The organism is Actinomadura sp. HBU206391 (genome assembly GCF_014323665.1).
Taxonomy (GTDB): Bacteria; Actinomycetota; Actinomycetes; order Streptosporangiales; family Streptosporangiaceae; genus Actinomadura_C.
Genome location: NZ_JABVEB010000004.1, coordinates 1 through 114,826 on the forward strand (window position 1 = coordinate 1; position 114,826 = coordinate 114,826).

Annotated in this window: 105 protein-coding genes and 3 pseudogenes (1 of these 108 cut by a window edge); 56 read left to right on the top strand and 52 right to left on the bottom strand. The window is 68.2% G+C overall.

The genetic code is table 11. The features are described 5' to 3' along the window. Positions 1-68: 68 nt before the first annotated feature. On the bottom strand, positions 69-497 hold the full coding sequence (locus tag HKK72_RS03545; protein ID WP_187232770.1) for a protein phosphatase: 429 nt from the start codon (positions 495-497) through the stop codon (positions 69-71). Between the two features lie 102 nt (positions 498-599). On the opposite strand from HKK72_RS03545, the gene HKK72_RS03550 reads away from it, so the two are divergent. Continuing rightward, positions 600-1,193 (top strand): class I SAM-dependent methyltransferase, encoded by a 594-nt coding sequence (locus tag HKK72_RS03550; protein ID WP_187232771.1) that lies wholly within the window; start codon positions 600-602, stop codon positions 1,191-1,193. A gap of 37 nt (positions 1,194-1,230) precedes the next feature. Here HKK72_RS03550 and HKK72_RS03555 read toward each other — a convergent pair whose 3' ends face one another. The 4 genes from HKK72_RS03555 to HKK72_RS03570 all read right to left on the bottom strand — a co-directional run bounded on the left by HKK72_RS03555 (position 1,231) and on the right by HKK72_RS03570 (position 3,863). After that, a complete protein-coding gene (locus HKK72_RS03555) occupies positions 1,231-1,932 on the bottom strand; it encodes a hypothetical protein (protein WP_187232772.1) in 702 nt (233 codons plus the stop codon). Positions 1,933-2,130: 198 nt separating this feature from the next. Then, the gene (locus tag HKK72_RS03560; RefSeq protein ID WP_187232773.1) at positions 2,131-3,084 is read right to left on the bottom strand and encodes an alpha/beta hydrolase; all 954 of its coding nucleotides are present in this window, start codon (positions 3,082-3,084) and stop codon (positions 2,131-2,133) included. 120 nt (positions 3,085-3,204) lie between these two features. Beyond that, the gene (locus tag HKK72_RS03565; protein ID WP_187232774.1) at positions 3,205-3,573 is read right to left on the bottom strand and encodes a DUF427 domain-containing protein; all 369 of its coding nucleotides are present in this window, start codon (positions 3,571-3,573) and stop codon (positions 3,205-3,207) included. A gap of 152 nt (positions 3,574-3,725) precedes the next feature. Next, positions 3,726-3,863 (bottom strand): hypothetical protein, encoded by a 138-nt coding sequence (locus HKK72_RS03570; RefSeq protein ID WP_187232775.1) that lies wholly within the window; start codon positions 3,861-3,863, stop codon positions 3,726-3,728. A gap of 94 nt (positions 3,864-3,957) precedes the next feature. Here HKK72_RS03570 and HKK72_RS03575 point away from each other — a divergent pair, with 94 nt between their 5' ends. Beyond that, positions 3,958-6,147, top strand: a complete 2,190-nt coding sequence (locus tag HKK72_RS03575) for an ATP-binding protein (protein WP_187232776.1) — start codon at positions 3,958-3,960, stop codon at positions 6,145-6,147. On the opposite strand, the gene HKK72_RS03580 is transcribed toward HKK72_RS03575, so the two are convergent. Together HKK72_RS03580 and HKK72_RS03585 are read right to left on the bottom strand one after the other, a co-directional pair. Beyond that, positions 6,118-6,348, bottom strand: a complete 231-nt coding sequence (locus tag HKK72_RS03580; RefSeq protein WP_187232777.1) for a hypothetical protein — start codon at positions 6,346-6,348, stop codon at positions 6,118-6,120. The two genes, HKK72_RS03575 and HKK72_RS03580, sit on opposite strands and share 30 nt — an antisense overlap. A gap of 380 nt (positions 6,349-6,728) precedes the next feature. Then, positions 6,729-7,958: a hypothetical protein gene (locus tag HKK72_RS03585; RefSeq protein ID WP_187232778.1), complete on the bottom strand. Its 1,230-nt coding sequence runs from the start codon at positions 7,956-7,958 to the stop codon at positions 6,729-6,731. Between the two features lie 249 nt (positions 7,959-8,207). On the opposite strand from HKK72_RS03585, the gene HKK72_RS03590 reads away from it, so the two are divergent. Further along, positions 8,208-11,435, top strand: coding sequence for an AfsR/SARP family transcriptional regulator (locus HKK72_RS03590; protein WP_187232779.1), 3,228 nt, complete (start codon positions 8,208-8,210; stop codon positions 11,433-11,435). A 602-nt stretch (positions 11,436-12,037) separates the two neighbouring features. Then, a complete protein-coding gene (locus tag HKK72_RS03595; RefSeq protein ID WP_187232780.1) occupies positions 12,038-12,580 on the top strand; it encodes a dihydrofolate reductase family protein in 543 nt (180 codons plus the stop codon). 47 nt (positions 12,581-12,627) lie between these two features. Here the strand turns inward: HKK72_RS03595 and HKK72_RS03600 are convergent, their stop codons facing one another. Continuing rightward, positions 12,628-13,260, bottom strand: coding sequence for a DJ-1/PfpI family protein (locus HKK72_RS03600; protein WP_187232781.1), 633 nt, complete (start codon positions 13,258-13,260; stop codon positions 12,628-12,630). A 2-nt stretch (positions 13,261-13,262) separates the two neighbouring features. Further along, complete coding sequence (locus HKK72_RS03605) at positions 13,263-14,228, bottom strand: GlxA family transcriptional regulator (protein WP_187232782.1); 966 nt, start codon at positions 14,226-14,228, stop codon at positions 13,263-13,265. A gap of 144 nt (positions 14,229-14,372) precedes the next feature. On the opposite strand from HKK72_RS03605, the gene HKK72_RS41995 reads away from it, so the two are divergent. From HKK72_RS41995 to HKK72_RS03620, 3 genes are all read left to right on the top strand, one after another. Next, entirely contained in the window at positions 14,373-15,410 is a 1,038-nt protein-coding gene (locus tag HKK72_RS41995; RefSeq protein WP_187232783.1) for a DNA polymerase ligase N-terminal domain-containing protein, read from the top strand. A gap of 598 nt (positions 15,411-16,008) precedes the next feature. Next, positions 16,009-16,539 (top strand): hypothetical protein, encoded by a 531-nt coding sequence (locus HKK72_RS03615; protein WP_222720287.1) that lies wholly within the window; start codon positions 16,009-16,011, stop codon positions 16,537-16,539. A gap of 10 nt (positions 16,540-16,549) precedes the next feature. Then, positions 16,550-17,725, top strand: coding sequence for a cytochrome P450 (locus HKK72_RS03620; protein ID WP_187232784.1), 1,176 nt, complete (start codon positions 16,550-16,552; stop codon positions 17,723-17,725). A 48-nt stretch (positions 17,726-17,773) separates the two neighbouring features. Here HKK72_RS03620 and HKK72_RS03625 read toward each other — a convergent pair whose 3' ends face one another. Next, a complete protein-coding gene (locus HKK72_RS03625; RefSeq protein ID WP_187232785.1) occupies positions 17,774-18,511 on the bottom strand; it encodes a TetR family transcriptional regulator in 738 nt (245 codons plus the stop codon). Positions 18,512-18,592: 81 nt separating this feature from the next. On the opposite strand from HKK72_RS03625, the gene HKK72_RS03630 reads away from it, so the two are divergent. Beyond that, positions 18,593-19,864, top strand: a complete 1,272-nt coding sequence (locus tag HKK72_RS03630) for an FAD-dependent monooxygenase (RefSeq protein WP_187232786.1) — start codon at positions 18,593-18,595, stop codon at positions 19,862-19,864. A 36-nt stretch (positions 19,865-19,900) separates the two neighbouring features. Here the strand turns inward: HKK72_RS03630 and HKK72_RS03635 are convergent, their stop codons facing one another. Next, entirely contained in the window at positions 19,901-20,461 is a 561-nt protein-coding gene (locus tag HKK72_RS03635; RefSeq protein ID WP_187232787.1) for a hypothetical protein, read from the bottom strand. 93 nt (positions 20,462-20,554) lie between these two features. On the opposite strand from HKK72_RS03635, the gene HKK72_RS03640 reads away from it, so the two are divergent. Together HKK72_RS03640 and HKK72_RS03645 are read left to right on the top strand one after the other, a co-directional pair. Further along, entirely contained in the window at positions 20,555-21,358 is an 804-nt protein-coding gene (locus HKK72_RS03640) for a universal stress protein (RefSeq protein WP_187232788.1), read from the top strand. 240 nt (positions 21,359-21,598) lie between these two features. Further along, positions 21,599-23,206 (top strand): alkaline phosphatase D family protein, encoded by a 1,608-nt coding sequence (locus HKK72_RS03645; RefSeq protein WP_187232789.1) that lies wholly within the window; start codon positions 21,599-21,601, stop codon positions 23,204-23,206. Positions 23,207-23,312: 106 nt separating this feature from the next. On the opposite strand, the gene HKK72_RS03650 is transcribed toward HKK72_RS03645, so the two are convergent. The 6 genes from HKK72_RS03650 to HKK72_RS03675 all read right to left on the bottom strand — a co-directional run bounded on the left by HKK72_RS03650 (position 23,313) and on the right by HKK72_RS03675 (position 30,119). Beyond that, on the bottom strand, positions 23,313-24,179 hold the full coding sequence (locus HKK72_RS03650; protein WP_187232790.1) for a helix-turn-helix transcriptional regulator: 867 nt from the start codon (positions 24,177-24,179) through the stop codon (positions 23,313-23,315). Positions 24,180-24,302: 123 nt separating this feature from the next. Beyond that, positions 24,303-27,125, bottom strand: coding sequence for an AAA family ATPase (locus HKK72_RS03655; protein WP_187232791.1), 2,823 nt, complete (start codon positions 27,123-27,125; stop codon positions 24,303-24,305). Between the two features lie 79 nt (positions 27,126-27,204). Beyond that, complete coding sequence (locus HKK72_RS03660) at positions 27,205-27,492, bottom strand: MoaD/ThiS family protein (RefSeq protein ID WP_315987058.1); 288 nt, start codon at positions 27,490-27,492, stop codon at positions 27,205-27,207. 5 nt (positions 27,493-27,497) lie between these two features. After that, entirely contained in the window at positions 27,498-28,613 is a 1,116-nt protein-coding gene (locus HKK72_RS03665; protein WP_187232793.1) for a WD40/YVTN/BNR-like repeat-containing protein, read from the bottom strand. A 226-nt stretch (positions 28,614-28,839) separates the two neighbouring features. Beyond that, positions 28,840-29,265 carry a nucleoside deaminase gene (locus HKK72_RS03670; RefSeq protein WP_187232794.1) on the bottom strand — a complete coding sequence of 142 codons (426 nt, stop codon included), beginning with the start codon at positions 29,263-29,265 and terminating at the stop codon, positions 28,840-28,842. Then, on the bottom strand, positions 29,262-30,119 hold the full coding sequence (locus tag HKK72_RS03675) for an LLM class flavin-dependent oxidoreductase (protein ID WP_315987059.1): 858 nt from the start codon (positions 30,117-30,119) through the stop codon (positions 29,262-29,264). Before HKK72_RS03675 ends, HKK72_RS03670 begins: the two co-directional genes overlap by 4 nt. 105 nt (positions 30,120-30,224) lie before the next feature. On the opposite strand from HKK72_RS03675, the gene HKK72_RS03680 reads away from it, so the two are divergent. Further along, the gene (locus HKK72_RS03680) at positions 30,225-30,686 is read left to right on the top strand and encodes an Lrp/AsnC family transcriptional regulator (protein WP_187232796.1); all 462 of its coding nucleotides are present in this window, start codon (positions 30,225-30,227) and stop codon (positions 30,684-30,686) included. A gap of 154 nt (positions 30,687-30,840) precedes the next feature. Here the strand turns inward: HKK72_RS03680 and HKK72_RS03685 are convergent, their stop codons facing one another. Further along, positions 30,841-31,677 carry an NAD(P)H-binding protein gene (locus HKK72_RS03685; protein ID WP_187232797.1) on the bottom strand — a complete coding sequence of 279 codons (837 nt, stop codon included), beginning with the start codon at positions 31,675-31,677 and terminating at the stop codon, positions 30,841-30,843. A 61-nt stretch (positions 31,678-31,738) separates the two neighbouring features. After that, positions 31,739-33,193 carry an MFS transporter gene (locus tag HKK72_RS03690; RefSeq protein WP_187232798.1) on the bottom strand — a complete coding sequence of 485 codons (1,455 nt, stop codon included), beginning with the start codon at positions 33,191-33,193 and terminating at the stop codon, positions 31,739-31,741. A 138-nt stretch (positions 33,194-33,331) separates the two neighbouring features. On the opposite strand from HKK72_RS03690, the gene HKK72_RS03695 reads away from it, so the two are divergent. Then, a complete protein-coding gene (locus HKK72_RS03695; protein ID WP_187232799.1) occupies positions 33,332-33,793 on the top strand; it encodes a MarR family winged helix-turn-helix transcriptional regulator in 462 nt (153 codons plus the stop codon). A 118-nt stretch (positions 33,794-33,911) separates the two neighbouring features. Further along, positions 33,912-34,649 carry an SAM-dependent methyltransferase gene (locus HKK72_RS03700; RefSeq protein WP_187232800.1) on the top strand — a complete coding sequence of 246 codons (738 nt, stop codon included), beginning with the start codon at positions 33,912-33,914 and terminating at the stop codon, positions 34,647-34,649. A 12-nt stretch (positions 34,650-34,661) separates the two neighbouring features. Here the strand turns inward: HKK72_RS03700 and HKK72_RS03705 are convergent, their stop codons facing one another. Next, the gene (locus HKK72_RS03705) at positions 34,662-35,339 is read right to left on the bottom strand and encodes a DUF6348 family protein (protein ID WP_187232801.1); all 678 of its coding nucleotides are present in this window, start codon (positions 35,337-35,339) and stop codon (positions 34,662-34,664) included. A 229-nt stretch (positions 35,340-35,568) separates the two neighbouring features. On the opposite strand from HKK72_RS03705, the gene HKK72_RS03710 reads away from it, so the two are divergent. The 11 genes from HKK72_RS03710 to HKK72_RS03760 all read left to right on the top strand — a co-directional run bounded on the left by HKK72_RS03710 (position 35,569) and on the right by HKK72_RS03760 (position 48,311). Beyond that, positions 35,569-36,663 carry a hypothetical protein gene (locus HKK72_RS03710; protein ID WP_187232802.1) on the top strand — a complete coding sequence of 365 codons (1,095 nt, stop codon included), beginning with the start codon at positions 35,569-35,571 and terminating at the stop codon, positions 36,661-36,663. Positions 36,664-36,924: 261 nt separating this feature from the next. Further along, positions 36,925-39,288, top strand: a complete 2,364-nt coding sequence (locus tag HKK72_RS03715) for a nitrate- and nitrite sensing domain-containing protein (RefSeq protein WP_187232803.1) — start codon at positions 36,925-36,927, stop codon at positions 39,286-39,288. Beyond that, the gene (locus HKK72_RS03720; protein WP_187232804.1) at positions 39,281-39,706 is read left to right on the top strand and encodes a roadblock/LC7 domain-containing protein; all 426 of its coding nucleotides are present in this window, start codon (positions 39,281-39,283) and stop codon (positions 39,704-39,706) included. The genes HKK72_RS03715 and HKK72_RS03720 overlap by 8 nt, the downstream gene beginning before the upstream one ends. Continuing rightward, positions 39,703-40,053, top strand: coding sequence for a DUF742 domain-containing protein (locus tag HKK72_RS03725; RefSeq protein WP_187232805.1), 351 nt, complete (start codon positions 39,703-39,705; stop codon positions 40,051-40,053). The genes HKK72_RS03720 and HKK72_RS03725 overlap by 4 nt, the downstream gene beginning before the upstream one ends. Next, the gene (locus tag HKK72_RS03730; RefSeq protein WP_187232806.1) at positions 40,034-40,636 is read left to right on the top strand and encodes a GTP-binding protein; all 603 of its coding nucleotides are present in this window, start codon (positions 40,034-40,036) and stop codon (positions 40,634-40,636) included. Before HKK72_RS03725 ends, HKK72_RS03730 begins: the two co-directional genes overlap by 20 nt. Before the next feature lie 78 nt (positions 40,637-40,714). After that, positions 40,715-42,391, top strand: coding sequence for a dynamin family protein (locus tag HKK72_RS03735; RefSeq protein ID WP_187232807.1), 1,677 nt, complete (start codon positions 40,715-40,717; stop codon positions 42,389-42,391). An 18-nt stretch (positions 42,392-42,409) separates the two neighbouring features. Continuing rightward, on the top strand, positions 42,410-43,045 hold the full coding sequence (locus tag HKK72_RS03740; protein WP_187232808.1) for a hypothetical protein: 636 nt from the start codon (positions 42,410-42,412) through the stop codon (positions 43,043-43,045). Next, a complete protein-coding gene (locus HKK72_RS03745) occupies positions 43,042-44,940 on the top strand; it encodes a dynamin family protein (RefSeq protein WP_187232809.1) in 1,899 nt (632 codons plus the stop codon). The genes HKK72_RS03740 and HKK72_RS03745 overlap by 4 nt, the downstream gene beginning before the upstream one ends. A gap of 67 nt (positions 44,941-45,007) precedes the next feature. Beyond that, a complete protein-coding gene (locus HKK72_RS03750; protein ID WP_187232810.1) occupies positions 45,008-47,146 on the top strand; it encodes an Hsp70 family protein in 2,139 nt (712 codons plus the stop codon). A 12-nt stretch (positions 47,147-47,158) separates the two neighbouring features. After that, a complete protein-coding gene (locus tag HKK72_RS03755; protein ID WP_187232811.1) occupies positions 47,159-47,731 on the top strand; it encodes a hypothetical protein in 573 nt (190 codons plus the stop codon). A 160-nt stretch (positions 47,732-47,891) separates the two neighbouring features. Next, positions 47,892-48,311 carry a DoxX family protein gene (locus HKK72_RS03760; protein WP_187232812.1) on the top strand — a complete coding sequence of 140 codons (420 nt, stop codon included), beginning with the start codon at positions 47,892-47,894 and terminating at the stop codon, positions 48,309-48,311. Positions 48,312-48,457: 146 nt separating this feature from the next. Here HKK72_RS03760 and HKK72_RS03765 read toward each other — a convergent pair whose 3' ends face one another. Both HKK72_RS03765 and HKK72_RS03770 read right to left on the bottom strand, forming a co-directional pair. After that, the gene (locus HKK72_RS03765; protein ID WP_187232813.1) at positions 48,458-49,411 is read right to left on the bottom strand and encodes an aldo/keto reductase; all 954 of its coding nucleotides are present in this window, start codon (positions 49,409-49,411) and stop codon (positions 48,458-48,460) included. Positions 49,412-49,594: 183 nt separating this feature from the next. Further along, positions 49,595-50,038, bottom strand: a complete 444-nt coding sequence (locus HKK72_RS03770) for an SRPBCC family protein (protein ID WP_187232814.1) — start codon at positions 50,036-50,038, stop codon at positions 49,595-49,597. 75 nt (positions 50,039-50,113) lie between these two features. Between HKK72_RS03770 and HKK72_RS42615 the strand changes: the two are divergent. The 4 genes and pseudogenes from HKK72_RS42615 to HKK72_RS03785 form a co-directional block, all read left to right on the top strand. Next, positions 50,114-50,365 (top strand): annotated as a pseudogene (locus HKK72_RS42615) (sigma factor); the annotation flags it as partial. Then, positions 50,281-50,571, top strand: coding sequence for a hypothetical protein (locus HKK72_RS40580; protein ID WP_261986527.1), 291 nt, complete (start codon positions 50,281-50,283; stop codon positions 50,569-50,571). The pseudogene HKK72_RS42615 and the gene HKK72_RS40580, both read left to right, overlap by 85 nt. 377 nt (positions 50,572-50,948) lie before the next feature. Continuing rightward, on the top strand, positions 50,949-52,028 hold the full coding sequence (locus HKK72_RS03780) for a glycerophosphodiester phosphodiesterase family protein (protein WP_187232815.1): 1,080 nt from the start codon (positions 50,949-50,951) through the stop codon (positions 52,026-52,028). A 208-nt stretch (positions 52,029-52,236) separates the two neighbouring features. Continuing rightward, a complete protein-coding gene (locus HKK72_RS03785; RefSeq protein ID WP_187232816.1) occupies positions 52,237-52,875 on the top strand; it encodes a TetR/AcrR family transcriptional regulator in 639 nt (212 codons plus the stop codon). A 62-nt stretch (positions 52,876-52,937) separates the two neighbouring features. On the opposite strand, the gene wrbA is transcribed toward HKK72_RS03785, so the two are convergent. Continuing rightward, positions 52,938-53,552: an NAD(P)H:quinone oxidoreductase gene (wrbA, locus tag HKK72_RS03790; protein ID WP_187232817.1), complete on the bottom strand. Its 615-nt coding sequence runs from the start codon at positions 53,550-53,552 to the stop codon at positions 52,938-52,940. A 249-nt stretch (positions 53,553-53,801) separates the two neighbouring features. On the opposite strand from wrbA, the gene HKK72_RS03795 reads away from it, so the two are divergent. Together HKK72_RS03795 and HKK72_RS03800 are read left to right on the top strand one after the other, a co-directional pair. Then, the gene (locus HKK72_RS03795) at positions 53,802-54,248 is read left to right on the top strand and encodes an SRPBCC domain-containing protein (RefSeq protein ID WP_187232818.1); all 447 of its coding nucleotides are present in this window, start codon (positions 53,802-53,804) and stop codon (positions 54,246-54,248) included. Continuing rightward, positions 54,245-54,598 (top strand): ArsR/SmtB family transcription factor, encoded by a 354-nt coding sequence (locus HKK72_RS03800; RefSeq protein WP_187232819.1) that lies wholly within the window; start codon positions 54,245-54,247, stop codon positions 54,596-54,598. The genes HKK72_RS03795 and HKK72_RS03800 overlap by 4 nt, the downstream gene beginning before the upstream one ends. Positions 54,599-54,699: 101 nt before the next feature. On the opposite strand, the gene HKK72_RS03805 is transcribed toward HKK72_RS03800, so the two are convergent. Then, positions 54,700-55,539: an alpha/beta fold hydrolase gene (locus HKK72_RS03805; protein ID WP_222720289.1), complete on the bottom strand. Its 840-nt coding sequence runs from the start codon at positions 55,537-55,539 to the stop codon at positions 54,700-54,702. Continuing rightward, positions 55,526-56,014 (bottom strand): hypothetical protein, encoded by a 489-nt coding sequence (locus HKK72_RS03810; RefSeq protein WP_187232821.1) that lies wholly within the window; start codon positions 56,012-56,014, stop codon positions 55,526-55,528. Before HKK72_RS03810 ends, HKK72_RS03805 begins: the two co-directional genes overlap by 14 nt. A 156-nt stretch (positions 56,015-56,170) precedes the next feature. On the opposite strand from HKK72_RS03810, the gene HKK72_RS03815 reads away from it, so the two are divergent. Next, positions 56,171-56,629, top strand: a complete 459-nt coding sequence (locus tag HKK72_RS03815) for an SAM-dependent methyltransferase (RefSeq protein ID WP_187232877.1) — start codon at positions 56,171-56,173, stop codon at positions 56,627-56,629. Between the two features lie 541 nt (positions 56,630-57,170). Beyond that, complete coding sequence (locus tag HKK72_RS03820) at positions 57,171-58,475, top strand: alpha/beta hydrolase domain-containing protein (RefSeq protein WP_187232822.1); 1,305 nt, start codon at positions 57,171-57,173, stop codon at positions 58,473-58,475. A gap of 40 nt (positions 58,476-58,515) precedes the next feature. On the opposite strand, the gene HKK72_RS03825 is transcribed toward HKK72_RS03820, so the two are convergent. Further along, entirely contained in the window at positions 58,516-58,932 is a 417-nt protein-coding gene (locus HKK72_RS03825) for a carboxymuconolactone decarboxylase family protein (protein WP_222720290.1), read from the bottom strand. An 8-nt stretch (positions 58,933-58,940) separates the two neighbouring features. After that, positions 58,941-60,014, bottom strand: coding sequence for an aldo/keto reductase (locus HKK72_RS03830; RefSeq protein ID WP_315987060.1), 1,074 nt, complete (start codon positions 60,012-60,014; stop codon positions 58,941-58,943). Between the two features lie 139 nt (positions 60,015-60,153). Here HKK72_RS03830 and HKK72_RS03835 point away from each other — a divergent pair, with 139 nt between their 5' ends. Then, the gene (locus HKK72_RS03835) at positions 60,154-60,816 is read left to right on the top strand and encodes a TetR/AcrR family transcriptional regulator (protein ID WP_187232823.1); all 663 of its coding nucleotides are present in this window, start codon (positions 60,154-60,156) and stop codon (positions 60,814-60,816) included. A gap of 68 nt (positions 60,817-60,884) precedes the next feature. Here the strand turns inward: HKK72_RS03835 and HKK72_RS03840 are convergent, their stop codons facing one another. Together HKK72_RS03840 and HKK72_RS03845 are read right to left on the bottom strand one after the other, a co-directional pair. Next, positions 60,885-62,264, bottom strand: coding sequence for an SMI1/KNR4 family protein (locus HKK72_RS03840; protein ID WP_187232824.1), 1,380 nt, complete (start codon positions 62,262-62,264; stop codon positions 60,885-60,887). A gap of 176 nt (positions 62,265-62,440) precedes the next feature. Next, positions 62,441-63,295, bottom strand: coding sequence for a helix-turn-helix transcriptional regulator (locus HKK72_RS03845; protein ID WP_187232825.1), 855 nt, complete (start codon positions 63,293-63,295; stop codon positions 62,441-62,443). A 100-nt stretch (positions 63,296-63,395) separates the two neighbouring features. Here HKK72_RS03845 and HKK72_RS03850 point away from each other — a divergent pair, with 100 nt between their 5' ends. Further along, positions 63,396-64,160 carry an SDR family oxidoreductase gene (locus HKK72_RS03850; RefSeq protein ID WP_187232826.1) on the top strand — a complete coding sequence of 255 codons (765 nt, stop codon included), beginning with the start codon at positions 63,396-63,398 and terminating at the stop codon, positions 64,158-64,160. A 103-nt stretch (positions 64,161-64,263) separates the two neighbouring features. Here HKK72_RS03850 and HKK72_RS03855 read toward each other — a convergent pair whose 3' ends face one another. Further along, positions 64,264-64,668: a DUF6223 family protein gene (locus HKK72_RS03855; RefSeq protein WP_187232827.1), complete on the bottom strand. Its 405-nt coding sequence runs from the start codon at positions 64,666-64,668 to the stop codon at positions 64,264-64,266. Positions 64,669-65,530: 862 nt separating this feature from the next. Here HKK72_RS03855 and HKK72_RS03860 point away from each other — a divergent pair. Both HKK72_RS03860 and HKK72_RS03865 read left to right on the top strand, forming a co-directional pair. Next, entirely contained in the window at positions 65,531-67,213 is a 1,683-nt protein-coding gene (locus HKK72_RS03860) for a serine/threonine protein kinase (RefSeq protein WP_187232828.1), read from the top strand. A gap of 619 nt (positions 67,214-67,832) precedes the next feature. After that, on the top strand, positions 67,833-68,261 hold the full coding sequence (locus tag HKK72_RS03865; protein ID WP_187232829.1) for a hypothetical protein: 429 nt from the start codon (positions 67,833-67,835) through the stop codon (positions 68,259-68,261). Positions 68,262-68,465: 204 nt separating this feature from the next. Here HKK72_RS03865 and HKK72_RS03870 read toward each other — a convergent pair whose 3' ends face one another. Then, positions 68,466-68,813, bottom strand: a complete 348-nt coding sequence (locus HKK72_RS03870; protein WP_187232830.1) for a hypothetical protein — start codon at positions 68,811-68,813, stop codon at positions 68,466-68,468. A gap of 189 nt (positions 68,814-69,002) precedes the next feature. Between HKK72_RS03870 and HKK72_RS03875 the strand changes: the two genes are divergently transcribed. The 3 genes from HKK72_RS03875 to HKK72_RS03885 all read left to right on the top strand — a co-directional run bounded on the left by HKK72_RS03875 (position 69,003) and on the right by HKK72_RS03885 (position 71,667). Next, on the top strand, positions 69,003-69,743 hold the full coding sequence (locus HKK72_RS03875) for an SDR family oxidoreductase (RefSeq protein ID WP_187232831.1): 741 nt from the start codon (positions 69,003-69,005) through the stop codon (positions 69,741-69,743). Continuing rightward, positions 69,730-70,821, top strand: coding sequence for a sigma-70 family RNA polymerase sigma factor (locus HKK72_RS03880; protein WP_187232832.1), 1,092 nt, complete (start codon positions 69,730-69,732; stop codon positions 70,819-70,821). Before HKK72_RS03875 ends, HKK72_RS03880 begins: the two co-directional genes overlap by 14 nt. An 84-nt stretch (positions 70,822-70,905) precedes the next feature. Beyond that, on the top strand, positions 70,906-71,667 hold the full coding sequence (locus tag HKK72_RS03885; protein WP_187232833.1) for a PH domain-containing protein: 762 nt from the start codon (positions 70,906-70,908) through the stop codon (positions 71,665-71,667). A 324-nt stretch (positions 71,668-71,991) separates the two neighbouring features. On the opposite strand, the gene HKK72_RS03890 is transcribed toward HKK72_RS03885, so the two are convergent. Beyond that, complete coding sequence (locus HKK72_RS03890; protein ID WP_187232834.1) at positions 71,992-72,711, bottom strand: SDR family oxidoreductase; 720 nt, start codon at positions 72,709-72,711, stop codon at positions 71,992-71,994. A 124-nt stretch (positions 72,712-72,835) separates the two neighbouring features. On the opposite strand from HKK72_RS03890, the gene HKK72_RS03895 reads away from it, so the two are divergent. Further along, positions 72,836-73,747 (top strand): LysR family transcriptional regulator, encoded by a 912-nt coding sequence (locus tag HKK72_RS03895; RefSeq protein ID WP_187232835.1) that lies wholly within the window; start codon positions 72,836-72,838, stop codon positions 73,745-73,747. A gap of 117 nt (positions 73,748-73,864) precedes the next feature. On the opposite strand, the gene HKK72_RS03900 is transcribed toward HKK72_RS03895, so the two are convergent. The 4 genes from HKK72_RS03900 to HKK72_RS03910 all read right to left on the bottom strand — a co-directional run bounded on the left by HKK72_RS03900 (position 73,865) and on the right by HKK72_RS03910 (position 77,077). After that, positions 73,865-74,872: a metallophosphoesterase gene (locus tag HKK72_RS03900; protein WP_187232836.1), complete on the bottom strand. Its 1,008-nt coding sequence runs from the start codon at positions 74,870-74,872 to the stop codon at positions 73,865-73,867. 237 nt (positions 74,873-75,109) lie between these two features. Then, a complete protein-coding gene (locus tag HKK72_RS03905; RefSeq protein ID WP_222720291.1) occupies positions 75,110-75,745 on the bottom strand; it encodes a hypothetical protein in 636 nt (211 codons plus the stop codon). Beyond that, positions 75,687-76,034 (bottom strand): hypothetical protein, encoded by a 348-nt coding sequence (locus HKK72_RS39680; RefSeq protein ID WP_222720292.1) that lies wholly within the window; start codon positions 76,032-76,034, stop codon positions 75,687-75,689. The genes HKK72_RS03905 and HKK72_RS39680 overlap by 59 nt, the downstream gene beginning before the upstream one ends. 56 nt (positions 76,035-76,090) lie before the next feature. Beyond that, positions 76,091-77,077 carry a hypothetical protein gene (locus HKK72_RS03910; protein WP_187232837.1) on the bottom strand — a complete coding sequence of 329 codons (987 nt, stop codon included), beginning with the start codon at positions 77,075-77,077 and terminating at the stop codon, positions 76,091-76,093. Positions 77,078-77,663: 586 nt separating this feature from the next. Here HKK72_RS03910 and HKK72_RS03915 point away from each other — a divergent pair. Together HKK72_RS03915 and HKK72_RS03920 are read left to right on the top strand one after the other, a co-directional pair. Further along, on the top strand, positions 77,664-79,799 hold the full coding sequence (locus tag HKK72_RS03915) for an MMPL family transporter (protein ID WP_187232838.1): 2,136 nt from the start codon (positions 77,664-77,666) through the stop codon (positions 79,797-79,799). Positions 79,800-79,927: 128 nt separating this feature from the next. Then, complete coding sequence (locus HKK72_RS03920) at positions 79,928-83,335, top strand: AfsR/SARP family transcriptional regulator (protein WP_187232839.1); 3,408 nt, start codon at positions 79,928-79,930, stop codon at positions 83,333-83,335. Between the two features lie 457 nt (positions 83,336-83,792). Here HKK72_RS03920 and HKK72_RS03925 read toward each other — a convergent pair whose 3' ends face one another. The 3 genes from HKK72_RS03925 to HKK72_RS03935 form a co-directional block, all read right to left on the bottom strand. Next, positions 83,793-84,428: a hypothetical protein gene (locus HKK72_RS03925; protein ID WP_187232840.1), complete on the bottom strand. Its 636-nt coding sequence runs from the start codon at positions 84,426-84,428 to the stop codon at positions 83,793-83,795. A gap of 156 nt (positions 84,429-84,584) precedes the next feature. Continuing rightward, a complete protein-coding gene (locus HKK72_RS03930) occupies positions 84,585-84,977 on the bottom strand; it encodes a hypothetical protein (RefSeq protein WP_222720293.1) in 393 nt (130 codons plus the stop codon). Between the two features lie 1,397 nt (positions 84,978-86,374). Next, complete coding sequence (locus tag HKK72_RS03935) at positions 86,375-89,488, bottom strand: DUF3427 domain-containing protein (RefSeq protein ID WP_187232841.1); 3,114 nt, start codon at positions 89,486-89,488, stop codon at positions 86,375-86,377. Between the two features lie 131 nt (positions 89,489-89,619). Between HKK72_RS03935 and HKK72_RS03940 the strand changes: the two genes are divergently transcribed. Continuing rightward, on the top strand, positions 89,620-90,567 hold the full coding sequence (locus HKK72_RS03940) for a hypothetical protein (protein ID WP_187232842.1): 948 nt from the start codon (positions 89,620-89,622) through the stop codon (positions 90,565-90,567). Between the two features lie 43 nt (positions 90,568-90,610). On the opposite strand, the gene HKK72_RS03945 is transcribed toward HKK72_RS03940, so the two are convergent. Together HKK72_RS03945 and HKK72_RS03950 are read right to left on the bottom strand one after the other, a co-directional pair. Further along, positions 90,611-90,997, bottom strand: a complete 387-nt coding sequence (locus HKK72_RS03945; RefSeq protein ID WP_187232843.1) for an ATP-binding protein — start codon at positions 90,995-90,997, stop codon at positions 90,611-90,613. 754 nt (positions 90,998-91,751) lie between these two features. After that, positions 91,752-92,120, bottom strand: a complete 369-nt coding sequence (locus HKK72_RS03950) for a hypothetical protein (protein WP_187232844.1) — start codon at positions 92,118-92,120, stop codon at positions 91,752-91,754. Between the two features lie 238 nt (positions 92,121-92,358). Between HKK72_RS03950 and HKK72_RS03955 the strand changes: the two genes are divergently transcribed. From HKK72_RS03955 to HKK72_RS03965, 3 genes are all read left to right on the top strand, one after another. Next, positions 92,359-93,090 carry a helix-turn-helix domain-containing protein gene (locus HKK72_RS03955; RefSeq protein WP_222720294.1) on the top strand — a complete coding sequence of 244 codons (732 nt, stop codon included), beginning with the start codon at positions 92,359-92,361 and terminating at the stop codon, positions 93,088-93,090. Then, positions 93,087-93,581, top strand: coding sequence for an NUDIX hydrolase (locus HKK72_RS03960; RefSeq protein WP_187232845.1), 495 nt, complete (start codon positions 93,087-93,089; stop codon positions 93,579-93,581). Before HKK72_RS03955 ends, HKK72_RS03960 begins: the two co-directional genes overlap by 4 nt. Before the next feature lie 241 nt (positions 93,582-93,822). Next, positions 93,823-95,220 carry a hypothetical protein gene (locus tag HKK72_RS03965; RefSeq protein WP_222720295.1) on the top strand — a complete coding sequence of 466 codons (1,398 nt, stop codon included), beginning with the start codon at positions 93,823-93,825 and terminating at the stop codon, positions 95,218-95,220. Between the two features lie 261 nt (positions 95,221-95,481). Here the strand turns inward: HKK72_RS03965 and HKK72_RS03970 are convergent, their stop codons facing one another. After that, positions 95,482-98,427 carry a DEAD/DEAH box helicase gene (locus HKK72_RS03970; protein WP_187232847.1) on the bottom strand — a complete coding sequence of 982 codons (2,946 nt, stop codon included), beginning with the start codon at positions 98,425-98,427 and terminating at the stop codon, positions 95,482-95,484. Here HKK72_RS03970 and HKK72_RS03975 point away from each other — a divergent pair. Then, positions 98,384-98,926: a hypothetical protein gene (locus HKK72_RS03975; protein ID WP_187232848.1), complete on the top strand. Its 543-nt coding sequence runs from the start codon at positions 98,384-98,386 to the stop codon at positions 98,924-98,926. The two genes, HKK72_RS03970 and HKK72_RS03975, sit on opposite strands and share 44 nt — an antisense overlap. A gap of 237 nt (positions 98,927-99,163) precedes the next feature. Continuing rightward, the gene (locus HKK72_RS03980; RefSeq protein ID WP_187232849.1) at positions 99,164-99,607 is read left to right on the top strand and encodes a hypothetical protein; all 444 of its coding nucleotides are present in this window, start codon (positions 99,164-99,166) and stop codon (positions 99,605-99,607) included. A gap of 31 nt (positions 99,608-99,638) precedes the next feature. On the opposite strand, the gene HKK72_RS03985 is transcribed toward HKK72_RS03980, so the two are convergent. After that, entirely contained in the window at positions 99,639-100,523 is an 885-nt protein-coding gene (locus tag HKK72_RS03985; protein ID WP_187232850.1) for a LysR family transcriptional regulator, read from the bottom strand. 69 nt (positions 100,524-100,592) lie between these two features. Here HKK72_RS03985 and HKK72_RS03990 point away from each other — a divergent pair, with 69 nt between their 5' ends. Then, on the top strand, positions 100,593-101,318 hold the full coding sequence (locus HKK72_RS03990; protein ID WP_187232851.1) for an SDR family NAD(P)-dependent oxidoreductase: 726 nt from the start codon (positions 100,593-100,595) through the stop codon (positions 101,316-101,318). Between the two features lie 527 nt (positions 101,319-101,845). Here the strand turns inward: HKK72_RS03990 and HKK72_RS03995 are convergent. Continuing rightward, entirely contained in the window at positions 101,846-103,186 is a 1,341-nt protein-coding gene (locus HKK72_RS03995; protein WP_187232852.1) for a phytase, read from the bottom strand. A gap of 226 nt (positions 103,187-103,412) precedes the next feature. Between HKK72_RS03995 and HKK72_RS04000 the strand changes: the two genes are divergently transcribed. From HKK72_RS04000 to HKK72_RS04010, 3 genes are all read left to right on the top strand, one after another. Then, complete coding sequence (locus tag HKK72_RS04000; RefSeq protein WP_187232853.1) at positions 103,413-103,778, top strand: MerR family transcriptional regulator; 366 nt, start codon at positions 103,413-103,415, stop codon at positions 103,776-103,778. A 46-nt stretch (positions 103,779-103,824) separates the two neighbouring features. Further along, positions 103,825-104,841: a zinc-binding dehydrogenase gene (locus HKK72_RS04005; protein WP_187232854.1), complete on the top strand. Its 1,017-nt coding sequence runs from the start codon at positions 103,825-103,827 to the stop codon at positions 104,839-104,841. 156 nt (positions 104,842-104,997) lie between these two features. Then, positions 104,998-105,471, top strand: coding sequence for a hypothetical protein (locus HKK72_RS04010; protein ID WP_187232855.1), 474 nt, complete (start codon positions 104,998-105,000; stop codon positions 105,469-105,471). 92 nt (positions 105,472-105,563) lie between these two features. Here HKK72_RS04010 and HKK72_RS40585 read toward each other — a convergent pair whose 3' ends face one another. The 3 genes and pseudogenes from HKK72_RS40585 to HKK72_RS04020 all read right to left on the bottom strand — a co-directional run bounded on the left by HKK72_RS40585 (position 105,564) and on the right by HKK72_RS04020 (position 108,109). Beyond that, positions 105,564-105,785 (bottom strand): aldo/keto reductase, encoded by a 222-nt coding sequence (locus tag HKK72_RS40585; RefSeq protein WP_315987061.1) that lies wholly within the window; start codon positions 105,783-105,785, stop codon positions 105,564-105,566. A gap of 121 nt (positions 105,786-105,906) precedes the next feature. Further along, positions 105,907-106,155: pseudogene (locus HKK72_RS40590) on the bottom strand (aldo/keto reductase); the annotation flags it as partial. 388 nt (positions 106,156-106,543) lie between these two features. After that, positions 106,544-108,109 (bottom strand): alpha/beta fold hydrolase, encoded by a 1,566-nt coding sequence (locus HKK72_RS04020; RefSeq protein WP_222720296.1) that lies wholly within the window; start codon positions 108,107-108,109, stop codon positions 106,544-106,546. A 146-nt stretch (positions 108,110-108,255) separates the two neighbouring features. On the opposite strand from HKK72_RS04020, the gene HKK72_RS04025 reads away from it, so the two are divergent. Beyond that, the gene (locus HKK72_RS04025) at positions 108,256-109,545 is read left to right on the top strand and encodes a sensor histidine kinase (protein WP_187232857.1); all 1,290 of its coding nucleotides are present in this window, start codon (positions 108,256-108,258) and stop codon (positions 109,543-109,545) included. Continuing rightward, complete coding sequence (locus HKK72_RS04030) at positions 109,542-110,240, top strand: response regulator (RefSeq protein WP_187232858.1); 699 nt, start codon at positions 109,542-109,544, stop codon at positions 110,238-110,240. The genes HKK72_RS04025 and HKK72_RS04030 overlap by 4 nt, the downstream gene beginning before the upstream one ends. A gap of 351 nt (positions 110,241-110,591) precedes the next feature. On the opposite strand, the pseudogene HKK72_RS04035 reads toward HKK72_RS04030, so the two are convergent. Both HKK72_RS04035 and HKK72_RS04040 read right to left on the bottom strand, forming a co-directional pair. Continuing rightward, positions 110,592-111,429, bottom strand: a pseudogene (locus HKK72_RS04035) (IS5 family transposase). Between the two features lie 129 nt (positions 111,430-111,558). Continuing rightward, the gene (locus HKK72_RS04040; protein WP_187232859.1) at positions 111,559-111,987 is read right to left on the bottom strand and encodes a hypothetical protein; all 429 of its coding nucleotides are present in this window, start codon (positions 111,985-111,987) and stop codon (positions 111,559-111,561) included. Between the two features lie 101 nt (positions 111,988-112,088). Between HKK72_RS04040 and HKK72_RS04045 the strand changes: the two genes are divergently transcribed. Further along, entirely contained in the window at positions 112,089-112,427 is a 339-nt protein-coding gene (locus HKK72_RS04045; RefSeq protein ID WP_410050280.1) for a transposase, read from the top strand. Between the two features lie 131 nt (positions 112,428-112,558). Continuing rightward, positions 112,559-112,996 (top strand): hypothetical protein, encoded by a 438-nt coding sequence (locus HKK72_RS04050; protein WP_187232860.1) that lies wholly within the window; start codon positions 112,559-112,561, stop codon positions 112,994-112,996. A gap of 705 nt (positions 112,997-113,701) precedes the next feature. On the opposite strand, the gene HKK72_RS04055 is transcribed toward HKK72_RS04050, so the two are convergent. The 3 genes from HKK72_RS04055 to HKK72_RS04065 all read right to left on the bottom strand — a co-directional run. After that, the gene (locus HKK72_RS04055) at positions 113,702-114,082 is read right to left on the bottom strand and encodes a hypothetical protein (RefSeq protein WP_222720297.1); all 381 of its coding nucleotides are present in this window, start codon (positions 114,080-114,082) and stop codon (positions 113,702-113,704) included. Between the two features lie 163 nt (positions 114,083-114,245). After that, positions 114,246-114,545, bottom strand: coding sequence for a 3'-5' exonuclease (locus tag HKK72_RS42620; RefSeq protein ID WP_187232861.1), 300 nt, complete (start codon positions 114,543-114,545; stop codon positions 114,246-114,248). A 265-nt stretch (positions 114,546-114,810) separates the two neighbouring features. After that, positions 114,811-114,826: the end of a serine/threonine-protein kinase gene (locus HKK72_RS04065; protein ID WP_187232862.1), read on the bottom strand. The gene runs 1,346 nt beyond the window's last position; the window shows 16 of its 1,362 coding nt (coding positions 1,347-1,362); its start codon lies beyond the right edge, outside the window; its stop codon occupies positions 114,811-114,813.

The window sequence follows — 114,826 nt, forward strand, 5'->3', positions numbered from 1 at the left end:
TGCCGTGGCCCGGAAGGTACACCCGGGTCGGCGCGACGGCCGGTAGCGGCGGCTGACGGGCAGGACCCCTACTGGAATCCGGCGACGAAGCGGCGTTGCCAGGGCGTCTCTACCGCGTGAGACGCGTAGTGCTCGCGGACGTAGGCGACCGCCTCGTGATTGGGCACCCCGTCCAGTACGGCGAGGCAGGCCAGGGCCGTACCGGTGCGGCCACGTCCGCCGGCGCAGGCGATCTCGACGCGTTCGGTCTCGGCACGCGCCCATGCCTCGCGCAGCGCAACGCCGAAGGCAGTGCGGTCGGACGGCAACCAGAAGTCCGGCCAGCGAAGCCAGCGTGCCTCCCAGGGGACCGGAGGCGGTTCGCGGCGCAGCAGATACAGCGCGAAGGCGGGCACCGGCCCTGCCGGGAGAGGACGTCTGAGTCCCCGGCCGCGAACGAGCCGGCCCGACGGCAGTCGTAGCACGCCCGCCGCCGCGGGTTCCCAGACAGCGCTCACGAAGCGAGCGTAGCCGTAGCCGGCTGGTCCTGGCCGACGCGTGGACGCGAGCCGGCTCGTCCGGCGAATCTTCCCGAGGCCGAAGCTTCTACGATGGCGCGGATGGCCGAGTACTGGAACCACAACGTCGCCTACCACCCGGTCGTTCTCGACGCGGTTCCGGCCGGCTGTGCGGCGGCACTGGACATCGGGTGCGGAGACGGCCTGCTCGTCCGCAAGCTGGCCGCGCGCGCCGGGCGGGTGACCGGTCTGGACCGCTCGGCGCCGATGATCGATCTTGCCCGGCGGCTCAGCGCGGGGATCGGCAACACCTCGTTCGTCGAGGCCGACCTCCTCGCCCATGACCTTCCCGCCGGCGGCTACGACTTCGTGTGCGCGGTGGCCACCGTGCACCACATGGACTTCACCCGTGCCGTGACCGAGATGGCCCGGCTGGTGCGTCCCGGCGGACGGCTGGCGATCGTCGGCCTGGCCCGCAATCACACGCCGCTGGACTGGCTGATCAGCGGATTCGGCGTGCCTGTGGCGCAGGCCAACCGGCTGCGGCCAGGCCGGGGCGATCCCGCCGACGTCCCCATGATGGACCCGGACATGAGCTGGGGTCAGGTCCGCGCGGAGGCCGATCGGCTGCTGCCCGGCGCGCGGTTCCGCCGCCACCTGCTGTGGCGCTATTCCGTGCTCTGGACCAAGCACTGAATCGCCGGAACCGAACACTGCGCAGGCGCCCTCTGGACTATCCGGCGAGCGCTTGATCGATCTCCGCGAGCAACCCGAGCCGCTCCTCGGAGTCCGCGCGAGCGAACGCGGCCGATACCGCCGCCGCAGCGGCACCGCCGGTAAGCCAGTCGATCACTTCGCGGTACTGCGGGCCGGTCGTGTCCCAGAACGCGTTGCGCAGGCGCGGACGGCCCCTGCTCCAGGTCAGTTCTGAGGTGGCCAGCTCGTGAAGGTGCCGGACCGGCGGTTCGCCGGCCAACTCCTCCCATTCGGTGAGCCGTACGGCCAGGTCGGCGCCGGCACAGCCGAGCGCGCACAGCACCGCGTCGATGCGCGGACGCCTGGGATGGCGGGCGAGCGTGTCCGACCAGAACGCGGCCATGAACTCCTCGATGGCCCGCCTCTGCGGCCATTGCGGCCAGCCCGCCTGAGCGAGCTTGCCGAAGACGATCTCAATGTCGGGCCAGTCGAGGTCACCGGCCGTGGACAGCTCCAGCAGCCGCGGTGCGAAGTAGCGGAAGTCGTCGGCGCCGCCCCAGGTGTTGAGCGCCTTCGCGCCGTACCTCGACAGATCCTGGGCGGTGAGCGCACGTAGTGGACGAGTGAGCAGCGGCCGGTCCGCGTCGGGCTCCACACAGCACGGGCATCCCTCGACGCGCGCCGGTCGCCGCACATCCGCGAACGCCCTGTAGAGCCGCTCGACGATGTCAGAGGTCATACGCGCTCCAGTGGCCGCCCGACGCGCGGCGCCGACATCGAACGCGGATCTCAGGCGCTGATGTCGGCCGCCGGCAGTCAGGCTCAGCGGTCGCCCGTGGCCGGACCAACTGTCCCATTCGCCCAGATCACCTGATCGGTTCCGGATTCTGTCACGGAGCCCAGACGCGTGGCTCTCCCTTCGGCAGTCCCAGCGGGATCAGGCCGGTCCGGTCGTACCGGTGAGCAGGTCCGCGATATCGGCGAAGAGACGCTCACCCGCCTGTGCCGCGGCCGGGGAGACGGTGTCGAGCGTCAGGAACCCGTGGATCATCCGGGGCTCACAGCGATGCCGGACGGCCACGCCCGCCTCGCTCAGCCGCACGGCGTACGCGTCGCCCTCGTCACGCAGTGGGTCGTGTTCGGCGGTGACGACCAGTGCGGGCGGCAGCCCGGCCGGCTCGGCGGCGTGCAGCGGGCTGATCCGCGGGTCGGCCCGTAGCGCCGGATCGGGAACCCACTGTTCGGCGCCCCATGCGACGGCGTCGGCGTCCAGCCCCCATCCGGTGCCCTTCTCGATGACGCTGGGCTGCGACAGCGTGAGGTCGGTGTTGGGATAGATCAGCACCTGGGCGTCCGGCATCGGCCCGCCCTCGTCTCGCAGCCGCAGGCACGCCAGAGCGGCCAGGTTCCCGCCGGAGCTGTCGCCCGCGATGACGAGCGGTCCGGTTCTCTCCGTCAGTTCGGGCGGCCGGCCGGCGGCCCACCGCATGACCGTCACGGCATCGTCCACAGCGGACGGCCACGGATGCTCGGGCGCCCGCCGGAAGTCCACCGCCAGCACGGCGGTGTCCGCGCCCAGCGCGAGCCGGCGACAGGCCCGGTCATGCGACTCCAGGTCGCCGATCGTCCACATGCCACCGTGCAGGAACACCACGAGCGGCCGGGGCTCGAGCGCCGGGCGGTAGAGCCGCACCGCGACGCTGGCGGCGGACAGGTCCTCGACCATGGCGAGCGGTGGGCCGGCCGGCCGGGCCAGGGCCCTGGCCCGCTGGGCCTCCCGCAGCGCCGGTGCTCCCAGTCGCCGCGCCGAGGGGCCCGGTTCGTCCCGTACCGCACGGACGAAGGCGGCGAGCTCGGCGTCCGCGAGCGCTTCGTCCAGATCTCGGGCCATCCGCACACGATGCCATCCAGCGCGCGCCATCGTCACCACAGGTGCCCGGTTCCGGTGTGATGCAGGGCAGACCGGCTCGACGACGGGAGCTCGTCCCCGCCGTCCTTCCAGGCGGCCGGGTCAGCCGGCCTGGCCGTTCACCTCGAGGGTGACATCCGGCTTCTCGGTCCAGAAGGCGAGCCGACCGGCGATCTCCTCGACATTCGGGAACGGCTCCGGATATGACCAGACCACGTCCTCGGCGAGGCCGTCGCCGGTGTCCACCGACCAGTAGACGGCGTCGCCCTTGAACGGGCAGTGCGAGGTGGTCTCCGAAGGCGTGAACAGGTCCATCTTCACGTCGTCGGCCGGCAGGTAGTACCGCACCGGCGAACCGGTCTCGGTGAGCACCAGGGGCCGTGAGGAGGTGGCCACGATCGTGTCGTTCACCCGCACCACGACCTGGTCCGATCCAGGTGTGACCTCGATGCTGTGTCCTCGTGTGTTCATATGGACGATCCCATCAGAGAATTCCGCAGCCACCACCATGCATGACAGCCCAACCGCATCATGACCTGCTCGCCGAGCTGTCCGCATGGCCGTGCGTCATTGACAGGTCCAAGGCTGCCCGGTGCCGAGATATTCCTCGCCGGGTATCGGCATCAGGCGGTGCTCACGGCGCGACGAGGGAACATGATCAGCGAGCCGATCGAGTACTTCGCCGATCTAAGGTCATCCTCGAGCAGCACAGCGCCGAGCGTCCTCATCAGGCCGGTTACGGTGACGTCATCAACAATCACAAACACGGCGATAGCGATTTGCTCACTTGAACCCCCGAAGCGTCGAAGCTACGTTTAGGAGGCTTTGGCGAACGCAAGTCTCGGAGTGCAAGTTTTGAGCAACCCTAAAGCAGGTAAGGGACGCCCGGACGTTACCCAAACTCCTGTCACCTCGACATACAACCGTTTGAGCGGGACCATACACGGCTCTAGCGTGCAAGCACGATCCATTTATGGCGGAATCCAGTTTAACGTAGGAAACCAAGCACAGCTCCCAATACCGGCCCAGTTGCCATCTCCCGGATTTTTCGCTGACCGTCATGACGAGGTCGGACATCTACAGCGACTGACCGATCGCCCTGTATCTGCCGACCATCCGACCCTGGTAGTGATCAATGGGGCGGGAGGGGTCGGCAAGACCACCTTGGGCCTGCACTGGCTGAATCAGATCCGGGACGAATACGAGGACGGCCAACTCTTCGTCGACTTGCGTGGATTCTCGGATGTCCACCCCACACCGTCGAGCGAACCCTTGGAAAGTTTCTTGCGGGCACTCGGCATTGCGGCAGAGAGCGTTCCGATCGACCTGGATGAACAGGCGGCACTGTTCCGTTCATTGACCGCGGGCCGACGTCTGATCGTCATGCTTGACAACGCCGCCTCCGCGGCCCAGGTGCGTCCGTTGCTACCAGGGCCTGGACCTGCCCTCGTCGTGGTGACGACCCGGCGACGGTTGTCCGGGCTGGTCATGGAGGGTGCGCAGTTCTTCGATGTGAGTCCATTGCAAGAGTCGGGTGCCGTGGAGTTGCTGCATCACATCGTGGGCTTCGAACGGATGGAGGCGGAGATGTCCGAAGCCTTATCTCTCGTGGCCTTGTGCGGTCGGCTCCCCCTCGCGCTCTGCGCTTCGGGGGCTCGCCTGGCCACCCGTCGCCGCTGGCCGATCGCGCGTGTTGTCGGGGAACTGACCGACGAGACCCGCAGACTGTCCGCCCTCAGCCTGGAAGACGATGTCTCCGTCCAAGCCGTCTTCGACCTTTCGTACCGAGCTCTGCCGGAAGGCGCCGCCCGTCTCTATCGCCTGCTCGGTCTGCATCCCGGAGCCGACTTCGATACCGCGGCCGCGGCGACGCTTGCCGATGTCGCGCATTCCGAGGCCGACCGTCTCCTGGGCATCCTGACCGACGCGAATCTTCTCGATGAGGGGTCTGAAGATCGGTACCGTTTCCATGATCTGATCCGACTGCATGCTCGGGCCAAACTGGCGGAGAGCACCTCCGGCGACGAACGTCAGGCCGCACTCGTACGGCTGGTGAAGCGCTACCTTCAGGCCGCGGTGTCCGCGGACGTCGCCATCATGCCGGGCAGATGGCATCTCGGCAGGTACTACGGCGCCGAACGCCCGGTCTCATTCGAGAACAGAGCGGCCGCACTCGCCTGGCTCGAGCTGGAGCTCGGGAACTACATGGCGGTCCTGAAAGCAGCACACCGCCATGGGCTCCATGAGGCCGTTTGGCAGATCTGTGAAGCACTATGGGGGCTGTTCCTGCTCCACAAGCACTACCGCCAATGGATCGAAGCCCACGAGATCGGCATCGCGGCGGCACGTGCCTGCGGCGACCCCGTGGCCGAGGCGCGCATGCTCGAAGCACTCGGGTTCGCCTATCTCAACCTGAAGGACTTCGAGGCCGCCAGGCAGCACCACCATCTTGCACTCCGGCTCGAGCAGGAGGCGGACCACCAGATCGGTGAGGCGTCCGCGCTGGAGGGCCTCGGTATCGCCGAGCTGGCCACCGGGAACATCGACCCCGCCATCGAATTCTTCACCCGTGCTCAGCGCATCCATCAGCGGCTCGGCCGCCCTCGTGGCGTCGCGCTGATGCGGCGCCACATCGGTGAGGCCTTCAGCGGCGCCGGTCGCCATGCCGAGGCGGTCGAGAACCTCTCCGCCGCACTGCGGTTCTTCGAGGAGGCGGATGAGCCGTACCACCAGGCTCGTACGCTGACCTGCCTCGCGAACAGCCATCTCCTGGCCGGGCGACTCGATGACGCCGGCGACGTACTGGGCAGGTCCCTGCTGATAACCGAGCAGAGCGGGGCCCGTCACGAGAACGCCGGAGTACACGCCGCGCTCGCCCACCTAGCCGCGCGACGCGGTGAGGTGGGCGTCGAACGAGAACACCTGCACAAGGCGTTCGCCATCTACACCGAACTGGGCGCCCCCCAGGCGCGGGAGGTCGGCGACCGGCTCGCTCTCAACGAGCAATCTGACAAATCACGCGATCGCGGCATCGACTCTCCATGACGTTCGCAACGCGCTGACCCGAACCGTCGTCAGGCCGTTCGCCACGATGAGGACGGCGGAGTTCAGTACGTCGAGCGGTCGGTCGGCCACCATCCACGCATGGACCAAGGAGGCGTACGACCAGGCGTCCGCGTCGACCTCACCAGATTTCCCCATCCGCAGCGGAGTGAACCGCGCCTGCCATCCGGTAGCGGTCGTCACCACGCATCCCTGACCGCGATGAACGAGCGCCGCGACGAGACAGCCCGGGAAACGGGTGTGCAGATCGGCCGGTGACCTTGGTGCCGGCTCCGGTTCCGCCGCCCGGCGTACGACCACATCGGCTGTGGACAACCAAGACGCATCCCTCTGGTCGGGACCAGCGACCAGATGTTCATCGACGAACATCCTCCCCCTCCGGCCACCGAGAACCAGTGAGTCGTTGAGAAGCGCCGTTATCGGGAACCGCTGCAGTTCCGCGATGACGCCGGATGTGTTCGGGGCTCGGACCAACACGCGCGCCGGCTCCGTGCCCCACCTCGTATGGGAACGGCGCTCGTACGGTTCCAGCCGTACCCGTACGAGAACCGCCGCCTCGCTCATCAGGCGGCCTGCGCTTCACGGAGGCACGGCAGGGGAGCCGGATTCACCCGCGGTGGGCACTCCGGCTCGGGCAGGCGCATGAGGCGGTACATCTCCCGGCGCAGGATCCGGGCCGATCCGCCTGGCACGGACGTGAGGTCGTCCCGAAGGGCGGCGTAGACCTCGGCGCCATACGCGTGGACGGCCTCGTCCAGTTGCGGTCGGATGGGCTTGTCCCAGTCCAACCGTGGTGCGATCGCGCCGAGCCGGGCGATGTGGGAGCCGGGAGCGACATCATCCTCCGGAAAGGCGCCGAGCAGCACCGGCACGCCCAGCGCCGCTCCGTAGTAGCTCACAGAGCCGTGATCCCCGATGACTCGGTCGGCGGCGACCAGCGCGGCCTGCCATCCCTCCTCGGGCGGCAGCAGTCGTACGCCCAGCCGTACGCATTCGGCGTGCCACGACCTCACCTGCCTGCGACCATGCCACGTCCAGGTGTGAGGATGCAGTGCCGCCACGACCCGGTACCTCGCACGGTGCAGTTCGGTGGCCACCCGTAGCAGCGGGTCGAAGCACTGGCCCAGCAGCGATCCCCTGTTCCAGGTCGACGTGACGAAGACGAGTCGCTGAGATGGGCCCACTCCGAATGCGCGGCGATATGCCTCCCGGTGCGGCAGGCTCGCCGACAGCCGATCCATGCACGGGTCCCCTCCGACGGTCGCCACGGGGAGAGCCTCGGGGCACTCCCGTTCCAGCAGCCGCCGGTGCCGCTCGTGCGCGAGGATGATCGATGAGGGTACGACTCGTCCGCCGACGACCAGCCGTTCGCGCATCAGACTCGTCACCGGGCGCGCCGCCGGCGGTCCGAGCCCGTGCATCCGGCCGAAGAGCTTTCCGGGGCCTGATCCATGCGGCAGCGTCAGGATCGGCGCGTGCACGTTCTCCAGCATGCCGTGGCTCGCGGAAACGGCGAGGTCGAAGGCGACCCTCGTCGCCTGTTCCCAGGGAACCAACAGCCCGCCGAGGCCGCGAAGGTACTCGATCAGACCTCCAGTGAAGATCGACGCCGGCGCGGCGGTGTAGACGACCTGGATCCTGCGATCGCTCTCCAACAGTGGCAGCACATCGGCCAACCGCGTCGCGGCGGTTAGATGGTGGGCGACGGCGAGCACGGTCCGCTGCCCACGTACGGTCGCCCCCTTGGCCGCGTCCAACCCGAACGGCCCTCGAACCCATTCGTTGCACGACATGGCATCCTCCTGAACGCCTTGGCTCTGCGACTCGGGACCGGCGCCAGTGAACGGACCTCACTTTCCTGTGATCCCCTCGCGTCCGCATATCCTCAAAGCTCCGGTCTCCGGCCGAGGTCAACGACCTCATGGCCAGCCTTGACCGGCCTCCTTGATGAACACCTTGACGGCACCTTGACTACGTCTTGGTATTGCGGTTCGCGTTAGATGGCCCTTATCGGTCAGCACGACGGAACCACGGTTCTAGCCATGCGGCTCCTGACCATGAAAGATAAGGAGGCAGGACAGACAGGACATTCCTCTTACATGAGGGCGTTAGTGGAGTTCCGAATCCTTGGTCCCATTGAACTGTGGGCAGACGGCCGGCGGTACGACCTTGGAACGGTCAAGGAACGCTGCGTGCTCGCGGTTCTGCTGCTGACACCGGGTCAGCCGGTCTCCACCGAGAAACTCGTCAGTCGCGTATGGGACGACAACCCGCCACCAAGGGCTCGAGACAACCTTTACAGCTATATCTCTCGACTGCGACGGCGGTTCCATCGAATCAGCGATGAGATTCGCATTGATTCGGCTCAGTCGAGTAGCTACGTCCTGCGGGTGGATCACGAGATAATTGACCGGGAGAAGTTCCGGCTACTCCGCACACAGGCCCGCGCCATCGCCGAGAGCGGTGACGACGAGCACGCCCTCACCCTGCACCGTGAGGCGGCCCGGCTCTGGCGGGCCGATCCGCTCGCCGATCTCTCCGGTGGCTGGGCCATACGCGCCCGGCAGAGCATCGAAGACGATTTATTGGCGGCCACTGACGAACGCATCACGATCGAGCTGCGCCTGGGCCACCACGCCGACCTGGTACGGGAACTCTCCGAGCTCACCGAGCGCTATCCCTTCAACGAGAAGCTCGTCGGACATCTCATGGTGGCGCTCTACTGCTGCGGTCGGCAGGCGGACGCACTGCGTGTCTTCCACCAGGCAAGTCATCGCCTCCGCGAGGAATACGCGACAGACGCGGCCCCGGATCTCCAGGACCTGCACCTGCGAATCCTGCGCGGCGACCGGACGCTGCTTCCAACACCACGGAGCCGACCGGCCGACGCGCAGCCTCCCAACAACCTGCCGCTCGACCTTCGCTTCCTCATCGGACGCGACGAGGAGATCGACGAGCTGCTGACGACGGTTGGCCCGGCCCGATTGCCTACCCTGGGTAGGGAAGCATCACCCGCTGTCATCGCAATAGACGGCATGCCAGGAATCGGCAAGTCCGTCTTCGCCGTCCGCCTCGCCCACCGCCTGGCCGATCGTTACCCGGACGGGCAGCTCTACCTCGACCTGCGCGCTCATCATGCGCAGTCGGCGGTCGACGCCAGCACCGCATTGGACATGCTGCTCCGCCTGCTTGGTGTTCCCGCCGGTCGTATTCCAGGAAATACCCGCGACCGTGCGGCGCTCTGGCAAGCCGAGCTCGCCAACCGCCGTGTTCTTCTACTCCTGGACGACGCCGCCGGGCACGAGCAGATTCGCCCTCTGGTGACGGGCAATCCCCAGTGCCTGGCCCTGGTCACCAGCCGACGGCGCCTGGTCGGTCTGGACAACGTCGTGACGAAATCGCTCGACGTTCTCTCGCCCACCGACACCGCCACGTTGTTCACCCTGGCCGCCGGCCTTGGGCGCGCCATGAACGAACAGGACATCGCCCGGGTGGTACGGCAGTGCGGCTACTTGCCGATGGCCGTACAACTTGTGGGCAACCGGCTCCGGCACCGTCCGGCATGGAGCGTCGGCGACCTGGCCGCTCGGCTGGAGCAGGACAACCGGCGGCTAGCGGAGATCCGCGCGGAGAACCGCGAGCTCACCGCCGCATTCGAGGAGTCCTACGACGGGCTCGCCCCGCAGTTACGGACCGCGTTCCGGCGCCTCGGCCTCCATCTCGGTTCGGACATCACCGCGCACGCCGCCGCAGCCGCCATCGGGAGCGGTCCCCGCGAGGCCGATCGAATGCTCGACGACCTCGTGGAGCATCACCTCATCACCGAGCCGGCTCCGGGCCGTTACCGGTTCCACGACCTCGTCCGTGACTTCGCCCGCCACCTAGCGGAACGCGACGACCCAGAAGCCGAGCGACGACGCACCGTCGGGCGAATCCTCGATCACTATCTGGCCACAGCCGAACGCGCCGACCGGTTGCTCTATCCCCATCGGCGGCGGATCAGTGTCGATGGCCCACCTAGTTCGGCCGATCCCGCCCCCATCGACACGGCCGATCAGGCGCGGGACTGGATGAAGAGCGAACACGACAACCTCCTCAGTGTCGCCGACCATGCCGCTGCCCAAGGCCTGCCGAGACACATGGCCCTGCTCGCCCAGGTGCTCGCCGGATATCTCGACACCTCGGGTCACTGGGAGACGGCGGGCCGCCTGCACGAGCGGGCCGCCACGGCGTGGCGCGAGACCGGAGAGCGAATCGGCGTGGCACAGGCTCTGTCCGACCTAAGCCATGTGCGTTTCCGCACCGGTCAGTACGACGATGCGCTCAAATATGCCAAGAGTTCCCTCGAAATCTTTCGATCTGTGTCCGACCGGCGCGGTGAGGCCGACATTCTGGACCACACGGGGCTCGTACTATGGCACCAATCCCGGTTCAGAGAGGCACTCGCCAGCGGCCGGAAGGCGTTGGCGATCCGTCGCTCGACAGAGGATCGTCGCGGCGAAGCCGTGTGCCTGGACCACACGGCCATTTTTCTCGCTCATACCGGCCGATATCGCGAGGCGATCAACCATCGACAGCGCTCACTGGACATCTATGCCGAGATCGGTGATGACCCGCACGGTCAGATGATGGCGCTGAACAACGCCGGCGATCTCTCCTTGCGCCTCGGCCGGGTCGCCGTCGCACACGACTACTACAATAAAGCTGCTGCCATCACCTCGGAGATGGGGCGCCAGCACGCGGCAATCTGGCTCTCCAATATGGGTGGCGTATACCGGCACACCGGGCATCATGACGATGCACTGCACAATTACCGAAAAGCGCTTCTCACCTATCAAGAAATCGGCGACCGGCGTAGTGAAATAGAAACTCTCCTCGGCATTGGTGCAACATTTCAACTCATGGGGCGAGATGGCGAGGCACTCGTCCATCACCAGAAGGCCCTTGCCCTTTCGGAACAGACCGCTGATCTCTACGGCGAGATCCAGGCTCTTCGTGGCATCGGCGAGACGTTCCTGAACTCCGGCCGCCATGCCGCCGCCTTGGACCGCTACCAGCGGACACTCGAGCTCGCACGCCGGATCGGCGACCCGTTCTGGGAGGCCAAGGCCCTCGAGGGCATGGGAACCGCCCTCATGCGTACACGAGGCCACGCGCAGGCCCGCAGATGCTGGAAGCAGGCTCTGCGGCTGTACGAACGACTCGGCGTCCCCGAGGCACAGGACGTCCAATCGTATCTCCATGGAGCCGTCGAGGCGCCCGATTACTAGGCCGTGCAATGGAATTGCACCGCACCCGCCGAGTGATATCCCACACCGCCCAAACTGGTCGAATCGATACAAATCCGGAGCGAAGTTCGGCCGCTCGAACATGAGAAGTTTTCATCCTCGGCGGGTGCACTTAATTCGTGCGCGCTACAGAGGGACTCGATGTAAGGTGATCTCCGTTCGATGTCCAGACTAGTCAGCATATACACGGATAAAGAGAGAGGCTTCAACGGTGAAGCGCCTTGCGTTTGTAAGCTCAGTCTGCTTTTCCGTCCTGATCGGCATGGCCACTGCCGCCTCGGCGTGCATCTACATGACGTGAACCCTCAGGCGACGTGACCGGCCAGGGGGACGGGGTGACCTCGCCCCCCTGGCAGCCTCCGACACAAGCCCCTCTCAGGATCGAGCAAGCGCCCGACCGGATACCGAGCGCTGTCACCCGCCCAGACGACGAGCTACCGGCGCAGTGATCATCGCGAGCGTTCCAGCAGGTAGCGGCATCCCGAAAAAAATCTCTGTGCTTGTCGATCCGCCTCCTCCCCGATCGACGCGTCAGTAGGGGCCGGTCGAACGGCCGGCTACCACCATCGAGTCGGGAGCAGATCATGAGGAAGATCGTCGTGGGAGAGTTCATGTCACTGGACGGCGTCGTCGAGTCGCCGGAGAAGTGGCACTTCCCCTATCTCGATGACGAGATGGGTCAGAGGATCATGTCGCAGATGCTGGAGTCGGACACGCTGCTGCTGGGCCGGGTGACCTACCAGACGTTCGCCGGCGCCTTCGCGAACGCGGGTGCGGGCGATCCGGTGGCCGCCCAGCTGAACGCCATCCGGAAAGTGGTGGTCTCGTCGACCTTGGAGACCGCCGAGTGGCAGAACTCGATCGTGCTCACCGGCGACGCCGTCACCCAGGTCGGCAAGCTGAAGGGGCAGCCCGGTAAGGACATCTCGGTCACCGGTAGCACCACTCTCGTCCGGTCACTGCTTCGTGCCGGCCTGGTCGACGAGCTTCGCCTGCTCGTGCACCCGATCGTCGTGGGCGGCGGGGAGCGGCTCTTCGAGGCAGACGGCGATCAGATTCCGCTGAAGCTCGTGGATTCGAAGACCTTCGGCAGCGGGGTCCTGGCCCTCACCTACGCGCCGGCGTGAGCACCATCGCCGAGACCGTCGCCGGCCGCGAGCGTTCTGACGGCCGCTCAGCCGATCGGACCGATCAGGCTCAGGGCCCGTTCGGTGAGACCGGCCGGGGCGGTCTTCGGCGTACCCGCGTCGAACGGCGGCTCGGGGGCGTACTCGATCGCGAGTTGCACCGCCTGCGCCGTCGCCACGTCGCTCGCCTGAGCCAGGAGGGTCAAGGCCATGTCGATACCCGCTGAGACGCCCGCCGCTGTCACGATCTTGCCGTCCACGACCACGCGCTCGCTCACGGGTTCGGTGCCGAAGCCCGCGAGGTCGTTCAGCCACCCCCAGTGGGTGGTGGCCTTCCTACCCTTCAGCAGACCCGCGGCGACCAGCAGGAACGCGCCGCTGCACACCGAGGTCGTCCAGCGGGTCTGCTCGTGCGCCTGGGCGATCCAGCCGACCAGGGCGGTGTCGGACAGCGCCTCCGCCGTGCCGGTTCCACCGGGGACGATGATCATGTCCGGGTTCGGCAGTTCGGCGTAGGTCGCCGTCGCAATGAGGGTGAGGCTGCCACGGTCGTCGAGCACCGGGCCTGGTTCGGCGGCCACGAACGTGACCGTGCATCCGGGGGCGAAGGCCATCACCGTGTAAGGACCGACGGCGTCCAGGGCGGTGAACCCGGGGTAGAGCGGGATGGCGACGTGCATGATCAGCTCTCCTTCGCTTGGAACCGGCGGCGGTAGTCGCCGGGTGAGATCCGCCAGTGCCGGCGGAAGACGCGGTAGAGGGTCTCGGGTACGCCGAGGCCGGACTCCCTCGCCACCCTGTCCAGCGGGTGACCGGTGATCTCCAGTAGCCGCCTGGCGGCGTCGGCCCGGCTGCGCTCGACGTAGCGGCCTGGGGACATGCCGGTCTGCTCGGTGAAGACCCGGGAGAAATGGCGCTCGCTCATCCCGGCGTGCCGCGCGAGGGCGGGCACGCTCAGGTCCTCGGTGGGGTGGGCGTCGATGAAGGCCTGGAGTTCCCGGAGCGGCTCACTGCGCGGGGTGAGGGCGTTCATCTGAGTGCTGAACTGGCTCTGCCCGCCGGGCCGGTGCAGATACACCACGAGCCCGCACGCGACGGCTCGGGCGAGAGCGTGGCCGTGGTCCTCGGCCACGAGGGCGAGCGCGAGGTCCACCCCCGCGCTCACCCCGGCCGAGGTCCAGACGTGCCCGTCCTTGACGTAGATGGGGTCGGCGTCCACCGTGACGTCCGGATAGCGGCCGCCGAGCCGGTCGGTCATCAGCCAGTGCGTGGTCGCGCGTCTGCCGTCGAGCAGCCCGGCCTCGGCGAGGATGAAGGCCCCCGTGCAGACCGATGCGACCCTGCGGGCGGAAGGGGCCAGCCTGGCGACCTCCTCGACCAGCTCCTGTTCGAGCGGTCGCTCCGCCGCCGACAGCCCGCCGACGACCAGTAGCGTGTCGATCGGCCCCGTGATCTCACCGAGCGCTGTCTGCGCGACGGTCGTGACCCGGTTCTGTGCCTGTACGGCTCCCGCCCGTACGGCGGCCACCTCCAGCCGGTAGCCGTGCCCCTCGGAGAGCATGCTCGCGGTCGCGAACACGTCGGCCGGGCCGGCCAGGTCGAGCAGCTGGAAGCCGTCGAAGATCACGATCACGACGCGTCGGTGCATGCCCCCCATGCTGGGCGGCAGCCCTGATGGCGTCAATGACACAGGCATTGCACATTACGCCATCGACTCCCGGCACCCATCGGATGACCAGGGCCGCGCAAGAGGAGGACGTGGGAGGAGACGGATCGAGGGTATGAACGCCGGGTGGCCGCAGGAAAGTCAGGAAAAGCAACAGAAGCAGCAGAAGCGGGAAAAGACGACAAGCTCGCCACCTACCGGCGCAAGCGCGACGCGGCTCGGACGCCGGAGCCGGTGCCGGAGCGATTCCCTCTCCCCCATGGCGCCGACGACACCTTTGTGATCCAGGAACACCACGCCCGGCGGCTGCACTGGGACCTACGGCTCGAGCGCGACGGCGTCCTGGTCTCGTGGGCGGTGCCCAAGGGCATTCCGATGGATCCGAAGACCAACCACCTGGCCGTGCACACCGAGGACCACCCGATCGAGTACGCGCAGTTCGAGGGCGAGATCCCGAAGGGCGAGTACGGCGGGGGCCGGATGTTCATCTGGGACCGGGGCACGTACGAGACGGAGAAGTGGACCGACCGTGAGGTCAAGGTGGTGCTGCGGGGCTCGCGGGTGTCGGGCCGCTATGTGCTGTTCCGGACCGACGGCAAGAACTGGATGATCCACCGGATGGACCCGCCCGCCGACCCGGATGTCGAGCCGCTTCCGGACGGGCTGCGGGCCATGCTCCCCCAGGAGCGCCGCCGGCTCCCGCGTGACCAGGAGGCGTACGGGTTCGAGTTCGCGTGGGGCGGACGGCGGGCGCTGGCGTACGTCTCGGGCGGCCAGTCCGCTCTCACCGACGGCGCCGGGGACGACCTGCGCCCCCCGAGCGGGCTCGGCACCGGACTCGGGGCGGCGCTGGGCGCCCGGCCGGCGCTGCTCGACGGCGAGCTGGCCCAGGTGGAGGGCGACGAGGTCTACATGATCTTCGACCTGTTGCACCTCGACGGGTCCTCGCTGCTGGCCGAGCCGTACGAGAAGCGGCGCCGGCGTCTCGACGAGCTGGGTCTGGCGGGCCCGCGTTGGCAGACCGCACCCTGGTACGCGGGCGAAGGCGCCGCCGTACGGGAGGCCGCCCGCAGGCAGGGCCTTCCCGGCATCCTCGCCAAACGCCTCAACTCCCCCTACGAGCCGGGAGAACGCTCTGCCGCCTGGCTCTTCATCCCTTCTTGACTCGCCGAAGCTGGTGTCCCGTACCCGGGCCGTGATCAGCGCTGCCGCGCAGAGCGCAGGACCGTACTGGCCGAAGGACTGACCGATCGCGCGACGGCAGGGGCCTATCAGCCCTGCGAGGTCGGCACGACGATCAGCTCCGCGATATTGACATGCGGCGGGGCGGCCACGGCGTAGGCGACCGCTGGTGGCTCCGGTGACGACCGCGACGCGGCCGGTGAGGGGACCGATGCCGTGACGGGCGTCGCCTTCGGATGCCTGTGGTGGCGGGTTGTGGGTCTGGGTACGAGCCTGGCCGGTGGTGGCGTGTCCCTGAGTCGAAGTCATGCCTGCAACGATCGTCGCGGCGCCCTTGACCTGCCATTGCCCTCCGGCTCCTGTGGGCCGGGCCCCTAGAAGTGACAGGGCCAGGCTGCAGTCGACGGTTGCACCTAATCTCTGTCGCATGCAGAGCGACAACCCCTCGGTGAGTACCTGCGGGCGAGACGAGAGCTCGTACGGCCGGACGAGCTCGGCCGCCCCGACGGCGGACGCCGCCGGCTGCCCGGGTTGCGTCGTGAGGAGGTAGCAGGGCCGCGATCGGCATCCGTCAGAGGCGGTGATCGAGGCGCTGGGCCGGGTGCTGAAGCTGGATCCCGATGCGCTGGAACATCTGCGCGACCTCGCCCGGGGCAGACCGCGCCGCCGCCGCGCCGCCCACGCCACCGAACGGGTCCGCCCCAATCTGCTCCGTCTGATGGAAGCGTGGCACCACGTGCCCGCCCTCGTGTTGGGCCGCCACCTGGACAGCCTGGCGGCCAATCCGCTGGGGACCGCCCTGATGGGGCAGCGCCCGCTGAACTTGGTGCGCCTGGTGTTCCTCGACCCGGCGGCCCGGGCGTTCTACCCCGAGTGGGAGCGGGTCTCGAAGGACACAGCCTCACCGCGAGGTGCCGTCCACCCGGCTCCCGCAGCCGTCACCGGCGCCTCAGCGGCGAGATCGTCCATAGGGCCGGCGGGCCGCCCGGCGCACAGGCCGCGCGCCATGGTCGGCGTCACCATGTGGGCGACGGCGGACATCGACCGGTGCCATGGCCCGCCCGGACCCGGCACTCCGATCATGAGTGGGTGGGTTCGCCCGAACGGGTAAATCCCCTGGTATGGACGTTCTTCCCCGCTTACCGTTCGAGCGCGCCAACCCGCTCGATGTCTCGTCGGCGTTCAGTGCGCTCCGGGCCGAGGAGCCCGTGACCAGGGTCCGCACCGCCACCGGTGACGAGGCCTGGCTCGTCACCGGATACGACGAGGTCAGGGGCATCTGCGCCGATCAGCGCTTCGGCCGCTCCCATCCCACGCCTCGCACCGCTGCGCGGCTGTCGAACTCGGCCTTGCTGGGCGGGCCGTCAGGCGACTACGCCACCGAGAAGGCGGTGCACGCCCGCATGCGGCGGCTGGTGGCTCCCGCGCTGTCCGCCCGCCGCATGCGGGCACTGGCCGGTCGGGTCCAGCAGCTGGTCGACGATCTGCTCGACCGCATGGAGGCGCAGGTGCCGCCCGTGGACCTGCGCGCGTGGCTGTCGATCCCGCTCCCCGTCCAGGTGATCTGTGAACTGCTCGGCGTGCCGTACGAGGACCGCGATCATTTCCGCTCGATCGCCGAGGACATGGCCGATCTCACCGACCCGGAGCGCTCCGCCTCCGCCGAGGCCGCGATGCGCGAGTACACCGGCGCCATCGTCGCGGCCAAGCGGCTCGACCCCGGTGCGGATCTGTACTCGGTTCTCGCGGCCGCTGACCTACCCGAGGATCGGATCGGCAAGATCGCCGCGGGGCTGCTCTTCGCCGGTCACGAGACCACGGTCAACCAGATCGACTACGGCGTGCTGCTCCTTTTGCACAACCCCTCGCAGTTGGCGGCGCTGAAGCGTGACCCGGCCCTGGCCCCGGCCGCCGTCGAGGAGGTCCTTCGGCTGGCCGCGCCGAGCGAGCACGGGCTGCTCCGCTACGCCCGCGAGGACGTCGACATCGCGGGCATCACCATCAGGGCCGGCGAGGCGGTCGTGCTCGTCACGGTCGCCGCCAACCGGGACCACCGGGCCTACTCCGACCCCGACCGGTTCGACCTTCACCGCGGCTCCGGCAACCCGCATCTCGGCTTCGGCTACGCGATCCACCACTGCCTTGGGGCCAATCTCGCCAGGGTGGAGCTGTGCGCGGTGTTCGGCACGCTGTTCCAGCGCTTCCCCGAGCTCCGGCCGGCCGTCCCGGTCGAGGAACTGACCACACGGGCGAACCACCTGACCGGCGGCTTCACCGAGCTCCTCGTCACCTGGTAGCCAACCGACAACGCTGTCTCAAAAAGCGTCGCATATATAGTCTCAATATTAGTCGCGCGGCAAATGCCGGTACACGGTCGCGCGGGAGACCCCGAGGGCACGCGCGATGTCCGTGGCGGACTCGCCGCTCGCGTGCATCCGCCGGGCCGTCTCGATCATGTCCGGGTCCATCGCCCCCGGCCTTCCGCGGCGCCGGGTTCGCGGGACGGCCGCCCCTCGCGTTGGGCCGGCCGCGCGCGGCGGGGGCGTCTCGTCGAGGAGTCGCTCCACGCCGGCCAGCACCGCGGGGCGGAGCATCTCGGTGGGCAGGTCGGCGAAGATGACCACCGGGTCGCTGAGCATGCCGAAGGCCTGGACGGCCCGAATCCGGTCGGTGTGGTCGGCGACGGGGCCGGCGATCAGGTGCTCGGCCAGCATCGCGGCATCACGAAAGCGCTCGTAGACCGGTCCGGCGGAGGCCAGCGCCAGGTCCTGCAGCTGCATCCGGAGCAGGTACCGGTGAGACAGCCACACGTCGAGGAGTCCCTCGATGACCGCCCACCGCTTCCGCTCGGGATCGGTGCCGTCGATGCGGTTGGCCGTCGCGATCGCGGTCTCCATGTCCGTCAGCATCGGCTCGGCCAGCGCGGCCAGGATGTCCTTCTTGCTGGGGAAGTGGTAGAGCACGGCGGTCTTCGTCAGATCCAGTTTCTCCGCGATCTCCCGTATCGACGTGGCGTGATAGCCCCGGGCGGCGAACAGGTCGAGGGCGACCCGCAGGATCCGGGCGCGGGTGTCGTCCGTCACGCCGACGATTCTAGCCGTTGCCTGACCACGGGTCGGTGACCTAAGGTCGTCACTGACCAACGGTCAGGAAGGTGGATTCATATGTACGAGCGGATTCTGATCTCCGGAGCGAGCATCGCGGGGCCGGCCCTGGCGTTCTGGCTGGCCAGGTACGGGTTCCGGCCCACCGTGGTCGAGCTCGCACCCCGGTTGCGCGAAGGCGGCAACGGAGTCGACGTGCGAGCGCAGGCGGTCGAGGTGGCCGAGCGGATGGGGATCATGCCGCGGATCCGGGCTGCTGCGGCCGACGTCATCGGCATGTCGTTCGTGAACGCGGCCGACCGGAGCGTGGCGCGCATAGACATGCAGGCCATCCAGCGCAAGCAGGCCGGCGGTGAGGTCGAGATCATGCGCGGCGACCTCGCGGCGATCCTCTACGACGTGACGAAGAACGACGTCGAGTACGTGCTCGGTGACTCCATCAGAACACTGGAGCAGGCCGACGACGGCGTGATGGTCTGTTTCGAGCGCGGCCCCAGCCGCCGGTTCGACCTCGTCATCGGCGCGGACGGCGTGCATTCCACGGTCCGTCACCTGACCTTCGGCCCGGAATCGCAGTTCATCCGGTACATGGGGCACTATTTCGCGTTCGCGAACGCGGACCCCGCGCTGGGCGAGGATCGCTGGGTCACGGCGTACAACGAGCCGGGCAAGATGGCCGGGGTCTACCGGTCGGGCAACCACGCCGGCGCGAAGGCGAACTTCATCTTCCGCCGCCGCGAGCCGCTGTCCTACGACCATCGGGACATGGAGCAGCAGAAGCGCCTTCTGAGCGAGGCCTTCGCGGGCGTGCCGTGGCAGGTGCCGGAGCTGCTCGCCGGCGCACTCGCCGATCCCGACTTCTACTTCGACGCGCTGAGCCAGGTGCGGATGCCGTCCTGGTCGTCCGGGCGCGTGGCGCTCGTGGGTGACGCCGCATACTGCGCCTCACCGGTGTCGGGGGCCGGGGCGATGCTGGCTCTGACCGGCGCCTACCGGCTCGCCGGGGAGCTCTCGGCCGCAGCGGGGGATCACCGAGCCGCCTTTCGCCGGTACGAGGAGGGCCACCGGAAGATCGTCGAGCGGATGCAACAGGTCGGCCCCAACGTCCGCCTCGTGGTACCGAAGAACCGCATCGGCGTGTGGGCACGGAACACCATCACCCGGTCGCCGCTGCTGGAGTCCATGGCGGGCATGGAACGCATTGTGAGCCCCGGGCGGATCGCCCCGCTGCCGGACTTCGAAGCCGGCAGCCCCGTGCTCGCCGTCAAGGGTCCGGGACCGGCCTCCCCGCAGGCTTCGCCCTCCCGCTACCGGTGCGGCTCCAGGGCTTGAAGACCGACGTCGCCATGCAGGTGACGTACATGCACGTCAGCGGGACGCGCGGCGGCTGCGGTGCCCGAGGAGAACGGAGATCACCGCCATGGCGGTCATTGCGCCCGCGACCGCCGTCATCACGCCGATCGGCAGGCCGTCCTCGACCCCGGCGGACCCCGGAGAGGGCGGTCGGGTCTGGGCGAAGGGAACCGAGAGGGGCCGTTCGGCGAGCCGGGTGCCGGCGCAGATGTCGGTCCTGAGGACGTCTCCGTCCCGGTAGGCGAAGACCAGATAGTTCCCTCCCTCGCCGGCGGCGAGTCCGCAGGCACCCGTCGCCGGCGGGGTGATCACGCCTTGCCTCCGCGCCACCTCTCCCTTCTCGACCGCGCTCACGTCGAAGACGAGCGTCACCGGCGCATCGCTGGCGAACATCCGGCCGGGATCATCCTGGCGGACGAACCTTCCGGTGAAGACCGCGTCGGCCTTGGTGAAGTTGTCCTGGTCACCGGGCGGACCGCCGCAGCTGCACGCGTACGCGTGGCCGGGCAGCACCGCGACCGCGAGGAGGAACGTCCCGACGGCGAGGAGGATGCGGAGGAAGGATCGTCGCAACACCCCGGTCAGACGTCTCCGGTGAGGAGCCGGTTCCCCCGCGGACGCGGGTACGGACGTCCGCATGACCATGGCCGAGCCGGGGATGCTCCCGACGTGATCGGAGAGCATGTCCTCGTCGGATACAAGGGCGACGCCGGTGGACGTGAGGCGCTCGCGCAGGCGCGCACGATCGTCGAGGTCACGGGCGGACTGCTGACGGTGGGCGCCGTCCATGGGCCGGAACGGGCGGGGTCGGGCCTCGAGGCCCGGGCGACACTGGCGCAGGCCGCGTCGGCGCTGAGTGGCCTGCCGGCCGACTTCGTCACCCAGGAGAGTCGGGGAGCCGGTCGTGGTCTCTCGGTGCTCGCGAGCAAGGTGGAAGCCGATCTCATCGTGATCGGGTCGCCCGGCGGCGGCGCCCATCGCCGGATCAACCTTGGCGGCACGGCCGATCACCTGATGCACGCCTCGACGCAGGCGGTGATGCTCACTCCCGCCGGTCATGTGCCGCTGGACCGGCCCGGTCGGGTCACCGTGGCCTACGTGCGCCGCCCGCAGTGCGACGAGGCGGTGGTGCGTGCGGCGGCCGCGGCCGTACGGCTGGACGTGCCGCTCCGGTTGATGACCCTCGCGGCGGAGGGTGAGGATCAGGACCTCCTTCGCGACGATCTGGCGCTGGCGATACGGCTGGCGAGCCGGTCGAGCGGCCTGGCGGCGGAGGAGATCCAGGCACGGGTCGGCGAGGGCGACGACGTGGCCGAGGCCATGGCCGCCGTGCCCTGGGTCGAGGGCGAACTGCTGATCTGTGCGAGCAGCGAAGACGCTCCGATCCACCGCGTTTTCCTCGGCGAGACGGCGTTCAAGGTGCTGCGGGCCGCCCCCTGCGCCGCCACCGTCCTCCCCCGGGGCACCGCCTGACCGAGATCGCCCCCTCGGCGGCGCGGTCTTCCGTCACGGTCCGAGGCCGTCTTGACCGTCACGTCGGACGGTCATGTTAAACGCCTGTGATCAGAACAACCGGATGTGATTATTGGCCATAACTTAACCTACGTACCTGTGATGTTCACTCTGTGATCCGTGATGTTCACCGGGAGGTTATCGACTCCCGCCCCGAATGTGCGATTTGCTACCGCTGTTCTGGTCGAGGCGGGAGGGCGAATGGCTTCACAGGTCGGTGCGGTGTCGCGGCGCCAGATCCTTGGGATGGGCGGGCTGGGCGCCGCGGCGGTCGTGCTCGGCACCGGTGTCCTGGGCGGCGAGAGTGCCAGCGCGTTCACGGTCAAGAAGGGGAATCCGTTCACGCTCGGGGTGGCGTCGGGCGACCCGGCATCGGACGGTTTCGTGCTGTGGACGCGGCTGGCGCCGGACCCGTTCGCGGTCGACGGCAAGGGCGGCATGCCGGCCAAGCGGGTCCGGGTGGAGTACGAGGTGGCGACGGACGAGCGCTTCCGGCACATCGTCCGGCACGGCGCGGCGGTGGCCACGCCTGAGCTCGGGCACTCGGTGCACCCCGAGATCCACGGGCTGGCGCCGGGCCACGAGTACTTCTACCGGTTCCGCGCGAACGGAGAGATCTCCCCGATCGGCCGGAGCAAGACGATGCCCTCGGCCGGGTCGAATCCCCGCGAGCTCGACTTCGCCTTCGCCTCCTGCCAGGCCTGGCAGGACGGCTACTTCACCGCGTACGACCACATGGCGGCCGAGGATCTCGATCTGGTGGTGCACCTCGGCGACTACCTCTACGAGTACGAGCTGACCACCAACAAACGCGGCGTCACCGTACCCGAGCAGTTCCACACCGAGACCTTCGATCTTGCCCGCTACCGGCTGCAGTACTCCCTCTACAAGTCCGAGGCGCCGCTGCAGAAGGCGCACGCGAGCTTCCCGTTCATCCACACGCTCGATGACCACGAGGTCGTCAACGAATGGGCCGATGACACGGTCATCGCCGGCCGCAACCCCAACCCCGACCCGGCCGCGTTCGCGCAGCGCAAGGCGGCGGCGTTCCAGGCCTTCTACGAGAACCTCCCGCTGCGGCGCGCCCAGCTGCCGTCGGGCCCGCACATCCGGCTGCACCGCAGGCTGGCGTACGGGCGGCTCGCCGACTTCGTCATGATCGATACGCGGGGCTCCCGCGACATCCAGGCATGTTCGTACGGCAACGGGACCGGCCGGTCCACCGCCTGCACCGAGCGCTTCGACACCGACCGCACCATCCTCGGCCCCGACCAGCGGCGGTGGCTGCTCGACGGCCTCAGCTCCTCCCGGGCCCGCTGGCAGGTCCTGGGAAATCAGGTGCCGATGCTCGAGACCGACTGGGACCCGGGCGCCGGCAAGGACGTGTGGCTCGACCCGTGGGACGGCTACGTGGCCGACCGAAACAAGATCCTCGCCGGTGCTCAGGACCGCGACGTGCGCAACCTCGTCGTGATCACCGGCGACCGGCACCAGAACTACGCCGCCGACCTGAAGCGGGACTTCGACGACCCCGGCTCGCCGACGGTGGCCGGCGAGTTCGTCGGCACCTCGATCACGAGCGGCGCCGACGGCGCGGACATCGACGCCCTCGGGCAGACCTTCCTGGCGGCCAATCCGCACATGAAGTTCTACAACGCGCAGCGCGGCTACGTGCGGGTGAACGTGAACCGGGAACGCTGGCGCAGCGACTTCCGGGTGCTCCCGTACGTCACCAGGCCCGGTGCGCCGATCTCGACCAGGGCGAGCTTCGTGGTGGAGGACCGGCGCCCCGGCGTCCAGCCGGCCTGACCCGAACGCGGCGTGGAGCACGCCGCCGAGCGGGCCTGGACGGCCCCGCCGTCGTGACCGTCCAGGCCCTGAAGCTCCGTGCACGTGTGCCGTCCCCACCTAGAGATCAGCTCAGCGGAGCGCTCGGCTCGATGGCTCCGGGTACGGTCTCACCGGCGGGGGCGAGATCGGCCAGCACGGCGAGTGATCGGGCGGCGTCGCTGCCCGGTGCGGCGTGGAAGATCACCAGGACCTGCCCGTCGGCGCCGGTGACCGCGAGCTTCTCGTAGTTCAGCCGCAGTGGACCGACCTGCGGGTGGTGCAGGAGGGTGGCGCCGCTGGTGCAGGGTCTGACGTCATGGCGGGTCCACAGGCGGCGGAACCCCTCGCTGCGCGCCGACAGGTCCCCGACGAGTTCGGCAAGGTGCGGGTCGCGCGTCTCCGGGCCGGCCAGAGCGCGCACGCCGGCAACGAGGTCGGACAGGGTTCGATCCCAGTCGTCGGCGTACAGAGCCCGCGGCTCAGGGTCGAGGAACGCCGCACGCAACGCGTTGACGCCCTCCCTGTGACAGGGGGACAGCGCGATGGCGAGCGGGTTGGCGACCAGCACGTCCAGATAGCGCCCCAGGATGAACGCGGGCGTGCCGATGTAGGACATCACCAGTTGTCTCATCCCGGCACTGACGTGTTCGCGGCGCCGCCGGGCAGCGCGGCGCGGCTCGGGCCGCGCCAGCCGATGCAGGTGGGCGACGGCGTCCTCGTCGGGTGTCAGCACGCGGGCGAGGGCGTCCACCACCTGTGCGGAGGGATGGTGGTCACGGCCCTGCTCCAGCCGCAGGTAGTACTCGGACGAGATGCCCGCCAGCAGCGCGACCTCCTCGCGGCGCAGCCCCGGCACCCGGCGGCGACCGCTGGAGGTGAGACCGACGTCCTCAGGTCGGACGAGATCGCGCCGGGCGCGCAGGTAATCGCCCAGTTCGTTACTCTGATCCACCCCATCACGGTAGGTGGTCCGCGCGCCGCGAACCTGGTCCTGCCACAACCACGCAGAGCACCGGCCAGGGATGGAAGCACGCGGGGCGCGGACAGAGGTCGGGCTCGGAGCGGCCGGTATCGATCAGAGGTAGAAGCCGAAGCCCCCTGCGGAGGGCTCGCTGCCGGGCGGCAGATCCTCGGCGCGCAGAGTGGTGAGCTCGGCCCGCGAGGGAGGGGCGCCGGTCGTGACGCGCTGTGCCTGGCGGGCGACGGCGGCGTCGAGCAGGTTGCGCATGAGGCGGCCGTTTCCGAACGAGGGCCCGCGTTCCGCGCGGCGCAGCAGCCGGGTCAGCGCCTCCCTCACTCCGGGCGCGAGGCCGAACCCGTCGGCGGCGGCGAGCTGCTCGAACACCGCGATCAGCTCGTCGTCGATGTAGCCCGGGAAGCGCAGTTGCTTGGCGAAGCGCGAGTCGAGGCCCGGGTTGGCGGTCAGGAAATCGGCCATCTCCTGCTCGTACCCGGCGACGATCACGATCAGGTCCTCGCGGTGGTCCTCCATGAGCTTGACCAGCTCGGCGATGGCCTCATGTCCGTAGTCGTTCTTGAACGACGACTGGCTGAGCGTGTAGGCCTCGTCGATGAAGAGCACCCCACCGAGCGCCCGTTCCACCAGCCGGCGGGTCCGCGGCGCCGTCTGGCCGATGTACTCACCGACGAGGTGGGCGCGGGACGCCTCGACCAGGTGGCCTGAGGAAAGCACGCCGAGTTTCTTGTAGATCCGGGCCAGCAGGCGGGCCACCATGGTCTTGCCCGTGCCGGGATCGCCGGTGAAGACCATGTGCCGGGTCGGAGCGGAGACCTTGAGACCCGCCGCACCACGCAGTTGTCCGGCGCGCGTGACGGCGACGAGCAGATCGATCTCCTCCTTGATCGAGTCGAGCCCGGTGAGCGCGTTCAGCTCGGCCAGCGGGTCCTCCACGGCGCCCGAGGTCTCCAGGGTGCGGGGCACGTCGGCGCGCTTGACGACGAGTTCGGCGCCCGGTTCCGTACGGCCGCGCACCGCCTCGACCACCAGGTCGGCCAGGTGCGGCGCGAGGCGGGCGTTGCGGAGGCTCTGCACCGGCGGCGCCGCAGCGAGCAGCTCACCGGCCGCGGTGAGGGCGCGCTTGTGCGCACGGGCTCCGCGCAGCGCCAGCTCACGGCGGAACAGTTCGGCATGCTCCTCGGCTGGGAACGGTCGCGTACGAGCGACGCGGAACCGGTTCAGGAGGGCCGGGTCGACCTCGCGGATTCGCTGCTCTCCGGTGGCGCCGCAGAGCGCGACCAGGTGCAGGTCGCCGTGCACGGCCATGAGCCGGTGCAGTTCGGCGGCGAGGGCCCCGCCGTTGCCGGGATCGGCGGCGATCTCGTCCAGGCCGTCGATGATCAGCAGCCGCTGCCCGGCGCAGTCGCGGATCTCCGCGTGCAGCTTGGCCGCGGCGTCCGCGAGGGGCTTGCCCGCGAAAAGGTTGTGCGTCGACCAGTACGGGGGCTGGGGCAGCTTGATCGCCTTGGCCAGCTCCTGTACGGCGGTGCGTTTGCCGGTGCCGTCCGGTCCCGCCAGCAGCAGCCGTACGGGCGCGCCACCGCCGGTGATCTCCTGGAGCGCGGCGGTCACCTCCGGCTGGCCCACCAGGCCCGAGACGAGGTCGGAGTCGGCGGAGCCCTTCGTGCGGCCGGCGGGCGTCTTCTTCCGTCCGTTCGCGGTCCGATCGTTCGTGGTCCGCCCGTTCGCGGTCCGGTCCTGCGCAGTCTGGTCCTTCGCGGTCTGGGCGGCCGTGCTCCGGCCCTTCGCACTCTGGACGCCCGCACTCTGGACGCCCGCACTCCGGCCGTTCGCGCCACGGCCGTTCGGGTTCGCCGGCACGAGCTTCGTGGTGAGCGGGTTGACGATGCGTCGGCGGAGCCCGTACAGCCGCCGCAGATCGATCTGGAACTGCCCGATCGGCACCCAGTCGGTCTTGGTCCGGGTCGGCTCGCCCGGCAGGCCCTGTACGCAGGCGCTGAACCGGGTCGCCATGTCGAGCCAGCCCCGGCAGGCGTCGGCCGCGCCCTCGACCAGCGCCTGCGTCAGCCTGCCCCGGATCTGCTCCTGCCACGTACGGGCCTTGAAGCCCCAGCGCTCCACCGCGATGCGCGTGCACACCTCGTCGTAGAGGTCATCGCCGAGAGCGGGGCGCAGCTGAACCGGAACGCGCACGAGCCCGGCCTGCAGCAGCAACCCGCTCATGTGCAGTGCCACGGACTCGTCCGAGGGAGCGGCCTCCGCCAAGCGGTCACGCGCGGCCAGCAGGCCCGCGCACACCCAGTCCAGATAGCCGACCGGCCCGGTCAGCTCGGGCAGTTCCGTCAGTATCTCCTCGCCGGCATGTGCGGCCCAGTGCTCCCGGAGGTCGCTCTTCGACAGGCTCACGTCACAGTCCGGCGGATCGTCGTACAGCCGGATGAGCGCCTGACGGCGTCGTTCGAGCGGCTCGATGCCCTCCAGGGCGACCAGGCACTCGCGGGCCAGCCGGATCGCGAGCTCGCGGTCCGGCACCTCGATCAGCCAGTCCATCGGCGGCCGCCAGAGGTTGGTCGAGGTGACCCACCAGGTGTTCAGAGACGTCAGCGCAGCGGGCTTGCTGAGATGCCGGCCCAGCAGGCGGTCGAACAGCTGAGCCTGCGAGCCCCCCGAGATGGCGCCCACGCCGGGCAGAAAGCCGATCATGACGTACGCCTCGGCGGCGATGAGGGAGGCCGGAAGCGTCATGAGCTTGTGGTCGTTGGTGGTGAGTTCGACGCAGCGGGGATCCTTCGCGAGCGCGTCGATCCGTCCGGCGATCTCGTCGAACAGACCGTCGGGCACCCGCCATGGGCCGAAGGAGTAGACGTCGAGGATCGGCTCGTCGCTGAGAAGTAGCTCCAAGTGCTCCGGCAGCCGCATACCCAATCCCCCATCAGCCCTGCTAAACCGGACAGCAGCCTAAGGGAATGGAAACCCGAGCACCGACGGATCACGGCCTCTAACCGCCGGCCATGGCTCCCACGATCAGGTAGGGCTCGGTGCCAGTCGCGACCGCGTGCGGCAGTGGGGCGTCGGGCTCCTCGTGGGACAGGTCCCGCTCGCACGCGAAGAACCGCACGAACGCCCGGCGCCGCCCGGTGACCTGGTCACGGATCGTCCCGCGCAGCATCGGGTAGCGGTTCTCGAGCGCGTCGAGGACCAGGCGCTGCGTGACCTGGCCCTCGACCGGCAACCGCACCTCGCCGTCGACCCGCGCGAGCGTGCGCAGATGCGCGGGGAGCACCACCCGGATCACGGCAACGTCTGCACTTCGACCGACAGCACGGCGGGCAGATCTCGCACGATGGGCGCCCAGCGATCCCCCGCGTCGGCCGACACGTACACCTGCCCGCCGGTCGTCCCGAAGTAGATCCCACACGGGTCGAAGGAATCGACGGCCATGGCGTCGCGCAGCACGTTGACGTAGCAGTCACGCTGCGGCAGACCTTCGGTGAGCGGCTCCCACTCGTTCCCGCCCGTTCGGCTGCGGTAGACGCGCAGCCGTCCGTCGAGTGGAAAATGCTCGGAGTCGCTCTTGATGGGGACCACGTAGACGGTGTCGGGCTCGTGCGCGTGTACGGCGATGGGGAACCCGAAGTCGGTCGGCAGGTCACCACTGATCTCGTGCCATGACTCGCCGGCGTCATCGCTGCGCATCACGTCCCAGTGCTTCTGCATGAACAGGACGTCCGGCCGCGAGGGGTGCGCCTCGATGTGGTGCACGCAGTGGCCGATCTCGGCGTCGGGATCCGGGATGCCCTCGGACTGCAGCCCGCGATTGATCGGCCGCCAGCTCTCTCCGGCGTCGTCGGACCGGAACGCGCCGGCGGCCGAGATCGCCACGATGATCCGGCCGGGCCGGCTCGGCTCCAGCATGATGGTGTGCAGGCACAGCCCGCCGCCGCCCGGCTGCCATGACGGCCCGCTGCCGTGGCCGCGCAGGCCGGGAAGCTCCCGCCACCCCTTCCCACCGTCGGTCGAACGGAACAGTGCGCCGTCCTCGACCCCGGCGTAGACCGTGTCAGGATCGTCCGGCGACGGTTCGAGGTGCCAGACCCTGGTGAACCTCCAGGGCTGTGGCGCACCGTCGTACCCCTGGTGCGTGCCGGCGTCGCCCTCGTACCGGAACTCGTTGCCCACCGGCTCCCACGACCTGCCGCCGTTCTCGGACCGCTGGATCAGTTGCCCGAACCAGCCGTTCGACTGCGAGGCGTAGAGCCGGTCCGGGTTCACCGGCGAGCCTTTGAGGTGGTACATCTCCCAGCCGCCGAAATGCGGGCCGCTGACGTCCCACCGGTCTCGCCGGCCGTCCGACGTCAGGATGAACGCGCCCTTGCGCGTGCCGACCAGCACTCGAATCCCTGTCATTGGAACCCCCTCCGCGCACCGTGGATCGCACAGTCGTCATTTCCGGCGCGGCCGGCTCGCCGAGACGAGAGGTCCACCGGCTTCAGTTTCCGAACCGTATCCCCGGCCGCCGACGAAAACCGCTCGTTCGAGCGGACTGACATGGGAGGTCGGCGACGCGGAAGCGGCGCGGCGAGAGTTCGGCAAGATGCCGCTGCCGCCCGACCACCGGCACGCGGCGGCCGGGTCAGCGGTAGTAGCCCTCGACCGGGACGCGCGCCTCGTCGAACAGCGCGGGACCGTCCAGTCGTACGGGCGGCGGGCCGGTCGGCGGCTTGAGGGTCGTGAGCTGCTGGGTGGACAGCGCGAACACGACACGGCCGAGGCCGGAGCGCTCGATGGCGCCCGCGCACATGCCGCAGGGCTGGCAACTGGTGTACATCGTGGTCGTCGCCGCGGCGGCGGGGTCGAGTTCGCGGGCCGCCCATCTGGCCAGCTTCTGCTCGGGATGGGCGCTGATGTCGTTGTCGGTGAGGGTCGTGTTGCGCTCTTCGGCGAGCACGTCGCCGTCCGGGCCGACCAGCAGCGATCCGAACGGCGGGTTCCCGCCCGCCCGTGCCTCGGCGGCGAGGTCGATCGCCCTGCGCAGAAAGCGTTCGTCGTCGGGGGTCATCGATGCTCCGTTCGGGGGTGGTGTGCGCGCAGATCCCACGAGGCGGCCACGGTCGCGAGCGCCTGCCAGGCCGCCCGCGGGTGGCAGGTCTCACGCGGATCGCCGTTGAAGGGGTCGAGCACGACGGTGTCGGCGCCGAGATGGCGCAGTTGTTCGAGGTCGTCGAGAACCTGGTCGATCGTGCCCTCACCCGCGAGCCGCTCAGAGCCGGTCACCGGTGACCCGGTGAGCCGCAGGGCGATGCGCGGAGCCAGTGCGGGTGTCGGCCGCCGCCGCTCGTCCGCGATGGCCTTCAGCCGGTGCAGCGCCTCGCGATACCAGGGCAGCGTGAACCGCAGCGGATGCCATGCGTCGCCGAGGCGTACGGCCCGGCGCAGACCGGCGTCGCTGTTGCCGCCGACCCAGAGCGGTATCCGCCCGCTGCGGTAGTCCGCTTCGTCCTGCCAGGCCGTGAGCATCACCTGGAGGTGATCGTCGGTCAGCCTCCCGCGCCGCTCGAACGGGACGCCGAGCGCCTCGAACTCCTGCCGTGCCCAGCCGACGCCGACGCCGAGCACCAGCCGCCCCCCGCTGAGCCGGTCGAGGTTGGCGGCCATGCGGGCGACGAGCAGCGGGTGGCGGTACGGCACGATGAGCACGGTCGTCCCGAGCCTGACCCGGCCCGTGACGCCGGCCAGCCACGACAGCGTGGTGAAGGGCTCGTAGAACGGCGCCGGATACTGCTCAGCGACGTCGGGGGTCACCACGATGTGGTCCGAGACCATCAGCAGGTCGAAGCCGAGACCCTCCACCGTCTGCGCCCAGTCACGCAGCACACTGGGGTCGGTTCCAGGCCCGAAATTCGGGACGTTCACGCCTAGTTGCACTCGTCCAGGCTATTCCGGAGATCAGCCCGGCTGGAAGAGATTCCTTCCGGCGTACGAGCCGAACGGCCGTGGATCTACCGGTACATTGACCGGATGGCCGAGAGTCTTGATATGACCGACTGGTCGATCCTGGTGGAACTTCAGCGCGACGGGCGCGTCCCGCTCACCGAGCTGGGGCGGCGGGTGAACCTCAGCGCCTCGGCGACCACCGAGCGGGTCAAACGGCTCGAGACGATGGGCGTCATCGCCGGCTATCGGGCCGACATCGACCTGGCCAAGGTCGGCTTCGCCGTGCTCGCCGTCGTACGCCTCAAGTACCCCGGCAGCCGGCACCAGCCGCTGCACCGGCTGCTCGACGAGCGCACCGAGATCCTGGAGTGCCTGCGCACCACCGGCGAGGACTGCTACACGCTGAAGGTCGCCGCGGCCTCGATGCCGCACCTCGAAGAGATAGTGAACGAGCTGGCCCGGTTCGGCAGCACGAACACCAACATCGTCTACAGCCTGACGCTCCCCTACCGCGGGCCCCAGCGGCCCGCGCGGGAGCCCGCGTGACCCGGCCCTGAGCGGCGACGTGCCGGCATGCCTCCCGGCACAACACGACATGGGTGTATTCGGTGGCCCTTCTGGGGGCCATCGAATACACCCATCACCCGGCCGGCGGTCGGGCGACCCGACGTGACCTGCGCCGTCATCTCGGCCTGCGCCGTCAGCGCGCCCCGGGGTCGAAGTCGGCGGCCCGGTGCGCGACCCATTCGGCATAGCCGAACGCGGGACGCCCAGTGACCTCCTCGACGGTCGGCAGCGTCTCGGCCGCTCCGTCCTGTGCCTCGGCGAGCCGGGCGAGCAGGAAGTCGGCGCCCTGCGGCGGGATGCGCTCGATCAGCTGCCGCCTGATCTGCTCCGCGGGGACCTCTTCGAACCGCAGCGGGCTGCCGATCGTCTCCCCGATGATCCGTACGCGGTCGATCTGGGTCAGCGACTCGGGCCCGGTGAGCTCATACGCCATGCCGGGCCGCGGTGCGAGCAGGGAGCGTACGGCGACCGCGGCGATGTCGCGCTCGTCGATCGGAGCCGTGGACGCTCGCCCGTAGGCGCCGCGGACGACCCCGCCGGCGGCAATCTGGGCGGCCCAGGCGAGGTCGTTGGCCATGAACGCCCCTGGGCGTACGTAGGTCCAGGACAGCCCGGACGCGGCGACGGCGCTCTCGCATTCCAGATGCCGGTCGCCGATCCACCCGGGTGAGGGGAGGGTGACGGCCGACGAGGACAGCAGGACGACGTGCTCGAGCCCGGCCTGCCGAGCAACGTCGAAGAACCCGCCGAGCGCGCCGAAGAGGGGGAACAGAAACGCCCTGTCGACGCCGCGCAGCGCCGCCGGCAGAGTCTCGGGCCGGGTGAGGTCGCCGGCCAGGACCTCGACGTCCCCCGGAAGTGTCCGGGCGCCGGGGTCACGGGTGATGGCCCGTACCTTCTCGCCCGCGTCGAGCAGCTGGGCGACGACATTGCGGCCGACGTTTCCGGTGGCACCGGTAACAAGGAGCATGATGTTTCTCCTTCGTGCTGTGAGTTTGGCGGATGAAGTGGGTCCTATGAGGTGGGCCGTATCAAGAGGTGGACCGCTTCGGGCCGATGATCAGGAACACGGCGACCGCCGCCAGGCAGAGGAATCCGGCCGCGGCCAGACTGGCGGTGTTGTAGCCGTGTACGGCGGCCCGTGCGGCGAGATCCGCGGTCTGCGCATGGTCGCGGAGGAAGCCGGCGGCGGCCGTCCCCGCGATGCCGCTGAGTAGTGCTATTCCCAGCGAGGAGCCGATCTGCATGGAGGTCATGACAGTCGCCCCGGCGACCCCGGTGTCCGGTCCGGCGTCGAGGGTCGCCGTGTTGTTGGCGGAGATCAGCACCCAGGCGTTGCCGAGCCCCAGCAGCATGACGACGGGCAGCAGGTGGGTGACGTAGTCGCTGTCGGGACGCAGCAGGCCGAGCAGCACGAGTCCCGCGGCCGTCGTCATCAGTCCGGGGCAGAGCAGGAGCCGTACCGGGGTGGTGATCAGGAACCTGCGGGCGAGACGCACACCGAGGACGATGGCGACGGTGTAGGGAACGAAGGCGACGCCGGCCTTGAGCGGCGGGTAACCGAGCACGTTCTGCAGGTAGAACGTGAGGAAGAAGACGCCCGCGAAGGTGCCGAGCGCCATGCACAGCACGGCCAGATAGGCGCCGCCCCGCCGGCGGTGGAGGACGACCCGTAGCGGCAGCATCGGCTGCTCCGTCCGGTGCTCGAACCAGACGAACAGGATCAGCAGAACGAGCCCCGACGCAAGGCCCATCATTGTCGGCCGAGCGGTCCAGCCACCGGATTCCGCCGTACTGAAGCCGAAGACCAGTGCCATGAGTCCGGTCGTGGCGAGCACGGCACCGATGACGTCCACGCGAGCGCCGGCGCGGCGGGGCGTGGTGCGTACGGCGGTGACGATGCCGAATGCCGCGGCGGCCGCGATGGGCACGCTCACGAACAGGCTCCAGCGCCAGCCGACGAAGTCGGTGAGCAGTCCACCGAGGATCAGGCCGACGCCCGAACTGCTGCCCATGACCGTGCCGTAGATCCCGAACGCCTTCCCGCGATCTTCGGGTGTGGTGAAGGTCGTGGCGATCAGAGCGAGGACGGAAGGGGTGAACAGCGCTCCGAACACGCCCTGCAACGCCCGGGAGGTCAGGATCATGGCCGGGTTGAGGGCCAACCCGCCCAGCACCGAGGCCGCCGCGAAACCGGTCAGCCCGATCAGCAGGCACCGTTTGCGGCCGATCTGGTCGGACAGCCTGCCGCCGAGCAGCAGCAGCCCGCCGTAGCCGAGGGCGAAACTGGTGATCACCCACTGCCGTTCGGTATCGGTCAGGTACAGGGCACGCTGAACGGTCGGCAACGCGATGTTCATGACCGTGGCGTCCGCCGCGATCATCAACTGCCCGATGGCCACCGCCACCAGCGCCCACCAGCGCCGCGGATCCGGCGTGGACACCGAGACCGGCGAGGCCGGCGGCGCCTTGAGGACTGAACTCATGGATCCCTCGATTCAGCGTGGGGGACATACATCGGCCGAACAATGTTGGCCGACCTAACGTTGACTGAGCCAACGTTGGCCTGGCCAACGCTAGCACCAGATCGTGGGCTTGGCCAACAGTTCTTGTAGCCTCTCCCCATGGACACCTCGGCCGGCAGCCGCGCCCCGACCCGGCTGCGCTCCACTCCCAGCTGGCTCATCACCCACCTCGCCACGCACGCCGGCCGCCTGGTGGGCGAGGCCTTCGAAGCCACCTGGGCCCGCCGCTACCACTACGCGCTGCTCGCCGCGCTCGAGGAATTCGGCCCGTCCAGCCAGGCCGAGCTGGGCCGCCGCTGCGAGATCGACCGCAGCTACGTCGTGGAGGCGATCAACGAGCTCGCCGACCGGGAGCTCGTCGTACGCGCCCAGGACCCGGCCGACCGCCGGCGCAACACCATCACCATCACCGAGGCGGGAGTGCGCCAACTGCACTGGATCGACAGGGAGCTGGAGGGCGTCCAGGAGACGCTGCTGGCACCGCTCTCAGCCGATGAACGCGGCCAGCTGACGCAGTTGCTGGCCCGGGCCCTCGACCACCACGCACAGAAGCGCGGCTGACCCAGACGATCGGCATGTGACCTGCCGGGGACCCACTCCGTCCCCCGGCCGCCTGATCGCCTGGGGCGGCGAGAATAAGCAGGTGCGCCCGGTGATGGGGGCCTGCAAGGCTGCGCGGATGGACCGACAGCTGATCTCCATGCTCGCCCACGCGGATCACCCCATAGCGGCGCCGCTCACCGACGAGTCGGTGCGACGGCTGCTCGATCGGGCGATCCGGCGAGGCGACGAACGTGTACTCGACCTTGGCTGCGGTGGCGGGGCATGGCTGCTACGAGCGCTGGCCGCCCATCCGGGGGTGACGGCCGAGGGGGTCGACGTCTCGGAGAGAGCCCTCGCGACGGCCGGGGAGGCCGCGGCCGCCCGCGGAGTGCGGGACCGGCTCGTCCTGCATCACCATGACGCGGCCGAGTTCAGCTCGACGCGGCCCTTCGACGTCGTGCTCAGTGTCGGCGCCGCGCACGCCTTCGGCGGCCTGCTGCCCACCCTCGCGGCGGCGGAGACGCACCTGGCTCCCGGCGGGCACGTGCTCGTCGGCGACGGCTACTGGGAGGACACGCCCAGTGCCGATGCCATCGAGATGCTGGGGGACTTCGCGGATCTGCCGGCCACCGTCGATCGCGTCGTCGCGGACGGGTGGACTCCCGTCTACGGGCACGTGAGCACCCGAGAAGAGCTGGACGACTACGAGTGGTCCTGGACCGGCTCCCTGGCCTCGTGGGCCCTGGACCGTTCCCGAGAGCCGCACGGTGCCGAGGCGCTCGCGGCTGCGAGCACGCATCGCTCCGAGTGGTTGCGCGACTATCGGAAGGCCTTCGGCTTCGTGAGCCTCGTCCTGCGCCGGACATCGGGCTGACCGCGGCAGCGTCTAGCGAGGTGCGATGAGGGCCCATGACTTGAGCGAGCCGTGCCCCTCCCAGGGCAGGTGATCGGCGATGCGCGCGAAGCCGTCGCTCGCGTCGCCGTTGAGCAGGGTGACCTCGGTGATGGGGCCGCCGGGCATGCGGGCGCAGAAGGTGTACAGCCAGACTGGCCGGTCCGGCAACGCGTACCCGTTGAACAGCTCCTCGACCACGACCATCGTCGGCGGCCTGTCCACCGCGGCGCGCTTGAGCCCGTCGCTCAGCCCGCCGAAATCACGGATCGCCAAGGCCCCGTAGAAGACGTCGGCCGTACGCGTGCCGTCGCTCATCTCAGCCTTGTGAACCCGCTGCGCGAGGTCGCTCTGCGGGACGGCCATCGCCGCGAACACCGAGAACACGTTGTGCAGCCACCCGTCAACCGCCTCGGTGACCGGATGACGGTCGGCCCCGGCGATCCCCACCGCCTGGTCCCAGGCATACACGTCACCCCACGAGCCGTGCCCGACGCCGATGGGCACTCTGATGCTGACGCCGTTCGGCTGCGGATCCGGAACGTCCACCGCCACCCGAAGCCCGTGCCCCGGCAGATGCACGACCGCGCCGTCCTGGCGTGCGTCGAGCCCATGCCCTTCGCCGAGCAGCCGAGACACCAGTTCGGCCACGTTCTCCGCGGTGATTTCCACGAGCGCCTCTCTCTCAACGGGGGCACCCACCTTAATGATCAATAGGTGGACGATGCCTCCGCATTCCTTCACAGACCCTTCACAGAGACCCGCTCGCCTCCGACGCGGTAGACGGTCAGAGTGCGTGGCCTTTTCCGCGCCTCCCAGCGCTCCGGTACCTGGCCGACTCACTGGTCATATGTGGATCGGTTACGACATGGTGGTGGCTTACGGACGAAGGGAGTCCGGGGTGCGTCGAATGACGGCGGGCCTGGCCCTCACGATCGTGCTGGTGATGGCCGGATGCTCGGGCGGCGGCAGCGGTACGCCGACCGCCACACCCGGCTCGGCATCGCCCACCGAGCTGTGGCGGCCCGGCGAGTTCAGGGACGCGCTCCTTTACTGCGACAAGGTCTCGGCTGCGACCCTGCGGCGGCTGCGGGTCGAGCCGACGCTCGGCTACGACTGCCTCTGGCACGCGGGCGCCGGAGATCGGCATGACAACCTGAGCCGCGATCTCACCGCCAACCATCAGATCTACGAACCGTCGCAGGCCAGGTCGGCCACCGACGCGGCGCGCAACGGATTTCCGCGTCCGCGAGGATGGGAGAAGCTCGGTACGGGCGTACCGGTGCGCGGGTTCGGCGACGAGGCGAAGATCTTCCGTGTGTTCGGCCCGTCGGTCAAGCTGCGCAGAGCAGTCCTCGTCGTACGCCTGCGCAATGCCGTCCTCCAATTCGACCTGAAGGTGGAGTCCCTGCTCGACCGCTACCGAGCCCGGGTTGGTCCCCTCGAGGAGGTCGAGGCCGACGCGGTGGCCGTCGCGCGTGAGGTCCTGACCGGACTCGGTTCTCCGCCCACGCCCGTCGCACCCACCCCGGCGAACCCGCCGGGAGAGGTACGGAAGGTCAGCGGGATATGCGGTTCTGTCGGCGAAGCGGGACGGCTCGTCCCCGGCATCGAGCGGCGTGACATCTCACCGGCGGGCTCGGCTCTCGGCAGCGGTTGCCACTGGAGCCTGAACGACGGTAGGCGGCCCAGGCTCACCGTGGACGCCGAAGTGATCACCGCGAGCCCTTTGACCGGCGAGACCGGATCTCAGATCGCGACCACGATCTTCAACCGATGGAAGAGCGGCAGTGAACGTGTGCCGCGACTCGGCGACGAGGCCAAACTGGACCATTACAACTTCCGGCGAGGACAGCACCGCGAAAGCAGCATCCTCGTCCGCCGCGGAAATCTCCTGGTCTATGTGAGCTACGGCAGCTGGAATCACCCCTCGAAGGCGACGCTGGACAGGGAGGTCACGAATATCGCCAAGGCCGTCCTCAGCGACCACAGGTGAGCCGATATGGCTCCGCACGTGTTTTGGCGGGCGCATTTGCCGGGAAAGCGTTCTCATGCCCGCGGACCTGCCTGACCTGAGGCAGCAAGAAGAAATGACTTGGAATGTCGGGATCGGTTTGCCGTATTTGAGGGTTGAACTACCCCTGCCCCATGGGCATAGTGGGCGAACCACAGGCGTCTCAGTCGCGGCATGCATCCTCAGGAGCCCATAGCGCACGGCTGGCTACAGCGCACCCACGGCGCGGAATGGACATGACGGATGAGCTCGCCCCCACCGATCCGCTCGAAGCTCCTCAGAATCCTGCTGATCCCGCTGATATCCACGGTCGCTCTTTGGGGGTTCATCGCCTACTCCAGCGTCGATGAGGTCGTGCGGGTCTCCCAGACCCAGGACCGCTGGGAGATCATCGGTTCACCGGTGCTGCAATTGATCGTCGAGCTTCAGCGGGAGCGCCAGTTCTCCGCCGAGGCCGTCCGCGGTACCGGAGCCGACCAGCCCCTGGCAGCCCAGCGGCGGAACACCGACGCCAAGGTGGAGCGCCTGCGCCAGGTGATCGGGTCGGTCGACCTCCAGGCCGGGACCGCCGGCACCCCCGCTCAGGTGCGGACCCTGGTTCAGGCGCTGGACGGGCTCGGGGGGCTTCGCGCGTCAGCCGACGGCGGCGGGCTCACCCCGCCGCTCAAGGTCATCGAGGCGTACAACGAACTGATCGATGTCGCCACTCGGCAGTTCAGCGACCGTGACGCACTGAGCGACGTGTCGTCCTACCGCGCGGTGCGCGGCATGTCCGCCTACAGCACCGGCGCCGAGTACCTGGGCAGAGAGCACGCCGTGCTGACCAGCACGATCGTGCACCGCAAGATGACTCCCACCGATCGCGCGGCGTTCATCGCCGCGTTCACCAGCCGCAGGATCGTCTTCGCCAACGCCGGCCGGGACGTGGGGCCCGACATGCGGACGTACTACCAGGAGCTCGTGAACAGCAGCGCTTACAAGCGGCTCGTGGCCGTGGAGGACGCGCTCTTCGTGTGGGACACCGACGGCGCGCCCCCGGTGGACCCCGCCGAATGGAAGAGCGACGCCGATACCGTCCTCGGCGCGATCAACCGGGATACCCGGCGGGAACTGGTCCGCGCCGCGGCCGAGGCGCAGGAGCTGAAGGCCGGTGCATACTGGCGGCTCGGGATCGTTCTGATTCTGGGCCTGATCGCGGTGATCGCGTCGGTCGTGCTGTCCTACCGGTTCGGCCGTTCCATGATCAGGGAACTGCAGCGGCTTCAGGTCTCGGCCGTGGAGCTGGCCGAGGAGCGGCTGCCGCGGCTGGTCGAGCGGCTGCGCCAGGGCGATGACGTGGACCCCGATACCGAGGCCCCCGACCTGGACGCCGCCGACACGGCCGAGGTCGACCGGGTCGTGCACGCGTTCTCCGCCGTGCAACGCACCGCGGTCGAGGCCGCGGTCGGTCAGGCGACGCTCCGCAAGGGCTTCGGCCAGGTCTTCCTCAATCTCGCCCGGCGCAACCAGGCGCTGCTGCACCGCCAGCTGACGCTGCTCGACGCGATGGAGCGCCGTATCGAGGAACCGGAGATCCTGGAGGATCTCTTCAAGGTCGATCACCTGACCACCCGGATGCGGCGGCACGCGGAGAACCTGATCATCCTGTCCGACTCGGCCCCCGGCCGCAGGTGGCGCAACCCGGTGCCGATCTTCGATGTCGTGCGCAGCGCGGTGTTGGAGGTCGAGGACTACACCCGCGTCACCGTGGCCCCCATCCCGCAGGCCCCGCTGTTGGTGGCCGCGGTGGTCACCGACGTGATGCACCTGATCGCCGAGCTCGTGGAGAACGCCACGGTCTTCTCACCGCCCAACACCGTGATCGACATCAGGAGTACGGCGGCCGCCAACGGCTTCGCGGTGGAGGTCGAGGACAGGGGTCTGGGACTGAGCCGGACCACCCTTGAGGAGCTCAACGCGCGGCTCGCCGAGCCGCCGGAGTTCGACCTGGTCAACAGCGACCGGCTCGGCCTGTTCGTCGTGGCCAGGCTCGCGGCCCGGCACGGCATCAAGGTCGTCCTGCGGCCCTCGCCCTACGGCGGCATCACCGCGATCGTGCTGCTGCCGGCGAGCCTGCTCGCCACCAAGGATTCGCCGGCCGCCGAGGCCGCGTCGCATCACCTGGGTCGGGCCGGGCACGCCCTTCCAGGCCGGCCCCTGCGGGCGCTGATGGCGCCGGAGGCGTGGCCCAGGGAGCCTTCCGTCGCGGAGGAGCAGATCGCGGCCCGCGCCCCGGGTGCCTCGCCCTCGTCCCCCGTGCCCTCCTCCCCGTCGTCCTCATCGGCGTCGTCCTCATCCGCGTCGCCCGCGTCCCCGGTGCAGTCGACCGTGGTCGCGCCGGGCCCCGACGAGGACCTGGACGGGCTGCCGATGCGTGTACCGCTGGCCAACCTCGCTCCGCAGCTCCGCGGCGCACGGTCGCAAGAGCAGCGGGACGTCTCCATGCGATCTCCCGACGAACTGCTAGAACTCATGTCGTCCATGCAGCGAGGCTGGCAGCAGGGCCGTAGCCAGGTTGAGCAGGGGCAGGACATGGGGAACAGAAAGGACGACCATCCCGATGCCTGACCCCGGAACCGAACTGAACTGGCTGCTCGACGACCTGACCGAACGCATTCCCGGTGTCCGCCACGCCATCGTGCTGTCCGCCGACGGACTGGCCATGGGCGGCTCACGGAAGCTGACCCGGGAGGACGCCGAGCACCTGTCCGCCATCTCTTCCAGCAGCCACAGTCTCGCGCTCGGCGCGGGACGGCACTTCGGCCTCGGCGGCGTGCGGCAGACCATGATCGAGCTGGAGGGCGGCTTCCTGTTCGTCACCGCGGCCGGGCAGGGCGCCCGGCTGGCCGTACTGGCCGCGGACGACGCCGAGGTCGGAATGGTCACCTACGAGATGGCGCTCATGGTCAAGCGAGTCGGCGAGCACCTGTCCGCGCAGCCGAGGGGGGCGGCTCCGGCGCCCGCGTGGAACGGCGAGAGGTCGTGACGGTAGAGGACCCCGGACCGCTGATCAGACTCTTCGGGCTGACCGGGGGCCGTGCGCGCCCGCTGGGGGAGAACTTCGATCTGGTGTCCATCGTCACGACCGTCAGCACGTACTCCGAGCCGGCGCACCTGACCCCGGAGTATCGCGGTGTGCTCTCCGTGTGCCACCGGCCGACTCCGGTGGCGGACGTCGCGGCGCGCCTGAAGCTGCCGCTCAACATCACTCGTGTGATCCTGGGCGATCTGCGGCGCCAGGGCCTTGTGACCATCGACCCACCGAAGCCGGTCGCGCAGACGATCGACGAACACACCTACAAGGAAGTGCTGCATGGACTACGCAGCCTCTGAGCCGGACGTCACGGACATCACCTCGGCGTTGGCTCTCAAGATCCTCATCGCCGGTGGCTTCGGAGTCGGCAAGACGACCATGGTCGGCACGATCAGCGAGATTCGGCCGCTGCACACCGAGGAACTGCTGAGCGAACAAGGCATCGGGGTCGACGACACCTCGGGCGTGGAGTCGAAGACCACGACGACCGTCGCGCTGGACTTCGGCCGCATCACGATCCGCGACGGTCTGTGGCTCTATCTGTTCGGCACCCCGGGCCAGGACCGGTTCTGGTTCATGTGGGACGAACTGACCACAGGCGCGCTCGGCGCCGTCGTGCTCGCCGACACCCGCCGCCTGCAGGAGTGCTTCCCGGCCGTCGACTTCTTCGAGCAGCGCGGAATCCCGTTCCTGGTCGGGGTCAACTGCTTCGACGGGGCCCGCCGCCACGACCCGGTGAAGATACGGCGGGCGCTGGGGCTGAACGGGAATGCGCCCATCGTGCTCTGCGACGTGCGTGACCGGGAGTCGGTCAAGGAAGTGCTCACCACACTGGTCACCTACGCGGTGGAGGGCGCTCCCAAAGACCCCCACCCGGTCTGAATGGATGGCGACGCGTTCCAAGCGCGGGCATTATTGGACTTTGCTGGTCAGAGACGAGCGACGCGGGGTGGGCAGCGGGTGCGTGATGGCGAGAATCATCTGCCGATTTCGGCGACGGTACTCGCCAAGGACGCCCTTTACGAGTGCGCGACGCTCCTGCCGGACACCGGCGATCCCAGCCGTGAGCTGGGCCGTACGTTGCGGATCGCGGCCGAACGTCTCGATGAGCCGATGCGGCTGGCGGTGGTCGGGCAGATCAAGCGCGGCAAGTCCACGCTGGTCAACGCGTTGCTCGGCCAGGAGGTGGTGGCCACCGCCCGGCGTGAGCTGACGTTCAACGTCAACGAGCTGCGTCATTCCCCCGTGGAGAATGTGACGCTGCACTTCCGGGACGGGCGGCCCCCGGCGTCCATCCCGCCCGCCGAACTGTCGGACTGGACGGTGTACGACTCCGGGCGGCTGGACGAACTGCGTACGATCAGCAAAATCGAATTCGGGCTGGACAACGAATTGCTGCGCAGCTTCCGGCTGATCGACACCCCGGGCCTGGGCAGCGTGCACGGCGACGACTCGGCGGCGACGCTGGCCAAGCTCGGCATCGACGATCCCGCCGAGCGGTACCATCTGCAGCCGCTGCTCCATCTGCTCAGCCGGGACGTATCGGCCGTCCACCGCGAGAGCGCGGACGAACTCGATCGAGCCGACGCCGTGCTCTATCTGTTCAGCCGGGGTCTGCACGAGCAGGACCGCAGGACGCTGTCGGCGTTCGACGAGGGGTCGGGCAACTCGCTCACGCCGCTCAAGGCGTTCGGCGTGCTGACCAAGTGCGACGACGACTGGCCTCCGGATCCCGGCGGCGTGAACGCCGCCGATCCGCTCGCCCACCACCCTGTGGAAGAGGCGCGCAAGCGTGTCCACGAGTACCTCGACGAGCCGGCCATCAGCCGGATCTTCTACACGATCGTGCCGGTGGCGGCACGGGTCGCCACCGGAGCACAGTGGCTGGACGCCGAGCGGTTCGGCCGGCTGCGGGAACTGTCCCGTCTCGACCCCGTACGGCTGGTGGAAGAGCTGTCCGACGAGGGCGAGTTCGGCTCGGCCACGGGCGGTCCGGTGCCGGCCGCCGCCCGGCGCGAGCTGATCGACCGGCTCGGTGGGTGGGGAGTACATCTGGCGTGCGGCGCGCTCCGCGACGGGCTCGGCGACGAAGAGGTACGCGACCACCTCGTGCGGCAGAGCGGTGTGGCCGAGCTGCGCGAACTCGCCCTGCGCCACTTCGGCAACCGCAGCATGCTGATCAAACTGAACCAGGCCGTACGGTCGGTCCGCGCCGAGCTGGCGCACTATCGCGAGCGGATCGGGCCCGACACCGGGCTGCGCGCGGTGGCCGAACAGGTGGGGCGGCGGATCGAACGGCTCGAACGCTCCGAGCACCGGTTCGCCGAGCTGAAGGCCCTGTCCGCGCACTACCGCGGCCGGCTCACCGGCTTCTCCCCCGGGGAGGTCAGGCAGCTGCTGGAGGTGACGGGAGAGCTCGGAACGCATTGTGCGGCACGGCTGGCGTTGCCGCCCGACGCCTCACTCGGCGACATGAACGCGGCCGTCCAGGAACGGATCCGGTACTGGGCGTCCCGCGCGAATGACCCGATCCTGGCCGGCAACAGCAGGCAGGTCGCCAGGATCATCCAACGCAGCTACGACGGGATAGCCGAGCGGGTACGGCTCGCCCAGCGATTCCTGGAGATGGCGGACTGATGGCGAACCGGGTGGGCGATGGGCTGGCTTGATTTCTTTCGATCGCTGCGTGGCGACCGGCCGGCGGAGAGCGCCCGGCTGCTGGCCTTCGAGACCACGCTTCAGGCCGCCGAGCTGGCGGGCGAGGGCGGTCCGCCCGGGCTCGAGCAGATGAGCACTCCGAGCATGCTGCACGCCGCGCGGGGGCTGCTGGTGACGGTGAACGAACGGCAGCGTGCCGATACGCAGCGTGCCGAGGCGCTCCGGGTCGAGCTGGCGCGGCTGCGCGCCGAGAACGCCGCGTTGCGCCGTCGTCTGCCAGCGCCGGGGCCCGAGGCGGATGAGGAAGAGCCGGCCGAGGTCGAACCGCCACCGATCGTGCACACGCTGATCGACATCTCCGACCGGGTCGCCGGGCTGAGAGACAGCGTGGAGCCCGCGGTGACCCGCTGGCTGCTGGACCGGATCACCGAGGCGCTGGCCGACGCCGGGGTGAGCGCCATCCGCGAGGAGGGAGCGGTGGACACGACCCGGCACGCCGTGCTGGGCGTCCGGGCCACCGCCGATCCCGAGCTGGTCGACCGGATCGCCGAGACGGTACGGCCGGGCTACCGCTGGAACGACCAGGTGCTGCGGCCGCAACAGGTGATCGCTTATGTGGAGGACGGCCGATGAGTCACCCCGGATTCGAGGCCGTACGCACGGACGTGCTGGCGCTGTGCAATGAGCTGGGCAATGGGCTGAGCAATGGGCCGGGCGATGAAGCGGGCGACGAGCCGGGCCGGATGAGGCCGCCCGCTACGTCCCTTCAGGAACTCGACGCGGTACGGGCCGAGCTGGCCGCTCCGTTCTACGTGGTGGTCTGCGGGGAGTTCAGCCGGGGCAAGTCCAGCATGCTCAACGCACTGATCGAACGGCCCGGCCTGTTCCCTGTGGACACCGCCATCACCACGTCCGTGGTCACCGAGCTGCGCTGGGGTGAGCGCGAGACGGCGACCGTGGTGAGCGGCGACGGCGTCCTCACCGAGAAAGAGGTGCCGGTCGATCAGGTGGCCGACTTCGTCACCGAGCAGGGCAACCCGGGCAACCGGCAGCGGGTGCGGCTGGTCCGGCTGACCGCGCCGATCGAACGGCTCCGGCACGGCCTGGCGCTGGTGGACACGCCCGGCATCGGCAGCCTCAACGTCGAGCACGCGATGGCCACGTATGCCTTTCTGTCCAAGGCCGACGCCGTGCTCTTCGTCGGCGCCGCGGACGAGCGGATGAGCGCCGCCGAGCTGTCGTACCTCAAGGACGCGATCGATCGGTGCCCCACCGTGATCACCGTACTGACCAAGAGCGACAAGCTGGTCGACCCCGGCCCGGCCGGTGAGGTCTCCGTCGCGAGGGAGCGGATCGCGCAGATCAGCGGGCTCGCGGCGGACGAGGTTCACGTCGTCGGGGTTTCGGCTCGCCGCAAGATGACGGCGATCGAGCGCGGCGACCCCGGGCGGCTCCGCCGGTCGGGGTTCCCTGAGCTGGAAGAGCTGCTGTGGCGCCGGCTGGCGGTGACACTGGGCGCCGAACGGCTGCACGGCGCCTTGGACGTGCTGCACGAGGTGGTCACCGCGATGGCCGCGCCGGTGAGCAACGAGCTCGCCGCGCTGGCCGGTGACCAGACGCTGCACGACACGCGGGCCCGGCTGGAGGAGCTTCAGGAGCGCGCCGGGCGGCTCGCCTCTCGTACCGCCGACTGGCGGCAGGACCTGGCGGCGGCGTTCCAGGTCGCCGTACTGCCGGTTCAGGAGCACCTCGACGCGGGTTGCGAGGGGCTGCTGGCGGACTTCCTCGCGAACGTGCATGTGGACCGCTACCTGGACGATCCGCATGCGCTGGTCAGGAAGGCGGCGGTCACTCTGGTGGACGTGATGCAGCGCGCCGAAGCGGAGCTGCGCGCGGCGGCCACCGGCACGGCGGCGCGGACCTCCGAGCAGACCCGGCTGCCGCTGGCGGTCGACGTCCGGCTGGCCGATCGTGATGAGGCGGTGTCGCTCGAGCTCGCCGGCGGCTCCGACCCGAACCGGGACTCGGGCGGACGGTTCATGACGCTCTTCAACAGCGCGGGCATCGTGGGCGGCATCGGGGCCAGCCTGGGAGCCATCGGCGGGCTCCTGTTCCCCGGTGTCGGCGCCGTGGCGGGCGTGGCGGCCACCGTGATCGGCAATCTCGTCGGCCTGTTCATGGGGTTCCGCGAGTACGCCGAGAGGGCCCGCCTGCAGCGGCAGGAGCGCGCCGAACTCCTCATCGACGAGGTGCTGCCGCTCCTGCGGGAGCGGGTCGACAGCGTACGCACGATCTTCACGGAATCGGTCGAGGCCACCCGCGAGTCGCTGCTCGCCGATTTCGACGCCCGCATCGCGGCGACACAGGAGTCGCTGGCCGGCTCCATCGCGGCGCTCGAGGAGCTGCGCTCGGCCACTGAGCTGCAGCGGTCGAGCCGCCATGCCGAGCTGGTCATCCGGCAGCGCCGGCTACGGGGCATCGAGGATCGGCTGGCCGCCGTGCGACAGCGGATCGGGACGTTCGGCTGAACATCCGCGCCGGCCACGGTGGGGCGAGCCGCGACAAGGGTCATGAAGAGGGTCATGGAGGAACGGCGTGGGACTGGTCTACGGGGTCGACTTCGGCACCTCCAACTCGGCCATCATGGTCGGCCGCCCCGGGGGCAGGGTGCTGCGGGTACGCAACCCGGTGCAGAGCCTCTACGAGGTGCCCTCCGCCGTGTGCCTGAGGGCCGACGGCACCATGGCGGTCGGCAGCGTGGCCACCCGGATGAAGCTTCAGCGCCCGGCGTACTTCCTGGACGAGTTCAAGCGGCATGTCGGTGATCCGATCCCGCACACGTTCCCGCCGGAGAACCCGTCGGTGTCAGCTGAAGGCCGGGCGTACCCCACATACCGGCTCGTCGCCGAGGTCCTCGGCCTGCTCAGAGAGCAGGCGCTGCTTCAGGTCTCAGGACGGCCCGACCTGGTGGTGCTGACCGTCCCGGCCTCCTGGCAGGAGAGCAACCGCGACCACATGCGCCAGGCCGCCGAGCACGCCGGCTTCTCCCTCGAGTCCGTACGGCTGGTGACCGAGCCCGAGACCGCCGTGGCGTACGCCCTCCACGAGCAGCTCGGCCTGGAGGAACGCACGCTGCTGGTGTACGACCTGGGTGGTGGCACGTTCGACTGCGCGGTGGTCCGCGGCCGCGACCACCTCAGCTACACGGTGCTCGGCGAAGCCGGTGGCCTGGAGGACGTCGGGGGCGCCGAGTTCGACCGGCAGATCCTCAAGCTGATCGCGGAGCGCTTCCCGGAGGAGACCGAGCGCGTGCTCGACCCCGCGGCGCGCGACGCCTCCACCCTGGCCGATCGGCTCAAGCTCCTGGAGAGCTGCGAGTCGATCAAGCGGACCCTCTCGGCCGAGGAACGGTTCAGCGGCGTGCTCACCGAGCTGGGCATGAACGCCACGTTCGAGCTGACCCGGGCCGACCTGGCGGAACTGCTCGCCCCGCTGCTGGCGGAGACCCTGCGCGAGTGCACGCGGGTACTGGAGGCGGCCGGCCTGAGCTGGTCGGACCTCGACGCCGTCGTGCCGGTCGGTGGCAGCAGCCGCCTTCCCCTGGTCGCCGAGACCATCGCGCGGCACACCGGCGCCGACCGGGTCCCCGTCTACAAGGTCGATGACCCCGAGCTGGCGGTGGCCCACGGCGCCGTGCTGCACGCCTACCGTCTGCAGGCGGCCGCCCGGCACCAGGCTCCGCCGCCGCGCCCCGCGCCCGACGATGCGATCCCGACCCCGGCGAACGCGCCGCTGGAGAACACGGCCCCGGAGAATTCGGCTACGGCCGTACGCGATGGAGGGCCTGCGACCGGCGACGCGGCTGCGCCCTCAGGCGAGGCGGTCCCCGGGCCGGGCGGCGCGGCCTCGGGCGACGCGGTCCCGGCCCCATCCCCTGCCCCGAGCGCTGGAGTCGTGGCGGCGGACGGATCCGGAACGGACGCCGGCGATGCGCCCGACACCCCACCACCGCCCGGATCGGGCGAGCGGCCGGCGCCCGTCACGTTCCACGCTTGGAACATGCGGAATGTCGCCTGGGCGTGGCGGTGGGAGCACGGGGCATGGTTCGCGGCCGCGCTCACCATGATCGTGGCCGTCGTCGACTTCGGCGACTGGTTCACGTCGAAGGACCCGGGGGGCCTCGTCACCCAGGGACGGCTGACCATGAGCGTCAGCGCGCTGGCGGCGGTCAGCGGCGTCGTGATGCTGATCGCGGCCCGGGCGTTCGACCGGGCCCTGCTGCCCTGGGGTGGGATGGTCGTCGCCGCGGGCGCCATGTCAGGCGTCGCGGCGATCTATCACTTCCTGGACGGATGGCCGGCCAAGGTCGGTCTGGCGGTGCTCATCGTCATCACGGTCGTCGCCGTCGTCGTCGCGAAGGGCGGCGTCTCGTCGAGGCACAGGTACATCCACGAGCTGACCGTCGACCACCTCGGGATCACCATCGCCACTATCAGGGGACGGCAGCGCCGCATTCCGTGGGGAGAGATCCGAGCGCTGGAGCTCGACCGGTTCCGCCGGCTGGTCGCCAAGCCGGTGTCCAGACCTGCGGCCCTTCAGTACTCACCGCTCATCTACAGCTCGTCGGACGACCACCTGGTGCTGTTCAGCCGGCATCACTTCCCGGCGCCCGACGAGGTCGCCGGCGCGCTGCGACTGCACGGCGGCGATAGGGTCGGCGAGCTCTGGAACTAGAGGAGGTGACCGATGCCCGTACCGAGCAGTGCGGGTCCCCCTGACGTCTGGGAGGACCTCTGGGCCAACCTGTCACCGGTGTGGCGGCGAATCCTGGCCGGCACCGACACCGATACCGCCCCTCCCGGCGGGCCGATCCTGCGACGCCGCCGCATCACGACCGACTTCGAGTGGGTAACGACGTTCGAGCCGCTGCGGTGGCTGCCGGCCGTGACCGAGGCGCTGCTGTGGGACGTGAACGGAATGGATCTGGGGCCGCTGACGGGACGGTCCTGGGATCTCCTCCAGCTCGCCGGGCCCGCCAACGTCGATCTGGCGCAGCTGCGCGGCACTGCGATCCGCCGCCTGACGCTGTCGAACGTGGACGTGAGGAACATGTCGGCGCTGCGGGACGTCCCGGGGCTCGAGTCCCTCACCCTCGCTCACGGCGACTTCGGCGCACTGCCGCCCCTGGCCGGCCTGACCGAACTGGTGATGTACGCCGAGGTCGAACTCGACCTCACCGCCGTGCGCGGGTATCCCGGCCTTCAGATGATCAACGTCGATGAGCCGTACTTCCCACCGTTCGGCCCCGACGAGGAATGATCGCCGGCCTGCGGCGGTCGAGGTGTTCGTCGGCTCTCCAAAAGAATTCTCCGCACCGTGTCGATTCGCCCGTCTCGCGCTCGACGCGTACGTGAAGGCAGGCGGTTCGGCCACAGCTGACCTGGCCGGATCGCATCGCATCACACGGAGGGAAGACGACATGACGGCGATCAACACCCAGGCGGCACCGGGTACGACGGCGACCACGCGGCGAGCCGCGAACATCGCATTGTGGGCGGCCCAGATCTTCATCGCGGCGTTCCTGCTGTTCGCCTCGGCCGCACCCAAGTTCGCCGGCCAGCAGGACGCGGTCGAGACCTTCACCAAGATCGGCTGGGGCCAGTGGTTCCGGTACGTCACCGGCACCGTGGAACTCGTGGGCGCGATCGGCCTGCTGATCCCGCGGCTCGCCGGCCTCGCCGCGCTGGGGCTCATCGGGCTCATGGCGGGCGCCGTCCTGACTCAGCTGTTCGTGCTCGAGCCTGTTTGGGCGCTGCTGCCGATCGCCTACGGCGTCATCCTCGCTCTCGTCGCGCGCGCCCGCCTCCCGCAGCTCACGGCCCGTACCGGCCGGCACTAGGACCGGGCCCCCGCCTCCCCGCGAACGAACCAGGCATGCCCGCGAACGAACCGCCACCTGACCGGGAGCTTCACCGAACTCCCGGTCAGGTCGTAGCCGCCCGACGGCGGGCCGGGCCCTCTCGCCGGGCGGCCCGGATCAGGCCGTCAGTAGCGCGCGCCGACGACCTTGTCGGCGAGCGGGTTCAGGACGGCCAACTCCTCGGCGGTCAGCGTGACGTCGAGGGCCGCGACGTTCTGCTCCAGCCACTTCACCCGCTTGGTCCCCGGGATCGGCGCGACGGGCACGCCCAGCCGGTCGGCCTGCGCGTACACCCAGGCGATGGCCACCTGCGCGGGCGCGACGCCACGTGCGTCGGCCACCGACCGCACCGCGTCGACGATGGCCTGGTTGGCCGTTCCAGCCTCGCCGGTGAAGCGCGGGTTGCGACCGCGGAAGTCCTTGTCGTCCAGGGCGCTCGTGTCGACGGTGCCGGTGAGGAAGCCCCGGCCCAGCGGCGAGAACGGCACCAGGCCGACGCCGAGCTCACGCATCGCGTCGAGCGCGGTGGTCTCCACGTCGCGGGTCCACAGCGAGTACTCGCTCTGCACCGCGGTGATCGGGTGCACCGCGTACGCCCGGCGCAGCAGGTCGTTGTCGACCTCCGACAACCCGAGGTGGCGCACCTTGCCCTCGGCGACCAGTTCGGCCATCGCGCCGACGGTCTCCTCGATCTCCGCGGTCTGCGGCGGACGGTGCAGGTAGTACAGGTCGATGACGTCGACGCCGAGGCGCAACAGCGACGCCTCGCATGACCGCTTGACGTAGGCGGCCTCACCGCGGATGACGCGCCCGCCGTCGCCGAGCGACCGGTCGATGCCGAACTTCGTGGCGAGCTGCACCTCGTCGCGCCGTCCGGCGATCGCGCGGCCGACGAGCACCTCGTTGTGGCCCGCCCCGTAGATGTCCGCGGTGTCGAGGAAGGTCACGCCGAGATCGAGCGCGCGGTGGATCGTGGCGATCGACTCGTCCCAGTCGGCGTGGCCGTACCACTCGCTCATGCCCATGCAGCCGAGACCTTGAGCCGAAACGGTCAGCTCACCGAGCGTGGTCGTTCGCATGCGTCAGTGCTCCTTCTGCGCCGCGGGGAACGCGGCGCCGATTCATGTAGATCTTGTTGTCGGGCGGCCGCACACTCATCCACCCTACGAGCTGGAGTGCACTCCAGGACAAATCGGGTCCGGCCTCTTGATCTACGGGCACGGTAGGTCGGTCGACATCAGCCGTACGGCGACGGACTTTGGCTATTCGTGGCCTTCGAGAAGGTTCTTCAAGTTGCGATAGCTGATCGGCGCGCCCTTCTGGGCCTGTCGGCGGACGAGGGGTACGAGCGCCACGCCGACTCCGTGTCCTTGGAAGTCGAGGGTGAAGGTGACACGTGAGCGTGCGCCGTCGTCGAGGGGTTCGACGGTGATGTTCGCCGTCGGCCTGATCGGTCCATCGACGCCTTGAACGGTCCAGCTCCTTGGAGGCGTGGTCTGCGTTATCTCCTGAGTCATCGCCCGTTCGACGCCGCCGATGCGACGAGTCGTGGTGAACCGCGCCCCGATGGCGGCCGGGCGGCCTTCTTCCATGCGTACGGTCACCACATCGTCCTGCCACTCGGCGAACCGGGTGGGGTCGGTGACGTACGCGAAGACCTCGTCCGGTGGACGGGCGATCTCGATCGTGGACACGATGGGCGGCATGGTGTCGCCTCCTTGTTACATCCGGCTGCTCCGGTTCGTCAGTGCCATGACGGACGGTGAGGCGGGAAGGTAACGGTGGACGATCACGACTGGCTGGCGGAGCGATTCGAGGCGCACCGCGGTCACCTGCGGGCGGTGGCCTACCGGATGCTCGGCTCACCGGCCGAGGCCGACGACGCCGTACAGGAAGCGTGGCTACGGCTCAGCCGCTCCGATGCCGGCGATATCGACAATCTGGGCGGATGGCTGACGACCGTTGTCGGGCGGGTCTGCCTGGACATGCTGCGCTCGCGAAAGTCGCGGCGCGCCGCGGCGCACGCGCCGCGGCCGAGCAGGCGCTCACCTTCTCGGGCCGTGCCCGGTTCGCGCGACTGGCGGTGGTGGACGGAGCCGTGGGGATCGCCGTGGCCGTCCATGGCCGTCTCTCCACGGTCATGACCTTCACGGTCATCGACGGGAAGATCGCGGAAATCGAGGTGATCGCCGACCCCGTACGTCTGCGTCGGCTCGACTTGGCGGTCATTCAGGACTGATGGCGGGTCCGGCTTGTCCCGCCGGACCCGCGGGACGAGCCGGCATCCGTCAGGCCCTGTGCGGAGGAAGGTACGGCGTTCCATCGGCGATGTCTCCTGACGGGGGGACGAAGACGATCCGTTGATTTCCGTGCCGCGGCCCGGCCGAGCGTAGGAACGGCAGGCGAACGAACGACCGCGTACGCCGGAACACCTGACGTCCAGGCCGTGAAGACCGGTGCGCGAGGGCCGGGGGTCAGGACGGAGGCCGTCGCGGGTGTGCACCGGCACATTCGGCGAACGTTCACGACCCCATCACGTCGAGGCCACGAGGCGGGGTCGGCCGGCGATCTAGCGTCGTCGCGCATAAATAAACCGAATAGAACTGAGGTTTCTTGATGTCCGTAAGTCGCGTGCTGGCGAGCCTGGCCGTGGTGCCCGCTCTCGTCGCGCTCGTCGCACCAACCGCCGGCCACGCCTCAACGGCCGACAAGCCCGGCGTGGTGCACCCCCAGAAGACCCACTTCGACCTGCAGGCCCACCGCGGTGGGCTCGGCCTGACCACCGAGGAGTCGCTGGAGGGTTTCACCAAAGCCCTGCGCCTCGGAGTCAGCACCCTGGAGCTGGACACCCACGTCACCAAGGACGAGAAGGTCGTCGTCAACCACGATCGGCAGATCAGCGCGACGAAGTGCCGCGACACCAGGCCGGTCACGCCGGGCGACGCGATGTACCCGTACGTCGGGAAGTTCATCAAGGACCTGACCCTGGCTCAGATCAAGACCATGGACTGCGGATACCAGCAGCTGCCCGGTTTCCCGGAGCAGGAGGTGGTCAAGGGCTTCCGGATGGTCGAGCTCAAGGACGTGTTGAACCTCGTCAAGAAGGCTCACGCCAAGCAGGTCGAGCTGAACATCGAGACCAAGGTCGAGGCGGGCGCGCCGGAGCAGACCGCGCCGCGTGAGCTGTTCGTCCGCCGGGTGTACGAGGAGATTCACCGCTCGGGGATCGAGAAGCAGGTCACCATCCAGTCCTTCGACTGGGGCGCGCTGAAGGAGATGCACCGGCTCGCGCCGCGCTACCCGCTGGTGGCACTGACCAACTACGACTTCGTCCAGAAGCCCAAGCCCGGCCCCTCGCCGTGGCTCGGCGGGATCAACCCCGACGACTTCGGCGGCGACATGGTGAAGGCCGCCGCTTCCATCCGAGGCGTCACGGCGATCTCTCCGGTGTACGGCTCCCCGCAGGACGGAAAGATCGGCGACTCGGGCTTCCGCTTCTGGGTCGATCGGGCGATGGTGTCGCACGCGCACGCCCAGGGCCTGAAGGTCATCCCGTGGACCTGTGACGACCCCGCCACCATCGGAGCCCTGATGGACATGGGCATCGACGGCATCATCACCGACTACCCGAACCGCGTCCGGCAGATCATGGCCGAGCGCGGCATGAAGCTGCCGAAGGCGTACAAGCTGCACTGACACACGCGACGGTCTCCGGGCGCGGCGGGCGATCCGCCGTACCCGGAGGTCGTCGGGCTGACCACCGCCCTGAGACCGCCCCTGAGAGGGCGAGGCCCGTCGGGTCGCCTTCACCCGGTGACCGGGCACGGAGCCATACGACTCCTTGGCCGAACCTTGCCCGTCAGCTGGTTACCAAGGCGGCATTTGCCCTTCTACCTTCACTTTCATGGCTTCTTACGGTCTCATGGGCGATACCACGCGGGAGCTGGAGCTGCTCGAGCACATCGCGACCCGGCTGTTCGCCGCCCTCGGCTACGACGGAATCTCCCTCAGCGAGATCGCCAATGCGGCCGGGCTGGAGGTCACGCGCGTCAACGAACTGGTCGGTGGCAAGCAGGAGCTCTACCTCGCGGTGCTGAAACGGCTCTACCGGTCCAGCGAGGAGGTGCTGGAAAAGGTACTGATCGGCGCCACGGAGAGCCCGGAGCAGTCGGCCCTCGTCCTGCACCGAGTGGCCGACCACTATCTCGACTTCTGCCTCGAGAACGCGGACGCCGTCAGGATGTCGATGCAGCGATCCCTCTCCGATGCCGGACACATCGAAGATGTCGAGACCAAGTACATGCGGCCTCATCTCCAGCTCATCAGCGAGAGTCTCCGGCCGGCCGTGGCCGCCGGCTACATCGACGAAGAGGACATGATCTTCCTCCTGTGGACCATGCAGTGGAGCATCCACGGCTTCTGCCAGGGCGGAATCCTGGACGAGAACGGCATCCGTACCCGCCGGCCGCCCGTTGTCACCGGGTTCCGGCGATATCTCCACCGGCTGGTCGATCACACTCTGACCCTGCCCGAACCCCGGTGAGCAAAGACCGGTGCCCCCGCCCAGGCGATGTGGACGGGGCACCGTGAAGTTCCCTGTCGCGATCAGACGTGCGACAGGCCGTACTGGTAGGCCGCGGCGACCTCGACGGTGCGCTTGGTCTGGAACTCGATGGCGGCGAGTTCCACCTCACCGGGCATGACCTCGCCGTTGCTGGACGTGTGGCTCGTGCCGTACGGGTTGCCCATCTGGAACTGGATCGGGTCCGCGTAGCCCGGCGGCACGATGATGGCGCCCCAGTGGTAGAAGGTGTTGTTCAGCGCCAGGATCGTCGACTCCTGCCCGCCGTGATGGGTCGACGACGCGGTGAACGAGGTGACCACCTTGTTGATCAGCTTGCCCTGACCCCAGAGCGGCCCCGTGGTGTCGATGAACTGCTTCATCTGCGCGGCCGGGAGCCCGAACCTGGTCGGGGCCCCGATGATGAGGACATCCGCCCACTCGAGGTCGTCGTGGGTCGCCTCGGCGACGTGCTGCGTGGCCAGGACATGCTCGGCCCAGCCCTTGTTCGAGGCGATCGCCTCCTCCGGAGCGAGCTCTCTCACCTTGCGCAGCCGCACCTCGGCGCCGGCCTTCTCCGCAGCGGTCGCAGCCGCCTTGGCGAGCTCGAAGACGGTACCGGTGGCCGAGTAGTAGATGACGGCGACGTTCAACGACATGTCCGTAAATCCTTTTCTTTCAGTGGCAGGCGGCGTTCACCTGCTCTGACGTTGAACAGAGTTGAAGATTCAATCATTCCCCAGGGGTCCGCTACCTGCCCCGATGGCATGACGCCTCTCCAGGGCGACCTCAGCGCGAGTGCGCGAAAATGGCGGCGCTCATCGAAGTGCAACTCGCGGGTTGCGCCTGGATAGAGGATGTGCAACTCTAGAGTTGCACATCGGATCGCGGCAACGAAGGAGTCCCTCATGAGCGAGGATCGGATCGAACGTGAAACCCTGATCGCGGCACCTCTGGAGCGGGTCTGGCCGCTGGTGGCCGAACCCGGGTTCTGGGTGGCAGACGAGGGGAGCGTGGCCGGCACCGTGGCCGAAGAAGGAGAGTCGATCGTGGCGAAGAACGCCGAGTACGGCGACTTCCCGGTACGCGTGGAGAAGGTCGAGCCGCCGACGTACGTGGCGTACCGCTGGGCCAGCGCGTTCTCCGGCGAAGAGCTGAGCGACGACAACAGCACCCTCGTGGAGTTCACGTTGGCCCCGGAAGGCGACAAGACGCGGCTGCGCGTCGTCGAGAGCGGGTTCGCGGCGCTGGCAGGGTCCGAGGATCTGCGCCGCCAGGCGGTGAAGGACAACACCGCCGGCTGGCCCCAGGTGCTCGACGCGTTCAAGAAGCGCGCCGAACAGTCATCCGCGTGACCGACGAACGTCGGGGCGCCGTCGAGGCGATCGACGGCGTCCTCGTCGCGCTGGCCGACCCGACGCGGCGTCAGCTGCTCGATCTGCTCGCCGCACAGGGCGAGGCCACCGCGACGACGCTCGCCGAACGACTTCCCGTCTCACGGCAGGCGGTGGTCAAGCACCTCGCCGTCTTGGACGTCGCCGGGCTGGTCTCCGGCAGCCGGATCGGCCGCGAGGTGCGGTACGCGGTGCGGCCTGCGGCGCTGGACGCGACGGCGCGGTGGATGGCCGAGCTCGCGGCCGACTGGGATCGGCGGTTGGCGAAGATCAAGCGCGTCGCCGAGGCGGCGGAGCGGGATTCACGCTAACGCGGTCGCCGAGGCGGGCAGGAAGGCCGGATACGGTCGCCTCGTCACCGAGGTGAAGGACTTCACCCCGAGGCGACCGCCTTCCATGAGGCTTTACGGATTCACGCCGATGGCGCGCTGCCCGGACCGTTCGCTGTGAGGAAGTCCGTTACGAGCTCGGCGACCACCTTCGGCTGCTCGCCGAGCATGTTGTGGCCGGCGTCCAGCTCCTTGACCTGAACGTTGGACGGCATGTCGGCGAGGTCGCGGCGTACCCCTCTCCTGAACGCCTTCATCAGCTCTCCGCCCGACATCCCCGGCGGGTCCTGGGTCGGGATCAGCACCAGCGCGGCACAGGTGACCTGACGCAGCAGCGGAATCGCGTCGCGGAACTCCGGCGTGTAGCGCACCGCTTCGAGGAGTTCCGCGCCGGGCCGGGCGTACGTTTCACCGTCCTTTTCGATGAGGGCCCTCGTGGGGAACATCGCCTGGAACTCAGCGGGGAGCGGCCGGCCCATGCTGGCGGCCTGCGCGTCGAACGTGGCCTTGAGTTCCGCCAGCTCCTGATCCCTCGCGATCGGATCCATCCCCGGATAGTTGCCGGTGTCGTTCTCAGCGGACCGCAATCCGTCCAGGTTGATGATGCCCGGGCATTCGGGATGGCGCCGGGCCCACAGTACGGCGAGCATTCCGCCCAGCGAGTGCCCCACGATCGCCGGGTTGCCGAGGTCGAAATGCTTCACCACGACCTCGATGTCGTCCAGAACTCTTTCCCACTCCCACGACCCGTCGCCGGACAGGCCGTGGCCTCGCAGGTCCATGGCCACGGCCCGGTGGTCTTTGAGTTCCAGCGCGTCCCAGGCTTCCAGGGTGCCGCCGAGCCCGTGGAGTAGGAGCACGGGTTCGCCGGGCCCGCCGAAGTCCCGTACGGCGAGGGAGATCTCGTGGTCAGTGATGGTCACGTCGTGCGGCATATCGCTCCTGAGGTCGGTTCAGCCGTTCGTGAATTGATTCCGTGGTCACTCCGCCGCCCGGATGCCGGTCGAGCTTCGCGCGTTTGACGAGGTCGTGAACTCCCTGCCGCGTGATGCCGAGCATCGCCCCCGCCGTGGCGAACGGCACCGCGTCCTTTCCCGGATGGCCCACACGTCTGGCCACCGCCCTGCCGAAGGCCGTGCGCCACCACTCGTCGGGTGGGTCGAACGGACCGTCCCCGGGAAAGACCGCCGCGATCAACCGCGCTGCCGTACGGACCGCGAGACCGTTGTCGGGACCCAGCAACTGCGCGGCCCACACCTCGGCCTCGATCCGCAATCGCCGTCTGACCGGATCCACCTGTTCATCCGAGCCGAACAGGATCTCCAACGGATCGACGATCCGCCGCTCGATCAATCCGACCAGCTCACCGGCCAACGCGACGTGCTCGCCCGTACTCACTTGACAGACGATAGCAAGTACTTGCTCATATTCGTCAAGTAGTAGTTCTTCAGCTCGACCCGTGACCTCGGTCGACGCTCGGCGGACCTGCTCGGCACGGGCGGTCGCGAACCGGTGGCGTAGCCCGGATCGTTACCTTTCGGACCAGGCTGATAGATCGCGCAGGAGCAGAACCTGAGCGCCCGTACCGTCTACGCCGACATCGACCCGCTGGTGCTGGTGCACGGCCGCGCGATCCTCGCCGACAACCCTGAGACCAGGGTGGTGGTCGGCGATGTCCGGGAGCCGAAGACCATCCTGGGGCACGACGAGGTGATCGGGTTCCTCGACTTTGAGCGGCCGATGGCGCTGATGCTGGTCGGGATGCTGCACTACCTGTCGCCTGACATCGGCGACCAGGTCGTGGGTACGCTGCGGGACGCCCTCGCCCCCGGCAGCTACTTGTTCATGACCTCGCTGGTCGACACCGGGCTGCCCGCGCAGCAGGAGCTGGCACGGATCACCCGGGAAAAGTTCGAAAAGGGCTGGGCCCGGACGCCTGAAGAGATCGAACGCCATTTCGGGGACCTCGAGCTGGTGGAGGCCGGACGGAACGCCGACCGGCCCTGGCTGTAGCGGCGGCACCGCCATGACGGCGCCCGTCCCACGTTCTGCGTGGGGTGGGCGCCGATCGGTCATCGCGCGCTAGGCCTGGCCGCGATGTCGGGATGTTTCCTCCTTGACGATCTTTCCTGAGGATGTTTATATTCGATTACCGGAAACTTATTTCCACATCGCGAAATCTCCCGCATGGGGAGGCGAGCATTGCTTCAGCCCTGATCATCAACTCCCAGGCCGGAACATCGACTCGACCTCGACCCTCTGCCCCTTCGGCCGGTAATCAGCCACTCACGTCGCCATTTCCTGGCAGCACCCCTGGGTACACGCCACGACTCGTGCCTGGAGCGGGTTCTGCCGGCCGATCAATACCTGCCTTGAGGCGACAGCCTGACTCGATAGGAGCGGCATCATGCGCGTCTCGCTTGCGCGAGTCCCTTTCCCCATGCCGAGATGTTTCGCGACCATCGCTGTATTCCTGGCGACCCTCCTGGTGATGCCTCCGGCCGGGGCGGCCGCGCAAGTCGCGCGGTCGGCTGCGGAGGTGCCCGCCCCTGTCGTGATCGGGCCGGTTACGGCGAGTGCGTCCCCCGGGGACCCGTCACGCGACTACCCGTTCTTCGCCTCGACCCGCGACCTGGCGAAACTCGGCTACGTCGAGCAGGAGTTCTTCCTGCAGGGCACGGCGAACCGCTACAGCACCCCACCGGCACAGACGGGAAGCATCATCAGTGAGGATCACTCCTACAAGACGCGCCTGATCGTCCGTCGCCCGGCCTCATCCGCCCGTTTCAACGGAAAGGTGGTGGTCGAGTGGCTCAACGTGACCAATGGCCATGACCAGGAGCAGACCTGGTACGAGATCGACGAGCACCTCCTGAGCGCCGGGTACGCATGGGTCGGTGTCTCCGCGCAGCGGGTCGGGGTCAATTACCTCAGAACTTGGAACCCAGCCCGTTATGGGACGCTCGATGTCGGTCAGCGTGACAAGTCAGGGACCGAGACCATCACCGACGACGCGTTGTCATACGACATCATGTCCCAGGCCGCGCAGGCTCTCCGGGCACCTACCCGTATCAGTCCACTCGGCAGGCTCAAGCCGCAGGTCATCATCGCCACCGGGCATTCGCAGTCGGCCAGTCGGCTCTCCACCTACGTCAACTCGATCCAGCCGCTGTCCCGTGCGTTCGACGCGTTCGCGCTGGAGGGCTCCCTGGCCAATCCCATTCGCGTCGATCTCACGGTGCCGGTGTGGAAGGTCCTCTCTGAGTACGACGTCGAAGCGCTCGAAGGACGCGTCCGCCGGCCCGACGAGGGGCTCTTCCGCAGCTGGGAGGTCGCCGGGACATCGCACAACACCCGGCGGGCCCTGGATGCCCGCGTACCGCTCCAACGCCGTGACATCGGCACGGCCCAAGAGGACTCCCTCGACTGCACGGAGCCGATCGGCACCACGGTGCCGTTTCACCATGTCATGGCCGCGGGGTTGGAGCGGCTGGTCCGATGGGTGACTCATGGCACGCCGATGCCTTCGGCGCCGCCGCTCGTATTCGCTTCAGGGCCGCCCGGTCAGCTCGCTCGGGACCGGTTCGGCATGGCTTTGGGGGGCATTCGCCTCTCCCAGGTCGCAGTTCCCATAGCGACGAGTAACGGCACTAACAGTGGTCCTGGAACATGCGACCGCTGGGGCTTCACCGTCCCGTTCGATGATGCGAAGTTGGCCGCGCTCTATCCACGCCACGGTGGTTATGTCTCACGGGTCGCCAAGGTGACAGGGCAGAACCGGCGTGCCGGCTTCATCCTGCCGGGCGATGCGGCGCGGACCATCAGCGAGGCCGCACGGTCCCCGATCGGCACGAATTGAAAACATTCGGCCGGAGTCCGGTGCGGGCCAGTCGCCATTCTCACCAGGGCTCCTCGGCTGCACGGGCCTCCTGGAAGACCTGCTGGGCGATCCGGTAGCCGTCGAAGGCACGGGCGGCGCCGGCGTACGCCTCGATGTGGATGAAGGCCTCGACGACCTCTTCCGGGGTGACTCCGTTGTTGAGTGCGATGCGGAGCTGCCCGCGCAGTGGTTCGAGCGTGCCCAGGATGGCGGCGATCGTCACGGAGATGAGGGCCCGGGTGCGCGTGTCGAGGACGTCAGTGCGTGGCCACGCGTCACCGAAGGTGTGCAGCGTGGCCAGGCGCTTGAAGTCCGCGCCGTTGGCGGGCTCACCCGGCCCGGGTTCCAGGAACTGTTCCAGCCTCATTCCGAGCAGCCGTGCGGCCGTGTCGAGTGCGGCCGCGTAACCCGGTTCCTTCTCTTCGTTGTCGGCCACGGTGGTCCTTAATCGCTTGTCGCTTCGGAGTGATGGGCGGACGCATCGGGTGCGGAGGGTTGTTGCCGGGGGCGGACGTTGAGAGCGCCGTACTGCCCGCCGCGCACCCGCGCGGGGTCGAACAGGTCCGCGAGGAAGGCGATGTCGTCCGCGCTGAGCGCAGCGGCCGTGGCGGCGGCGTTCTGGCGTGCGTACGCCGCCCGCTTCGTGCCGGGGATGGGGGCGATGTCGTAAGGCCGGGCGAGCAACCAGGCCAGAGCGATCTGCCCCGGGGCAGAGCCCCGCTCGTCGGCGAACGCCTTCAGCCCCTCGACGAGGCGGAGGTTCTCCGCGAAGTTCTCTCCCTGGAACTTGGGCAGAGTGGAGCGGAAGTCGTCGCCGGCGAACGAGCTGCCGCCGGTGAAGCGGCCGGCGAGCGCGGCACGCCCCAGGGGGCTGTACGCAACGAAGGTGATGCCCAGCTCGCGGCAGGTGGGAAGCACCTCCTGCTCCACCTCGCGGGCCCAGAGCGAGTACTCGCTCTGCAGCGCCGATATCGGCGCCACCGCGGCGGCCCGCCGCAGCAGGTCCGGCCCGACCGCGCTGAGCCCGATCGCGCGCACCTTGCCCGCGGTCACCAGATCGGCCATCGCGCCGACGGTGTCCTCGATCGGCACCGCGGGGTCGAGGCGATGGCAGTAGTAGAGGTCGATGTGGTCGACACCGAGGCGGCGCAGGCTGGCGTCGCAGGCGGCGGCCACGTACTCGGGGCGTCCGTCGAAGACAGCCCCGCCCTCCGAAGCAGGTCGCGCGCCGAACTTGGTGGCCAGGACCACCTGGTCGCGTCGGTCGCGCACGGCACGGCCCAGCAGCTCCTCGTTGTGCCCGAAGCCCTTCTGGGACCGGCCGGTCGCCGCGCCGGCGGCGCCGTAGATGTCGGAGGTGTCGAAGAAGTCGATGCCGGCGTCGATGGCGGCGTGGATCGTGGCGACGGACTCCTCGTCGTCGGCGTCGCCGTAGAACTGGGACATCCCCATGCAGCCCAGGCCGACCGGCCGGATGGAGATGTCGGTGTGTCCAAGAGTGATACGGGCTTCCCGCACGGCGGCCCTCCCCGATAGGTGTCCACTGGACCGTTACACTCCGCACACTGTAGCGGTCCGCCGGACACGTATCAAGTGTCCGGTGGACCGCTACCCTGGAAGTGCCACCGCCTGCGGCGCCTGAGGTTGAGGAGGTTCGATGGACGACGTGGACGTGCCGGCGTTCCAGCGGGCCAGACGGCCCGAGCAGCGAGAACTGCGCCGGCAGGAGATCCTGGACGCCGCAAAGGCGCTGCTGGCCGAGATGCCGGCAGAGGAGATCAGCCTCCGGGAACTCGCGCGCCGGCTGGGTGTGTCCAAGACGCACGTGGTGCGCTACTTCGAAAGCCGCGAGGGCGTCTTTCTGGAGCTCCTCAACCGACTGCGGCGGTCCTGGCTCGAGGCCCTGGCGACCGAGTGGCCGGCCCCGCCCTGCGAACCCGACCGGGTCATGCGGGCCTGGGCCGACTCCCTCGCCGCCCGGCCGGTCCTTTGCCAACTGTGGAGTCTGCTGCCGAGCGTGCTGGAGCGGAACGTCTCCGCCGACGCCGTGCGCGCCTACAAACTCACCGACCTGGAGCAACGCACCACACTGGCGAACCTGATCAACGACCGGGTGCCGGCCCTCCGCGCGGACGACGCGCTCACGCTGACGCGGTACGCCGTCGTCGCACTGGTCGGCCTGTGGCCGTTCAGCAACCCGACCCCGACCATCGCCCTGGCCACGGCCGACCCCCGGCTCGCTGCTTCTCGGGTGGACTTCACCGCCATGTACGGCGACATCCTTCAGACCACACTCGCCGGCCTCCTCGCGCGCGCATAGACGCTCGGCGGCAGGCGGCTCAGCTGCGTTTCCTCGTCATGAAGCGCGCTACCCGTACGCGGGGCCGACTACGCCGCGGGGCCGAGGTGGCCTTCGAGGATGGTCTGGGTGATCGGGGGGCGGTCCCAGAGGGCGAGGAGTTCGTTGGCGATGGCCACGATCGGGAGCGGGTGCCGGGTGCCGTGCACCTCGATGGCGGCCGCCGAGAGGCCGCGTGGGACGGCCCCGGCATCCAGCAGGACGCGCCACTCCTCCGGCCCGAGCTCGAGGAACTCCAGGCCGGTGAGCTTGGCGATCTCCAGCGGGTCGGCGAGCGTGCCGGGGTAGGCGACGAGGGTCCGTAGCCGGGGCAGCCCGGTGACCGGGGCGAGACTGAACGGAGCATCGTCCCAGACGCCGATGCTCAAGACCTCCAGCTCCGGGTGGGCGGCGGCCTGGACGCTCGTCAGGCTCCGGATGTTGACTCTGGCGACGACCGGCGGCCGGTCCGCACGGTTGCCGAAGTCCCAGTCCTCGCGCCGGTTCACCACCAGGTCGGTAAGGGAGTCGGCGAGCAGGCCGGCGCCGATGTTCTGCTCGTGGCTGAGCATGATGATCTGTCCCACGTGCCCGCGCGGGCCCGGTGTCAGATCGACCACGACCCGGTCGCCGCCGCCGTTGTCGCCGAAGGCGATCCAGCCGGGTGAGCCGACCACCCCCTGCACCGCGGCGCCCGGTGGGGTGACGACCGCTTCCATCGCCCCGAACCGCCACAGGCACGGACGGGACGCCGCGTCGGCGATGTACAGCTCGTCCAGCGGGAAGAGCTCACAGCCGACCGCCTCGGAGACACGCTCCGCCGCCGCGTAGTCCTCGCCCCAGTCCTGCCACCGCCCCCGCGTCACCCGGTAGAGCACCTTGAGTTCGTCGGGCAACGCGACGCCAAGGCGCGCCTCCGCAGCGGCGATCTCCGCCTCGGTGGCGCCGATGGCGCCCCCGATCCGCTTCCGGAGCGTCCGCTCCAGCAGTGTCGGATCCGCCGACGGAGCGGGCACCGCCCCGGCCACCGGGTCGGGAAGCCGACGCCAGGGCTCGGGGACGGAGCCCTCGACCAGGATGAGCGAGCCCGGGTGCGGCCCGAGGCCGGCCTCCACGGCTGGGCTGCGAGTGAACAGGTGGAGCACGGTCCGCCTGGTCGGCTCGATCTCCACCGCGAACGAGATGTCCTCCACACCGGCGTCGGTGAGTGCGCTCTGCACCCGCTTCACCGCGTCCCACTCGTCCTGCATGTCCTCGACCTGGAGGGCACGGCCGGGCGGCGGCAACCGCGGCGGCATCGGCACGCTCCACGAGCCGCGGCCGATCCTCCCCGCCACGTGGCCGCCCGTGGCGGCGAGACTCTCCGCGTTGCCCACCCGCAGGACCCGCAACAGCGGCTCCCAGGTCGCGAAGTCGTGCAGCGAGGGCAACGGCGGCCTCCGATCGTCCCGGTGATCGTAATCAGGCGATTATCCCGGAAAGGCCGTGTACCTGGCGCGGCAGGGCGGCCCGAACGCGCGGGACGGTGGCGGCGGATGGATGTGCGGACGATCCACACACTGGTGGGCCACCGCCGGCCGCTGTACACGTGCATGGTCGGAGCTGGCTAATCGGGCAACGTGTCGGCGGGGAACCGCTCATGTCCCAGCACGCCCAGCAGCTCCAGCTTCTCGTGGCCCTCGGTGCGAGGAGGGGCGGTGAGCACGAGCAGCGCCTGGGACTGGTCCTCGGTGAACAGCGCCTGGCAGTCGAGCTCGATCGGGCCGAGCTGGGGATGGATGAGCGTCTTGTGGTCCTCGAAGCGCTTGGCCACCTCGTGCCGCTCCCACAGTTCGGCGAACTCGCCGCTCGCCTTGCGCAGCTCCCGTACGAGCTCGCCCGCCCGCGACCTCGATCCCATCGACCCGTACGCGGCGCGCAGGTTCGCGACCAGGGCCCGGCTCTGCCGGTCGCGGTCGTCCTCCGGGTAGATCGCCCGTTCGGACGGGTTCGTGAACCACCGGTAGATCTCGCTTCGGGCCAGGCCCGTGTAGCCGGACTTGTCACCGAACAGCGCTTCGGCCATCCGGTTCTGTACGAGGATCTCGCCCAGATTGGACAGGATGAGCGCGGGGGTGTCGTCGAGCCGGTCCAGCACCCGTAGCAGCGCGGGGGCGACGTGCGTCGCCGTGGAAACCGATGCGGGGGCGTTGTGCCCCGCGATTCGGAACAGGTAGTCGCGCTCATCTCCGGTCAGCCGCAGCGCCCGGGCGAGCGACGCGAGCATCTGCTCGCTCGGCTGAGGGCCGCGCTGCTGTTCGAGCCGCGTGTAGTAGTCGGTCGACATCACGGCGAGGGCGGCGACCTCCTCGCGTCTGAGGCCAGGGGCGCGGCGACGCACGCCCGCGGGCAGGCCGACGTCCCCGGGCCGTAGCGCCTCGCGGCGCCGGCGCAGGAAGTCGGCCAGTGCTTTACGGTCCACGCTTCGATTATCGGCGCCCTTCCAGAGGCGAACCAGGGACCGCGGATCCCCCGATGAGCGCTCTCTGCACCCGTCCCCGCCGGACGGGCAGGCTCGAAGCATGAACATCTCCGGAAACACGATCTTCATCCCCGGCTCCACGAGCGGCATCGGCCTCGCCCTCGCGCTGGCCCTGCGGGCCAGGGGCAACACCGTCATCATCGGTGGCCGGCGCACCGAGCTGCTCGAGCGGATCGCCGCGGAGCACCCCGGAATCGACACCGTACGGATCGACACGACCGACGCCGAGAGCATCGGCTCAGCGGCGAAGGAGGTGCTGGCCAGGCACCCGGACCTCAACGTCCTCGTCACGATGTCCGGCATCATGCGCATCGAGGACTGGCATCAGCCCGAATCCTTCCTCGCCTCGGCCGAGTCGGTGATCACGACCAACGTCCTGGGCCCGATCCGCCTCATCGCCGCGTTCATCGAGCATCTGCGGGCGCGGCCGGACGCCACGATCGTCACCGTCTCGTCGGGCCTGGCGTTCACGCCGCTGAAGATCACGCCGAGCTACAACGCGTCGAAGGCCGCGATCCACATGCTCAGCGAGTCGATCAGGCTGCAGCTCGCCGACACGAACGTGAAGATCACGGAGCTTGTGCCGCCGTCCGTCCGTACCTCGTTGCTGCCCGGCCATGAGGACAACGAGCACGCCGTGCCGCTCGACGAGTTCGTGGCGGAGGCCGTCGCCCTGCTCGAGTCGCAGCCCGACGCAAAGGAGATCCAGGTCGAGCGGGTGAAGTTCCTGCGCTACGGCGAGGCACGCGGCGACTACGACCAGGTCGTCGAGACCGTCAACGCGTCCGATCCCCACGGGAAATAGCGTCGCCGGCTGCGCGGGTTCTCGGCAGGGTCCCGGCATGGTCGCGTAGCGTCCGCTTCCGCCACTTGGGGGTGATGCCCGCTGACCCGGCACCATGGCCGGGTCAGCCGGTCCGGCGGGAGCGGGCCAGAGCCAGCCCACCCAGAACCATGCCGATCAGTCCCGCCACCAGGGCCACGATGGCCCCGCCTCGCCCGTTGCCGGTGCCGACGCCACCAGTCGAGTTGGCCAGAGCCACCCCACCGAGAACCATGCCGATCAGCGCCACCACCAGGGCCACGACAGCCCCACGGCCGGCGGAGCGGGCCAGAGCCAGCCCACCGACGACCATGCCGATCAGCGCCACCACCAGGGCCACGCTGGCCCCGCCTCGCCCGGAGCCGGTATCAGCGGCGGCGACGGAGACCTGCGCGGCTGCCGGTGCGGCAAGCCCGAACACCCCGAGCAGGGCGGCTCCGGCCACGGCAAGCACGAGTCGGACCGACGTCAGGGCTCCTGATGAGTTCATGTCTCTCTCTTCTTGTGCGTTTCGTTGCCGGGGTTTGGATGTCGCCTGATCATGTCGCCCGGCGCACCGCCGGTCGTCCTGCAGACGGATGCAATTCGCGCTGCCGCAGGTGGCGCATCCGGTTTGCTGCAGACGCCGCAGGCGGCGCGAAAGTACTGCGTGCGCGGCAGGTGGCCGCTCGTCCGCGAGGGGGAGTCGTCAGCGTCAATGTGGACTCCCAGGACCGCGGCGAATACAGCGGCCGGTAGCTCGATGGCCAATTGGGGAGATCAACGCCTGCGGCCACGTCCCCGTCCCCATATTCGCAACGCCGAAAATCAAGATGCGAACGCTGGCTGATGCACGTAGATTCGCATCAACACCCTCCCGGTGCGAAGGCCACGGGTTACTTCCCTCTCAAGGAAATCCGACCCCGAGGCCGCTCATGTTCTCGGGTAGGCCACAACTCCCGGTGCGAAGGCAACGGATACTTCTGGGATCGCCAGGCGCTTGAAGTCCGCGCGGCAACCCGACCCCGACCACCGCCGTCCCGCAGACCAGATGTCGACGGAAACGAGCCGACTGACACGTGCCGTCATCAACAAGATTCGCTTCGAGTAGCGGATCCGTCGCGAGCGGGGCCACAATCTGGCCCAGCCGGCCGTACTGAGCCCGGCGTCGTCGGATCGGCGAGGGGAACACATCGCCGGGCGGTACGGGCCACCTACCGCGACCAGCACCTCGATGGCGGCCACTCGCGCCGGTGACCTACCCACGGCGGCTGCCCGACCCGACATGGAACCGAATTCCATCACGGAAGGTCTGTTCCCTGAAAAGATCTTTCGGTCGTACATGGGTGTTCTTCTGAAGTGGAGCGGCCTGGATGGAGCCACTGCGGCACGATGATCCGCGCCAGGTCGGGCCGTACCGGCTGGAAGGGCGGCTGGGCGGCGGCGGGATGGGGCAGGTATACCTTGGCCGCTCCCCCGGCGTGCGCCGGGTCGCGGTCAAGATAGTGCGCCCCGACCTGGCCGACGACGCGGGGTTCCGCCGCCGGTTCGCCAGTGAGATCACCGCCGCGCGCAGGGTGGGTGGGTTCTATACCGCGCAGGTGGTCGACGCCGACCCCGACGCCGGCCCGCCGTGGCTGGTCACCGCTTATGTTCCCGGCCCTTCCCTGCACCAGGCAGTGGAGGCGCACGGCCCACTGCCCGCCGCGGCGGTCGGTGTACTCGGGGCGGGCCTGGCCGAAGGACTCGCCGCCATCCATGCCTGCGACCTTGTGCACCGCGATCTCAAGCCCTCCAACGTGATCCTCGCCGAGGACGGTCCCCGGGTCATCGACTTCGGCATCGCCCGCGCGCTGGACGCCACCTCGCACACGCTGTCCCGAGCCGTGATCGGAACCCCGGCGTTCATGTCTCCCGAGCAGGCGCGCGGCCGCCCGGTCGGCCCGGCCAGCGACGTGTTCTCCCTGGGCTCGGTGCTGGTGTTCGCCGGCACCGGGCGCGGCGCTTTCGGCACCGGTCACCCCGACGCGGTCATCTACCGCGTCGTCCACGATGAGCCCGACCTGAGCGGCCTGACCGGCCACCTCACCGGCCTGGTCGCCGCTTGCCTGGAAAAGAACCCCGATGACCGCCCTACCGTCACCGACCTCCTCGACGTGCTCGCCGCTCCCACCGGAGACTCCACGGGATGGCTCCCGCCGAACATCACCTCGATGATCACCGAACGTCACGCGGCCACGCGGGCGCCGACCGGCGGACCATCGTTCGAGGTCTCCATCGACGAAGTCGACGCAGAAGTCCCCGCCCCGGCTTCGGAGACACCGCGGGATACCACCGTGGCCGATGGGGAGCAGAACTGGCCGCAGGGTGTCGGGACCGTTCAGGCACGTGCGGGGGAAACCGTCGCCGGGTACACACCCGTGGCCGTGCCGTGGCTGCCGGGTGAGACGGCCGGTGCGCGGAAGGCGACCGTCGTCCGCTGGCACAAGCAGGTGGGAGACACGGTCACCGTGGGCGAGCCGCTGCTCGAGGTCTCCTCGGTACGGGGCGGCATCGTCATCACCTCGCCGACCAGTGGCATCCTGTACATGGCCTACCGTCGCGTGGGCGAGTCCACCCGCACCGGTTCCGTCATCGCAGGTGTCGGCACGCCTGAGGCGACCGTTCCGTCGGCCCCGCTTCCTCGTCCAGCACGGATCATCATCCTCTCCCTCCTTTCCCTCCTTATCGTGTCCCTCGTCATGGGGGTGGTGAGCGTGGCCAGTCCCCTCTTCACGGACGACATACACAAAGCGCAGGTCGGCGACTGTGTCGCCCAGGAGTATCCCGTGCGCGACAACAAGCTCGACGTTCAGAATGTGAAATGGTTCAAGATGCCGTGCGCGCTCATGAAAGTGCGCTCGTCCTTCGGCGCTGAGAACGACCCCGACGGTTACTACAAGGTGCTCTACCGCGACCCCTCCGGCGAGTGCTCCCGATACGTCAAGAACTGGTCCGACACTGACCACAGGCAGACGAACTGGGGCGAGATGTCCTTGTGCATGAGGAAACTCTGAAGAAGAGGGACCTCGAACGGCATCATCACCGACCACCCGAACCGCATCCGGCAGATCATGACCGACCGCGGCGGCCTGCTTCTTCTGGAGCGCGCTATGGGAGTCCCGCCGGCAGATGGCACGTGTGCTGGAACTCCTCCACACACCGCAGTGACCATCACCGGCCATCGCGGCCACGCTGCTCGCCCGGTGGGCGATCGGCGACTCCCGGCACGTCGGGCTCAGCCAGCCGCATCGTCGCCGTCAGCTGGAAGCCAAATTCCACGGACCTGCGGTTCCTGGCCGAGCTCATGGAGAAGGAACAGCGATCAGCGCTTTTGGGAGTGAGGCCATCGGGCAGCCCAGTCGCTATCCAAGCGACACAATTCTTTGTTCGCACGTGCACTCAGCACGGCACATCGTGATGAAGCATAGGTTAACGGCAAGTGACGTGACACTGCCATGATCCGTCCGAATGCGGCCAGTGTTACAGCTTGCTTGATTTGCACATTAAGGACACCCTTGGCAATTAACTCCCGAACGGGCTGATTGCGGCACCGCAGGCGCTCATTATTAAGCGCTTCACGCGGCCAGCGCATCGGATGGCGAAAGCTCGTCCCTCTAGAGAAGGAGTCCCTTCATGAATCGACGCAAGCGGATGACAGGTTCGCTGATCACCTCTGCGCTCGCTGCGGCAGGCCTCGTGACGGCGGCCGCTACGCCCGCGTTCGCGGCAAGCCACCTGACGATCGGCGTCAACGGCTCCACCGGGGCATACCTCGGCTATGGCAACTGGAACTCGGCTGGCGGCGCGTTTGGAAATGGCACGATAGCGGTCTGCGACCATTTCGAGGACGGCGATAACGGGATAATCGCAGGACTTTACCGGAATAATGGCGCCACGTTGGTCAACCTTGTCAGCGTCAGAGGTGAGAACCGCTGCAATACCAACAGCGTCAAGGCCGATGGTGGCCCCCGGCATGGCGAATTGATCACGTTCAAGGTTTGCTCGATAACTCCTGATGGAGTGTGGAAGAACTGCAGGTCAGAGAACGGATACAATACGTGAACTTCCTGCGGGCGGCGGAATGGGCGGTCGCGCCAAGTAATGGAACCGCCAGGCGAACTTTCTGGGACCGCCGTAGTACTCGCCGAAAATCGGGCGGATATGACTGACCAGCGGTGATTCGGTGGTCCGGGCCGCAGGACCGCCCAGAACGCCAAACCGTGCGCGAGCTCGGCGAGGGCGGCAGGGCTCTTGTGGCCCCGCACGTCATGCGGTCAGCAATCCACTGCAAGCTTCACGAGCACCCAGGGCCTGGAGCCTGGTACTCGCCGCGCTGGAGCAAGGGGCGATCTCGGACCGGTCCACCCGGCCGAAACCATGTGACCGACGGCCGTTAAGCGCTGCCTTCGAGAAGCGTCGCAGGTTGCGATAGCTGACAGGCGCCCCCTTCTGGGCCTGCCGCCGGACCAGCGGCACGAGGGATACGCCGATGAGCCGGGTGACGCCCTCTCCCGGTATCCAGCGTGCGTGCCACGTCTGCACGAGTTTGCGCGGCGGGTCCACCTCGATGATCTCCCCGTCGACGGCCACGTCCGGGGAGCCCATCGCCTTCATCTCCTCGGACGCGAACGCCCGGTGGGCGTCACATATCAACCACGGGCGGCTCGAGAAGGCACTGGCGATGCGAAACCGACCGCGAACTGTGATCTACATCACTCCACTTATTTTGGCTGCGGCGACGGATATCTCTCCGGCGGCCGGTCTTGATACGGACCGAACCCGACCACCACTCCGGAGTGTTCAATGTCCGATCCCTTCCAGACCGCCGTCGTCACCGGTGCCGGCCGCGGTTTCGGGCGCGCGATCGCCGCCGCGCTCGTCACCACGGGTACCGGCGTCGTCGGCATCGCCCGCGACGAGCAGAACCTGCTCGCCGTACGCGACGAACTCGGCGCGGGCTTCACACCCGTCGCCGCCGATGCCACGGGCGAAGCGCTCGCGCACGACGTGATCCGCGAACACCGTCCGAGCCTGCTCGTCCTCAACGCCGGGGCCACGCCGCACATGGCGCCCGTACACGAGCAGACCTGGGAGACCTTCAGCCGCAACTGGCACGCCGACACCCGGCACGTCTTCGCCTGGACCCGGGCGGCGCTGCGGGAACCGCTGGCGCCGGGCAGCGTGGTCGTCGCGATGTCCAGCGGAGCCGTCCTGGGCGGATCCCCGCTCAGCGGCGGATACGCCAGCGCCAAGGCCGCCATTCGGTACATACGTGGGTACGCGGCCGACGAATCGAAGCGGGCCGGGCTGGGCATCCGGTTCGTCACGCTGCTTCCGCAACTGACCCCGGCCGGCGGCGTCGGCTCGGTCGGGGTCGCGGGCTACGCCGCGCGCCAGGGCGTCGATCGGGACACCTTCGTCGAAGGCATGCAGCCGATCCTCACCCCGGAGCAGGTCGCCAAGGCGGTCATGGAAGTCGCCGCCGACCCCGGCAGCGCTCCAAAGTACCAGGTCAGCGCCGCCGGGCTGAATGCGATCAGCTGAGCCGCCGCCTACAGTGAACCTCACCGCATCCCCGGGAGAAGCCGCGATGCCGTCGGACGCCGAGTTCGCCGCACTGGCCGAGCCGTTCCGGCCGGAACTGCTCGCGCACTGCTACCGGATGCTCGGCTCGATCCATGACGCCGAGGACCTGGTACAGGAGACCTACCTGCGAGCCTGGCGCGCGTTCGGCCGCTTCGAAGGCCGCTCCTCGGTGCGGCGGTGGCTGTACAAAATCGCCACCATGGCCTGCCTGACGGCGCTGGAGACCCGCTCCCGGCGGCCGCTTCCGTCGGGTGTGGGTGCGCCTTCGGACGATCACCGGGTGGCCATGGCTCCCCGCGAGCCGTCGGTGGCGTGGCTCCAACCGGCGCCTGACGCGCTGTTCGGCTCCGACGATCCGGCGGCGATCGTCGCCGGGCGGACTGGAGTGCGGCTCGCCTTCATCGCCGCACTCCAGTTCCTGCCCGCCCGGCAGCGGGCCGTACTGACGTTGCGCGACGTACTGGCGTTCCGGACGGCCGAGGTCGCCGAGATGCTGGACACGACGACCGCCGCCGTCGACAGCGCGCTTCGTCGCGCCCGGGCCCATCTGGCCGAGGCCGGACCGGTCGAGGACGACCTGGCCGAGCCGGACGAGGAAACCGAGCGAATCCTCCTCGACGCCTACGTCGACGCGTTCACCCGGGCCGACCCCGATGCGCTGGTGAAGCTGCTGCGGGCGGACGTCGAGCTGGAGATGCCGCCGATCCCGACCTGGTTCACCGGCCGGCCGGCCGTCGTCGGGTTCCTGGCCGGCCGGGTACTGCGCCGGGACTTCTGGCGGATGGTGCCCACCCGCGCCAACGGCCAGGCCGCCCTCCTCGCATACGAGCGCGCGGGCGATGGCCGGTACGAGGCGCACGGCGTCCAGGTCCTGACCCTGCAAGGGCCCCGGATCAGCCGCATCACGGCGTTCAACGACCCGAGTCTGGTGCCGCCCTTCGTTCTCGCGCCCGCGCTGCGCCCTGAACCGGCGGCCACCGCGCCCCGGTCGGCCCACGATGGCCACGGCATCAGCCCGTTCATGTCATCGCACTGAGCCTTTTCGCCGAGGGCGGTCCAGGGGTGGGCGGTCAACTGCACCGGCGTCGTCTCAAACGGAGTGTTATTAAGCTCCAGCCCCATGATCCCCCCGGATGTCCGCGAGCCGCTTGTCCTGCGGTCGTCTCGTAAGGGGGCGGTCCTGTACATCTTGCTGGTCGCATCCGTGTGGTGCTTCATCGCCACCTTGCTTTGGAGCACCGAGAGCGGGATGTGGCTGTTGCCCTTCCTGACGATGGTGCTCAGCCACAGCACATTGCTCTTTCCTGTCGTGTTCGCCGTTCGCGGCGGCGACACGGTGGTGGACGCGCACGGGGTGACCAGGCGGCGCGGTCGCCTCAACGTCCATGTCCCCTGGGATCAGGTCGCCCGCATCTCCTTCAAGGCGGGTGCGATCGGCATTGGCCACCAACTCGTCCTCTTCAGGCGTTCGGGACGTCCGGTCCTCCTTGCCGCCCCGCCGGCGAGTGTGTTCACGACCAAGCGGGAATTGGTCGCACGGCTCGAGCCGATCTATGCGCGGGCCGGGCTGCACCGCCCCCGGGTAGCCGTTCGACCGGTCGCGTCGGGAAGCCGGATGGCCATGGTCATCATGAACGGCATCAGTGTGTTGGTGCTTGGAGGCATCACCACGTGGGCGCTTTTCTTCACCAGCCCCTGGACTCAGGCATGGTGGCCCGGACGTGATGAGGCGTCCCTGCTGCCCGACGCCTGCTCGGTCATCGATCAGGGGACCATCGCCAGGCTGATACCGAAGGCCGAACGACCGGGCCACGACGATCCGGCCTCCTCGCCCGAAATCAGGTCGTGCGCCTGGGGCACTGACGCACCCCACCCGAGATGAGCGTCCGCCTCGAGTTGAACGAACGTTTCAGCGGCAGCGGCGGAGGTGCCTCGGAGCGGACTCACAGGTTCTTCCGCATTCGAGCCGACCACAGCTGTCCCTCGGCGATCTCAGGAGTCGGCGACGAGGCCTGCATAGGTACCCAACGGTGGCCGGACGGATCCACCCGAACCCAGGTGGTCGCCCGCAAAGGCAACGTCCTCGTCACCGTCTCCTACCGCGCCGCCCGCCCCGCAGACCAGATGTCGACGGAAACGAGCCGACTGGCACATGCCGTCATCGGCAGGATTCGCTTCGAGTAGCGATCCGTCGCAAGCGGCCGGATCAGACGAGGAGGTTCCCGCCGTCCACGGTGAGGACGGTGCCAGTGGCGAACGGCTCGGTCATCAGGAACACATACGCTCGGGCGATGTCCTCGACCTCGCCGACCCGCCCCACCGGGCTCGCGGCGCCGGCCTCGGCGTACATCCGCTCGCGCTCCTCTTCGCCCATTCCGGACCACAGCGGGGACCGTACGAAGCCAGGCGATACGACATTCACCCTGATGGGTGCGAGCTCGACGGCCAGCGCCTTGGTCAGCGCCTCCATGGCGCCGCAGACGCCCGCCGCGACCGCCCAGCCCGTGCCCGGCCGGTCTTTGGCGGTGCCGGTGGTGAGGGTGACCGAACCGTCCTTGCGCAGGTACGGCAGCGCGGCGCGCACCGCCCCCAGCGCACCGAAGCAACGTAGCTCGAAGAAGTTCCGCGCCGCATCCAGGTCAAGCGTGTCCAGCGGCATCAGCGCCAGCGGCTCACCGGCGGTGTAGACCAGGTGGCTGAACTCGCCGAGGTCGTCGAAGAGCCGGCCCACCGCGCGGGCGTCGGTGAGGTCGACGACGCGGCCATCGCAGCCGTCGGGTAGCCGGGTGAGTGCGTGGTCGACGCTGGCCCGCCGACTGGACGCGACCGTGAGCACGGCGCCCTGTCGCGCGGCCGCCTCCGCGGTGGCCAGCCCGATGCCCGAGGTGCCGCCGAGCACGACGACGCGTTGACCCTGCAGATCCATGATTCGACCCTTACGTACGAGGATTTCGAGACGTCTCCACGATGGACCGGTCCGGCGCCGCCGTCCAAGACCCTCTGCCACGCCTGTAATACCCTACGGGCATCAAAGTCGGGAGGAGGCGCTGGTGGACGTCGATCTGCGGAAGCTGCGTTACTTCGTCGCCGTGGCCGAGCGGCTACATTTCGGACGGGCGGCCGAGGCACTGCACATCGCGCAACCCGTGCTGTCCCGCCAGATCCGGGCGCTCGAGGAGGAGTTGAAGGTCCAGCTCTTCATACGCACCAGGCGGGCCACCGAACTCACCTCCGCGGGCGAACAACTGCTCGCCGACGCCCGCCCGCTGCTGGCCGCGGCCGAGGCACTGCGCCGCCGGGTCAGGCGCGCGGCACGCGGCGCCGACATCTTCACCGTCGGATTCATGCCTGGGCTGATCGTCACTTCAGCGGTCCGGACGCTGCGCGAACGTCACCCCGGGCTGACCGTGGAGGTGGTGCGCACGACCTGGGACGACCAGATCGAGACCATCCACGACGGGCGGGTGGACATCGGCTACGTGCGCCTGCCGATCAACCAGCGCGGGCTGCGAGTCCGGCCGCTGACGAGCGAGCCGCGCGTCGCCGTGCTGCCCACCGGCCACCGTCTCGCGGGCAATGACACCATCGGCATCGCCGAACTCGCCGACGAGCACCTCCTCCAGGACCCCGATGCCGTTCCCGAATGGCGCGACATCGCCACCGAGCTGCGGCGACCGGGAAGGCGTCGCCCTGAGCTTCTCTTCCACGCCGTGGAAGAGAAGCTCGAACACGTCGCCGCGGGCCACGGCGTCATCGTCCTGCCGCTGTCGGTGGTGACCTTCTACACCCGGCCGGACGTCACGTACGTCCCGGTCACCGACATCCCGCCGAACCAGGTCTGCCTGGCCTGGGACAGCACTCGTCGGAACCCGCTGATCGAGGAATTCGCCGCCATCGCGACGGATCTCCAAGGAGGGCGGCCCGTCACCGGCTCTGACCCCACGTCGCATCGAATTCGCTGAGCCAGGCATGAGACCCAGCCGCCACATCATTTACAGGAAGCCTTGACGACGGCCTCCGGACGCGGCAGGCGATCCGCCGTACCCGGAGGCCGTGGGCGTTCCTCGTCGCGGTTGAGGTCAGCGCCGGGTCGGGAAGGTGACGCCGGTGAGCGTGAACTCGTTGTTGGGCTCTGTCCTGTAGGCCGGGCATTCACCGGTCTTCTCACACCATGGTGAGAAGGTCTTGACCTCGATGGTCCCGGCTTTGGTGTCGAACCGCATGAGCCGCAGATAGCTGTTGTCGTTGACCTGCGGAATGCTGTACGTCTGGTAGTCGGCCTGGATCCCGTAGACGCTGTTGCCGTGGTCGCCGTGGTCGATACGGGTGCCGGCCGCGGTGTAGTGGCCGGAGAAGACGAACTGGATGTTCTTGTGCTTGCGCGCCAGGTCGTTCCAGATCCGCTCGCCGATCGCCGACCGGTTCACCCCGGACTGATACTCGTGGGTGTTGATCATCACCTGGTGGTGGGGGTGGCGAGCGATGACCCTGTTCGCCCAGTCGAGTTCATCCGCGGTCGGGTCGAACTTGAGCGAGACCACGAGCCACTTGACGTCCCCGGCACGGAGCTCGAAGTAAGTGTTGTCCATGCTTCCCCGCGGATAGCCGCCACCGAACGAGGGCCAGTGCTCGAACATCCGGCGCGGGAAGTAGGTGTTGAACATGTCCGTACTGCGGTCGGTCGCTATTCCGCTCCACGGATTGCAGGTGGCCGCCGGCGTGCAGGCCCACGCGTCGAAGTCGTGGTTGCCGAGGGCGATCGCGTAGGGGACCTTGCGGTTGAGCGGGTACATCGCCCGCGCCGCGCGCTCCCAGTCCGAGACTCTCGACGGCCATTCGACGACGTCTCCGACGTGCACCACGAACGGGATGTCGGCCGACTTCCGGTTGTCCAGGATCCATTGGGTCTGAGCCTCGAACAGCTCGGGCTTGTTCTGCACCGCGAGCTGGGTGTCGGGCAGGACCACCAGGGTGAAGTCGCCCTTCGCCGAACCGTGCCCCCCGCCGGCCGAGGCCGGCGACGGCGCCGTCAGCACGCCGACCACCACGGCCAGTGCGAAGCCGAGACTTACGAACCTTCGCAACATCGAGTTCCTCTCGAGAGACGGTTTCCCGAGGAGGATTTCCAGGGAGACCGACGCACTCGCCAACCCGGCGCGAACTGCATGGGAAGACCCCATGTCCCTGGCCGTGAGCTGTAGTGGGGTTGCTCATGAGCGTGTCTCGACCAGATTCCTGGACCGGGCATCCGCCCCAGCCGCAGGACGGACACGACCGGTGACGATGCCTGGCCGGCCGCTATGGACGTGGGCGGCGATCGCGCACTACGCCACGGGGCCGATGTCGCCTTGGAGGGTGCTCCGGGTGATCGGGGGCCGGTCCCAGAGGGCGAGGAGTTCGTTGGCGATGTCCACGATCGGAAGGGGGTGCCGGTTGCCGTGCACCTCGATGGCGGCTGCGGAGAGGCTGCGCGGGACGGCCCCGGCGTCGAGGAGAACGCGCCATTCCTGCGGTCCGAGTTCCAGGAACTCCAGCCCGGTCAGCTTGGCGATCTCGAGCGGATCGGCGAGCGTGCCGGGGTAGGCGGTGAGGGTCCGTAGCCGGGGAAGCCCGTTTACGGGGGCGAGGCTCAGCGGATCTCCCTCCAAGACGCCGATGCTCAGCACCTCCAACTCAGGGTGGGCGGCGGCCTGGATGCTCGGCAGGCTCGCTCTGTTGACCCTGGCCACGACCGGCGTCTCGTCGCTGCGAAGGTCGGGGTCCAGGTCCTCGCGCCGCTTCACCACCAGGTCGGTGAGGAAGTCGGCGAGCAGGTAGGCGCCGATGCTCTGCTCGTGGCTGAGCATGATGATCTGCCCCAGGTGTCCACGCGGACCCGGTGTCAGATCGACCGCGATCCGGTCACCGCCGCCGTTGTCGCCGAAGGCGATCCAGCCGGGTGAGCCGACCACCCCCTGCACCGCTGCTCCGCCCGGTCGGCCCCATCTCCGCGGCGAACGAGATGTCGTCGAGCCCGGCGTCCGTGAGCGCGTTCCGCACCCGCTCGACCGCGTCGTGCTCGTCCTGCACGTCCTCGACCTGGAGAGCTCGGCCGGGCGGAGGGAACCGCGGCGGCAGTGGCAGGCTCGCCGAGAGATAGCCGATCCGTCCCGCCACGTGGCCACCCGGGGCGGCGAGGCTCTCCGCGTTGCTCGCCCGCAGGACCCGCAGTAGCGGCTCCCAGGTCTCGAAGTCTTGCAGCGACGGCAACGGCGGCCTCCGGTCTTCCCAACGTTGGTGATAGCGGATCAAGCGTCGCCGTGCACCTACTGCATGCTCAGCTGGTGCGAGTGGTCGAACGAGATCGGGCAGGTGAAGATCCACAGTGAGTAACCGCGGCCGATGATGACCTCGGTAGGAGTCGATCGGCTCGGATGCTCGTGGAACTCGCTCTCGGATCCGGCGTCCTCGATGGGCCGCCAGCTCTCCGTCCCGTCCCATTCGCTGCTGTCGATCCTCAGCAGCAGTTCCATGTCGGCCCCGCAGTCACAGACCATCGGCATCGGGTCGGTGAGGTTCCAGTTGGCGTAGCCGCCGACCTTCCAGCCATTGGCGATCGACAACTCGTAGAAGTACTCGTTGCCAGTGGCGTCCTCCCACGCCCGGATCCGCTCTCTCAGATCATCCGGAAGAAAGTCATCGTAGGGATACTCGACGACCTGCTCGGGATGCAGGACGCAAGGGTTGGGGAGGTACTCGTACTCCATCACCTCAGGCTCGGGCTGCTCGGCGAGGACGTCGGTCACCTCGGCCGAACGGCGCCAGCGCAGCTCCAGGGCGGGGCAGTAGAGGTCGTCGTGGTCGCGCGGGCACCAGAGGATCTGGAGGACATCGGCCCCAGGCGGACCGACCAGGTCAGGTACGTCTCGGAGGTAGAGCTGGGCGACGGCGAGCATGGTGGTCGGGGTATCGGGGTCGGCGGTCTCGCCATCGAGGCGGCGGAGTTCGTCATGTTCCTCGGACCTGAAGTCGGACCTCTCCCCCTTGCGTGTCCGCCCCCAGGCCGCCGAAAGAATGCGTCTGCGGCGCCGTTCCGCGTCCAAGCGGCGAAAATTGCCCCCGTTGTCGTGCGGCTCGGTGCACACCGGCCATGGCTCGCTCGAAGGCCAGAGAAGAGGTGCGCCGACCGAGCTGTCATGTACGCCGGGCGTCCCGGGCCGCGGATGAAGGCGCGTGGCCGTACGGGCGAACGGCGCGATCTCGGGAAACACGGCCGCGATGTCCACCGGGCGCGGCGGGGTCGTACGGGTCATGCCAGAGAACCTAACGAACCCCTCCGTCAGAACGACCCGCCACATCCTCATCGCAGACGACGTCCATATACTCGGCTGGGTGTTTACGGCCCGAGGGGCCGCATGGGCGGACGCGGCATTGTTCGCCGCCCGGCTCATCGAATCAGGGCATTCCCCGGCCAAGGCTGAACGGCTCGTTTCGGAGCTGCCCGGCTGGTGGGCCGCACCCACCGGCGCCGTTACCGGCCTCATCGCGATCAGGACACACTTCGCCGAATACCTGGCTCAGAATGGGCCGATCCGTCTGCGAATAAGACGTAGGCGGAACGTTAATGCAGGTCAGACATGGCTGAGGTATCGAGCCGGTTAGCCTTTGGTCTACGGCTCAGCTCCACTACTTCGACGAGAAACCGCTGTTCGTCCGCGCCCGCCTCACGTCAGGGTGACTTCGCCGTGCTGCTCTCGGTGCCCGACTCGGCCGCCATGGGACATCTCGTCCCCTGCCGCCCATCGCCTGGAACCGGTCGCAAGTGCATGGCAAGTGGGCGGCAAGAGGGCTCGGCGAGGCTCGGTCTCCTGCAACGTCAGTCTTCGCATGGGGGAACCGATGTCTCGTCTGCTGTACCGACTGGGGAGTGCCGCCGCGCGGCACCCCTGGCGGGTCATCTCGGTGTGGGTCGTGCTCATGGCGGTGATGGCGGCCATGGCCGGCACGGTCGGTGGGACGACGCACGACAACTACAACCTGCCGGGCACCGGCTCACAGCACGCCATCGACCTGCTCCGAGACCGCTTTCCGGCGCTCGCCGGAGCGGACGCCCGGGTGGTCGTCCACGCCGGTTCCGGAAAGATCGGCCAGGCCGACCTCAAGACCGCGGGCGACCGGCTGGCCCGGCTGCGACATGTGAGCACGGTCTCCCCGGCACAGCCCAGCGCCGACGGCGCCACCGCACTGATCACCGTGCAGTACGACCTCCCGGTCACCGAACTCGAGCCAGGGCCAACCCTGGACGATCTGCGTGCGGCCACCGACGGCCTGAAGAGGTCCGGGCATGAGGTCGATTTCGGCGGCGAGGTGCCGGAGAACGTCACCGCCCCCGGCGGCACGGCCGAGGCCGTCGGAGTCGTCGCCGCGCTGATCATCTTGTTCCTCGTGTTCGGCTCGATCGTGGCGGCCGGGCTGCCGCTCGCCGTCGCGCTGGCCGGGCTCGGCGTCGGGGTCTCCGGGATCACGCTGCTCGCCGCTTTCACGGACGTGGCCACCACCGCGCCGACCATCGCCATGATGACCGGGCTCGGCGTCGGCATCGACTACGCGCTGTTCATCCTGACCCGGCACCGCGAGGGGCTGGCGGAGGGCCTCGACGTACCCGAGTCGGTGGGCCGCGCCATCGCCACCGCCGGCCAGTCCGTGATCTTCGCCGGGTGCACGGTGCTGCTCGCGCTGTGCGGGCTGGTGTTCTCGGGTCTGCCGATATTCATGACCATGGGCTTCGCCACCGGCATCGTGGTGGCGGCGACCGTGGCCGGGGCGGTCACCCTGCTGCCGGCCGTGCTGGGGCTGGCCGGCCGTCGGGTGCTGCGCCGTCGTGACCGGGAGCCCGGCGCCCGGGTCTCCACGGAGTCCCCCCGGGTCAGGCGCTGGGCGGAGCGGGTGGGCCGCCGTCCGTGGGCCTGGCTACTGGCCTCGCTGGTCCTGATGCTGACACTGGCGGCGCCCGCGCTCGGCATGCGCACCTGGCCCAGCGACGCGAGCAGTGAGCCGACGTCCAACACCGTGCGCCGCGCGTACGACCAGGTGGCCGAGGCGTACGGTCCCGGAGCCAACGGACCGCTGCTGGTCGCGGTCGACCTGAAGGAGACCGGCCAGGGGACGCTACCCGCGCTGCGCGACAGGCTCGCCGCGACCGAGGGAGTCGCCTCCGTCGCGCCGCCGCGGCTCTCGCCCGCCGGGGACGCGGCCGTGCTGGTGGTCACGCCGGAGTACGGACCGCAGGACGAGCGGGTGACCGGCCTGATCGAGCGGATCCGCGACGGCATGCTGCCGCCGGGGTCGGAGATCACCGGACTCACCGCCGCGTACGCGGACCTGACCGCCATCCTCCAGGGTCATCTGTGGCCGGTCATCCTGGTGGTCGTCGCCACGTCGTTCATCATGCTCATGATCGTCTTCCGCTCGCTGCTGGCACCGCTCAAGGCGGCGCTGATGAATCTGCTGTCGATCGGCGCCGCGTACGGTGTCCTGGTGGCGGTGTTCCAGTGGGGCTGGGGGACCCGACTGCTCGGGCTGCCGCACAGCGTGCCCGTGTCGAGCTTCATCGTGCTGCTGATGTTCACCATTCTGTTCGGCGTCTCCATGGACTACGAGGTGTTCCTGCTCTCACGGGTCCGGGAGGAATGGCTGCGGACCGGGGATCCGCGCGGCTCGGTCACGAGCGGCCTGGGCGTGACGGGCCGCGTGATCTCAAGCGCGGCGCTCATCATGGTCGCGGTCTTCCTCGGGTTCGCCCTGGACCCGAGCGTCGTGGTCAAGCAGATGGGCGTCGGCCTGGCCGTGGCGGTGGCGCTCGACGCCACCGTGGTACGCCTCGTACTGGTACCCGCGACGATGGCGCTGCTCGGCAGGGCCAACTGGTGGCTGCCCGGGCCCCTGGACCGCCTGCTTCCCGAGATCAAGCCGCACAGCGCCGATGACGACGCGGTGGCGGTGCCCGCCCGGGACAAGGCGTCGGCCGCCGTCTGAGGCGGGAGAGCCCTCTGCGTGTCATGGCGGTGAGGTGTTCGCCATGACACGCAGAGGGCCGGCCGGCCGTCCCGCCGATTCGGGATGGGCCGGAGGAGTGGAATCGTCCCGGTTACGCTGGCCGGGACATGGTGGCCACAGTGCGCGTGCTCGGCACCTTCGAGGTACGGCTCCACGGGGTCCCCGCCGACCTCGGTGGGCCTCGTCAGCGTTCGGTGCTGGCCCGTCTGGTCGCGGAACAGGGACGGATGGTGCCGGCCGATCGGCTCATCGAGGATCTGTGGCCGACCGAGGCGCCGCCCCGGGCACTGGCCGGAATCCAGTCGTTCGTCTCCCATCTGCGGCGCGCCCTCGAGCCCGACCGGCCGCCCCGTACGCCCGCCCAGGTGCTGGTCACCTCCCCGCCCGGATACGCGCTACGGCTGCCCGCCCACCACGTCGACGCCTGGCGGTTCGACGTGCTGCTGGACGAGGCGGGGGAACTGCTGGAGGCCGCCGATCCGACGGCCGCCCGGGAGCGGGCGGAGACCGCGCTGAAGGAGTGGCGCGGCCCCGCCTACGCCGAGTTCGCGGACCTGCCCTGGGCGGCGGCCGAGACGTCCCGGCTGGACGAGCGGCGCCGGATCGCCGTCGAGCGCCGTGCCGAGGCCATGCTGCGGCTGTCGGCGGCCGTCGAGGCGGTGCCGGACCTGGAGGCCCATGCCGCCGCCAATCCCCTGCGTGAGGACGCCTGGCGGCTGCTGGCCCTGGCGCTCTACCGGGCCGGCCGTCAGGGCGATGCGCTCGGCGCGCTGCGCCGGGTACGGGCGGCACTCGCCGAGGAGCTCGGGGTCGATCCCGGCCCGGCGTTGCGACGGCTGGAAGTGGGCATCCTCGCTCAGGCGCCCGAGCTGGACGCCCCGTCCGGCGACCGTGCCCTTGTGGCGCCATCGCCCCACCTGACGACGCCGCCCCACCTGACGACGCCGTCGCTCCGCCTGACGACGCCGTCGCTTCAGCCGGCGTCGGAGCCTCCGCAGACGGCGGAGGTCTTCTTCGGGCGGCGGAGCGAGCTGGCCCACCTGGCCGGCGCCGCGAGGAGCACGATGGCCGGCCGGTGTCGCGTCGTCCTCGTCGGCGGCGATGCGGGGGTCGGGAAGACCGCGCTCACCGAACGGCTGGCCCGGGATCTGGCGGACGGGGGCTGGACGGTCGGGTGGGGCCGCGTACCGGAGACCGGCGGCGCTCCCGCCGCCTGGCCCTGGGCCGAGCTGCTACGGGAGCTCTCCGCCTCGTTCCCGCCGGACGACGACCTCGCCGGAACGCTCGCCGCGCTGCTGGACGACGCCGGGACCGGCGCCGGTGACGGGGACATCGCCACGGCCAGGTTCCGGCTGCACCGTGCTCTGGGCGATTACCTCACCCGGCTCACGGACAGGGCACCGCTGCTGCTCGTACTCGACGATCTGCACTGGGCCGACGAGGAGACCCTCGCTCTTCTCGCAACGCTGCCGGGGCGGGTGCGCGCGCGGCCGGTTCTCGTCGTCGGAACGTTCCGGTCCTCCGAGGTCTCCGACCGGCTCGCCGACACGGTGGCCGCGCTCGCCCGGTCCGAACCGCTGCGCATCGAGCTCGGCGGTCTGGCCGCCGCCGAGGTGACCGCGCTGGTGCGCGCCACGTGCACCTCCCCGGTGGACGACGCCACCGCGGTCACCATCGCCGAGCGGACCGGCGGCAATCCGTTCTTCGCCCGGGAGACCGCCCGGCTGCTCGACTCGGAGGGTGCGCTGGCCGCCACCTCCGAAGTACCCGCGGGGGTGAGCGACGTCCTGCGGCGGAGGGTGGCCAGGCTGCCGGAGGCGGCGCAGAAGATCCTGCGGCTCGCCGCGGTGGTCGGCTTGGAGGCCGATCTCGGCGTGCTCATCGAGCTCTCCGGCGGCGACGAGGAAGGCGTGCTCGACGCGGTGGAGGCGGGGCTGGTCACCGGTCTGGTCACTGAGCCGGAGGCCGGCCGCGTGCGGTTCGCGCACGCGCTCGTGCGCGACACCCTGTACGCGGAGCTCTCCCGGGCGCGCCGGGGCCGGCTGCACGCGAGGGTGGCCCAGGTTCTGGAAGGAGAGCACCCGCAGGACATCGCCGCAATCGCCCACCACTACCTGGCGGCGGGCACTGCGCCGGACAGGGCCGTCCGCTACGCGAGCCTGGCGGCGACCGCGGCCGAGGCCCGCTTCGCCCACCGGGCCGCGGCGGTGCTGTGGGAACGGGCCGCCGACACCATGCGCGCGGCCGGAATCGGCGGGCTCCGGGACCGTCTCGAACTCGAGATCGCCGTGATCCGTGGTACCGCGCTGGCGGGTGACGTCATGCGTGCCCGGGACCGGCGGCGGGCGGCCATCGCGGCAGCCCGGCCCCTCGGTGATGTGGAGCTGCTCGCTCGGGTCATCGTCAGCTTCGACGTACCCATGCTCTGGACCAACCGCGAGTACGGAACCCTCGGCCACGACGTCGTCGAGGCCGCTGAGGAGGCGCTGGCCGGGCTGCCCGCCGACGCCGGCGAGCTGCGGGTCCGGCTGCTCACCACCCTGGCCATCGAGCTGGAGGGCGGGCAGACGGAGCGGGGCGACGAGGCGTCGCGAGAGGCGCTGGAGACGGCCCGGCGGATCGGCGACACCGAGCTGCTGGCGGTCGCCCTCAACGGGCGCTTCCTCAACGCCTTCCGGACCGCCGACGGGCTCGCCGAGCGGTGGCGCCTCGCCACGGAGTTGCTGGAGCTGGCCACCGCCCACGACCTCGGTCTCTACGCGGTCCTCGCCCACCTGCAGTTGCAGGAGACGGCCGTCGCGCGCCTGGACCTCGACGCGGCGACAGAGCACATGGAAGAAGGTCGCCGGCTGGCGGAACAGTACGACCTGCCGTTGCTGGCGCTGATCGGGAGCTGGCTCGACGGCGTGCGGAACGCCATTGCCGCCCGCTTCGACGAGGCCGAGCGCGCCTACGCGGAGGCCGGCGAGGCCATCGGCCGGACCGGCACCTGGGGCAGCGGGCCGGGCATGGCCCTCGTTGGGATCTTCTGCCTTCGCCTGGTCCAGGGCCGGGCCGGCGAGCTCGTCGAGGACGCCCGGTGGGGGTGGGAGCAGTGGCGCCATGTCAGCGTCGCCGCGGACATCTACGCGCTGGTGCTCATCGCCGCCGGGCGTACCGCCGAGGCGCGGGAGGTGGTGGCGAACGCCGGCCCTGTCCGGCTGGACTACTTCTACGACCTGGTGATGGCACTGCGCGGGATGCGCGCCATCGCGCTCGGCGACCGCACGCTGGCGGGCCAGGTGTACGAGGGACTGCTGCCGTACGAGGGGCAGATCGCAGGCGGCGCCACCGCTGCCGCCACGATCGGGCCGGTCGCCCACGTCCTCGGGGACCTCGCCGTGTTCCTGAACCGTCCCGCCGACGCCGCTGAGCACTACCGGCGGGCGGTCGCGTTGGCCGAGCGGCTCGGCGCGCCACACTGGGTGGCCGCGGCCCGCGAATCCCTCGACGGCCTCGGCATGTCGGCCGCCTGAGCGGTGTGACCGCGATGAGCGGTCAGGTGACGGCGGGCGTACAACCCTCAGCGATAGGTCCAGGCCTGGCCGGTTCCGCAGTACTCCTCGACGGGGATGGGCTCATTTCAGCCAAGCCCACGCGCTATGCGGTGAGGGGCAGAAGGTACAGCCCCGTCGCGGTGGCCAAGAGCATGTCTCCGCCAGGGAGAATCGCGAGATCCCGCACCTCCGTGTCCAGTCGCGTGTGCAGTGTCACCCGGCCGGCAAGGGCGTCCCATACCGTGATGCCGCCCCTCTGCCCCGCCGAGGCGACCGCCGGACGTCCCCCGCACTCACCCACCGCGAGCGCTACGACATCACCAGTGGGAGGCAGGCGGCGGCCCATGGGCATCCCGGTGACCGCATCGAACAGCCGGACGACATGGGCGGGCTCCGCACAAGTGCCCTCGTCCTCGGTGGCGACGGCCAGGAGCCATTACGCGCCGGCCGTCCCGAGCGCGTACACCAGGTCGACGTCCAGACAGGGGACCTGGAACACTTCCCGCCCGAGAGCCACGTCATAGACGACGGCGAAGAAGAACTCCAAGGTCGACATCGTGAAGTCGTCCCAGCCCCACCCGGACGTGCCGAGCACGGCAAGGGGCTTCTGCTCAGGCCCTCCGGTGACGACCCGCTCGACCGGCCGCGAGTGATCGTTGGCAGCAGGAAAGAGCCGGTGCTCCCCGGCATCGAGATCCCACACCGAGGCACTCCCGTCGAGCCCACCTACGACGAGGAGGCGGCGCCCGTCGAGCATGCAGACTTCCAGGGAGGCGAGCCGCTCGGGTCGCTCGCCCATGGGCGTCCAGGCGGCGGGCCGGTCCCAGGGCGGTGCCCAGGTACGGCTACGGCCACCGCGCAGATCCAGCTCGAGTACGGCCGCGGACCCGTCGGCGGCGACGGAGGGAAACGATGTCCCGCTCGGCAGCGGTCCCCCGCACGGCCGAGGCAGCTCACCCCGAGTGGACCACACCCGTGCCCCGTCCTCGTACTCGACCAGCACGTAGGGATCAAAGGGGAACACCGTCAGCTCAGAACACGCGAGCGGATCGAGCAGCACAGGCGCACCCACTTGAATCCCCCTAACCCCAGGCCGCGATCGCCGCAGCCGTCCTGTTGCCGTGGGGGAACCCCGGCCGGGCTCTGACACAGCAGAGATCGCGTGGAACTCCGGTGCTCATCGTCTGCGTCATATTGCTATCCCACTCGTTGAACATCGACGTCACCGCTAACTACGCCGCGGACCGAGGTGGCCTTCGAGGATGGTCTGGGTGATCGGGGCGGTCCCACAGGGCGAGGAGTTCGTTGGCGATGGCCACGATCGGGAGCAGGTGCCCGGCGCCGCGACGGAGGCCGCCGAGAGGCTGCGCGGGACGGCTCCGGCGTCGAGGAGGACGCCCCATTCCTCCGGCCCAAGCTCAGGGAACCTCAGGCTGGTGAGCTCGGCGATGTCGAGCGGGTCGGCGATCGTGCCGAAGCAGGCGGTGAGGGTCCGTAGCCGGGGCAGCCCGGTGACGCGGACGAGGCTGAGCGGATTACAACGACAGCACCGCCCCGGTCCGGTTACCGGGGGCTGCAGAGTCCATCCGCCGATCCTCTCGGAGATCAGGCGTGCAGGCATACCAACCAAGGCACACGAGACCGATAACTGTCCGCGACAATCAGCTCGGGAGGTTTCGTCGCGATCTTCCCGTCAACTACGTTCCGTAGCCAGCGGGGTGACGCGTCAGCGAGAGCCGCATCCTTGGCCCTCCGGCAGATTCGCTCGCTAGCCGGGCACCATCGAGAGCTTGCGGGATGTATGTCGCGAGGGAAAGTCGAGAGGGCGGAACAGCAAAGGCGATCTGACCTGGCGGTTTAAGCAAGCACCGTCGCAGGCCCGAGGAGAACCGTTTCTAGCCGTTCTTAGAAAGGGTCCTCTATTTTGCGAAATCTGAAGGTGCTCGCGCGATACGCGTGCCATGCTTCGTAGCATGCAGCCCCACGAAGAGGGGATGCCTTATCGAGGAAGGAAATGTAGCGTGTTCATGCTAATGATCAGCCTGCCCTGGCCCCGGAGACGGGGCGCGCACGCGCGCCACCGCCTCCGGGTGCTCTGCGCCACCATCAAAATCGACATCAGATAGCCTAGACGCACAGCTCGCCGTGGGAAGCGGACGCACCCAACATCCCATGGCACTTAGAGGGAGTTCACGAGGCGAAGCCCGTGGACTCCCTCTTCGTATCTCAATAGTAAACCCAACGGGCGACAGACGGGACGGGGTTGAGGAACTAACTACAAGATAACTACGGCAAAGAAACCTAGAACCTCTGCATAGCCACACAATAAAATACTTGCGACCTACATTGCCAAGCCAAATCGCAGCGCCACCCGATTTAACGGCTCACAGAACAATGATCTCACAAGTAGTACACAGTGAAGCATTGAAAGAAATCTATAGCTCTAACTGGGTTATCTTAGAACCGCAAATTACCGCACAGCGGTAACCACTAACAGAATGCTCAATGCAACCGAAGTCGATACAGACCTCCAAGAGCGAAGAGTTACACTTAGTCGAAATATTAAGCAAACGCTCACCACATTTACTTGCAGCCAAACTGCCAGAAGCCATGACCGCGAACGGCCCATATCGATGCAGCGCAACTCTTGGGGCCAACAAGAATCTCCAGCGCCCGACTGTTCAGTAAATTCTTAAACAGTTATAAAGCGGACAAAGCAGCCCAAAGCTACGCGCCTGAGAGTGACACTGAGGTGCAAACTCACGGCGACTCATATGCCACCCCCAATCTGGGGGCAATCGCCTGAACGACGCTCTCATGGCCGACTGACGCTGAAGCCTGACCTTTGACAATTTTGATCATGGTCCAGGTCTACCCACTGAGCGCCTGAGGTCAGGTAGCTCAAGTTTGGCTCGTCACATAACGTGACAGCAATGTAGTCACTTAGCGTAAACGTTGTTGCGACCCAGCTCCAACCTTCGCGAGACAGTACTCGGCTACTCGATCAAGGGAGGCCCCTCAACCACTCGTGACTTTTGAGTCGTGGAAGACGGCGGCAGGGAGTTCGTGCTCAAGATCCCAGAGGAAGCGGATGGGGCGTTCGCCGTCATGCTCCTTGTAAGTCATAGGTCCTGCATAGACATACGGCGGCGCACCCCAGCCATCCTCCTTCTTGGACCTACGAAGGAAGAGGTGGATGGTGGAGCCGCGCTCAACGTGGTTGATGTAGCGCTGGGCCGTGGGCGTCGCCTCACGCAGCGTGCTCTGCGACTCCCACTGGAACAGTTCAGGAGTGATAGCCCGGTCGTGATACATCGTTGTCGGCTTGTAGCTGTCCTCTGACTTGTTGATGGTCACGAAGAACAGGTCGGCCTTGTGCTGTTCGACCCACTTCACGCCCTCACGCATGTTCGCCGGGCGGTCGACGCCGAAAGCAGCCAGGACCTCATTCTTGCTGTAGCGCGCATGTAGGTGGAGCGGGACAGGACTCGACTCGTCCCACGCCGGTGTCACACGGCGGATCCGCTCGTGGAGCACATCTGCGATCTCAATGAGTTCCTCGCGGCGTACAGGATCGGCCCACAGAGCATGCGACTTCTCCTCGATCGCACTGTTGGGCTCGTCCCCACCCCAGAGCGCCGCGTGAAGCATCGCGAACAGCCGGCTCTCACGCACTTGGCGAGGAGCCTGCGGACGGGGCATGCGCATGACTTCCTGAATGAAGGTCAGTCGCTCCAGGTCGTCGATGTGCAACATGCGTCCGTACGCCCTGCTGAGCTTCTCGTCTACCGGGCTCTTCGGTCGTCTCTCGTGTCCAGCGAGGCGACGGAGATCAACCCATCCCAGGCGACTGCCCTTGTAGAGATCTTCGAGCTCCAGCCCCGTCTCGGTGAGGAATTCGGGCAGTGAACAGTGGCCGAGCGAGCTCAGCTCTGCGCCCAAGCCCTTCCAGTTGATCCGCAATGCTTGGCGCACGTTCGCGAGCACCAGGCGGCTGACCTCGCGATCGAGATCAATATGGCATCCAGCCGGCAGGTACGGGAAGCCCTGCTCTATCTGCCGGCCGAGCTCGCGCCGACTTGTGCCGGTCAGCGCCCGGTAGCGCAGGTCGAAGCGGAAGCGCCGATCCTGGTTGCCGATGAAGTCCAGCACAGTCAGGCAGGCCTTGTCTTCGGCCAGCCGAAGCCCGCGGCCCAGCTGCTGAAGGAACACCGTCGCGCTGTCAGTCGGGCGGAGGAACAAAACCGTGTCGATCTCGGGTACGTCGACCCCCTCGTTGAAGAGGTCGACGGTGAAGACCGCGCTGATCTTCCGATCCCGCAAGTCCCCGAGAGCCTGTCGGCGATCAGCAGAATCGGGACTCGATGTTACGGCCCGGGCCGGGATCCCGGCTTTGTTGAAGCAGTGGGCCATGTACTCGGCATGCTCGATGCTCACGCAGAACCCGAGTGCGCGCATCCGTCTGACATCGCTGACCTTGTCCCGCACGGCCTCCAGGACTAGAGCGACTCTCTGATCGTTGCCGGTATAGAGGTTGCTCAACTCCTTCTGGTCGTAACCTTGCCCGCGCTTCCAGGTGATGCCCGAGAGATCTGTGCTGTCGTGCAGGCCGAAGTACTGGAAGGGGCAGAGCAAGTTACGCTCCAGCGCCTCCCACAGCCGAAGCTCTACCGCAATCCGATCGTCGAACCAGTGCTTGATGTCCTGTCCGTCAGCACGTTCCGGCGTAGCTGTAAGGCCGATCAGCACCTTGGGCTTGAGGTGGTTGAGCAAGCGAGCGTAGGTAGGGGCGGCCGCATGGTGGAACTCGTCGACGACGACAACGTCGAACCTCTCCGGGTCGAGGTTCTCAAGGTCCAGCTTGGCGAGCGACTGGACGGACCCGAAGACGTGTCTCCATTCCGTTGGCCGGCGGCCGTTGACGTACTCCTCGCCGAACGAACCGTCACGGAGCACCTGGCAAAAGGTGGCCCTGCTCTGCCGCAGGATCTCATCGCGATGCGCGATGAATAGCAATGAGTCGAAGCCGGCTTCGCGAAGCCGTCGGTAGTCGAGGGCCGCGACAACCGTCTTGCCGGTGCCGGTCGCCATGACGACGAGGTTGCGCCAATGGTCATGGACCTCGCGCTCGGCAGCGAGTTCGTCGAGGATCTCGCGTTGATAGCCGTACGCCCGGATATCGAAGGGGGCGATCAGCACGTCCCCGCCGACTACGGTTCCGCCGCCGCGTTCCTGGTCGAGCGCGCTTTCGAGCCGTCTTCCGTCCCGCTTGGGGTCGTAGTCCTCGAATTCCGGATCCGACCAGTACTCGTCGAAGGTCGCCGTGAAGGTGTCCAGCAGGTGCGGTTGCCCGGCGGCGGCCAGGCGTACGTTCCACTCAAGCCCATCGATCAACGCACTTTTTGACAGGTTGGATGAGCCCACGTAAGCCGTCGAGAGACCCGTGTGCCGGCGGAACAGCCATGCCTTCGCGTGCAACCGTGTCGTACGGGTCTCGTACGAGACTTTGACCTTGGCGCCCAGCTCGTGCAGCCGGTCTAGGGCCCTTCGCTCAGTGACACCGACATACGTGCTGGTGATCAGTCGAAGTTCGCCACCCCGGTTGATGAAGTCTGCGATCTCCTTCTCCAGCGTGCGCACGCCGTACCACTTGATGAAGGCGCACAGCAGATCCACGCGGTCTGCGGAGGCGAGCTCACGTGCCAACTCGTGACCGATCCGCGGCTGGCCACGACCGTTGACCAGCAATGCGCTGTCTGCGAGTGGAACCTCTGGGCGCTGCGGGAAGACCACCTCGCCCGTTGGTGCTCGGGTTTCGGCAATGGCCATGAGCACATCGCCCGTGTCTTTGAGCTGATCCTCAGGACCCACTGCGTCTGGAACCAGCTGTTCAATCGCCAAGGCGATGCTGTTCGCGATTTCCACCTGGCGCTTCAGAGCTCCTGAGTCCGAACCACCAACGGTCTTGAGCGCGCGACGGGTCAGGAGGTCAAGATGCCGGCTTAGAACCTCATGCGCGTCCGCACCATCGATCTGGCCAAGCTTGACAAGGTCGGTGTCGACCACGCTGAGGCGATGCTCCAACTCCTGGGTCACGGGGTGCTCGTAGAGCCCGGGCGCGAGGTCACTCATAGTGGGTCAACCTATGCCCGACCTCCGACAGATCGTGCAGCGAAGTTCCACATGTACCAGGGAGACCAGGTATTCAGATCTGTCGCGGGTCACTATGCCCGATTTATAACTTACGCACGTAGAGTCACGGCATGTCATGGAATCGGATCAGGGTCGATGAGGTCCTGAGCAGGGATGAAGTCCACGCTCGGTGCAGTGACTCGCAAGGGCAGGGCCGTGGACAGCGATATGGGGGCATCGCCACGCCGAAGGCAACGCCGGACATACTGCTGTTCGATACCTCCGCTGGCGACGAGCACGGCTACATCTACGACGGCCCTCACGAGGACGGCACGTATCACTACACGGGCGAGGGCCAGGACGGCGACCAGAAGTTCATCAAGGGCAACCTCAAAGTCCGGGACCATCGGCAGCTCGATCTGAGGCTTCAACTCTTCAAGGGCGTGAGTTCCGGCAAGCTGAGGTACTTGGGCGAGTACCGCCTTGATGAGCGACAGCCACACTATGAAGGCGAATCCACCGACAAGCATGGCGACCTGCGGAAGGTGATCGTTTTCCGTCTTCGAGGTGCTCGCTCGCCAGTCGAGCTCGATGAGCCGATGCCCGCTGGGCAGCTGCGGGTCGATGACATCGACCTGACGGACGAAGCGGAATCGGTCCTGGTGCACCAGCTGGGTGGGTCCAGAGAAGCCAAACTTCGCGAAGCCAGCCTCGTCAAGCGATACGTGGAGTGGTTGAAAAAGCAGGGTTGCGAAGTGACTCGCAAGAGAATCTCTCTGCCAACACCTGGATCCGCCCTGACCACAGACCTATATGACGAGACGAGGTCTGAGCTCATCGAAGCCAAGAGTTCAGCTGCTCGTCCTTACGTCCGACTTGCCCTCGGCCAGATCTTGGATTATTCCCGTTTCGTCAACTCAGCGAGACAGCGCGCCGTTCTCTTCCCGACGCGTCCGGTTGCTGATCTGGTCAGGCTGCTGCATAGCCACGGTGTTGTTTGCATCTACGAGGACGGAACTCCTGCCGGGCAGTTCCACCGAGAGGAGCCACCTCCAGCAAACGAGCAGACGTCGCCGTAGGTCACGTTCGCTCTAACGGCCCTACCTGCGCCAACGACACCAGTCAAAATGTGATGTCGAACCACGTCGTACGGCCCTCGTCTTCAAGTTGCGTACGCCAGGCATCGGCGAGTTCCTCCACGATGTGGAGGCCGTGGCCGCTTTCCGCGAAGCCGCTCCGCAGCGCCTGTGGCTCGGTGTCGGCGCCACCCTCATCGACCACATGGACACGCACTCGGTCCGCATGCACTTCCAGGGCAACCAGGACGTGGCCCCCTCTACCGGAGGCGGTGTGGATGATGCAATTGGTGACCAGTTCGCTGGCGCACAACTCAATCCGATGGATCTCCGGGTGGTCGGTCCCCAGCGCATCGCGCAGAAAGCGGCGAACCGCCGCCACCGAACCAGCGACGCCAGGAAAAATTTCTCGTGCGAGCCAGAGAGCGCCCACGTCGTGCTCAGTGCGGCCGACGTCAAACGCTGGTCCACGACTCACCCTGACGCCGCCAGTGTGGAAGGGATCCAAGATCCGATGCGCCGCTGCGATGTCCCATCGACCATGCGAGATGCTCCAAGCCACCCTGGTTGGCGGTGTCGTCTCGCGGGCGCAACGGCATGAGGCGCCACAACCACCGGGGACGCTAACTGCGCTACTGCTTGGCCGGAATTCGGTCTGGCAGCACCCGGCATCGCAGTTGGAAGCGGCGGACGGGCATACGCGGCAATGATCGCGTTGGCGAGTTGTTGAGGAGTCTCCGCCTCGATGAGCTGGTCGCCGACCAATGCCCAGTAGTGGCGAGTCGCCTGACCGAACCACAGGGTGACAGTGGGAAATTGCCTTCTAAGCAGGTGGAGTTCGTATGCCGGGTTCACACTCGGACCCTTTCGTCGGCTTGGCCAGGCTCTGCCCCTGGCCATTTTTTGAAGGTGGACAGTCGGGCGCCCGTGCAGCCAGCGGACCAGCGCTGTGCGGACACCCTGCCGCCAGTTCTCACCAGTGGCCGGCACGGCGGTGCGGGATACGACCTCCGGGGGCGTAAGGCCGAGATCTCCGCACTGCCGCGCCGGCCTGGAGTCGTACGACCTGGTACGTCTGCTCCGGCGACCACCAGGCCGTACGACGTCGTCCGGGCCTTCCCCTGCCCGAGACGTTGAAGCGGGCGCGCCGTCCGCGCCAGTCGGCGCGCCCACGATCATGTGCCACATCACGCCCATGGCTGCGGTCCGCCCTCGTCGGCGACGTCCGTCACAGGTCCACACAGTTGGAGCCGCCCCTGCTGGATCTGGTCGGCCAGGCCAGAGATCGCCTCTGGTGGGATCGCGTCGCCGAGCACCTCGGGTGGGTCAGTGAACAGTGGACCGAGATTTCCCCATGAAGGCGGCTGGGTAATTTCGTCCCACACCGCCGCGCTGCTGCCCGGGTCGATCCGGCACCGTGCTACCAAACCCTCGTAGACGTAGGCGGGCAGGGAAAAGCTGAACGCCACTCGATGAACCAGTCCGCGCGTGCCGATCGGAGCGATTCGCAGCGCTTCGCAAACGTGGGACAGGGCGCGAGCGTGTTCGTCGGTCACCCCAAGTGCTCCGGGTCCGCTAGAGACGCCGCGAGGCGCTATGAGGGTCCACAAGTACAGTCGCAGCGGCTCCCGCAGTTCACGTACCGGCACCGCGCCCACCTTTCGATGTCTGCTCTAAGCGACCTCTACAATCCGCTGTGTAGTCGACCCATGGCGATGACACCGCTAGACATCTACCGACATCTAGCCGTCACGGACATGCCTCAAGGTGTGTCCAGGTGGCACCATCGCCCGCATGAACGAGCGATTGCGCCGCTCAATGCTTCGCCGCGGTCTGGACGTCGGGTCTCTGGCCGAGTCCGCCCAGGTGAGTGTCAAGAGTGTGGAGCGGTGGATACGTGGAGACGTCGTTCCCTACCCCCGCACCCGCTACCGCATCTCGGCGATCTTGCAGGAGGACGAGACCTACCTGTGGCCCGGGTCAGTTGACAAGTCCTCTCTGACAGGAGCCGAGCTGGTCTCGACCTGGCCCCGCCGCAACGACGTACCTCAGCATCTGTGGACCGAGCTCCTGCGCCAAGCGGAGCGGAACGTCGACTACCTCGCGTACGCCGGTCTCTTCCTAACCGAGGAGCATCCGGATTGGATCCCGCTCCTCCGGGCTCGCGCGGAGGCCGGTGTTCGCGTACGGCTACTCATCGGCGATCCGCTCGGGCAGCAGTTGGTCTCCCGCGACACGGAGAAGCAAATCGGTGGTGGTGTCGCGGGGCGGGTCGCCGCCGTCCTGGCCTACTACAAGCCGTTGGCGGGCTTGGTCGCGATCCGGCTGCACGACACCCCGCTGTACAACTCCGTCTACCGATTCGACGACGAGATGATCGTGAACTCACACGTGTACGGCATCCTCGCCGCGTACACGCCGACCATGCACATCCGCCGGGTCGACGGCGCCTACTTCAGCACCTACCTGGAGTCGTTCGAGCGCGTATGGGCGTCCGCCCGCCCGCTGGACGGTGATGAGGCATGAGCCCCAAGAGGACCCGCCGCATCGACTACTGGCAGGATCCGAACGCTCCGAAGCCGACGAGCCGCAAGCCATCGGCGAGCGCGCTCGTACGGGATGAGGCCGGCCGTGTGCTGCTCCTCCGCCGCACCGACAACGACCTGTGGACCATCCCGACCGGCGGCCTAAAGAAGAACGAGACGATCCGTGAGTGCGGAGTCCGCGAGTGCAAGGAAGAGACCGGCGTCGACATCCAGATCACGGGCCTGGTCGGGGTGTTCACCACGCCGGAGCACGTCATTGAGTACCGCAAGGGCAAGAAGACGACCGAGGTGCGCCAACCGGTCAACGTCTGTTTGCACGCCCGCCCGACCGGCGGGCAGGCCGCCACAACCGATGAAGCGTCCGAGGTTCGCTGGGTAGCTCCGGCAGATCTCGGCTCCTACGAGATCCATCCAGCACTACGCCGCCGCATCGACCACGGCTTGAATAACGCAGAGCCACATGTCGACTGATAGCAAGGACAGCGATAAGCAGTTACCCAGCCGCCCGGACGGACAACACGGTATGCCACTCCCGTACCCCTGACGACGACGCGCCCTTGCCGCTCATCCTTACTGCAACTTAAAATATACTTTTCAGCACCGACACGGCAGAAACGGACATACTTTCCCCAGCAGACAATCGACATCATGCGGGGTCCGCCGTAGCCCTCCGGGCCCTTCGAAAGGCTGGATGCCATACATGGTGTACCTAATGACGATCGCATCGGACGAGCTAGACCGGATACAACCAGATCTCCTCGTTAAGCAACGGCTTACAAAGGCTTTCCCTAAGAGCATCCTGCGGCTCGCGGGTCCCGTGGACGCGGCGATCGCACTGGTCTTCAACTACGGATCTGCCGAAAATCTGACATACCGAAACCTCTCCTGGATCGGCGCTGTTACGCAGCGCGGCACTGTGGGAGCCCTTGATCGAAGCATCACCGTGGATCCACTCCGCAAGCTCCCTATCGAAGTCCCGTTCGACGGGGCTGGTGGCCTACTCGCCGCCATTCCAGACGAGTTGCAGAAAGAATTTTATACGCATGCCGCCTTTGATGGGGTCGGGGTGTGCGGCCGTAAGCTCTGGCGCGCGATCGAGAAGAAGCTGAGAGAGAGCCACCCTGAGTTGGCCAGGCTTCTCGACTGGTTGGGTGCCCTCGCGTCACCTCCGGTGTTCGACCCTAGTGACCCCGCAGACCGCGCATGGCAGGAACAGCAGGACGCTGCTGCTACGGTGACTCGGCTTGCAGGCCTGCCTTCTGCCGCCCTCGCGGCTTGGCTTAGGCCTGCGTCACGAGACGCGCCCTACCTCGCAGGACTCCATCCGGAGCCTGTCGAGGCCGGCTTGATTGATCATGATGTTCGTCAGGCAGCCACCGCATTCGGTATGACGAGTTCGTGGTTGCAGGGCGACAGCGCCCGATGCGACATTCACGTACTCCGTGATGAGAGTCATCGCGTCCTGGAGGTTATCAATGTCAACAACACTCGCGTTGAGGCCAGGCTCGGGACCGATCTAATCTACTACCACCAGCCGACCGAGAGTTTCGTTCTCCTACAGTACAAACGCCTCGACCGAAAGAAGTCCATCTATGTCAATAAACAACTACGGGGCCAGTTGAAGAAGCTCGAAGAGGTAGCCAGCAGGAGCAGACCCCCACGGAAGCCGAGCGATTGGCGAATGGGCTCCGACTCATGCTTTCTAAAACTGGCCTACTGGCCGCAAAAGTCAGAAGGAATTGCCCCCGGTAGCCTGTGTCCAGGAATTTATCTGCCGCTCTCCTACGTCCACATACTTCTGAGTGACGACTGCACACGCGGCTCTGGCAAGGACCCAAAGACACGTCTCCTGGGCTACCAACAGATCGAGCGTTACCTTGTTGGGTCTCAATTTGTGGAGTTGGTGAGACACGGTCTGGCTGGCACCGTAGGTACCACTGTCGAGCACCTGCGCGCCATTGTAGATCGCCGCGTCCAGGAGGGGAACAGCGTCATGGCCGTTGCGGAACGAGGGCCCGAGACGATTGCCGGCCGCCAACAGCGAGCCCGAGATCGGGGATCGAAGCCGCTGAGGTACAATCATGGCATCGTCCAAGACCCCTTGTTTTGACATGCCATAAATCAGGCCTCAACAACGCCGTTCCATCATTTAATACGACACCACGGTTGCGCATATGCCGGTGGGCATTGGAAATGCTTCACATCGGGCCGCCGACCTCATTTTCCACGACCGGACGCTTAGCCTGTACGGCCCAATAGTCCACATGGACCCCCGCAACGGGAAGCGGTCCTAGAACGACGGCCTGTTCAACCACTTCGCGTCTCAGGCCACGCAACTATGGAAGGCCGGGCGACAAGCAGCAATCTCCTCTCACAGGGAATCGAGCCGGCGGAGCAAGGTCTGATCACTCGGGAAATCCCGCCAGGCGTCCACGAGATGGCGGTGGATACGAGGCAGGTCGGCTGAGTCCAATTCGAGCTTGCGCGCGGTATCGCGGAGCAGAGGGATCTGCGCCGCGAACGTCTCCGGCGTCAGCGCGACGCGAGCAACGTGGTCCGCATAGACGATCTCTTGCCGGGTGTTCAGCATCGGGATCGGCAGCGTCCGGCGCAGTGGACCGGCCGGGACGTGTGTCCGTCCCTGGCGTCGGCGGCTCGGTGTCCATGGAGCCCATTGCTTGGTCGGCAGCTCTCCGATGGCGCCGACCTCGTCCAGCCAGCGGTGACCGGCCTGCCGGGCCCGGTCCAGGTATCGGAGCAGGATCTGCGCAGCAGCCTGAGCATCGTGGCTTGCGGTGTGCGCCTGTGCGATAGAGACGCCTTCTTCCGCCGCGCAGTACGCGAGTGCAAGGGACCTCTGCCCAGGGCTGAACCGTCTGGCGAGGTCGAGTGTGCAGAGGACGAGCAGGTCGTCCGGAGCGGCCCCGGTGCGGGCGAACTCGGTGGTCAGCATGGCCGAGTCGAACGTCGCGTTGTGCGCGACGAGAACCGCACCGTCGATCAGCTCGGCCAGGTCTCCGGCAATGTCGGAAAAGGTCGGGGCGCCTGCGAGGTCACCGGCGGTGAGCCCGTGGATATGCGTCGGTCCCGGTCCGGTGTCGTTGTACAGGACGGTCGTGTACGACCGCCGGAGGGTGCCGTCGGGGTCGAGCCGGAGGACCGCGACTTCGACGATCCGGTCGTGCAACGCGTCAAGCCCGGTGGTTTCGACGTCGATGACGGCGTAAGGAAGCGACCCGATCTCATGGCGCACCGGCTTGGTCAGCACCTGCACCGAGTGATGGGCGGGTGTCGTCCTCTCGGCGGCGGCGACGAGGTCCGGCAGCGCGGCCCATGTCGCCGGCACGTCGAGCTTGCGCGCCGCATAGGCGGTAGTGAGGAGTTCGTCGCCGAGGACGTCATCGTACTTCTCCAGGAACTTGTCGGGGACGAGGGCGGCGAGTTCCTCCGCCTCTGGAGCCGGGCCGGCCGCCAGGGCCGCCAGCAGGTCGAGCGCTTGCCGGGGCGCGGTATCGGACAGGATCAGAACGGCTCCCTCATGGCCTACCGAGACGTCCTGCTGGTGCAGGGCCAGCGCGAGCGTGCTCATGATCGTGTCTCCGCGCAGCGGGACGAGCAGGGTGTCATTGCCCCAGCCGACGACGGAGGTCTGGTGCAGGCTCAGGCGCCGGTAGGCGGTGCGGCCTTCGGTGAGCAGTTGCTGAGCTCCGGCGTCCAAATAGATCGGCATGTCCTCGGTCTCGTAGACCAGGCGCATCTCACTCCTGACCCGGTCGTGGACATCCGCTGCGCCGCCCGCGAAGGGCGGGGCGTTCCCGCCGCCGGCGGGGGTCAGCTCGATCACCTTGCCGCGCTGGTCAACGGTGACGATCTTCCACCGGCGACCAGCGAAGATCATCAGATCGCCCACCAGCAGCGGGTAGCCGATGGGCAGGGAGCCGAGAGTCCGTCCGCCGGTGACCAGGCGGTATTCCTCCGGTGAGGCGAACGCCGCGAAGAAGGTGTGGTGGTTCGCGATGCGCTCGCCCTCCTGGCCGTGCAGCAGGAGACCGTCTCGTTCCTGACGGAGCAGGTCGGCCGCACCGAGATCGCGCAGCAAGGTCTTGAAGAGCTGCTGGTCGACGTGCCGGAACGGGCCATGCACGCAGAGAACCTGGTACGCGTCCTGTGGCATGACGCCACCGTGCTGAGAGATCATCGACAGGATCTGCTGCACGAGCGTGGACAGGTGCAGACCGCCGGCCTCGGGTGGCTCGTACCAGCGACCCAGCAACAGGTTGACAACGGCGATGATCTGGACCAGCTGGGTGCGCAGTTCGTCCTGCGGTCTGGATTTGGACGTGACCTCGGGCTCGGTCACGTACATCCACAGGATCGCGGGATCGCCCCGGCGGCCCGCCCGGCCGAGGCGCTGCCGTTGCGCGGCGACCCCGGGCGGCGCTCCGATCTGTGCGACCGACTTGATCGAGCCGATGTCGATGCCCATCTCCAGGGTGGAGGTGCAGATGGCGGTCATCGGCAGCGAACTCTCCTTGAGGCGAGCCTCGGTGTCCTCCCGGATCTCCTTGGAGAGGCTGCCGTGATGCGGCACGAACTCGTTATTGTTGGAGCCGCGCAGGGTCGTGAACAGGTGATCGGCGACCGCGCGTTTGCCGCTCCCGGCGATGTTCTCGCCCTGCTCGTCAGCGGGCGCACGTTCCTGCCCGCGGCGAGGTGCTTCGTCCAGGTAACCCTTGACCTGGAGGCGGAGCTCCTGGGCATCGGACGATGAGCTGATGATGTGCACCTTCTCGCCGCCGCCCGGCCGGAGGAACTCAGCCGCCGACTTCATGTCGCCGAGCGTCGCCGACAACCCGATGCGCGGGATCGTGTGGCGTACGGCCAGTTCAAGCCTGTGCAGTAGAGACTGGAGCTGGGCGCCGCGTTCGGTGCCGATGAAGGAGTGCAGCTCATCGATGACGATGTGGCGGACGCCGCGGAACATGGTGGGCATGCGGGTGCCACGGTTGACGAACAGCGCCTCCAGCGACTCCGGCGTGATCAGCAGGATCCCTGAGGGCTGCCGGACGAGACGCGCCTTGCGGGACGCGTCGACGTCACCGTGCCATCGATGCACCGGGATCTCGAGTTGCTCGCACAGCTCTTCGAGCCTGCCGAACTGGTCGTTGATCAAGGCCTTCAGCGGGCCGATGTAGACCGCACCGAAACCGTTCGTAGCCTCGGCATCGGCGAGCGCGGAGCAGATCGGCAGGAACGCCGCCTCGGTCTTCCTCGTGGCCGCCGATCCGGGGCTCTCGGGCCTGGAGGCGCAGACCAAGGCCACAGGCTCACCGGCGGCCCGGGACGGCCGCACGCGCGCCGTTACCGCCCCGCTGTTCGTCGGAGTCCTCGCCGGGACCGTAGTGATCATGCTGGTTCTCGGGCCGCAGCTGGTCGGCGGCGTGGACAAGGGCCGCTCGGGCGCCCCGGCCCCCGCATCGGACCAAGGACCGGTGGACAGTGTCCCGGCCGCCTTCCACGGCACCTGGCGAGGGACGGCCGTCAACCAGCAGGGCGCGCGTTTCCCGGTCCAGGTCACCTTCCAAAGCGGGCGGACCACCGCGACCGTGCTCTACCCGCCGCCGACGGGCTGCAACGGCACGCTCACCCTGACCGAGGGCACCCAGAGCCGGCTCAGCATGGCCCTCCGGATCGGCCAGCCGTGCACCGACGGAGGAGCCGTCACCGTGACCCCGCAGGCCGACGGCTCACTCGACTATGCCTGGGCGAAGCAGGGCACCGGCCTCCGCTACCGGGCCACCCTCAACACCGGCTGACACACCGCCGCATGGGCTACTACGGCTGCGGCCATTTGTAAGGGTCTTCCACGATACCGCTCACCTCGAACGGCGCGCAGAATTCAGTCCTGTAGCGCGAGCGCACAGACCGCGTAACGGCAAAGGCGCGCCTCCCGCGGCGGCGACCGGAGTGGCCAGGTGGCCTTCGGCGTACCAAGGGGCAGGTTCCGTCCTCGTCGAAGGCGAGGTCTGTCCAGTCGATGGAGGAACGCACACATGGCCGAACACGAAGAACGCACCATGAAGCGTCGCAGCCGCGGCGCCTGGCGCTTGGTGGCAGCGCTGTCCCTGGCGTTCGGCGGCCTCGTGCTCCCGGCGGCGCCGGCCAATGCCGGCGGAAGCTGCAGCTTCGGTTGCTCAGAGACCCACAACATCTCTCCGTACGGCGTACTCGCAGGCCGGGACTGGTGTACGGACTCGATCTGCCCGGGAAGCCAGACCATGTCCATCTACACGGGTGGTAAGACGCCCCAGAACGAAGACTGGGACGGATTCCGCGTCGACGCCGGCTGGTGCTACACCGTGCAGTGGTGGGTCTATGGCCTACCCGCCGAAGACCTTGTCCACTACGACCAGCGAGGTAGGGGCTCCCGGTGGATCCAGGTCCACAACTACGAGACCGCCGTGGTGATCAGACAAAGCACCGGCGCCTGCCTTTGATGACCAGGCAGAGGGCTTCTGTGCTTGACGACTAGACCCGCTGCTTCGGCACCTTTCCGTCCTCGTCGAGCACACCTTCCACTTCGTGGTCGCGGGCGGCGTCTTGTGCCGCCGCCACGCTCGTTGTGATCCGTACGAACGAGGCCAGTTCCGGGGAGCGGCGGTCCGCGGCCCAGGCGATGAGCAGCCGCGTCGGTGCCGCGTCGATCACCGGTACGCAGGCGACGTCACGGCGGAGCAGGTGCCGCAGCGACGTCGGCAACAGGGCCGCCGCCCGCCCGAGTGCCACCAACTGCATCGCCTCCGACGGGTTGGCCGCCAGCCGCTCAGCGGGCAGGAGTTCGCCGTCGAGATCGGCGAGGCTCACCTGCGGCGCGGCGGCGAGCCGGTGGCCGACCGGCAGCGCGACGACCTGGTCTTCGACCAGTAGCACCTCGCTGTCGAGTCCGTCGAGGTCCGCCTGGTGCCCGTGCACGAACGCCACGTCGGCCGCCCCGCTGCGGAGCAGCCCCGGCTGCTCTCCGGCACCACAGGTGCGCACGTCGACCTCGACGGCGTCCGGCTCGTCGCGGAAGGACTGGAGGATCGCCGGCAGCAGTCCGGCGTCGCTGCCCGGTTTCATGACGAGCGTGAGACTCGACCTGGGCACGGCCGCCTTCCGCGTACGCGCCACCGCCGCGTCGATCGCCTCGAGCACCCGGCGCGCTTCCCGCAGCAGTTCCTCGCCCGCCGGGGTGAGCGACACCCGACGGCTGGTGCGTTCCAGCAGCACGACGCCGAGCCTGCGCTCCAGCCGGCTGATCGCCCGAGACAGCGGCGGCTGGGCGATGCCCAGGCGCTCGGCGGCACGTCCGAAGTGACACGTTTCGGCGACCGCGACGAAGTACGTCAGCTCCCGCGTCTCCAACCGATCCATACCTCCACGGTATGCGTGCCCGACCCGATCGGTGTTGGTCGCCGGCCCCGCCGATGGTGTGGTTTCCACATGACCACCATCGCACTCGTCACCGGCGCCAACCGGGGCATCGGCAACGCGATCGCCGAGCAACTCGCCGGCCTCGGCACGACCGTCCTCGTCGCCGGCCGCGACCTCGCCCGCTGCAGCGACGCCGCAGCGGCGATCGGCCCAGGTGCCCATCCGGTCCTGCTGGACGTCACCGTGCAGGCCACCGTCGACACCGCGGCCGACCTGGTACGTGAACGTTTCGGCCGCCTCGACATCCTGGTCAACAACGCCGGTATCAGCGGCCGGATCGGCGTCACGCCAAGCGCGGCCGACATCGATGACGTACATGCCGTCTTCGACACCAACGTATTCGGCGTCATCAAGGTCACCAACGCGATGCTTCCGCTGCTGCTGCGATCCCCGGCCGGCCGGGTCGTCAACGTCAGCAGCAGCGTCGGCTCGATGACCCGGATGAGCGACCCGGCCCACTACTTCGCGGCGCTGCCGGCCATGGCGTCGTACCCACCGGCGAAGTCGGCGCTCAACTCACTGACCGTGCAGTACGCCAAGGAGCTCCGAGCGCGCGGCATCCTCGTCAACGCCGCCGACCCGGGCGCCTGCGCCACTGACTTCACCCGACCGCTCGGCATCACCATCGACCGCACGGCCGACCAAGGCGCCGCCATCGCCGTACGCCTGGCGACGCTGCCCGCCGACGGGCCAACTGGCCGCCTGTTCAACGACGACGGCCCGATTCCCTGGTGAACAAGCAGAGCACCGGCGCCTGTCTGTGACCGAGGAAAGCGCCTCTGCTCGCCCGTTCTCTCGTGCGTCCGGCGGCGAACAACTGCATGATCACGGCGGTGAGGAGGGCCGGCGGCCGAGATGTCCCCAGCAGATCACGATATGCGTTGGAAGGTGACGCCCTCCTCGCGGAGCAGAATGCGCAGGCCCTCGTGGCTGATGTCGTCGACCACCCCCTCGGCGACCAGGAAGTCGGCCAGCTTGGCCAGGCTCCAACCCGTTCAGCCACCCGCACAGACTGGCCGCGGCACACCGTCTGGGCCGGCACCCAGACGGCGCATCATTCGCCTCATCGAACGCAGCGGACACCGTCGAAGCGCCACGGAAAAGATTGCATCTCGCGGGTGCTCTCTTGCTCCGTGGATGTGGAACCGGAGGAGGCCCCATCATCCCGGCTCAGAGGGCACCCGCGTCTTCATGTCCATGCCCCAGCGACTGCTCGGTGGATCGAGCTTTGTCCTGGAGCGGGTCGTTCCCGGATGCGGAGTTCAGCGGAAGCGCGGGTCGTTCCCCGCGCGGGTGTCGACGGTCAGGGACATCGCGCGGGCGATATCGCCCCAGGAGATGTAGGAGAAGTTCGTGGCGTCGCGGTCGGCGTCCACGTCGGGCCCGGTCTCGGGCTCGTCGTGCGAGACGAGGAGGCCCTGCCGGTAGTCGCCAACGGGACGGTTCGTCACGGCGAGCCCGTCGGAGCCGTTGATGTCGTCGACCCCGCCGACGCCCTTGACGCGGAAACTCCCCAACGCACGGTTCACGCCTTGGCGCTCGTAGACCGCGAACGTGTCGTCACCTTGGCTCGACACGAGCACGTACCCGGTCGAGCCGGGCCCGTAGTAGATGTCGACGCCCTCGGCGTCAGCGGTGAGCAGCTTGCCGCCATAGCCCTTGGCGTTCGGGTCGACCGGCCGGCACTCCTCGGTCTCGCTGTCGAAGACGTCGTGGATCCCGAAGTCCTTGACCCGGTCGAGGAGCTTCGGCCGGCTGCCCGAGCCGAGCGGCAGCTGCAGCCGCCACAGGCCGACGTCCTCCTGTGCGGCGTACAGTACGCCCGACGCCTGGTCCACCGCGACGCCCTCGAGTTGGGGCAGCACGCCCGGCTCCTCGCAGGGAACCCAGGTCGTCCCGTCCGGCAACGGGAAGGTGCCCGGCATGGTGAGCCGCCGGATGCCCGTGTAGCCGAGCTTGCCGCCGGTCTCGACGATCCGCGCGGTCGCGATGGTGGTCGCCCCCTCCTGGGTGACGACGGCGTACGTCTCGCCAGGCCGCGGCTGCCAGATGGCGAGGCCGTACGCGGTGTGCTCCTCGTCGACGGCCTCACGGTCGGGGTTGAAGAGGAAGCTCTGGTCGGCCGCGGTGACCTCGGTCAGCGGGGTACGCGCCGCCGTGCCGGCCGAGTCGATGACGAAGAAGCGGAGCTGGTCGTTGTAGCGGTCCGAGACGACGGCGACGTCGACCTTGCGACCCGCCAGGCTGACGCCGTACGCGATGTCGACGTTGTTGTAGCGACCCACTGCGGTGTCGACCCGCGGCGCCTCGGTGGCGGGCAGCGACTGGAGCTCGCGCGAGCCCCTGTCATAGACGCGGAGGCCGCCCTCCTTGGCCGTCACGATCACCAGCGACTTTCGGGAGTCCGCCGGGTGGACCCAGATGGCCGGGTCGTCACCGGACGCGTTCCCGCCGGCCTCGTCGTCGTACAGGATCGGGGTCTCGTTGTCCGTGGTCACGACCGCGGGCTGCCCGGTGGCGGCGCGGACGCCCGCGTGGGGTGGGGCGAGCAGCGCGGCGACGACTGCGCCCACAGTCACTGCGGCATTCAGTGTGTACTTCATGGCCGCAACCCTGTGGCACCAAGATTGCCGCCGATATGACCGGCGGTGGCCATAGGTAAAATCATGACCGAGAACGCCCGAATACCGCATCCTCGGCATCGCTGGACCGCGTCCGAGGCCCTCGGAGTCGATGGAGCCGTACCCCGACGGCTCCGTGTGACCTCTGCTTCGTCGTTCCGCAGAGCATGCTGGAAGTTCGCGGAGCGCCCACGCGTTCCCTCCCTGTATGAGGATCAGTGAAGCCTCGAGGGCAAGCGGCGCGAGTGCGAGGTCGTTGCGGTACTACGAGGCTGAAGGCTTGATCGTCCCTGGTCGTTGCGGCAATGGATACCGCGACTACTGCCGGTCCACCATCGACCGGGTCCTCGCCATTCGCTCGCTGCTGGAGTCCGGGCTGCCCGTGAGGCTGATCAGGGAAATCCTGCCCCACCTCACCGACCGACCGGACGCCGGCGCGAACCTGCTGTGCGCGGAGTTCCTTCACGAGGTGCAGAGCCATCGCGATCGGCTCGCTCAACGCATCGCCGTGCTCAGCGCCCAGCACGCGGCGCTCGACGCCTACCTGCGAGATGCTCGCCACACTGGTCGATGACCGCACTTGACCTTGACGCAAGTGTGAGACTCCTACCTTCCTGTGCATGGAGATCAATGACCAGCACCACACCGCTGAGCAGACGATGCGGGCACTGGTCCAGCGGTCGCACCGCGGGCCGAAGGATCTGATCCTCACAACCGGCCGACGCCGCCCCACCCCGGGTCCGGGCGAGTACCTGATCCGAGTCGGCGCTGCCGGGGTCAACTTCGCGGACGTCATGCAGGCGCACGGAATCTACGGAGGAGGACCCCAGGCCCCCTACGTGGCGGGCTTCGAAGCGGCGGGCGAAATCGTGAGCGTCGGCCTGGACGTCGAGAGCCCCTTCCAGGTCGGCACGCACGTGATCGGAGCCGGCCCAGGTGCCTTCGCGGAGTACATGGCGATGCCGGCCGCGGGTGCGCTTCCCGTCCCGACCGGCTGGAGGGACGCCGAAGCCCTCGGCCTGGTGCTGAACTGGGCGACCGCTCTGGCGGCGCTGAGGCCGCTGGGCGAAATCGAAACAGGCGACGTGGTGCTCATTCATGCCGCGGCAGGAGGAGTGGGTCAGGCCGCCGTCCGCCTGGCCCGGCACTACGGTGCGCGAGTGATCGCCACGGCGTCACCGGCCAAGCATGACACCGTCAGAGCGCTCGGCGTCGACGAGGTCCTGGACAGCACACGCCGCGATCTGGCCGAGGAGATCACTCGCCTGACCGGTGGTGTCGATCTCGTCCTCGAGTCCGTGGGACGCGCGACCTTCAACGTCAGCCTGTCGGTCACCAGGCCCTTCATCGGACGAGTCGTCGTGTTCGGTGCCGCTTCCGGCGACGCCGGCCTGACCACCCACGACCTGGTCTTCAACCACCAGGTGCAGGTCAAAGGCCTGCACATCGGTGCGCTGGCGGCCGCTGCGCCGTCGATCTACCGATCGTTGCTCGTCGAGATCGAAGCGCTCATCGCCGAAGGCGTGTACCCGCCCGGCGCCCCCCAGGCCCACCCCCTCGCCGAGGGGCCGGCGGTGCTCCAGGAACTCGAGGCGGGCAAGACCCGCGGCAAGCACGCACTCGATCCGTGGCGTTAGGAACAGTCGGTGGGTCTCCGCTTGGCAACCGCGACGACATCGGCGGCCTCGTTCTCTTCGAACCGCAGTACATGAACGAGTACCTCCGCCGCGAGGATCGCAATCTGACGCTCGGCAAGGCGGTCATCCCCCGAACTGTTGCGGCGGAGCGTGAAAGTGGTCGTCGTCGGGCGCCACCGGGACCGTCCCCGCAAGTACCTGCCCGACGGCAGAGCCGCCGGGATCCACACGCTGCCGGACGCCGCGAACCACCACCTGTTGGCCTACCCACTGCCCGCGAGCGGCGGGTACGCCGGCGCGCATCCCGTCGTGCGACATCGCTACTCGCGCCTCGTCGACGGACCGCACGACACCGCCCTGGACCAGATCCTCGGCTCCGGGGATCCGGCGACGGTCGAGCAGAAGACGGTCGACAACGAGCTCAAGATCGAGGAGACGATCGCCGGCTTCCGCCGGGCGGGACTGAACGACGACGCGATCATCCGGCGGGTGTTCTCCGCGGAGTACGAGCCCGACGCTCCAGGCGCGTACTACTCGCACAATCTGATCCTGGTCGGCGGGCAGACGTTCGACAACGCCTCCAGGCGGTACCGCGGCTTCTTCCACGACGCCCTGGCCGCCATCGGGTAGTCGCGTGCCGCCGAACCGGTCGTGATGCATCGCATCCTCAACGCCGATCCCTGAGACAGCGGTCCGCGTGCTCAAAACGCTGGTGCTACCAGTCAGCCGGGCAACCGCCGAGAGACCGGATCTTCCTGATCAGGGGACGAAAGGCGTGCCATTTCGTCGTCGGAAAGCCGCAGTGCGCCTGCGGCCACGTTCTGGGCGAGGTGGTCCGGGTTGCCGGTACCCGGGATGGCCAGCACATGTGGCCCCTGCTGCAGTGTCCAGGCCACTCGGACCTGGGCGGCCGTCGCGCCGCGTGCGCGTGCGACGGCAAGCACCCGTGCTCTCCTCGACCTGACCGCGCAGTTGCGCGGGTGTGGCCCACCACCACTCACCGGAGGGATCCCGGCCGGGCCAGACCTTGGTGGCGATGACCAGATCCTCGGGGTACGGCGCCAACGCTCTGTTGATGAGCTCGTTCGCCGAGCGCAGCGAGGAGAAGTAGAACGCGGCCGTGTCGATGTGATTGACGCCGAGTTCGACCGCGCGCCGGAGCACGCTGATCGACCGTTCGCGGTCGCTCGGCGTGCCGAGGTCGAAGGCGGCGCTACCCGTGAGGCGCATCGCGCCGAATCCGATGCGATTGACCGTCAGGTCACCGAGCTTCCAGGTACCCGCATCCGCCGCATTCCTGCTGAATGAGGTCATACCGAATCTCCTTGGCGAGAAGGGCGGATCTTAGGCGCACGCGACCGGCACCGGTCAGCACCGGAGCGGCCGGAGCGTGGAGTCCGCCTGCGGCTAGGCGGCTAGGGCGTGGTCGTTTGCGGTGTGGGCGGCACGAAGGCCGATCAGGTACCAGCATTGCGCATCGCCGTCGCGCCCGCTGTCATGGGCCATGAACCCGGCGGTCTGTGCGAGCTGCCGGCCCGCTCCCGCCGCACCGACTGACCCGGCCATGGTGCCGGGTCAGTGCCCGTTGTGATTCCTCCGGCGGCGCTGAGACAGTGGTTCGAGCGGGATCGGCCGCCCTCACCGGCGGTACGGGCCAAGCGGCCACCGGTGAGCCCGCCGCCCGCTGGTCGATGAAGAAGACCTATGGCCGCATGCCGGAGCATCGGCCCCAGGACAGTCGACCGCTCTCGAAGTAGACGGCCACGTTGGCGCCGCATGCGGGATCCATGAGGACCGACCCGTGCACGTCGTCGTCGACGGTCAGGACCGCACCGCCGATGATCTCCTGCATCTCGGTCGTCCATGTGTAGGGGGACATGGTCTCGTGGAGGTGCCCGGACATCTGCAACGAGGTGCCGGTGTCGCGTACCCGGGTGTCGGTCACCGGCAACGTCCAGCCGGCGCAGCCGACCATGGCGGAGAACTTGCCGAAGTCGCCGGTGAGGGGGTTGCGCTCGAGCCGCTGCCGCCAGGCCGACCACACGGAGGCGAAGTCGCGGAGGCCGGTGTCCTCGTTGCAGAACGTGGCCCGGTTCATGGTCTGGTTGAACTCTTCTGGCGCGTCCGGTGGGATCTCCACCGGGTTGCCGGTGTAGATCTGCTTGAGCGCGGGCGGGGCGGCAGAGCCTGGAGTGTCGCGCAGCTCGTACAGCTCGCGCAGTGCCGTGGCGGTCAGGGGCCAGTCAAGGCTGGTCTGGGCGCACAGCATGCCGATGGTGCCGCCTGTGACGGGGATGTCGAGATCGGTGAAGGTTCTGGGGTCGGCTTCGTAGTGGCGCCGCAGGGCCAGCAGCGTGTCCTGCACCGCCTCGCCGGAGGTGCCGAACCCGTACGTGGCATGGCGCTCAGCCATCCAGTCGGCCATGCGGCGGCAGTTCCGCTCGGTCGCCTCGGCACGGCCCTGCTCGAAGGCCAGGGTGCTGAAGCGGGGGATGGCGATGCTGTCCAGCCACATGCGGCCCACCGTGTGCGGGAACATGCTGCGGTAGACGGCACCCAGCCAGGTGCCCCAGGACAGGGCGAGGAAGTTGAGCTTGCGTTCGCCCAGCGCCGCCCTGATCCGGTCCATGTCCCTGGCGATGTTGGCCGTGGTGAGCTGACCGAGGAACTGCGGGTCGTGGCGTGAACAAGCCTGATTGCCCGCGACCTCCTGCTGGTAGATCTGCCTGGCCGCTTCTTCGGTCAGTGGGCCGGGCGCCGGCTTTCCGCCCGTACTTGCGCCCTTGCCCTCATCTGCGGGCGGGCAGTCGACCTTGTCGCTGTTACCTACGCCGCGCGGATCGAAGCCGATCAGGTCGTAGCGATGGTTGAGCCTGGCGTTCGCCGAGTTCATCATGACGTGGTCGATCGGCATCAGGTAACCGGCCCCGCCGGGGCCGCCGGAGTTCAGCGCCAAAGCACCGAGGCGGCGTGACGGGTCGGCGGCCTTGAGCCGGGTGACCGCGATGGTGATCTTCTTGTCACGAGGCCGGCGGTAGTCCAGCGGCACCTCCAGCGTGCCGCACTCGGTGCGGGCCAGAAGCCGCCGGAACTCCTGCGCCCGCTGCCCCTCGAGCCCTCGGCCGCGCAATACGGCGTCGGAATAGGACGGGCAGCCTTTCCACCGGATCGCCTGGGGTGGGGCAAGGTCGCGGGTCGCCGCCGATGCGGCGGTCGTCCCGGATGCCGCGAGGACGACGACGGCGCCCAGGCTGAGAAGGGATCGCATGTTGACCATGGGCCTACTCTCGGCTCACCAGGCCTCCACGCACATCCGCCCCCAGATCCCACTCGGGGGGTGAAAGGTCTGTCTGCGGTTGTACGAGGATGCGACTTTAGGCAGACGCGACAGGCCGGGCCTTATGGTGAACTGCCATGGTGGATGGCGTTGCAGGCGATCTGCGGACGTGGGCGGGCAGGGCCACGGTTCGAGACACCGGTCTGGCCTTGGCGCTGCTGGCGGCCTGTGTGGTGCTCAACGACCCGAATACCGCCGTGCGCAAGCACGCCGGAAGCGGCTTCGGTCCACCGTGGCCGGCGGAGCTGTGGATCTGGTGGGGGGCGACGCTCATCGCGGTACTGGGCACGGCGCTGCGGCACCGGTGGCCGCTGCCGCTGCTGGCGCTCTGTGCGGGGGCGGCCACCGTTCATCTGGCGCTGGCGCCACCCTTGACCATCGTCGACCTGGCGGCGCCGATCCTGCTCCACACGGTCGCGATCAGCCATCGCCGCACGGTGTCCGTGGTGGTGCTGGCGGGCCTGGGGGCGACGGTGGTGTGCTGGAGCGCCGCGGGCATGATGGGCACCTCCACGTCCATGACGACGGTGGAGGTCGCACCGACCGCGGCACCGGCCGAACCGATGACCGTGAGCGTTCAGCGAATGTCCAGGTCGGTACCGGCCAGCGCCCCGTTGGTCATCGTCTCCGTCTTGGTGGCGGCCTGGGCGACCGGATCGGGCGCGCGAAGCCGCGCCGCGTACCTGTCGCAGCTCCGCGCCCGGGCCGTGGCCCTGGAACGGGAACGCGACCAGCAGGCGGAGCTGGCGGTGGCCACCGAACGTTCCCGGATCAGCCGTGAGCTGCACGACGTCGTCGCGCACGGCCTGTCCGTGATCGTCATCCAGGCCCAAGGAGGTCACGCCGCGCTGGACAACCGGACGGGCGACGCCCGCCGCGCCCTGGAGGCGATCATCACCACCGGACGCGGCGCCCTGGCCGAAATGCGCCACGTGCTCACCTCGACCGGACAGATCAACCCGGCCCTTCACCCTCAACCGGGCCTGGCCCACCTACCCCAGCTGATCGACCAGGTGAACACGACAGCCATCCCCGTCACCCTGCGCGTGGAGGGCACCCCCACTCCATTGCCGCCCTCCACCGACCTGGCCGCCTACCGCATCGTCCAGGAAGCACTGACCAACACCATGAAACACGCCGGCGAACGAGCGCGTGCGCGCATCCTGGTGTCGTACGACGACAGCGGCGTGCGATTGGACATCAGCGACGACGGGAGCGGCTCCAATGGTGGCATCAGCGCCGGGCAGGGGCTACGTGGCATGCGCGAACGGGTCGGGCTGCTGGGCGGAGACCTCCACGCCGGACCCGGACCGCATGGGGGCTTCGTCGTGCACGCCCGGCTGCCGCTCGACGGGGCCGCCCGATGATCCGCGTCCTGCTCGCCGACGACCAGGCTCTCGTCAGGACCGGCTTCCGAATGATCCTCGAGAACGCGCCCGGCATGCAGGTCGTCGCCGAGGCCGCCGACGGGAGCACCGCAGTGGAAATGGTCGGGCAGTCCCGTCCTGACATCGTGCTCATGGACGTGCGCATGCCCGAACTCGACGGAATCGAGGCCACCCGCCGGATACGCCGGCAGCCGGAGGCACCGAGGGTGCTCATGCTCACGACCTTCGACCTCGACGAATATGTCTACGCCGCGCTCCGGGCCGGCGCCAGCGGATTCCTGCTGAAAGACACCCTTGCCGGCGACCTGCTTTCGGCGATACAAGCGGTGACGTGCGGGAATGCGATCGTGGCTCCGAGTGTGACCCGCCGACTCATCGAACGGTTCATCGGCACAGGCCGAGAAATTCCCCGCCACTGCGCGGCCGACCTCGAGGTCCTCACCGAGCGCGAACGCGAGGTGCTCCAGCTCATCGCCCGTGGCCTGTCCAACACCGAGATCGCCGCCCACCTGTTCCTCTCCGAAGGAACGGTCAAGACCCATGTCAGCCGCATCCTGTCCAAACTCGGCCTGCGAGACCGTGTCCAGGCCGTCGTTATGGCCTACGAGTGCGGTCTGGTCCATATCGGAGAGTCAAGCATTCACGTACAACCGACTTCTCCAAGGAGAAGTTGAGCACGTTGAACGTGAAGCATGTCGACTTATAAGTATTTTCCACGATGCGCTCACCTCGAATGGCACGCAGAATTCAGTCCTGGAGCGCGAGCGCCCGCGGCGCCGGCCGATGCCGGCGAGAGCCGCAGCTTCGGTTGCTCGGAGACCACAACAACCCTCCGTACGGCGTACTCGCAGGCCGGGACTGGTACACGGACACAATCTGCCCCGGAAGCCAGACTACGACCAGCGAGGTAAGGGCTCCGATGGATCCAGGTCCACAACTACGAGACCGCCGTGGTGAACAAGCAGAGTGCGGGCGGCCAATGCCCCCGGCAGCGGCGGCTAGGCGGCTAGGCAGTGTCCCGCGGATCATTTGACTGGGTCGCGGAGCCAGATGCGGATCGAGGCGACGTCGATGGTGCCCTGGTAGATGCGTTCTCTCTTGTCGTAGCGCGTGGTGACCGCGCGGGAGTTCTTAAGCTTGTTGAAGCAGCGTTCGACGGTGTTGCGTTCGGTGTAGCGGTCGCGGTCGAACGCTGGTGGCCGGCCTCCGGACGAGCCTTGTCTGCGCCGGTTGGCCTTCTGGTCCTCCTTGACCGGGATGACCGCCTGGATGCCGCGTCTGCGCAGATAGGCCCGGTTAGCGCAAGAGGAGTAGGCCTTATCGGCCATCACGGCACCGGGCCTGCGACGCGGACGTCCCAGACCACGGCGCGGAATACGAACAACCTCCATCAGCGGGATGAACCGCGGGGAGTCACCGTGCTGTCCCGGACTGGTCAGCCGGGCGATCGGCCGGCACCGCCGGTCCGCGACCAGGTGAATCTTCGTACTCAGCCCTCCCCGGGACCGGCCCAACACCTCCCGGCCGACCGAATTCTTGTCATTCGATCCAGCCCCCCGCACGGTCATCAGCGGCCGGAGCCCGCCGGGCCCCAGCCGCGTGCTGATGCGCACGAGCGATGGTCGAATCCGCACTCACCGTCCAGTCCTTGCCCTCGGCCTCATCACACCCGGCCCGCAGCCCATCGAGGATCCTGGCCCACGTCCCGTCCAGTGACCAGCGACGATGCCGGTTATAGACCGTCTTCCAGTTCCCATAACAGCCAGGCAGATCACGCCAAGGACCGCTCGTACGGGCCCGGAAGAACACACCATTGATCACCATCCGATGATCAGCCCACCGGCCACCACGCCGCGGCCTCATCGACGGCAGCAACACCTCCAACCGAGCCCATTCACCATCGGTCAGATCGTGCCGCTTCAACCGCTCCTCATCCACAGAACTGATCTACCAGACAAACCAAACCAAGATCTACGACGCTGCCTGGCGGCTTCATCGGATCCACAGCCTGCGGTGCCACCACGGACCTCCCGGATCGGCGAAAGGATCGGGCAGCGTACGCGCGAATGCCATCCTGTCGATCGGACGCACGGCCGCGGCGAGGACGCCGGCCGCTCTCGGCGGCAGCGCGCGGACGGCCTCCTCGATCACGTCGCGGGTGTACAGCGGGTCGTCCCACCTGTGGCCGAACTCCCACATCATGAACTCAGGCGAGGCGTATGGAGCACAGCGCGCGTGTTGTATCCACGCCCCCAGGGCACGCTCAACGGCGTCTTTATCCAGCCCCTTCTTCTTCTCCACGGCCCTGACCTGCCGGTATATGGACAAGGGCAGTATCGACAGCGAGGGCCAGAGAGGACCCGGTGAACGCGGGTGCAGGGGCAGTTCCGCCCGTAGGGCGGCGGGGCGCCTACGCGGCATGACCCTTTCTGTGGATCCTCATACGGCACATCTTCGACCGGGCCGAGCCCGATCGTCAAGCCACTTCGCGCGCCGGATCGCGGCTGGGTTCGCCACATGCCATCGGCGTTCTCAACTCGACGACATCCTCGGCCGCCTCGCGGCCAGCGCCGACGCCCTCTCGCGCTAACCGGGCCTATCTGCGCAGACGCGGCATCCAGGCGGTCATCCCGGTCAAGGAGGACCAGAAGGCCAACCTGCGCAGACAAGGCTCGTCCGGAGACCGGCCACCAGCGTTCGACCGCGACCGCCACACCGAACGCAACACCGTCGAACGCTGCTTCAACAAGCTTAAGAACTCCCGCGCGGTCACCACGCGCTACGACAAGAGAGAACGCATCTACCAGGGCACCATCGACGTCGCCTCGATCCGCATCTGGCTCCGCGACCCAGTCAAATGATCCGCGGGACACTGCCTAGGCGGCTAGCCAAGAAAAAGCCTTCCTAGTGGATGAGGATCCAGACCAGGAAGGCGTAAACGACCTAAAGATCATATCAGGCCCCACGGCTGCGCAGTGGCAGGATGCTCGCCATGGCCGAGACAGATTCCACGCCGCCGGAGAACGCGGACGGCTCCGCAAGCCGTGTCGGGGCAGTGGTGGCGCAAGGAGAAGTCCCGTTCGCGGTCCTCCATGACCAGCGCACCATCATGGCGCGATTTCGCACCACCCTGGAATCACAGGGGAGCGGCTGGGTCGACGCCGAGGTGACACGCTGGACGCTCACGTGCGACGGCCGCCCGTTCAAGGTGGTCGCCGAGGACGACCGGGAACCGCCCATCGACGAGCGTTGGGCAGGGGGCGACCAGACGCCGCTGGCCACGGTTCCTGACGGGGAACGTCACCTCGTGCGCTATCACTACTATTACGCACACCACTTCGGCTCGGTCTCTGGCGACGTCACACTCGCGTTCGACCTGCATGCCATGACCGTCACGGTCGATACGGATCTGGAAGTCGACCTCGATTGACGGGGCGACGGCCCTGCCGAGCACGTCGTCTTCTGAACCGCCCGATATGCGATGGCGCCTTTGCGTTCCCAACAGAATTCTCTTCGTTGCGGTCTAGATCTTGATCACGCAAACGGTCATTGTGTTGAGTACGCCCGCCGGGCGGAGATCTCGCCGGCAGTACCTTCCGGTGGATGAGCCGCTGCGACATCCTCGTCGCGGCGACGACCACACCGCCACCCCTGACCGACGATTAAGGAAGACGTCGATGCACATCACAAGAAAGCTGTCCGCAGCGGCGACAGGCGCAGCCGTGGCCATCGGGCTCATCACGATTCCCGCGTCTCCAGCAGCGGCGTTGACGACCGTTTGCCGAACGACCTACCTCTCCGGAGGCTGGACCGCTTATCCATGCGTCATGAACAACGAGGGCCGGTACGGTGCCAGAGCGACTTTGACGAGATACCCCGATGACCCCTCTTCGGGATGTTACAAATATCGAGTCTACCTCGTCGCCGCTGACGGTACGGAAATAAGATCTACGAGCCAGCGCCCCTGCAGCGAAGAGAACTCTCCGTCCCTCGGGTGGTATGACGCCCACTTGCTTGGTTACGCTGCTAAAGCGAGATTCAAGGCATACGACAGCAGCCAAAGGGTAATCCTCGTCCTCGATAGTCCCTGGATCGCTTGACCCGAGCCGCCGGTGGTCGATGAGACCATCCAATATCATCTTCCCGAAAGGCTTCCGCAGATATCTGAGATGTTTCGGCCTCCACGGCGTAGTACGGGGTCACCGGGTTTCAGGTCCCGGTGAACGATGCTGAGCTCTTGGGGGATGGCGTAGTGCATGACGCGTCCCCGGGTCAGCGACGACAGTTCCAGCGTCGTTACCAGGTGGCCGAGCCGGTCGGACAGTTGCGCGGCCCACGGGCCGCGGTCCTCGAACCGTTCGAGCACGCCCAGGAGCACCGGCCCGATCTTGATCACCGAATCCCAGCGGGACCGGGGGACCTCGAGCCAGTCGGCCGCGGTGTCGCCGATCAGGTAGCGGATGAGCGCGGGTACGACGGGGTCCAGGAGTGTTCCGGGTACGACCTGTTCGTACATCTCGATCAGCCGCCGGGGAGTTGGCGGTCGAGATCGGCGATGAAACGGGCCAGTGCCAGCTTCGCTGGTTCAGGCCCTCTGGTCTTCCCGCTCAACCGCACCTGCACTCGCGGCCTCGACCGTTGCGATCAACTCGCTTCACGCAGGGGCCGGAACTCGACGCTCAGCCGCAGCTCCAGCGCCTCGGCAAGGCTCGGAGCAGAATCTGCGCAGCAGGCTGGGCATCGTGGCTTGCGGTGTGCGCCTGTGCGAGAGAAATGCCTTCCGCCGCCGCGCAGTGGTCGAGTGTGAGAGATCTCTGCCCGGGACTGAACCGTCTGGCGAGGTCGAGTGCGCAGAGTACGAGCGGGTCGTCCGGGGCGGCCCCGGTGCGGGCGAACTCGGTGGTCAGCATGGCCGAGTCGAATATCGCGTTGTGCGCGACGAGAGCCCTACCGCCATCAGCTCGGCCACTGGTGGCCATTGCAGTCACATTGCGGCAGCACGGGTGAGCTGGGCACGGTTACTGCGATTGCGGTACGCGGCTGCTTTAACGCAGGCTCCGGCCCGAGCGCGTACCACGCCGATGGTAGGCCCATCAGGAACTCCGGGATGACGAACCGTGACCATGCCCGGACCGGCTGAGCCGACGGGCGCTCCGGGCTCCATGGCTCGGCTCACGACGACACGCCCATCACCAGCGAAAACTCATACACCACCACCGTGGACGCGACCGCCCAGAGCCGGCTTCATCGGGTGCCCGGC

Excerpts from the sequence above, each read along its gene's own strand:
- HKK72_RS04050 (WP_187232860.1), top strand. The coding sequence starts at position 112,559 with ATGGCCGAGACAGATTCCACGCCGCCGGAGAACGCGGACGGCTCCGCA.
- HKK72_RS03935 (WP_187232841.1), bottom strand. The coding sequence starts at position 89,488 with ATGAGTGACCTCGCGCCCGGGCTCTACGAGCACCCCGTGACCCAGGAG.
- HKK72_RS03870 (WP_187232830.1), bottom strand. The coding sequence starts at position 68,813 with ATGAAGGCGATGGGCTCCCCGGACGTGGCCGTCGACGGGGAGATCATC.
- HKK72_RS03850 (WP_187232826.1), top strand. The coding sequence starts at position 63,396 with ATGAACATCTCCGGAAACACGATCTTCATCCCCGGCTCCACGAGCGGC.
- wrbA (WP_187232817.1), bottom strand. The coding sequence starts at position 53,552 with ATGTCGTTGAACGTCGCCGTCATCTACTACTCGGCCACCGGTACCGTC.
- HKK72_RS03890 (WP_187232834.1), bottom strand. The coding sequence starts at position 72,711 with ATGGATCTGCAGGGTCAACGCGTCGTCGTGCTCGGCGGCACCTCGGGC.
- HKK72_RS03685 (WP_187232797.1), bottom strand. The coding sequence starts at position 31,677 with ATGCTCCTTGTTACCGGTGCCACCGGAAACGTCGGCCGCAATGTCGTC.
- HKK72_RS03600 (WP_187232781.1), bottom strand. The coding sequence starts at position 13,260 with ATGCACGTCGCCATCCCGCTCTACCCCGGGTTCACCGCCCTGGACGCC.
- HKK72_RS03780 (WP_187232815.1), top strand. The coding sequence starts at position 50,949 with ATGTCCGTAAGTCGCGTGCTGGCGAGCCTGGCCGTGGTGCCCGCTCTC.
- HKK72_RS04020 (WP_222720296.1), bottom strand. The coding sequence starts at position 108,109 with ATGCGATCCCTTCTCAGCCTGGGCGCCGTCGTCGTCCTCGCGGCATCC.
- HKK72_RS03960 (WP_187232845.1), top strand. The coding sequence starts at position 93,087 with ATGAGCCCCAAGAGGACCCGCCGCATCGACTACTGGCAGGATCCGAAC.
- HKK72_RS03765 (WP_187232813.1), bottom strand. The coding sequence starts at position 49,411 with ATGCGAACGACCACGCTCGGTGAGCTGACCGTTTCGGCTCAAGGTCTC.
- HKK72_RS04030 (WP_187232858.1), top strand. The coding sequence starts at position 109,542 with ATGATCCGCGTCCTGCTCGCCGACGACCAGGCTCTCGTCAGGACCGGC.
- HKK72_RS03680 (WP_187232796.1), top strand. The coding sequence starts at position 30,225 with ATGGCCGAGAGTCTTGATATGACCGACTGGTCGATCCTGGTGGAACTT.
- HKK72_RS03915 (WP_187232838.1), top strand. The coding sequence starts at position 77,664 with ATGTCTCGTCTGCTGTACCGACTGGGGAGTGCCGCCGCGCGGCACCCC.
- HKK72_RS03630 (WP_187232786.1), top strand. The coding sequence starts at position 18,593 with ATGTACGAGCGGATTCTGATCTCCGGAGCGAGCATCGCGGGGCCGGCC.
- HKK72_RS03860 (WP_187232828.1), top strand. The coding sequence starts at position 65,531 with ATGGAGCCACTGCGGCACGATGATCCGCGCCAGGTCGGGCCGTACCGG.
- HKK72_RS03885 (WP_187232833.1), top strand. The coding sequence starts at position 70,906 with ATGATCCCCCCGGATGTCCGCGAGCCGCTTGTCCTGCGGTCGTCTCGT.
- HKK72_RS03795 (WP_187232818.1), top strand. The coding sequence starts at position 53,802 with ATGAGCGAGGATCGGATCGAACGTGAAACCCTGATCGCGGCACCTCTG.
- HKK72_RS03605 (WP_187232782.1), bottom strand. The coding sequence starts at position 14,228 with ATGCACCGACGCGTCGTGATCGTGATCTTCGACGGCTTCCAGCTGCTC.
- HKK72_RS03910 (WP_187232837.1), bottom strand. The coding sequence starts at position 77,077 with ATGACCCGTACGACCCCGCCGCGCCCGGTGGACATCGCGGCCGTGTTT.
- HKK72_RS03595 (WP_187232780.1), top strand. The coding sequence starts at position 12,038 with ATGAGGAAGATCGTCGTGGGAGAGTTCATGTCACTGGACGGCGTCGTC.
- HKK72_RS03965 (WP_222720295.1), top strand. The coding sequence starts at position 93,823 with ATGACGATCGCATCGGACGAGCTAGACCGGATACAACCAGATCTCCTC.
- HKK72_RS03835 (WP_187232823.1), top strand. The coding sequence starts at position 60,154 with ATGGACGACGTGGACGTGCCGGCGTTCCAGCGGGCCAGACGGCCCGAG.
- HKK72_RS03900 (WP_187232836.1), bottom strand. The coding sequence starts at position 74,872 with ATGTTGCGAAGGTTCGTAAGTCTCGGCTTCGCACTGGCCGTGGTGGTC.
- HKK72_RS03955 (WP_222720294.1), top strand. The coding sequence starts at position 92,359 with ATGAACGAGCGATTGCGCCGCTCAATGCTTCGCCGCGGTCTGGACGTC.
- HKK72_RS04005 (WP_187232854.1), top strand. The coding sequence starts at position 103,825 with ATGGAGATCAATGACCAGCACCACACCGCTGAGCAGACGATGCGGGCA.
- HKK72_RS03990 (WP_187232851.1), top strand. The coding sequence starts at position 100,593 with ATGACCACCATCGCACTCGTCACCGGCGCCAACCGGGGCATCGGCAAC.
- HKK72_RS03695 (WP_187232799.1), top strand. The coding sequence starts at position 33,332 with ATGGACACCTCGGCCGGCAGCCGCGCCCCGACCCGGCTGCGCTCCACT.
- HKK72_RS03745 (WP_187232809.1), top strand. The coding sequence starts at position 43,042 with ATGAGTCACCCCGGATTCGAGGCCGTACGCACGGACGTGCTGGCGCTG.
- HKK72_RS03940 (WP_187232842.1), top strand. The coding sequence starts at position 89,620 with ATGTCATGGAATCGGATCAGGGTCGATGAGGTCCTGAGCAGGGATGAA.
- HKK72_RS03985 (WP_187232850.1), bottom strand. The coding sequence starts at position 100,523 with ATGGATCGGTTGGAGACGCGGGAGCTGACGTACTTCGTCGCGGTCGCC.
- HKK72_RS03865 (WP_187232829.1), top strand. The coding sequence starts at position 67,833 with ATGAATCGACGCAAGCGGATGACAGGTTCGCTGATCACCTCTGCGCTC.
- HKK72_RS04040 (WP_187232859.1), bottom strand. The coding sequence starts at position 111,987 with ATGCCGCGTAGGCGCCCCGCCGCCCTACGGGCGGAACTGCCCCTGCAC.
- HKK72_RS03560 (WP_187232773.1), bottom strand. The coding sequence starts at position 3,084 with ATGGCCCGAGATCTGGACGAAGCGCTCGCGGACGCCGAGCTCGCCGCC.
- HKK72_RS03565 (WP_187232774.1), bottom strand. The coding sequence starts at position 3,573 with ATGAACACACGAGGACACAGCATCGAGGTCACACCTGGATCGGACCAG.
- HKK72_RS03920 (WP_187232839.1), top strand. The coding sequence starts at position 79,928 with ATGGTGGCCACAGTGCGCGTGCTCGGCACCTTCGAGGTACGGCTCCAC.
- HKK72_RS03755 (WP_187232811.1), top strand. The coding sequence starts at position 47,159 with ATGCCCGTACCGAGCAGTGCGGGTCCCCCTGACGTCTGGGAGGACCTC.
- HKK72_RS03550 (WP_187232771.1), top strand. The coding sequence starts at position 600 with ATGGCCGAGTACTGGAACCACAACGTCGCCTACCACCCGGTCGTTCTC.
- HKK72_RS03555 (WP_187232772.1), bottom strand. The coding sequence starts at position 1,932 with ATGACCTCTGACATCGTCGAGCGGCTCTACAGGGCGTTCGCGGATGTG.
- HKK72_RS03875 (WP_187232831.1), top strand. The coding sequence starts at position 69,003 with ATGTCCGATCCCTTCCAGACCGCCGTCGTCACCGGTGCCGGCCGCGGT.
- HKK72_RS03665 (WP_187232793.1), bottom strand. The coding sequence starts at position 28,613 with ATGACAGGGATTCGAGTGCTGGTCGGCACGCGCAAGGGCGCGTTCATC.
- HKK72_RS03995 (WP_187232852.1), bottom strand. The coding sequence starts at position 103,186 with ATGAAGTACACACTGAATGCCGCAGTGACTGTGGGCGCAGTCGTCGCC.
- HKK72_RS03720 (WP_187232804.1), top strand. The coding sequence starts at position 39,281 with ATGCCTGACCCCGGAACCGAACTGAACTGGCTGCTCGACGACCTGACC.
- HKK72_RS03655 (WP_187232791.1), bottom strand. The coding sequence starts at position 27,125 with ATGCGGCTGCCGGAGCACTTGGAGCTACTTCTCAGCGACGAGCCGATC.
- HKK72_RS03690 (WP_187232798.1), bottom strand. The coding sequence starts at position 33,193 with ATGAGTTCAGTCCTCAAGGCGCCGCCGGCCTCGCCGGTCTCGGTGTCC.
- HKK72_RS03715 (WP_187232803.1), top strand. The coding sequence starts at position 36,925 with ATGAGCTCGCCCCCACCGATCCGCTCGAAGCTCCTCAGAATCCTGCTG.
- HKK72_RS03700 (WP_187232800.1), top strand. The coding sequence starts at position 33,912 with ATGGACCGACAGCTGATCTCCATGCTCGCCCACGCGGATCACCCCATA.
- HKK72_RS03585 (WP_187232778.1), bottom strand. The coding sequence starts at position 7,958 with ATGTCGTGCAACGAATGGGTTCGAGGGCCGTTCGGGTTGGACGCGGCC.
- HKK72_RS40580 (WP_261986527.1), top strand. The coding sequence starts at position 50,281 with ATGGCTGACGACCGTTGTCGGGCGGGTCTGCCTGGACATGCTGCGCTC.
- HKK72_RS03620 (WP_187232784.1), top strand. The coding sequence starts at position 16,550 with ATGGACGTTCTTCCCCGCTTACCGTTCGAGCGCGCCAACCCGCTCGAT.
- HKK72_RS03855 (WP_187232827.1), bottom strand. The coding sequence starts at position 64,668 with ATGAACTCATCAGGAGCCCTGACGTCGGTCCGACTCGTGCTTGCCGTG.
- HKK72_RS03645 (WP_187232789.1), top strand. The coding sequence starts at position 21,599 with ATGGCTTCACAGGTCGGTGCGGTGTCGCGGCGCCAGATCCTTGGGATG.
- HKK72_RS03730 (WP_187232806.1), top strand. The coding sequence starts at position 40,034 with ATGGACTACGCAGCCTCTGAGCCGGACGTCACGGACATCACCTCGGCG.
- HKK72_RS03930 (WP_222720293.1), bottom strand. The coding sequence starts at position 84,977 with ATGCCTGCACGCCTGATCTCCGAGAGGATCGGCGGATGGACTCTGCAG.
- HKK72_RS03980 (WP_187232849.1), top strand. The coding sequence starts at position 99,164 with ATGGCCGAACACGAAGAACGCACCATGAAGCGTCGCAGCCGCGGCGCC.
- HKK72_RS03670 (WP_187232794.1), bottom strand. The coding sequence starts at position 29,265 with ATGACCCCCGACGACGAACGCTTTCTGCGCAGGGCGATCGACCTCGCC.
- HKK72_RS03880 (WP_187232832.1), top strand. The coding sequence starts at position 69,730 with ATGCGATCAGCTGAGCCGCCGCCTACAGTGAACCTCACCGCATCCCCG.
- HKK72_RS42620 (WP_187232861.1), bottom strand. The coding sequence starts at position 114,545 with ATGGCCACCAGTGGCCGAGCTGATGGCGGTAGGGCTCTCGTCGCGCAC.
- HKK72_RS03590 (WP_187232779.1), top strand. The coding sequence starts at position 8,208 with ATGCGGCTCCTGACCATGAAAGATAAGGAGGCAGGACAGACAGGACAT.
- HKK72_RS03760 (WP_187232812.1), top strand. The coding sequence starts at position 47,892 with ATGACGGCGATCAACACCCAGGCGGCACCGGGTACGACGGCGACCACG.
- HKK72_RS03740 (WP_187232808.1), top strand. The coding sequence starts at position 42,410 with ATGGGCTGGCTTGATTTCTTTCGATCGCTGCGTGGCGACCGGCCGGCG.
- HKK72_RS04055 (WP_222720297.1), bottom strand. The coding sequence starts at position 114,082 with ATGTACGAACAGGTCGTACCCGGAACACTCCTGGACCCCGTCGTACCC.
- HKK72_RS03785 (WP_187232816.1), top strand. The coding sequence starts at position 52,237 with ATGGCTTCTTACGGTCTCATGGGCGATACCACGCGGGAGCTGGAGCTG.
- HKK72_RS04000 (WP_187232853.1), top strand. The coding sequence starts at position 103,413 with ATGAGGATCAGTGAAGCCTCGAGGGCAAGCGGCGCGAGTGCGAGGTCG.
- HKK72_RS03770 (WP_187232814.1), bottom strand. The coding sequence starts at position 50,038 with ATGCCGCCCATCGTGTCCACGATCGAGATCGCCCGTCCACCGGACGAG.
- HKK72_RS04025 (WP_187232857.1), top strand. The coding sequence starts at position 108,256 with ATGGTGGATGGCGTTGCAGGCGATCTGCGGACGTGGGCGGGCAGGGCC.